Source organism: Halomonas sp. McD50-4 (assembly GCF_022348135.1).
GTDB lineage: Bacteria > Pseudomonadota > Gammaproteobacteria > Pseudomonadales > Halomonadaceae > Vreelandella > Vreelandella piezotolerans.
In genome coordinates this window covers 1-104,074 of record NZ_JAKRFG010000015.1, presented here as the reverse complement: position 1 = coordinate 104,074, position 104,074 = coordinate 1, and the positions used below count along the sequence as shown (strand labels likewise).

At 55.4% G+C, this 104,074-nt stretch carries 87 protein-coding genes; 71 read left to right on the top strand and 16 right to left on the bottom strand.

Annotated features, from left to right (window positions below):
* Positions 1-100: 100 nt before the first annotated feature.
* Together MHM85_RS16120 and MHM85_RS16115 are read left to right on the top strand one after the other, a co-directional pair.
* Entirely contained in the window at positions 101-3,802 is a 3,702-nt protein-coding gene (locus tag MHM85_RS16120; protein WP_239286411.1) for an immunoglobulin-like domain-containing protein, read from the top strand.
* A 103-nt stretch (positions 3,803-3,905) separates the two neighbouring features.
* Positions 3,906-4,229: a tryptophan synthase subunit beta like protein gene (locus MHM85_RS16115; protein WP_139526945.1), complete on the top strand. Its 324-nt coding sequence runs from the start codon at positions 3,906-3,908 to the stop codon at positions 4,227-4,229.
* 55 nt (positions 4,230-4,284) lie between these two features.
* Here MHM85_RS16115 and MHM85_RS16110 read toward each other — a convergent pair whose 3' ends face one another.
* The 4 genes from MHM85_RS16110 to MHM85_RS16095 all read right to left on the bottom strand — a co-directional run bounded on the left by MHM85_RS16110 (position 4,285) and on the right by MHM85_RS16095 (position 8,227).
* Positions 4,285-6,192 (bottom strand): EAL domain-containing protein, encoded by a 1,908-nt coding sequence (locus tag MHM85_RS16110; RefSeq protein WP_153842729.1) that lies wholly within the window; start codon positions 6,190-6,192, stop codon positions 4,285-4,287.
* A gap of 13 nt (positions 6,193-6,205) precedes the next feature.
* Positions 6,206-6,919 carry a transglutaminase-like cysteine peptidase gene (locus tag MHM85_RS16105; protein ID WP_219861304.1) on the bottom strand — a complete coding sequence of 238 codons (714 nt, stop codon included), beginning with the start codon at positions 6,917-6,919 and terminating at the stop codon, positions 6,206-6,208.
* Positions 6,920-6,998: 79 nt separating this feature from the next.
* Positions 6,999-7,598 (bottom strand): type II toxin-antitoxin system RelE/ParE family toxin, encoded by a 600-nt coding sequence (locus MHM85_RS16100; protein WP_239286412.1) that lies wholly within the window; start codon positions 7,596-7,598, stop codon positions 6,999-7,001.
* Positions 7,599-7,681: 83 nt separating this feature from the next.
* A complete protein-coding gene (locus tag MHM85_RS16095) occupies positions 7,682-8,227 on the bottom strand; it encodes an arylesterase (RefSeq protein ID WP_219863896.1) in 546 nt (181 codons plus the stop codon).
* Between the two features lie 205 nt (positions 8,228-8,432).
* Between MHM85_RS16095 and MHM85_RS16090 the strand changes: the two genes are divergently transcribed.
* The 4 genes from MHM85_RS16090 to glyA all read left to right on the top strand — a co-directional run bounded on the left by MHM85_RS16090 (position 8,433) and on the right by glyA (position 14,734).
* Positions 8,433-9,248 (top strand): ABC transporter ATP-binding protein, encoded by an 816-nt coding sequence (locus tag MHM85_RS16090; protein ID WP_139526950.1) that lies wholly within the window; start codon positions 8,433-8,435, stop codon positions 9,246-9,248.
* Positions 9,241-11,799, top strand: coding sequence for an FtsX-like permease family protein (locus tag MHM85_RS16085; protein WP_239286413.1), 2,559 nt, complete (start codon positions 9,241-9,243; stop codon positions 11,797-11,799). Before MHM85_RS16090 ends, MHM85_RS16085 begins: the two co-directional genes overlap by 8 nt.
* Positions 11,800-11,909: 110 nt before the next feature.
* Positions 11,910-13,313 carry a hypothetical protein gene (locus MHM85_RS16080; RefSeq protein WP_239286414.1) on the top strand — a complete coding sequence of 468 codons (1,404 nt, stop codon included), beginning with the start codon at positions 11,910-11,912 and terminating at the stop codon, positions 13,311-13,313.
* A gap of 155 nt (positions 13,314-13,468) precedes the next feature.
* Positions 13,469-14,734 carry a serine hydroxymethyltransferase gene (gene glyA / locus MHM85_RS16075; protein ID WP_139526956.1) on the top strand — a complete coding sequence of 422 codons (1,266 nt, stop codon included), beginning with the start codon at positions 13,469-13,471 and terminating at the stop codon, positions 14,732-14,734.
* Positions 14,735-14,808: 74 nt separating this feature from the next.
* On the opposite strand, the gene MHM85_RS16070 is transcribed toward glyA, so the two are convergent.
* From MHM85_RS16070 to MHM85_RS16060, 3 genes are all read right to left on the bottom strand, one after another.
* Entirely contained in the window at positions 14,809-15,621 is an 813-nt protein-coding gene (locus tag MHM85_RS16070) for a glycosyltransferase (protein ID WP_153842734.1), read from the bottom strand.
* 81 nt (positions 15,622-15,702) lie between these two features.
* Complete coding sequence (locus MHM85_RS16065) at positions 15,703-16,287, bottom strand: FlgO family outer membrane protein (RefSeq protein WP_239286415.1); 585 nt, start codon at positions 16,285-16,287, stop codon at positions 15,703-15,705.
* Between the two features lie 5 nt (positions 16,288-16,292).
* A complete protein-coding gene (locus MHM85_RS16060; RefSeq protein WP_331250791.1) occupies positions 16,293-17,033 on the bottom strand; it encodes a hypothetical protein in 741 nt (246 codons plus the stop codon).
* A 104-nt stretch (positions 17,034-17,137) separates the two neighbouring features.
* Here MHM85_RS16060 and MHM85_RS16055 point away from each other — a divergent pair, with 104 nt between their 5' ends.
* The 3 genes from MHM85_RS16055 (at position 17,138) to MHM85_RS16045 (ending at position 20,842) form a co-directional block, all read left to right on the top strand.
* Positions 17,138-18,211, top strand: coding sequence for an OmpA family protein (locus tag MHM85_RS16055; RefSeq protein WP_239286416.1), 1,074 nt, complete (start codon positions 17,138-17,140; stop codon positions 18,209-18,211).
* A gap of 476 nt (positions 18,212-18,687) precedes the next feature.
* Positions 18,688-19,602 (top strand): HAD-IIB family hydrolase, encoded by a 915-nt coding sequence (locus MHM85_RS16050; protein ID WP_239286453.1) that lies wholly within the window; start codon positions 18,688-18,690, stop codon positions 19,600-19,602.
* A gap of 19 nt (positions 19,603-19,621) precedes the next feature.
* A complete protein-coding gene (locus tag MHM85_RS16045; protein ID WP_239286417.1) occupies positions 19,622-20,842 on the top strand; it encodes a glycosyl transferase in 1,221 nt (406 codons plus the stop codon).
* Positions 20,843-20,903: 61 nt separating this feature from the next.
* Here the strand turns inward: MHM85_RS16045 and MHM85_RS16040 are convergent, their stop codons facing one another.
* Positions 20,904-22,520, bottom strand: a complete 1,617-nt coding sequence (locus tag MHM85_RS16040; RefSeq protein WP_239286418.1) for a methyl-accepting chemotaxis protein — start codon at positions 22,518-22,520, stop codon at positions 20,904-20,906.
* A 199-nt stretch (positions 22,521-22,719) separates the two neighbouring features.
* Between MHM85_RS16040 and MHM85_RS16035 the strand changes: the two genes are divergently transcribed.
* From MHM85_RS16035 to MHM85_RS16025, 3 genes are read left to right on the top strand one after another with little or no spacing between them, the layout of a single operon-like run.
* The gene (locus MHM85_RS16035; protein ID WP_139526967.1) at positions 22,720-23,586 is read left to right on the top strand and encodes an MBL fold metallo-hydrolase; all 867 of its coding nucleotides are present in this window, start codon (positions 22,720-22,722) and stop codon (positions 23,584-23,586) included.
* 31 nt (positions 23,587-23,617) lie between these two features.
* Positions 23,618-24,091: a YeeE/YedE family protein gene (locus MHM85_RS16030; protein WP_139526970.1), complete on the top strand. Its 474-nt coding sequence runs from the start codon at positions 23,618-23,620 to the stop codon at positions 24,089-24,091.
* The gene (locus MHM85_RS16025) at positions 24,088-24,510 is read left to right on the top strand and encodes a DUF6691 family protein (protein WP_139526971.1); all 423 of its coding nucleotides are present in this window, start codon (positions 24,088-24,090) and stop codon (positions 24,508-24,510) included. The genes MHM85_RS16030 and MHM85_RS16025 overlap by 4 nt, the downstream gene beginning before the upstream one ends.
* Before the next feature lie 35 nt (positions 24,511-24,545).
* Here MHM85_RS16025 and dsbG read toward each other — a convergent pair whose 3' ends face one another.
* Positions 24,546-25,328 (bottom strand): thiol:disulfide interchange protein DsbG, encoded by a 783-nt coding sequence (gene dsbG, locus MHM85_RS16020; protein ID WP_139526972.1) that lies wholly within the window; start codon positions 25,326-25,328, stop codon positions 24,546-24,548.
* Between the two features lie 142 nt (positions 25,329-25,470).
* A complete protein-coding gene (locus tag MHM85_RS16015) occupies positions 25,471-27,231 on the bottom strand; it encodes a sugar phosphorylase (protein ID WP_219861290.1) in 1,761 nt (586 codons plus the stop codon).
* Between the two features lie 257 nt (positions 27,232-27,488).
* Here MHM85_RS16015 and nrdR point away from each other — a divergent pair, with 257 nt between their 5' ends.
* The 13 genes from nrdR (at position 27,489) to MHM85_RS15950 (ending at position 44,566) form a co-directional block, all read left to right on the top strand.
* Positions 27,489-27,986, top strand: coding sequence for a transcriptional regulator NrdR (gene nrdR / locus MHM85_RS16010; RefSeq protein ID WP_139526974.1), 498 nt, complete (start codon positions 27,489-27,491; stop codon positions 27,984-27,986).
* Positions 27,986-29,134, top strand: a complete 1,149-nt coding sequence (gene ribD, locus MHM85_RS16005) for a bifunctional diaminohydroxyphosphoribosylaminopyrimidine deaminase/5-amino-6-(5-phosphoribosylamino)uracil reductase RibD (RefSeq protein ID WP_139527244.1) — start codon at positions 27,986-27,988, stop codon at positions 29,132-29,134. The genes nrdR and ribD overlap by 1 nt, the downstream gene beginning before the upstream one ends.
* A 72-nt stretch (positions 29,135-29,206) precedes the next feature.
* Positions 29,207-30,373 (top strand): bifunctional 3,4-dihydroxy-2-butanone-4-phosphate synthase/GTP cyclohydrolase II, encoded by a 1,167-nt coding sequence (gene ribBA / locus MHM85_RS16000; protein WP_139526975.1) that lies wholly within the window; start codon positions 29,207-29,209, stop codon positions 30,371-30,373.
* A gap of 4 nt (positions 30,374-30,377) precedes the next feature.
* On the top strand, positions 30,378-30,866 hold the full coding sequence (ribE, locus tag MHM85_RS15995; RefSeq protein WP_139526976.1) for a 6,7-dimethyl-8-ribityllumazine synthase: 489 nt from the start codon (positions 30,378-30,380) through the stop codon (positions 30,864-30,866).
* Positions 30,863-31,366 carry a transcription antitermination factor NusB gene (gene nusB, locus MHM85_RS15990; RefSeq protein WP_139526977.1) on the top strand — a complete coding sequence of 168 codons (504 nt, stop codon included), beginning with the start codon at positions 30,863-30,865 and terminating at the stop codon, positions 31,364-31,366. The genes ribE and nusB overlap by 4 nt, the downstream gene beginning before the upstream one ends.
* 35 nt (positions 31,367-31,401) lie before the next feature.
* Complete coding sequence (thiL, locus tag MHM85_RS15985) at positions 31,402-32,379, top strand: thiamine-phosphate kinase (RefSeq protein WP_153842739.1); 978 nt, start codon at positions 31,402-31,404, stop codon at positions 32,377-32,379.
* A complete protein-coding gene (locus MHM85_RS15980) occupies positions 32,376-32,849 on the top strand; it encodes a phosphatidylglycerophosphatase A (RefSeq protein ID WP_139526979.1) in 474 nt (157 codons plus the stop codon). Before thiL ends, MHM85_RS15980 begins: the two co-directional genes overlap by 4 nt.
* A gap of 53 nt (positions 32,850-32,902) precedes the next feature.
* Entirely contained in the window at positions 32,903-34,168 is a 1,266-nt protein-coding gene (locus MHM85_RS15975; RefSeq protein WP_139526980.1) for a DUF945 family protein, read from the top strand.
* A 97-nt stretch (positions 34,169-34,265) separates the two neighbouring features.
* Complete coding sequence (lon, locus tag MHM85_RS15970; RefSeq protein WP_153842740.1) at positions 34,266-36,731, top strand: endopeptidase La; 2,466 nt, start codon at positions 34,266-34,268, stop codon at positions 36,729-36,731.
* Between the two features lie 149 nt (positions 36,732-36,880).
* Positions 36,881-39,064, top strand: coding sequence for a PAS domain-containing methyl-accepting chemotaxis protein (locus MHM85_RS15965; protein ID WP_153842741.1), 2,184 nt, complete (start codon positions 36,881-36,883; stop codon positions 39,062-39,064).
* Between the two features lie 217 nt (positions 39,065-39,281).
* Positions 39,282-41,453, top strand: coding sequence for a PAS domain-containing methyl-accepting chemotaxis protein (locus tag MHM85_RS15960; RefSeq protein ID WP_239286419.1), 2,172 nt, complete (start codon positions 39,282-39,284; stop codon positions 41,451-41,453).
* A gap of 140 nt (positions 41,454-41,593) precedes the next feature.
* A complete protein-coding gene (gene ilvD, locus MHM85_RS15955) occupies positions 41,594-43,438 on the top strand; it encodes a dihydroxy-acid dehydratase (RefSeq protein WP_139526984.1) in 1,845 nt (614 codons plus the stop codon).
* A gap of 72 nt (positions 43,439-43,510) precedes the next feature.
* The gene (locus MHM85_RS15950; protein ID WP_239286420.1) at positions 43,511-44,566 is read left to right on the top strand and encodes an oxidoreductase; all 1,056 of its coding nucleotides are present in this window, start codon (positions 43,511-43,513) and stop codon (positions 44,564-44,566) included.
* A 49-nt stretch (positions 44,567-44,615) separates the two neighbouring features.
* Here the strand turns inward: MHM85_RS15950 and nudE are convergent, their stop codons facing one another.
* On the bottom strand, positions 44,616-45,230 hold the full coding sequence (nudE, locus tag MHM85_RS15945) for an ADP compounds hydrolase NudE (RefSeq protein ID WP_139526986.1): 615 nt from the start codon (positions 45,228-45,230) through the stop codon (positions 44,616-44,618).
* 70 nt (positions 45,231-45,300) lie between these two features.
* Here nudE and yrfG point away from each other — a divergent pair, with 70 nt between their 5' ends.
* The 10 genes from yrfG to rsd all read left to right on the top strand — a co-directional run bounded on the left by yrfG (position 45,301) and on the right by rsd (position 56,718).
* Positions 45,301-45,978: a GMP/IMP nucleotidase gene (yrfG, locus tag MHM85_RS15940; RefSeq protein WP_239286421.1), complete on the top strand. Its 678-nt coding sequence runs from the start codon at positions 45,301-45,303 to the stop codon at positions 45,976-45,978.
* A gap of 11 nt (positions 45,979-45,989) precedes the next feature.
* Positions 45,990-46,379, top strand: a complete 390-nt coding sequence (gene hslR, locus MHM85_RS15935; RefSeq protein WP_139526988.1) for a ribosome-associated heat shock protein Hsp15 — start codon at positions 45,990-45,992, stop codon at positions 46,377-46,379.
* A 53-nt stretch (positions 46,380-46,432) separates the two neighbouring features.
* The gene (hslO, locus tag MHM85_RS15930) at positions 46,433-47,308 is read left to right on the top strand and encodes an Hsp33 family molecular chaperone HslO (protein WP_239286422.1); all 876 of its coding nucleotides are present in this window, start codon (positions 46,433-46,435) and stop codon (positions 47,306-47,308) included.
* A gap of 309 nt (positions 47,309-47,617) precedes the next feature.
* Positions 47,618-49,174 (top strand): phosphoenolpyruvate carboxykinase, encoded by a 1,557-nt coding sequence (locus MHM85_RS15925; protein ID WP_239286423.1) that lies wholly within the window; start codon positions 47,618-47,620, stop codon positions 49,172-49,174.
* A gap of 263 nt (positions 49,175-49,437) precedes the next feature.
* Positions 49,438-50,790 carry an NADP-specific glutamate dehydrogenase gene (gene gdhA, locus MHM85_RS15920; protein WP_239286424.1) on the top strand — a complete coding sequence of 451 codons (1,353 nt, stop codon included), beginning with the start codon at positions 49,438-49,440 and terminating at the stop codon, positions 50,788-50,790.
* A gap of 134 nt (positions 50,791-50,924) precedes the next feature.
* Positions 50,925-51,338 (top strand): nucleoside diphosphate kinase regulator, encoded by a 414-nt coding sequence (gene rnk / locus MHM85_RS15915; protein WP_239286425.1) that lies wholly within the window; start codon positions 50,925-50,927, stop codon positions 51,336-51,338.
* 89 nt (positions 51,339-51,427) lie between these two features.
* Positions 51,428-53,782 carry a Tex family protein gene (locus tag MHM85_RS15910; protein ID WP_239286426.1) on the top strand — a complete coding sequence of 785 codons (2,355 nt, stop codon included), beginning with the start codon at positions 51,428-51,430 and terminating at the stop codon, positions 53,780-53,782.
* Positions 53,783-53,924: 142 nt separating this feature from the next.
* Positions 53,925-55,565, top strand: coding sequence for a glutamate--cysteine ligase (gene gshA, locus MHM85_RS15905; RefSeq protein ID WP_239286427.1), 1,641 nt, complete (start codon positions 53,925-53,927; stop codon positions 55,563-55,565).
* Positions 55,562-56,062, top strand: a complete 501-nt coding sequence (locus tag MHM85_RS15900) for a disulfide bond formation protein B (protein ID WP_139526996.1) — start codon at positions 55,562-55,564, stop codon at positions 56,060-56,062. Before gshA ends, MHM85_RS15900 begins: the two co-directional genes overlap by 4 nt.
* A gap of 167 nt (positions 56,063-56,229) precedes the next feature.
* Complete coding sequence (gene rsd, locus MHM85_RS15895; RefSeq protein WP_139526997.1) at positions 56,230-56,718, top strand: sigma D regulator; 489 nt, start codon at positions 56,230-56,232, stop codon at positions 56,716-56,718.
* A 59-nt stretch (positions 56,719-56,777) separates the two neighbouring features.
* Here the strand turns inward: rsd and MHM85_RS15890 are convergent, their stop codons facing one another.
* Positions 56,778-59,846 (bottom strand): efflux RND transporter permease subunit, encoded by a 3,069-nt coding sequence (locus MHM85_RS15890; protein ID WP_139526998.1) that lies wholly within the window; start codon positions 59,844-59,846, stop codon positions 56,778-56,780.
* Positions 59,830-60,921 (bottom strand): efflux RND transporter periplasmic adaptor subunit, encoded by a 1,092-nt coding sequence (locus MHM85_RS15885; protein WP_239286428.1) that lies wholly within the window; start codon positions 60,919-60,921, stop codon positions 59,830-59,832. The genes MHM85_RS15890 and MHM85_RS15885 overlap by 17 nt, the downstream gene beginning before the upstream one ends.
* A gap of 225 nt (positions 60,922-61,146) precedes the next feature.
* Between MHM85_RS15885 and MHM85_RS15880 the strand changes: the two genes are divergently transcribed.
* Complete coding sequence (locus MHM85_RS15880) at positions 61,147-62,121, top strand: malate dehydrogenase (protein ID WP_016913321.1); 975 nt, start codon at positions 61,147-61,149, stop codon at positions 62,119-62,121.
* Positions 62,122-62,517: 396 nt separating this feature from the next.
* Here the strand turns inward: MHM85_RS15880 and MHM85_RS15875 are convergent, their stop codons facing one another.
* A complete protein-coding gene (locus tag MHM85_RS15875) occupies positions 62,518-63,657 on the bottom strand; it encodes a GGDEF domain-containing protein (protein WP_239286429.1) in 1,140 nt (379 codons plus the stop codon).
* Positions 63,657-64,313, bottom strand: coding sequence for an HAD family hydrolase (locus tag MHM85_RS15870; RefSeq protein WP_139527001.1), 657 nt, complete (start codon positions 64,311-64,313; stop codon positions 63,657-63,659). Before MHM85_RS15870 ends, MHM85_RS15875 begins: the two co-directional genes overlap by 1 nt.
* Positions 64,314-64,476: 163 nt before the next feature.
* Here MHM85_RS15870 and MHM85_RS15865 point away from each other — a divergent pair, with 163 nt between their 5' ends.
* Complete coding sequence (locus tag MHM85_RS15865; RefSeq protein ID WP_139527002.1) at positions 64,477-64,971, top strand: RNA pyrophosphohydrolase; 495 nt, start codon at positions 64,477-64,479, stop codon at positions 64,969-64,971.
* Between the two features lie 86 nt (positions 64,972-65,057).
* Positions 65,058-67,319, top strand: a complete 2,262-nt coding sequence (gene ptsP, locus MHM85_RS15860; RefSeq protein WP_139527245.1) for a phosphoenolpyruvate--protein phosphotransferase — start codon at positions 65,058-65,060, stop codon at positions 67,317-67,319.
* A 6-nt stretch (positions 67,320-67,325) separates the two neighbouring features.
* On the opposite strand, the gene MHM85_RS15855 is transcribed toward ptsP, so the two are convergent.
* Positions 67,326-68,096, bottom strand: a complete 771-nt coding sequence (locus MHM85_RS15855; protein ID WP_239286430.1) for an NRDE family protein — start codon at positions 68,094-68,096, stop codon at positions 67,326-67,328.
* A 177-nt stretch (positions 68,097-68,273) separates the two neighbouring features.
* Between MHM85_RS15855 and MHM85_RS15850 the strand changes: the two genes are divergently transcribed.
* The 33 genes from MHM85_RS15850 to MHM85_RS15690 all read left to right on the top strand — a co-directional run bounded on the left by MHM85_RS15850 (position 68,274) and on the right by MHM85_RS15690 (position 103,926).
* Positions 68,274-69,437 (top strand): response regulator, encoded by a 1,164-nt coding sequence (locus MHM85_RS15850; protein WP_340162662.1) that lies wholly within the window; start codon positions 68,274-68,276, stop codon positions 69,435-69,437.
* A complete protein-coding gene (locus MHM85_RS15845; protein ID WP_139527004.1) occupies positions 69,434-70,231 on the top strand; it encodes a sulfite exporter TauE/SafE family protein in 798 nt (265 codons plus the stop codon). The genes MHM85_RS15850 and MHM85_RS15845 overlap by 4 nt, the downstream gene beginning before the upstream one ends.
* A gap of 50 nt (positions 70,232-70,281) precedes the next feature.
* Positions 70,282-71,070, top strand: coding sequence for a prolipoprotein diacylglyceryl transferase (gene lgt / locus MHM85_RS15840; protein ID WP_219861262.1), 789 nt, complete (start codon positions 70,282-70,284; stop codon positions 71,068-71,070).
* A 257-nt stretch (positions 71,071-71,327) separates the two neighbouring features.
* A complete protein-coding gene (locus tag MHM85_RS15835) occupies positions 71,328-72,146 on the top strand; it encodes a thymidylate synthase (RefSeq protein WP_239286431.1) in 819 nt (272 codons plus the stop codon).
* On the top strand, positions 72,143-72,682 hold the full coding sequence (locus MHM85_RS15830) for a dihydrofolate reductase (RefSeq protein WP_219861258.1): 540 nt from the start codon (positions 72,143-72,145) through the stop codon (positions 72,680-72,682). Before MHM85_RS15835 ends, MHM85_RS15830 begins: the two co-directional genes overlap by 4 nt.
* A gap of 21 nt (positions 72,683-72,703) precedes the next feature.
* Positions 72,704-73,459, top strand: coding sequence for a ProQ/FINO family protein (locus tag MHM85_RS15825; RefSeq protein ID WP_219861256.1), 756 nt, complete (start codon positions 72,704-72,706; stop codon positions 73,457-73,459).
* Between the two features lie 263 nt (positions 73,460-73,722).
* Positions 73,723-74,814, top strand: a complete 1,092-nt coding sequence (locus MHM85_RS15820; RefSeq protein WP_239286432.1) for a porin — start codon at positions 73,723-73,725, stop codon at positions 74,812-74,814.
* Positions 74,815-75,043: 229 nt separating this feature from the next.
* The gene (locus MHM85_RS15815) at positions 75,044-76,078 is read left to right on the top strand and encodes a porin (RefSeq protein ID WP_239286433.1); all 1,035 of its coding nucleotides are present in this window, start codon (positions 75,044-75,046) and stop codon (positions 76,076-76,078) included.
* Positions 76,079-76,362: 284 nt separating this feature from the next.
* The gene (locus MHM85_RS15810) at positions 76,363-77,682 is read left to right on the top strand and encodes a UDP-glucose/GDP-mannose dehydrogenase family protein (protein ID WP_239286434.1); all 1,320 of its coding nucleotides are present in this window, start codon (positions 76,363-76,365) and stop codon (positions 77,680-77,682) included.
* A gap of 108 nt (positions 77,683-77,790) precedes the next feature.
* On the top strand, positions 77,791-78,567 hold the full coding sequence (locus MHM85_RS15805; protein WP_239286435.1) for a lipopolysaccharide biosynthesis protein: 777 nt from the start codon (positions 77,791-77,793) through the stop codon (positions 78,565-78,567).
* Positions 78,568-78,608: 41 nt separating this feature from the next.
* Positions 78,609-79,844: a hypothetical protein gene (locus MHM85_RS15800; RefSeq protein WP_239286436.1), complete on the top strand. Its 1,236-nt coding sequence runs from the start codon at positions 78,609-78,611 to the stop codon at positions 79,842-79,844.
* Positions 79,841-80,302: an oligosaccharide biosynthesis protein Alg14 gene (locus MHM85_RS15795; protein WP_139527011.1), complete on the top strand. Its 462-nt coding sequence runs from the start codon at positions 79,841-79,843 to the stop codon at positions 80,300-80,302. Before MHM85_RS15800 ends, MHM85_RS15795 begins: the two co-directional genes overlap by 4 nt.
* Complete coding sequence (locus tag MHM85_RS15790) at positions 80,299-80,805, top strand: glycosyltransferase (protein ID WP_139527012.1); 507 nt, start codon at positions 80,299-80,301, stop codon at positions 80,803-80,805. Before MHM85_RS15795 ends, MHM85_RS15790 begins: the two co-directional genes overlap by 4 nt.
* Positions 80,802-81,890, top strand: coding sequence for a glycosyltransferase family 4 protein (locus tag MHM85_RS15785; protein ID WP_239286437.1), 1,089 nt, complete (start codon positions 80,802-80,804; stop codon positions 81,888-81,890). Before MHM85_RS15790 ends, MHM85_RS15785 begins: the two co-directional genes overlap by 4 nt.
* Positions 81,891-81,944: 54 nt before the next feature.
* Complete coding sequence (locus MHM85_RS15780; RefSeq protein ID WP_168444456.1) at positions 81,945-83,312, top strand: undecaprenyl-phosphate glucose phosphotransferase; 1,368 nt, start codon at positions 81,945-81,947, stop codon at positions 83,310-83,312.
* Positions 83,313-83,407: 95 nt separating this feature from the next.
* Positions 83,408-84,661, top strand: a complete 1,254-nt coding sequence (locus MHM85_RS15775) for an O-antigen ligase family protein (RefSeq protein WP_239286438.1) — start codon at positions 83,408-83,410, stop codon at positions 84,659-84,661.
* Positions 84,662-84,919: 258 nt separating this feature from the next.
* Entirely contained in the window at positions 84,920-85,375 is a 456-nt protein-coding gene (locus MHM85_RS15770; RefSeq protein ID WP_239286439.1) for a DVU3141 family protein, read from the top strand.
* On the top strand, positions 85,375-87,108 hold the full coding sequence (locus MHM85_RS15765; RefSeq protein WP_239286440.1) for a polysaccharide biosynthesis/export family protein: 1,734 nt from the start codon (positions 85,375-85,377) through the stop codon (positions 87,106-87,108). Before MHM85_RS15770 ends, MHM85_RS15765 begins: the two co-directional genes overlap by 1 nt.
* Positions 87,109-87,299: 191 nt before the next feature.
* The gene (locus tag MHM85_RS15760) at positions 87,300-88,109 is read left to right on the top strand and encodes an ABC transporter permease (RefSeq protein ID WP_239286441.1); all 810 of its coding nucleotides are present in this window, start codon (positions 87,300-87,302) and stop codon (positions 88,107-88,109) included.
* 3 nt (positions 88,110-88,112) lie between these two features.
* A complete protein-coding gene (locus MHM85_RS15755; RefSeq protein WP_239286442.1) occupies positions 88,113-89,210 on the top strand; it encodes a chain-length determining protein in 1,098 nt (365 codons plus the stop codon).
* Positions 89,211-89,625: 415 nt separating this feature from the next.
* Complete coding sequence (locus tag MHM85_RS15750; RefSeq protein WP_239286443.1) at positions 89,626-91,050, top strand: MBL fold metallo-hydrolase; 1,425 nt, start codon at positions 89,626-89,628, stop codon at positions 91,048-91,050.
* A 63-nt stretch (positions 91,051-91,113) separates the two neighbouring features.
* The gene (locus MHM85_RS15745; RefSeq protein ID WP_239286444.1) at positions 91,114-91,464 is read left to right on the top strand and encodes a four helix bundle protein; all 351 of its coding nucleotides are present in this window, start codon (positions 91,114-91,116) and stop codon (positions 91,462-91,464) included.
* A 61-nt stretch (positions 91,465-91,525) separates the two neighbouring features.
* Positions 91,526-92,194, top strand: a complete 669-nt coding sequence (locus MHM85_RS15740) for an ABC transporter ATP-binding protein (RefSeq protein ID WP_239286445.1) — start codon at positions 91,526-91,528, stop codon at positions 92,192-92,194.
* A 41-nt stretch (positions 92,195-92,235) separates the two neighbouring features.
* Positions 92,236-93,705 carry a hypothetical protein gene (locus MHM85_RS15735; RefSeq protein WP_239286446.1) on the top strand — a complete coding sequence of 490 codons (1,470 nt, stop codon included), beginning with the start codon at positions 92,236-92,238 and terminating at the stop codon, positions 93,703-93,705.
* A gap of 34 nt (positions 93,706-93,739) precedes the next feature.
* Positions 93,740-94,735, top strand: a complete 996-nt coding sequence (locus MHM85_RS15730) for a hypothetical protein (protein ID WP_239286447.1) — start codon at positions 93,740-93,742, stop codon at positions 94,733-94,735.
* A 64-nt stretch (positions 94,736-94,799) separates the two neighbouring features.
* Positions 94,800-97,439 carry a glycosyltransferase family A protein gene (locus tag MHM85_RS15725; protein ID WP_239286448.1) on the top strand — a complete coding sequence of 880 codons (2,640 nt, stop codon included), beginning with the start codon at positions 94,800-94,802 and terminating at the stop codon, positions 97,437-97,439.
* A gap of 26 nt (positions 97,440-97,465) precedes the next feature.
* Positions 97,466-98,743 carry a Vi polysaccharide biosynthesis UDP-N-acetylglucosamine C-6 dehydrogenase TviB gene (gene tviB, locus MHM85_RS15720; protein ID WP_239286449.1) on the top strand — a complete coding sequence of 426 codons (1,278 nt, stop codon included), beginning with the start codon at positions 97,466-97,468 and terminating at the stop codon, positions 98,741-98,743.
* Between the two features lie 14 nt (positions 98,744-98,757).
* Positions 98,758-99,711 carry a Gfo/Idh/MocA family oxidoreductase gene (locus MHM85_RS15715; protein WP_235253700.1) on the top strand — a complete coding sequence of 318 codons (954 nt, stop codon included), beginning with the start codon at positions 98,758-98,760 and terminating at the stop codon, positions 99,709-99,711.
* A gap of 1 nt (position 99,712) precedes the next feature.
* Complete coding sequence (gene wbpD / locus MHM85_RS15710; RefSeq protein WP_235253702.1) at positions 99,713-100,294, top strand: acyltransferase; 582 nt, start codon at positions 99,713-99,715, stop codon at positions 100,292-100,294.
* Between the two features lie 2 nt (positions 100,295-100,296).
* Positions 100,297-101,382 (top strand): DegT/DnrJ/EryC1/StrS family aminotransferase, encoded by a 1,086-nt coding sequence (locus MHM85_RS15705; RefSeq protein WP_268825209.1) that lies wholly within the window; start codon positions 100,297-100,299, stop codon positions 101,380-101,382.
* Positions 101,383-101,393: 11 nt separating this feature from the next.
* Positions 101,394-102,491 carry a class I SAM-dependent methyltransferase gene (locus tag MHM85_RS15700; RefSeq protein ID WP_239286450.1) on the top strand — a complete coding sequence of 366 codons (1,098 nt, stop codon included), beginning with the start codon at positions 101,394-101,396 and terminating at the stop codon, positions 102,489-102,491.
* 15 nt (positions 102,492-102,506) lie between these two features.
* Positions 102,507-103,682: a hypothetical protein gene (locus tag MHM85_RS15695; protein WP_239286451.1), complete on the top strand. Its 1,176-nt coding sequence runs from the start codon at positions 102,507-102,509 to the stop codon at positions 103,680-103,682.
* Position 103,683: 1 nt separating this feature from the next.
* Positions 103,684-103,926 carry a hypothetical protein gene (locus MHM85_RS15690; RefSeq protein WP_239286452.1) on the top strand — a complete coding sequence of 81 codons (243 nt, stop codon included), beginning with the start codon at positions 103,684-103,686 and terminating at the stop codon, positions 103,924-103,926.
* Positions 103,927-104,074: the final 148 nt, after the last annotated feature.

The following is a 104,074-nucleotide window of genomic DNA, read 5'->3' as shown; positions in this document are numbered from 1 at the left end:
CAACGACGGCGAGACCGTCACGGTTGAACTCGAAAGCGCCGCGGCCAGCGACGGCACCGCGTTCGAGAACGTCACCCTGGGTGACGCCGCTGAAACGCAAGTGGTCGACACCATCGACACCGTGACCATCAAGCTCAGCGCCCCGGATGCCGTTACCGAAGGCGAGCCGATCACCGTTAGTGCGAGCGTCGACCACGCTCCGCAAGACAGCCCGCTGGTCATCAGGCTAAGCAACGGCCAACAGATCACCATCGCCGTGGGTGAAACCACTGGCAGCGTGACCTTCGAGAGCCGTGCTGACGATGTCTACCAGCAAGGCACCGACACGCTGAACCTGAGCATCGAGAGCGCCGAAGGCGGCAACTACGAAGCTCTCGACAGTGACGCCACCGCCGCGGTCACTATCAGCGATGACGCCGACGCTACCACCATCACGCTGAGCGCCCCGAGCGCCGTCACCGAAGGCGAGCCGATCACCGTCAGCGCGAGTGTTAATAACGCCCCGCAAGGCAGCCCGCTGGTCATTACGCTCAGCAACGGCCAACAGATCACCATCGCCGTGGGCGAGACCACCGGCAGCGTGACCTTCGAGAGTCGTGCTGACGATGTTTACCAGCAAGGCTCCGACACGCTGAACCTGAGCATCGAGAGCGCCGAAGGCGGCAACTACGAAGCTCTGGACAGTGACGCCACTGCCGCTGTCACCATCAGCGATGACACTGACGCTGCCACCATTGCCCTCCACGACATTACTGTGAACGAAGGCAGCGGAACGGCTACGATCAGTGCCACATTGAGCCATCCAGCGGGTAAAGAATTCACGGTGACGTTGAGTAATGGAGCGACCATTACGTTTGCTCCTGGAGCAACGGAAAGCACCTCGACTGCGTTTGCTATTCAAGGTGATGATGTTTACCTCGATAGTGAAAGCTATGAAGTCTCAGTGAGTGATTCAGGCGATCATAATTTCGAAAGCTTGGATATCAGCGATAAAGCTACTGTGACAGTGAACGATACCGTTGATACGACGACCGTCAGTATCAGTGCGATTGTCACTAAAACGTCTGAAATCAACGTAGGTAACGTTGATACGACCAGCAGTTTTACCGTAACTGCTTATAAAGGTAACGGTGAGGTGGGGCAGATCTCTAAGGTCACGGGAACCGTCCATGATGGCTTTGGTGTGGTTGGCTCTTCATCGGGCGGTGCAGCCAGCAGCGAGCTTGGCTACGTTGGAAATGGCCAGAGTGAGAAGATTGCGGTTGAATTTAACAACCAGGTCAAGTCTTTTGACGTTCAGTTTGCATGGCGAAATAATGCTGAGAAGGCACGTGTAGACTTCTTTGACAGCGAAGGGAACTCTGTTGGTTGGGCTGTCGTGTCGGGCGGTGGCAGTGCCACAGATGCGTTAGTGACTTATTACGACGCTCAAGGCAATGTCACAAAAACAGAACATGCGCCGGGTGGCTCTGATAGGGTAGATAACGCTTATACGTTCGAGCCTGGAAGCGGCTTGCTCTTTAATCGAGCTGAATTTACAGCTGTTGGTCATGATGATGACTACTTGATACATGCTATCAAGTATAAAGAAGTGCTGTCTGAAGATGCGGCTACGATTGATGGTCCTTCTGACGTCGTCTTTGATATACAGACGTCCAATCCGCCGGATGTGAGCCAATATGATTTTGAATACACTTTCCCAACTGCACTCGTGGAAGTGGCCGGTACACAGTATTTAGTTAACCTTGACCGCAATGGTAAGGGGACGCTATCGGTAAGTGCGGACGGGAATAGCGACCTGACAGTAACAGTGCTTGAAGTCAATGGCAATTTCGAATCAGTAGCTGTGCCAGAAAGTGCCACTCTCTACAAAGGCCTGTTGGTTGTTGGCAGTAACCTAGATGATGATGGTAGCCAAGCGGCGCCGCCAGCACATAATACGCCTAACCCGCAAGAGCCCAATAGTGGTGTGATTCAAGGTGGCTCTGGTAACGACGTCATCATTGGTGATGTCGGAGGGGCGAAAGTGACTGTTGAGCCAGGCAGTAACTATAATATTGCCCTAATCGTCGACGTCTCGGGGAGTATGGGTAATGCTTCGGGCACCGCCGGTCTAACTCGGATGGAGCTAGCCAAGCAGGCGCTCTCACAACTTGTTACCGAGCTTGCGGGCCATTCCGGCGTCATCAATATTGCACTGATACCGTTTGCCGGTAGCGGACAAACGTCCATCAAAGCATCGGTAAAAGATTTACAAAGTGGCGAGCTTCTTAAGAACTTGACTGACGCCATTGATACGTTAAGTGCTAACGGCGGTACGAACTATTCTGCCGCGTTCAATGCCGCCGAGCAGTGGTTTAGCGGTAGTGATGCCAAGGCTGGGTATGAGAACCTAACCTTCTTTTTAACCGATGGTGATCCCACCTTCTACGGGGCTAATGATCAAGGCCCAGGGAACTCAACAAATGCTGACGTGTTGCGCGCCTCTATCGATGCTTATGGATCGTTGGTGCAGGCTAGTAGCACGAAGGTCTATGGCGTAGGCATTGGAAATGGGGTCAATCAAGATTATTTGAACTTCTTTGACAATACCAATAGCTTAGGTCAAGGAACTGTCAGTGTAATCGATACCGTTACGTTGGCTGATTTTAGTGGCAGTAATGACGTACTTGACAGAGCGTCTAATTGGGCAGGAGCTGGCAGTAATGGTCGCTTTGTCATCGATCAAGGCTATCTGCAAATTTCAGATTCAAGAAACCAGGGTGCCTTCTCTGTTACGAGCGATCAGTTTAACGTGGCCGCCGATGGTAGCCAGTTACGTTTCTCTTACTCCACTTTTAGTAACTCAAGTGACGTCTTTGGATATCAGCTTCAAAAATTGGTTGGAGGCTCTTGGAACTCGCTCATCAATAGCGGTTTGAGTAGAACGGGTGGCTCTACCATTGTCATCAATGATCTGGCTGCAGGTGACTACAGGCTTGTCTACTCTGTAGATGACCGGAGTAGCAATAACTCCAATGCAACAATGTCTTTGAATGAAATTAGCCTAGTGTCTCCTGTACCCGTGACAGCCGCTATTGGCCAACCACAAATCGTCAATACAGCAGATGAACTCTCTGTTGCGTTGAACCAAGGGTCTACCGAACTGGAGTTGGCAGACGTCGGGGACGACATACTCCGTGGTGGGGAGGGTGACGATATTATCTTTGGCGATGCTATCTTCACTGATAATTTGACATGGGAGGGACGCGACTCGGCTGAGCTTCCTGATGGTTCTGGATTGAAGGCTCTGAAAGCGTACCTTGAGGATGATCTGGGCCGTGTGCCAACAACGGATGATATTTACAACTACATCAAGGATAACTATGAGAGCTTGGTAGATCCGGACCCTGTTAAAGGTGGCAATGACACGCTGATTGGAGGTCAAGGAGACGATATCTTGATTGGCGGACTCGGTGCCGATACTTTCAAGTGGGAGCTCAATGATCAAGGCACTACCGATCAACCTGCCACTGATACGGTGATGGACTTCAATGCTAGTGAAGGGGATGTTTTGGATATCTCTGAGTTGCTTCAGAACGAAGAGAATGCCACCGATCTGAGTACCTATATCGTTGCAGAAGAGGAGGGGACGGACACGGTTCTATATATCAGCTCGGACGGCAACTTGGCCGGCAATAAAGAGAACGCAGACCAAGTAGTTCGCTTAGAAGGTAAGAGCTTCTCTGACTTCGGCGGCGGAAGTGCTCAGGATGTCATTCAGCATATGTTGAATAACGACCAGCTCAAAATCGATCAGTAACCCCTCACTCAACCCAAAGGCCGCCTCCGGGCGGCCTTGTTGTCTCTAACGAAGGTTTACGTTTCGCAACCAATCGGCGCGTTTACTTACAGAGGAAGCCGCTATGCTCTACATCAAACGAAATGCCCGTGGGGAGATTGTGATGCTCAGCAAAGAGCCCTCGCCTGAGTGTAATGACACCATCGCGGCGGACTCGCCGGAGGTGTTTGCCTTTCTGGCCCAGCAAACGGGGCAGTCGGCGCAAATGATCGCGTCGGATTTGGCGTTTGTACGGGTCGTCGAAGATATGCTGGAAGTGTTGCTGGAGAAGGGCGTGCTCAGTTTTACCGACTTGCCTGCTGCCGCTCAGAGCAAGGTGATGGAGCGTAAGTCGCTTCGTTCTAAGAACGATGTCAACTTGATCGGTGATGATGGCGGTATTATCTGACGCGGCAGGTGCCGCGTCATTCCTATCGTGTTATTTCTTCGAGTCGTCTTCCGTGTTAGCTCAAGCGAACACCGGGCCCCGTTGCACCGTCCACGCCTGTGCGGAATAGGCTTTGTAACTCCTCCGAGTCAATGACCCCCTCAGCGATGACCTGGATACCCAGGGAGTGGCACAGCGTGGCCATGCCGCGCACGATGGTCTGCTGCTCGTTCGAGACGTGAATCCCACGAATCAAGCTGCTATCGACCTTCAGGTAGGCAAGCCCCACATCGTGCAAGTCAGCGAGTTTGGTGAATTCGGCACCCACGTGCTCGATGCCGAACTGACAGCCGAGTGGGCGAAGAGCACTACACAATCCGCGTAGGCTACCAATGGAGTGGGCCGTTAACGTTGCGGGTACTTCGAAGCACAGCTTGCTGGCGAGAGCGGGCTGCTTTTCTAACAGTAAACGCAGCTCGTTGACGAACTGGGCATTGTTGATCGATGCAATCGAGAGGTTAACACCGATACGCTGATCAGGATTTGCCTCGAGTTGTCCCAATGCTTTTTTGACGACGGCCATATCCAGCGCGGGCTCGAGAGCGAAGCGCGTTACCCAAGGAATGAAGATACCGGCGGTCTGCCAAGCATTGGCAAGTTCCAATCGTGCGGGACATTCATAGTGAAGCACCTGGTTCTGGGCATCGATCACGGGGAAATACGCCAACTGTGGGCCTTGTTCGATGGCCACGGTCAGTGCGGTTCGCCACTCGTTATGGTTGCCAAATAGCGACCCTTGTTCCCGTTGGCGTAGGGCAATATTCGTTGAGCTGCTACCGCTTTCGGCTTCGGCCAGGGCGTCGTCTAAGGTAGCCAGTAGCGGCCCGCGTTCGTCGTCTGAGTGATACGCTACGATCGCGGTGGCCAAGCGTACATCGGCCTGAGGGGCGCTGGCAGTAACGGTGGCCAGCGCTTGCTGCAAACGGGGCAGCAGGGCATCCGGCTGCTCTTCAAGTGGTAGCATGAGCAGAAAGTCGCTGCCGTTCAAACGGCCGATGAGCGCCTCGTCGGCGCTGGTTTCCAGGGCGGCAAGTGCCTTAACCAACGTACTGAGCAGTTGGTCGGTGGCTTGGTGGCCAAGCTGATCGTTCAAGTGCTCTAGCGCCTGTACACGCACCATGACCATCAGGCCGGTGGCACGGGCATCGTCGCTACCCAAAAGTGAGGCCAATCTGCCCATCAGCACATCACGGTTCAGTGCGCCCGTCACCCGATCATGCTGCAAATCGCGACGCAGCTCATCGAGCTTTTGACTCTCTTGGCTCAGCATTTGGCGTACATTAGCGGACAGCACGTTCATCGCCTGGGCGACTTCGCGTAGCTCTAAGGTGCGGGGCTCTTGGATAGTCGTGAAGCGTCGCGCGCTGATATCTTTAGCTTGAGCCACAACGCGTACCAGCGGGTGCTTGATGCCCCGCACCAAGACGGTGGCAATCGCCAAGCTAATGGCACCTGCCAGCAAAAACCAGCCGGCAAGCTCTAGCATACTGCGCCATAGAGAAGCGTAGGCGTAGCTGTGCTGACTCTCTAGTTCCAGTGTACCGAACTGTCGCCAGCCATCTTGAATCGTTGCAGTACCGGTGGGGACATCAAACTGCACTAAGCTTCTAAACCATGCAGGCACGTCGCCGCTATATCCATCGGCGCGGCGCTCGACAAGAACTTCGCCCTCGGCGTCACGCAGAATGATCGAACGATAGTAGCCGGTATCGAACTGTGCAGAGATCAGCAGCTCCAGAATCACTAGATCTTTGTCGAGCTGGCTCATGGACAGGGCCAAGGTGGTGGCATTGTCTGCGTTCTTGATGCGCACTTCCTGCTCGATGTAGTCACGGCTGCTAGTAATACTGATCGCTAAGCTACCGACGAACGACAGTAGTAAGAGCGCAATAATGGCCAGCCAAAGCTGTTTAATCAGCGACATAGCGCCAGTCCTCTTAAATGAATCCTTGTGATTGCATCCGCCCGATCACGCTGCGCCAGCGCGACAGTCGTGCCAGTGGGTCGGCACGGGATTCTGAACCGCCACCTGCCCAAAGCCCGTCGCTGTTGAAGCTAAAAACGGGATCTAGATCGTTACGTTGGGAAGCGGGAGAAATAGAAGGCGCAATGTTATCCAGTACCAGTGGCTCGGCGTTCGGCGTCGAGTAGTAACCTAGCACCATGTGGGCTTGGGTGATTTGACTACGGCCAATTCGGGCGCGAACGTAGATCATACGCAAGCGCTCACCCGGTACTCCCAACTGCTTTAAGGTAATGTATTTAGCAATGGAGTAGTCCTCACAGTCGCCTTGACCTTTACCTAGCGCTTCCAGGGGGGTGGCCCAAAAGTCCTCCTCTCCCCAAACGCGAATATCCTCCACCCAGCGGATGCGGCGGTTGAAAAAATCATTCACGTCACGCAGTTGGGCTTGTACATCCTGGCCGTGCAAGCGCTCCAGCAGGGCGAACCACTCTTCTAAAACGTTGAGCCCCCCCTGTCCATATAGCTGCTGCATACTTTGCCGAAGCCGTTGCGGGTTGAACGCCACAGCAGAGCTGGGATTGATCCCCAGCCCAACGCCCAATAACAACGCGCCAGCAGAAGCCAGAAATTGCCGGCGCGATAGGGAGCAGCATGGAGGGGATGATGAAGTCGACATGGACGCCATTAGCGTTGGTCAAATATCGCTTAAGACTACAAGCTAAGGCATAAAAGCGCTATATCTCCTCAGTAGAAAGTACCAATGTTTACATGACGGGTTCTTCTTGGTGTGGTTTTGCCGTTAAGTCCATACCCAGTGCACGCATGACAGCTAACATCGTCTTCAGCGTTGGGTTGCCTTGCTCGCTGAACGAACGATAGAGCTGTTCACGGGAGAGGCCAGTTTCGCGAGCAAGTTCTGTCATTCCCTTAGCACGCGCTACGATACCCATCGCTTTAGCAACATAAGTGGCATCTCCGGTTTCCAGCGCATCAGCGAGAAAGAGAGCGATGGCTTCATCGTTCTCTAATGCTGCTGCCGGGTCATAGTCGTAAATCTTATCGCTCATGATTCCTCCCATTGTGCTGCCAGACAGCTGCGCTGTATCGATATCGTTTTGCTGCGTGCTTTTATCGCCACCACATAACAGGATGACAAGCTCGTTACCGCGTTGTTTAAAATAGACACGATATCCTGGACCATGATGAATACGCAGTTCACTGATGCCTTGGCCAACGGGTTTTACATCGCCAGCTAATCCGTTGGCTAGCCTGAAAATACGAGCAGCAATCAGTGCTTTTGCGCGCGAATCACGGAGCTTACGTTCCCACCGTCGGTAAGTGTCGGTCTGTTTAATAGCGATCATAAAAATATTGTAGTTCTTAGACTACATGCGTGCAAGCTATGAAAAACCGGTGCTTAGCCAGTCGGTGCTGTGCACCAAGTATACTACTGAGAAGAGGCCTGATACGTCTCTTCCAGCATGGGTTCAAGGGCGGGCCAAACGTTATCTAAGATAATGGGCTGTGCGTCAGCGGTAGGATGGATGCCATCGCTTTGCATTAATTGTTGATTGAGGGCGATATCTTCCAGCAAGAAGGGCACCAGCGAGAGCTCGTACTCCTGTGCCAGAGAGTGATAGACCCCGGTGAAGGCATCGCGGTAGGCTTGACCGTAGTTCGGCGGAATATCGATCCCTAGGAGTAATACTTCCGCACCCGCTTGCTGGCTCTGCTCGATTATAGTGGCTAAATTGGCGCGCATTTGAGCGGGAGGTAAACCGCGTAAACCATCGTTACCGCCAAGTTCTAAAAGAACGATATCCGGCTGACGCTGTCCGATAATATCGGCAAAACGTTGGGCACCGCCTGAGGTGGTCTCTCCGCTGATGCTGGCGTTCACCACCTGTGCGTCACCCTCGAGGCGCTCTGCCAGCAGCGACACCCAGCCCTGCTCCTGCTCGATACCATAAGCCGCACTCAGGCTGTCTCCCATGACGAGGAGCGTTGGCAAGCCCTCTTCGGCAGTGCTGGCTTGCAGCGGGACAGCCCCCAAGAATACGACCAGTAGAAGGGTGCTTGATAGACCACCACGAACGGCCGTTTGCCACGACTGAAAGGTCAGTATCTGCGTCAACCATGCTGGAACCACGCGTTTTTGTATCGCTAATATCCAAAGAGCTACAGGGAATTTACGCTTCATGTCTTACTCCTCTGACCCTACATCCCATACCGTGACCGAAGGTGCGCCGTTGCGCTCGCCCCACACCGACCCATCTGCTGCCCAGAAGGTTCCCCAAGCAGCCGCTAGCCAGCCCGTCCTGCAGGCCGAAAAGCTCGCCAAACGGGTGACCAGCGGTGAACGCACGCTAACTATTTTACATGACTTGTCGTTGAGCGTAGCGGCCGGGGAGAGTGTGGCTATATTGGGCAAAAGCGGCGCGGGTAAATCCACGTTGCTGGGCTTGCTGGCCGGGTTGGATACGCCCAGCGACGGCGAATTGACTCTTTTTGGCCATGCCTTGAGTCGCTTGGATGAAGATGGTCGTGCGGCATTACGAGCGGGGCGAGTGGGCTTCGTGTTCCAGAACTTTCAACTGCTGCCGACGCTCAGCGCACTGGAAAACGTACTGCTGCCCCTAGAGCTCTCTCCTCGAGCCGGAGAATCGCACGCTGCCCAGCAGTGGTTGGAGCGTGTAGGGTTGGGGGAGCGCACGTCTCATCAACCTAAGCAGCTTTCCGGCGGAGAGCAGCAGCGAGTAGCCATTGCACGCGCTTTCGTGACGGACCCCGAGCTGGTGTTCGCCGATGAACCTACCGGCAACCTAGACCCGGATACCGGTGCGCAGATCATCGACCTGCTGTTTACGCTCAATAAAGAAGCGGGCACGACGCTGATTCTCGTGACACACGACCACGCCTTGGCGCGCCGATGCGACCGCTGCCTGCGGCTGGCCAACGGCCAGCTCGTGCCGTTCGAACCGGCCCCAGTCAACAGCGAGGAAGGCGATGAGTGATATCAACTGGCGATTAGCCGCGCGGAGCCTCAAGCGCGATCTTCGCGCGGCGGACGTGCGAGCGCTGTTCGTGGCCCTGGTCTTGGCGGTGGCCGCGTCCACCATGATTGCGTTCTTCCTTGACCGCTTAGAGCGTGGTTTGGAGCGTCAAGCGGGTCAGATGCTAGGGGGCGACTTAGTCCTCGAACAGCGCGACCCGTTTTCAGACGAGCTGCGCGCCACTCTGGAGCAGGCTGGCTTCACGCTGAGCGATCAAGTGGATCTAGTCTCCATGATCAGCCAAGGGGAGCGCTTTCAGCCCGCCAGCCTCAAGGCAGTCGATGATGTGTATCCGCACTATGGTGTGTCACATGTGGACCGAGGAAACGGCGTTGAGCAAATCGCGTCAGGCCCACCACCGGGCGAAGCCTGGGCCGATCCTCGGCTGGCCGAGTTGGTCGAGATCGCGATAGGCGACCGCGTACAGGTGGGGCAAGCGGAGCTGACCATTAGCGGGATTATCGAACGCGAAGCGGACCAGTCCGCCGGTTTTGGTAACTTCAACCCGCGCTTGATGCTCAATACCGCTGATCTCGAATCAACCGGGCTGGTACAGCCAGGGTCCCGTATCGAGTTCGAACTGTTGGCCGCTGGTCCACCCGAGGCATTGGATCAGGTTCAAGGGTTGTTGACGCAGCTTCGCCGTGACGGTGTCGAGGTGCGTGATGTTCGAGTCGACCGTCCGCAGTTGGGTAATGCGCTGCAACGGGCAGAAAGCTACTTGGGCTTGGCCGGTTTGGCGGCAGTGCTGCTGGCGGGTGTCGCGGTGGCGATGTCGACCCGCCGTTACGTAGAGCGCCACCTGGATACCGCTGCGCTGCTGCGCTGTTTCGGTGCCAGCCAGTATCAGCTGGTGACGATCTTTAGCCTACAGCTGTTGGGACTGGCGTTGATGGCCTCGCTCATCGGCGCGCTGTTGGGCTTGGTGGGGCAAGCCGTGCTGCTGTGGCTACTGACCAGTTTCCTGCCCATGACGCTGCCGCCGCCGGGCATCATGCCGCTATGGCTGGGTATTTTCACGGCGCTGGCGGTATTGGTCGGCTTTGCCGGGCCAACGCTGCTGCGTATCAAGCAGGTGAGCGCGCTCAAAGTACTGCGACGTGAGTTAGACCCGCTCCCGCCCGCGGCGTGGCTGGTGGTCGGCGTGGCTAGCATCGTCTTTGGAGGGCTGCTGTGGCTCTATTCGGGCAGCTTCTCGCTGGCCTTGGCGCTGCTGGTGGGCGGGGCAGTCCTCCTGTCGTTGCTATGGGGCGTGAGTTCCCTGTTATTGAAAGGCATGCTACGTGCCCTCCAGCGCTTGACGGGCGGCAGTGAATGGGCGCAGGCGTTGCGTTTGGGGGGAAGACAGTTAGCCCGTCGTAAACAGGCGGGGCTAGGCCAGCTGCTTGCCTTTTCGGTCACGTTCTTTGCCATGGCGATGATCGTGTTGGTGCGAGGCGATCTGCTCACGACATGGCAAGATCAACTGCCCGCTGACACGCCTAATTACTTTGCCATCAACATACAGCCCAGCGAACGCGATGCTTTCGAGCAGGCGGTCGCGCCTCGAGTAGAGACCCAAAGCACACTCTACCCGATGGTACGTGGGCGAATTACACAGATTAACGGCCAAGCACCCAGGGAGGCCGTACCTCCTGATGCTCGAGGCGATAACTCGCTACGCCGCGAGTTGAACCTCACCTGGCAATCAGAGCTGCCCGAAGGGAACCAGGTGGTGGCGGGGCAGTGGTTTGTCGCGGAGCCCCAAGGCTGGATGAGCGAAGTGGATGCCACCGCCTCCAGCGAGTCGCAAACCGTCCCTATTTCGGTAGAGGATGGTTTGGCTGAACGCCTTGGTTTGGGGATAGGAGACGAAATCACGTTTGCCGTGGGGAGCGATAGCATCACCACGCATATTCAAAGCCTGCGCAGCTTGAACTGGGATAGCTTCAATCCCAACTTCTTCGTGATCTTCCCGCCCGGCGTGTTGGAGTCGTTCGGCCATAGCTTTATCACCGCCTTCCACCTGCCGGATCAAGAGCAGGGGCTGGTGCGCGAGCTGGTCAGCGACTTCCCTGGGGTGTCTCTACTCAACGTGGATGCCATTCTAGGGCAGGTCCGCGACGTGCTGACCCAGGTCACTCGGGCGGTAGAACTCGTGCTGGTTCTAGTCCTGTTAGCGGGTGTCAGCGTGCTTTACGCCGCGCTTACCGCCAGCCGCCCGGTGCGTGCCCATGAAAGTGGTCTGCTAAGGGTGTTTGGTGCAGGTAACCGTATGATTTCTCGAGTGCAGGGGGCCGAATACGCGCTGCTCGGGTTTGCCAGCGGCGTGTTGGGAGCCCTATTGGCAGAGCTCGCTACCGCGGCGCTCTACCTCTATTGGCTGGATCTTACACCCCGCCTGCACCTGGGTCTGTGGCTAGCACTTCCCATTGGCGGCGCGCTGCTGATTGGTTTGATTGGCCACGCACTCTCCTACAGCCTGCGCAAACAAGCCCCCGCGGCGAGTCTGGGATTATTAGGCGAGGCGTAAGCGTCTCTCTTACAAAAGGCGGCCACGAGCCGCCTTTTTACTACCTGGACGGCAGTGGCGGTATCGTGACTTGGTGATATGCTGAAGCCTTTCAACAGGGAGGTCAGGGTATGCGTAGTAAGGTAATGACATGGGGCGCTGCAGGGGTGTCCTTTTGGCTGGTCATAGGGACTGCGCATGCGTCGCTAGAGCAGTTCGAGGCGGATTTGCAGGCGGAGTTGGCGGGCGACGATGCTCGAATGGCGATTGGGCAACTGGTGGAAGAAGCCAATGGCTATGTCGCAGAGGATGTAGCCGTTACCTACCCCAACGGCGATTTGCTCTCGATCGACCGCTATCGCGTGGACGGTCGATACGCGCAGCCCGAGTCGATTACACTAGACGGCATCCGCCTCACGGAGCTGGGATTCGACACGCCCGTGTTGACGGTGGGCGAGCTGGTCATGCGGGACCCTAGCGCGGCCGTTCCCTCACTGGCCTCTTTCGAGACCGAAGACAGTACCCTCAATGCACTCAGCTTGACCGATATGACCTTTCGGTTGGAGGGTAGCCTGGGCGATGAGCTAGCCGCCGAGTTCGATAGCCAAACGCTTGCTGGCTATCTCTCCATTGACGCTCTCGAGCTGGAGGAAGTGAGCCGTAGCGCCGTGGGTTTGATTGCGCTGCAAGGGGTGAGCGGGGAGTTCGATGATCTCGCCACCGGCATCTCCGCAACGCTGGCGTTAGGCGACATGCGGGTCGAGGCGCTGGAAGGGCTCGACCAGCCCGGCGAAGAGCGCCTCGAACATGCCGAGTTGAACGGTTTCAGCTTGACCAGCGAGCAGTGGAGCGTGCTGCTGGATAACGCTTGGGTCAAAGGTAACAGCTACCTAGGCGAAGCAGGCTTTCGCGGTGCCGAATTCGATCTGGGTGGGCTGATTGACCTAGCGCCACCTTCCGAACGCGATGAGCTGCAGGCGTTGAATCGTGTGCTGACGGGCGGAACCGGGCGTTTGAGTGCCGAAGGGCAGAGTGCTTCCCAGTGGCATGAGCCCGAACCCGGCGAAGCGAACGGCCGTGCGCGCCTCACCTCCGAAGGCTATCTACAGCTGGACGGCGCAGGCGGGCTCGAATTCTCCATGGATGTGCCCATTAGCCTACCGAAGGGCGCCACACTCGAGCAGGCCAGCAAAAACCCCTCGCTGTTCGAAGCAGCGACGCTTTACGGTGGCAACGCGACCGTGGCTTACCGCGATGAGGGGTTGCTGCCGCGTATAGCCACCGAAATGGCGGCACAAGGGAGGATCAGCGAAGAACAGGCGATTTCGCAAGCCTGGTCGCAGGCCCAGCAGCTCGGGCCGCTCGTAGGCCCACAGCTCACCAAACTGATGGTGGGGATGGTGGATATCATGGCCGGAAAGGCCCAGTCGCTGACCGTTCACGTGGCGGTACCCAATCCCTTTATGCTCAATCAATTCATACTCGACCCCATGGGCAGCAGCGAGCGGCTCACCTTTACCTTCGAACTCAAGTAGCGTGGTTGTCCAGTCGGTCAGTTTTTAGCGCGGCTGGCAACATGAAACATGCTCATGCAAGACCTGACGCGGATGCGATGAAAGTCGCGTCCGGCTGCGGTATCATAGCCGCCTCGCTTCTCCATGATGATCCTTTCGTAACGAGGTTCCCGCCGATGTTCAGCCGCGACATGACAATTGCCGGATTCGATGATGCGCTGTTTGATGCCATGCAAAAAGAAGTGGCACGCCAAGAAGCCCACATCGAACTGATTGCTTCCGAAAACTACGCCAGCCCCCGCGTACTCGAAGCACAAGGCAGCCAGCTGACTAACAAATACGCCGAAGGCTATCCCGGCAAGCGCTACTACGGCGGCTGTGAATTCGTCGATATCGCCGAGAACCTGGCCATCGATTACGCCAAGCAGCTGTTCGGCGCGACCTACGTCAACGTGCAGCCGCACTCGGGCTCGCAAGCCAACAGCGCCGTGTTCCAAGCGCTGGTCACGCCAGGCGACACCATCCTCGGTATGAGCCTGGACGCGGGCGGCCACCTGACCCACGGCGCCAAGCCGAATTTCTCCGGCAAGCACTACAATGCCATTCAGTACGGCCTGAACGAGCAAGGCCTGATCGACTACGATCAAGTCGCCGAGCTGGCCCGTGAACACAAGCCGAAAATGATCATCGCCGGTTTTTCTGCCTACTCGCAAATCGTCGACTGGGCGAAATTCCGTGAAATCGCCGATGAAGTGGGTGCTTACCTACTGGTCGATATGGCCCACGTCTCTGGCTTGGTCGCTGCAGGCGTCTACCCCAGCCCGCTGCCCCATGCTCACGTGGTGACCTCCACGACGCATAAAACCCTGCGTGGCCCACGCAGCGGCGTGATTCTGTCGGCGGAGAACGACCCAGACATCGAGAAGAAGCTGCAGTCAGCGGTGTTTCCGGGCGGCCAGGGCGGCCCGCTGATGCACGTGATTGCGGCCAAAGCGATCTGCTTCAAAGAAGCCATGGCGCCCGAATTCAAAACTTACCAGCAGCAGGTGGTCAAGAACGCCCAAGCCATGGCGTCGGTCTTCATCGAGCGTGGTTACGATATCGTCTCAGGCGGTACTGAAGACCACCTTTTCCTACTGTCATTGATCAAGCAAGGCGTGACCGGCAAAGATGCGGACGCCGCGCTTGGCCGCGCCCATATCACCGTCAATAAGAACGCCGTGCCGAACGACCCGCAAAGTCCGTTCGTCACCTCTGGTCTGCGTATCGGCACCCCCGCCGTGACCACTCGCGGTTTTGGTGAGCAAGAGTGCGCACAGCTTGCCGGGTGGATTTGTGACATTCTCGACGTGCTCGCCAAAGGCGAAGACACCAGCGCGATCGAAGCCGACGTGCTGAATAAAGTCGCGGACGTATGTGGTCGTTTCCCGGTGTATAAATAAGCACTGCATAGCCACGTGGTATGCAGAAGCGCTAGCCCTAGCGGGCTAGCGCTTTTTTTGTTGAAGTGCACCTATCAGGCCGAGGGGGGATTTTGGCGAATGATGCTTACCTTTTGCTGCTCTTTGGTCCATTTGCCTGCTTTCTTGTCGATGTACTGGAAATGCTCGTTGGTGAAGCTTCCCTGGTTGCAAGCGTGACGGTAGGAAACCGTGGGCACGTCTGCTTGATCCAATAGCTTGATGAAAACGCCTGGCCCGGTCAGCTCGAAGACGTTGGTAAGCTGATTCTCGACAATGTTTTGATGTACCTGCTCGATCAATTTCAGCAGATTGGGATTGCCCGGGCGGCTGGCGATGAAGTAATTGCTCAACTCTCCTTTACGTGTCGTCACATACAATTCGTCGATATCTGCTGGTACGACCCGACCCAACGGCCAGATAGCGTGGGCATCGATATCCAGGTAAACGCCGCCATGTTTATACAGCGCCAATAGCCTCCAAAAATCGGCTTGGGCAGCACCAATTTGCAGCCTGTCGTAGCTCTCGAGCCACTCTGGGCTGAAGTTCTTTTCGATGAAGTCGTGGCGCGCTTGGGTGATCATGAATCGATACTCAAAGCGCGGTGCCATCAGGCGGTTGAACAGATAGTTGAGATACACCGGCAGGGTGACTCGGTTCGTAAAGTTGGTTTGCCAAATGATTCGAGGGATACTGCTCTCTTGCTTCGACGAAAGCCAAGGGGCTGCTCTTTCTGGCAGGGTAAAGCGCTTGGCAGGAAAGAGCGCGTGAAACCCATAGCTCAGCATCTTGGTAATGTTGGCAAACAGTTTGATCACCCGGCTGATGGCCACAATATGAGGCTGGCGGGTACGGCGACGTAGAGACATAGTCGTCCTTTCGATGAGCAAATGAAAAGCCTAGCGTATCGGCTAGGCTTTCAGAAGGTACTGTGCGTCAAATCGGGTGTTTTACCATCCGCCCTGAGCCTCTAATAGGCTGCGCATATTATTATCCAAAGGTAGCTGGAAGTCTGCACTGCCTAACACCATGGCATCACCAGCGCGTACGACGCGGGCACTTACGTATAGATAGTCCTGGCCCTGAGCGTAGGTGCCCATTAGGATGGAGCGCGCATTGTGCTGAGAGCTTAGCCGTTGAACTTGGCGCGATAGAATCAATTCCCCCACGCTCTCTTCGATAAACATGCTATCGCGCATTTTGACTTCGCGAACCTGCATGCCTTGTTGGGCGAGTGCCGAGGCCATGATCTCGGAACTGATCCGACCAAAGGTCGACGATTGACTCAGATTATCGATACTGACGAACGTGGCTGCAATCATCGGGCTATAGCGAGTCAAGTCAGGATTGTTAGCGACCATCCGCTGCGCCGCTTCATGGGCGAGCTCTGACAAGTCTGGTTCTGGTTCTTGAGGTTGGGCGCTATTGCCTAGGTTAGCGCAGCCTGCCAGCAGTAGCGTCATGCAAAGCGTAGCCAACATGTCAGTGCGAAGCAGGCGCATCGACGGTAACGCAAAGATTGAGCGTAGAGACATAAACATTACCAAGTATCAGTGATAGAAACAGTCGGCGTCGTAGGCGTTCTAGGTACCCGATGCGGGGCGTATTGGCGGCGATCACCCGAGTTAATGTAATAGATATTGGAGGAGGAGTAGAGGATTTGATCCTGTTCCACTATCTGGGTGGTGATGATGATTTCTTCATTGCCTTTGGGTGTCCAGCTACCGCTGGTGGTATCGGCCACCATCGCCGCTGGGATGAGCGCAAGTGCTGGTTCACTCCAGTTACCTAAAGGAATACTGGCCACCGCGATGCCGCTCGCTAAGGCCGTGTAAGCGCCAAAGGGTGGTCGTGTATAGCCACGATCTCGGTGCTCGACGACTTCCACATCGATTTGAATCGTGGCGCCGTTGGCACGTGGCTGTGTCGTGACGCTACCGCCGCCGGATACGAGCTCGCTGGTTAGCAGTGTTCTAAAGCCACGCTCGAATTCCCCGCCACTGTAATAGGAGCCGTACTGCTCATGCTCCGGCGCCGCAATGTGCAAGTCGCGAAAACGTACTCGTTCGCTGGATAAAATGCCCGCGGCTTCATGCTGTGCAAGGACCTCCCAATGCTGGGCTGCCTGCATCTTTTGCTGTTCCGAATAGGGGTATGTCGTAGCAATGGGCGCTTGGGAAGTGCTGGCGTAAAAACAGCCGCTGAGCATCAGGCTCGCAAGTCCCAGGCCAACGGGGCGTAAATAACGGGCAATGGGGTGTGTCATAGGACGAGTGCGCACCTGGTAGTTCCTTATCGCTACTAATCGGCTTTTTGATAGACTAGTTTGCCATGCTTAGCATAGATCGGCCACGAGGTTAAAAACTTGAATGAGTAATCACCCCCATGCTTGAGGACCACCGTAGCGGCCCGCGTCATGATTCGCTGCTATCGACATACCCTGAGGACGATAGCAACAGCGGATGGATGATTAGCTATATCGATATCATGACGCTCCTCGTCGCGCTGTTCGTCATCATTATCGCCGCCGCCGGCGTCACGGGTCCCAATTGGGCCCCTGACGAGCCAGTAGCGGACCCAAGCACGGCCCTTACGACACCATTGGAAGTGCCTTTGCCGACCCTGCTGGAGGAGCGGCGCCAGTCACGTCCGCTGATGCCGACAGTGGTGCCGGGTGAGCTCAACCCCATGGCGATCAGCGCCGCATTGGGTGTTGCAGGACTGCCGCCACGCGTCGCACGTTCGCCCAGCGCGCCGCCCTTATTGGCGCTTCCCGCTAATGCCGATGCAGAGCCCAGTTCAGAGTGGAACCTGGTCGCATCGCTGACGGACAGTCGCCAGGCCAGGCGGCCGTCTCCCTCTTTGTCACAGCCGCTTCCCCGGTTGCCCACGCCACTGGTCCAGGTAGAAGCACCGTCGGAGGCACTGCCTTTGGCCGATTATATGGTGCTGCTCACGGACCGGCCGCCGGTGAACGTCCGCGAGGTGAGCGATGAGGCAATCAGTGGCGCGCTTGCGCTGATGGACAACCTCGCTGAACGGGTCGATACCTCGCCTTACTTACCCAACCTGGAGGGTGTCGAAGTCTCGCGTGTGGCAGAGGGAATTAGTCTGAGGGTGCAAGATAGGCTGCTGTTCCCTTCGGCAACCGCCGAACTGACCCAGGGAGGTGCCTCGCTGGTGGGTAGTCTGTTGGAAACGATCCAGCGTTACGAGGGGGAGGTGTGGGTCGAAGGCCACTCCGATAGCCAAACTATCAACACCCCGGAATTTTCGTCCAATTGGGCACTCTCCAGCGCCCGTGCCATCGCCATCGTCGAAGCCTTGGAAGCGGCTGGCGTTGCTGCAGAGCGCTTGCGAGCCGTGGGGTTAGCCGCGACGCAGCCGCTCGAAGACAACAGCACCGCAGAGGGTAGGGCGCGTAATCGCCGTGTCGAAGTCGTCATTCACGTAGAGTGATGTTTTCGTCGAAGGGGGATGTACTAAATGAGCGTGTGGGAGGAGTGAGCTGAAAAAAAAAGCCCGCCGGGGGAGGCGGGCATGAAAGGGCTTGGCTCACTGCAGCCCACTGACATCAGGTGAGGGGGTGTACAAGGTTGTCAGTGGGTACAATTCGAGTATAGCTATTTGCGAGCGTTTGCCAAGGCCTTGTGCAACTTTTTTTACAGGTATTTCACGACTAGATATTTCACGACTGGGGTTGTTTATGACGCCCTAAACCGCACTATGTTAGTGCATTTTAGGTGCTCTATTTTGGTGCCCTCATAATCGGTCATGCCGATTCTTTTTTAAGTTTTTGATTTATTTTATATAAATAGTGTTGGCACACATTCTGCTTTATTGCTTATCTGAGAACGACGCCTGAGTAACGGCTTTTCAGATTGCGATAAGGTGGCGCCATGAACGAACACTCCCGCACGACACAGACTCCCCGCATGTTGGCGAGTCTTCCTCTCCAGCCTCTTGGAAGCCCTGATCCGGCGCTGACACCGCGTTTGGTGGTGACCGATCTCGACGGGTCGCTGCTCGATCATCATAGCTACGATTTTTCGCCTGCAGCACCTTGGCTCGCACGCCTGAAACAGCTGGGCGTGCCGGTGATTCCGGTGACCAGCAAAACCCGTGCCGAACTAGTGACGTTGCGTGAGTCGCTGGGCCTGACCGCAACGCCATTCGTAGCGGAAAACGGCGCAGTGATCGGCTTGCCCCCAGGCTGGTGCCATGCGCGGCTGGATCGCCCTGGCAGCGGTCGAGATGGGGTGGTCGTCAAGCACACCGGCGTCGACGTTGGGTTCATCCGCGCGCGACTGAACGTGTGGCGCACGCGGCTGGGCGTGCGTTTCACTCGAATGAGCGAGCTCGATATCACTGAGGTCATGTCGCTGACGGGATTGGATGAGACGCGCGCGAGAGCTGCCCGACAGCGCGAAGGCAGCGAGCCGCTCATCTGGCAAGACGACGACACTGCCCTAAAAAATTTCCGCTTAGCGCTAGAGGGCGACGGTCTGATGCTGACTCAAGGTGGGCGTTTTTGGCATGTAATGGGAAACGCTTCGGATAAAGGCAGCGCCGTCGATTGGCTCATCAAGCGCTTTACTGCGCTGCGCGGCCGTCCGCCACTATCTCTAGGCCTGGGCGATGGCCCCAACGATGTATCCATGCTCGAGGCGGTCGATCAGGCCGTGGTCATCAAAGGGTGCCACGAACTGGCCGTCACCCCGTCGAATGAAGCGCTGTATCGCACTCGAGCGGCCGGACCCGCCGGCTGGGCCGAGGGGGTGGCCCACTGGTGGGGGCGAGACGACCGCCGACTAGCGGCGGCCCCAGTACTGCTAGCCGTCACGGCCTAACCCATCAAGAGGTTCGCGTATGAGTGACTTCCATCAAAACGGCGTCATCACCGATTTTCATAATCTTACCCGTCGCCCGGTCGAGGCGCTCGAGCAAGAGCTAAGCCAGTTCGCCAACCGTCGACCGATGGGGCTCATCCTACCGTCGCTGTTTTCCGAGTTGGAGGGCCCCGCGCTATCGGCGATCGTCGATGAGTTGGTAAAGGTGCCGTATCTCAATGAAATCGTGATCGGGCTGGATCGTGCCGACCGCAAACAGTTTTTGTATGCCCGCGAGTTTTTCTCCCGTTTGCCTCAGCACACGCGCATTTTATGGAACGACGGCCCACGTTTGCGCGAACTCGATGCCGAGCTGGAGAGCCACGGCCTGGGCGCACTAGAGCCCGGCAAAGGACGCAACGTGTGGTACTGCGCGGGATACGTATTGGCCTCCGGCCGTTCATCGGTGGTAGGCCTACACGACTGCGATATTCTCACCTATGACCGTAGCTTGCTGGCGCGGCTCATGTATCCCGTGGCGCATCCGCGCTTCAACTACAGCTTCTGTAAAGGGTATTACCCTCGTATTGCCGAAGGAAAGTTGAATGGCCGCGTGTCGCGGTTGATGGTGACGCCGCTGCTGCGGGCGCTCAAGACCGTATGTGGGCCGCTGCCTTATCTGGATTATTTGGATAGCTTTCGTTATCCGCTCTCGGGCGAGTTTGCAATGCGCAGCGACGTGCTGGAAGGCATTCGTATTCCCGCCGACTGGGGGCTTGAAATCGGCGTGCTGTCCGAACTCCAGCGTAACTACTCTCATCGTCAACTATGTCAGGTGGACATTGCCGATGCCTATGACCACAAGCATCAGCCCGTCAGCGAGGGGGATGCTACCGGTGGCCTGAACCGAATGAGCTTGGACATCGCCAAGGCCCTGTATCGCAAGTTAGCGACGCAAGGAGTGAGCTTTAGCAGTGAAGACTTCCGCACGCTCAAAGCCACGTACTATCGTTTGGCGCTCGATTTGATCGAAGCTTACGATCACGACGCCACCATGAATGGCCTCAGTTTGGATCGTCACTGTGAAGAGCAGGCGGTAGAGCTGTTTGCCAGCAACCTGTTGGAAGCGGGAAACCTGTTTTTGGACAATCCCCGGGAGCGGCCCTTCATTCCTAGCTGGAACCGCGTACAAGCCGCCGTGCCCGACCTGTTGGCCAGAATGCACGAGGCGGTAGAGCTGGATAATCAAGGCAAGGTCTAGTCGAGGCGTATTAGGCATGGCATGGCCTCCGCCGTGCTAGGCGGAGGCCATGTCTGGGCGATTAAAAATCGCTAAAGGAGGAGGAGCGGGCCATAGGTGGGGTAATGGCGGCTGGGGCAATGGCGGCCTGTGGTGCTTGGTGGTCGAGCTTGAAGTTCGTCACTAAATGGCGGAGCTGGGTGCTCAGCTGCGCGAGTTGCTGGGTCGCGTGGTTACTCTGCTGTACCAACCCTGCGTTTTGCTGCGTCATTTGGTCCATCTGTGTCACGGCCTGATTGACCTGCTCGATACCGCTGCTTTGTTCGATGGTGGCTGCCGAGATGTCCTGCACCAGCGTGCTGAGCTGCTGAATGTCAGCCACTACACCGTTGATCATTTCACCCGTGTTTTTAACTTGGCGGCTGCCTTCGACCACCTGAGCATCCGCGTTTTCGATCAAACCTTTGATCTCCTGGGCAGCAGACGCCGAGCGGCTAGCCAACTGGCGAACCTCGTTGGCCACCACCGCAAAACCACGCCCCTGCTCCCCCGCGCGGGCTGCTTCTACAGAAGCGTTGAGTGCCAGAATGTTGGTCTGGAACGCGATGGCATCAATGGTATTGACGATACTGCTCATCTGCGTGGCGCTGTTGTTGATGTTCTCCATGGTATGAATCACCGACGCCATGGCGTCGCTGCCACGTTGAGCACTTTCCGCCGTTTTGGTGGCGAGGTTACGAGCATGGTCAGCATGGTCGGCGTTCTGCTTTACCGTTGCCGTTAGCTGCTCCATGCTGGAGGCGGTCTCCGCCAGGGATGCAGCTTGCTCTTCGGTACGGGTGGAAAGCTCTTCGTTGACGCCAACGATTTGCTCCACGCCGTGATTCACCTGATCCGCGCCGTGGTGAATGTCACTGATGGTGCCCGCCAGCGTTTCGCGCATGCGGTTGATGTCATACAGCAAGCTATGCTGATCGTTAGCGGAGAGGGTGGCCGCTTGAGTAAGATCCCCATCGGCGATGTGACGTACCACCGTGGCGGCATAGCGTGGATCACCGCCCAGTCGGCGGGCAACGTCACGAATGACCCAGCCCATCAGGAGCGTGACCGGTACACCGATCACCAAGAGGATGAAGGCGGAACGAATCAACCGGGCAATGAAGGCGGCATTGATATCGTCGACATACACGCCAGCCGCCAGCGACCAGCCCCACTCTGGCAGGTAGGCAACATAGCTCACTTTAGGCACTTGGTCGTCACCGCTAATACGCCGTGAGTAGTAGTCCACGTGGCCACCACCGGCTTGGGCAACGTCCAAAAAGGCTGAATAGAGTCGCATACCGCTGGCGTCTTGATAGGCACTCATATCCTCGCCTCTGGGGCGGTTAGGGTGCGAAACGATCGCTAAATCGTCATCGAAAGCAAAGACGTACTCCCCCTCACCAAAACGAACGCTGGCGATGCTGTCGATGGCTCGCTGCTGCGCTTCTTCTTCGGTCAGTTCGCCGCTCTCGGCGCGTGCCTGTAGCGCTTCTAACTGTCCATGGATGCTGCTCACGATATGCTGAATACTGTCGCGTCGTTCACTTTCGATGGTTTGGCGGTTTTCCCACGCTAACCACCCCACCAGCAGTAGCATCGCCACCCAAATGATGCCCAGCGTGCCCCAAAGTTTCTGTGTCGTTGTCAAACGGTTCATGGTGTCCCTATAAAAAATTCCAAGCAGTAAGTAAGCCCTCACTGTTATCGGCCATTATCGTTCATACCTTAGTCGAGTGAATCGAAAAGTAGGGATGGAAAGCACTATTAATTCTTTAATGATATAAATATATAACTTTATTTGCGCTACACTCAGGGCACGTACTCAACGATAGTTATCCATCAATGGGAGGCTCTCGATGCAACGCCCCATCGTGACCCACTTTTTCGACGAACCTACCAATACATTCAGCTACGTGGTGCAAGATCCCGACAGTGCTGCGTGCGCCATCATCGACTCCGTACTGGACTTCGATTACGCCGCTGGCCGCACCGACGTTCGCTCGGCGGAGCAGATCATCGCCTTTGTGCGCCGCCAGGGGTTGACGGTGGAATGGATCTTAGAAACGCACGTACACGCCGATCATCTGTCGGCGGCCCCCTATCTACACTTGGCGCTAGGCGGCAAGACCGGTATTGGTGCCCATATCGTCGATGTGCAGGAAATATTCGGTAAGGCTTTCAATGCAGGCTCGGAGTTTGCCCGAGACGGCAGCCAGTTCGATGCGCTCTTCAAAGAGGGCGATGTCTTCGCCATTGGTGGGCTCGAAGGGCGGGTGCTGCACACGCCGGGCCACACGCCCGCCTGTCTGACCTACGTGATAGGCGACGCCGCGTTTGTGGGGGATACCTTGTTCATGCCGGACTACGGTACCGCGCGCTGCGATTTCCCCGGCGGCGACGCACGCACGCTCTATCAATCCATTCAGAAAGTGCTGGCGCTACCCGAAAAAACGCGGCTGTTTTTATGCCACGACTATCAAGCACCTGGACGTGAGCACTATCAACATGAGACGAGCGTGGCCGAGCAGCGCCGAGCGAACGTCCATGTGCATGACGGCATTAGCGAAGAGGAGTTCGTCAAGATGCGTACCGAGAGGGATGCCACGTTAGGTATGCCGCGCCTGATCATTCCTTCGGTGCAGATCAATATGCGGGCGGGGGAAATGCCCCCAGCAGAAGATGACGGGCAAGTGTATTTAAAAGTGCCGATCAACCGGTTTTGATGTTGGAAAGTAGAAGGCGAGATCATCAGTCATGAATGAAACAGCCAATGGGTTGGCAAGTTTGCAAGGGTTGATGGGAGGCGTGTTGATAGGCCTCTCAGCGGTATGGCTAATGGGGGCGCTGGGCCGTATTGCCGGTATTAGCGGCATCATTGGAGGGCTGATGACCCAGCGCCCGAGAGGAGACAGCGCGTGGCGCATGGCGTTCTTGGCTGGGCTAGTCAGCGGCCCGTTGCTGGTGATGGCGGCCGGGGGCGGGCTGGGTAACGTGGCAGGCGTCCCCGGTGCGGTGATCGGTGAACCCGCAGGCGGCGTGCCGCTCATGCTGTTGGCAGGCCTGCTGGTAGGGGTAGGCACGGGACTTGGCAGTGGCTGTACCAGCGGTCACGGCGTATGTGGCTTGGCGCGTTTGGCACCTCGGTCGATGGCGGCCACCGTCACCTTCCTGGTCGCGGCCATCGCGACGGTCTATGTGGTTCGCCATGTCATGGGAGGTGGAGCATGAGGGTTCCAGCGGTCAAAACAGCGGCGGGATATCTCGCTGGCCTGCTGTTCGGTGTAGGACTCGCGATCTCCGGGATGACCGACCCCGCGCGCGTGCTCGGCTTTTTGGATGTGGCTGGTGCCTGGGATCCGACGTTGATGTTCGTACTGGGTGGCGCCGTCGGCACCACGTTCGTGGGCTATCGCGTGGTCTTCGCTCGCGGCACGCCGCTGTTTGGCACCCACTTCCAACTGCCGAGCAAGCAAGAGCTAGACGCCAAATTGTTAGGCGGCGCGGCGCTGTTTGGCGTGGGCTGGGGGCTATCGGGTTACTGCCCTGGTCCTGCGATCGCCTCCATCGGCGGAGCAACGTTGCCGCTGCTCGCGCTGTTGGCGGCCATGGTGTTGGGCTGGTTCATTGCTCAGCGGCTGTCCCGCTAGCCAAATGGGCAGCAATACCAGCCGCATCGACGCTCTCATGGCGCTTCGCTACCCATCATTTCGATGAAGCGCTCGTCGCTGGGTAGGCCTTGAATACGGTCTATGCGGACCGTGCCGCTGTCGGTTTCGCGTTGAAACGCACTGGTGGGAGTGGCGTAGAGGCCGAGCTGTTCGAAGAGTTGATTGTTGTCGTAGACCTGCTCTTCGATGTCTCGTGGCTGTGCGCTGGGGGAGAGTTCATCCCCCTCACTATGGCGATGTAGCGCGGCGGATGGGTCCTCGGCGCCCAGTATCGTGGCGGCGAGTGCCGGGCTATTGGGGGCTAGAATACCCACCATGATATGGCGCAGCTGGACCTTGCCAGCCTCTACCCATGGGCGGGTTTGTTGCCATAGTTGGCGGCAATAAGGGCAGTTGGCGTCAGTAAAGGTGTAGATGACGCGTGGCGCATCCGGGTTGCCATCCTGGATCCAGTGGCTCTCTTCGAGCAGCGCCCACGTGTCGGCTTCTAGCGGCGCTCGTACGTGCTCATCGAGCTGGGCCTCAGTCAGGTCGGTGCCTTCACCGTCGACCAGCGTGCCAATGATCGCATGCTCTCCATCGGGGGTGAGATAAATCGCCATGTCCTGCCCTTGCACGCTGGCCCCAAAGCCGCGCATTCCGCCCGGTGCATCGAACTGACCATGAATCGTCAAACCCTGGTTGGCGAGCGCCTGAATGGGCGCGGGCAGCTCGTCAGCGAAGCTGACAACGGCAGTGCTAGCTGTCGCGGCCAGCAGGCTGACACGACCGAGACTTTTTAATGAAACCCATGACATCGCATAATCCTTTTAGTAAAACGGCGTGGGGCACTCGCGCCTCCTTGCCTCGTGACATGATCGTCACACAGTATCGCAGCGGATGATTATGTAAGAGTGACGATCATGGATGCCTGAGTCGTTATGTCGCAAGCGTCAAGCGTCAAGCGTCAGCCACCAGCCAGCACACGGCATAGGGTGGCAGCGTCGCGTCATGGTGAGTACTCGCACTGCCGATCGGCTGCCAGTCATGCTGAGTAAGCGTTTGATGGAGGGCATCCCCTGCGTGAGTGAGATCGACCTTGCCATCGGTCACGTTATAGAGCGCGAGTAGGCGTCGACCGTTAGGCAGGGGGCCACGCTCGAGGGCGAGCAGCTCAGGGGGAGTGTCGATCACGCGCTGCGGGGCGTTGGGGTGGAAACAAGGCTCTTGGCGACGCTGTGTCAGCAGCCGATGCAGGGCATGAAAAACGTCATGAGTCGGGGTGGCGGGGCTTTCTAATAACAAGGCAAGCTCATCGAGCTGCCAGCGTCGGCGGTTGATCGAGCGCAGGCGGCCGCTACGTTCCACACCTTCCACATCGTTCAGCGTGCCGGTGAGCGTGTGGATATAGAGCGCAGGGATCCCTTGCAAGCTGAGCATGATCGCTTGGCTGCAGAGAAAGCGTGCAATTTGCCACGGGTCCGGGCCACGGCGGGTGCCGCGCATCGCCTCGAACCATGTGATATTGATCTCGTAGGGCGTGTCGCTGCCGTCAGGATTGCTGCGCATGCTGACAAACCCACCAAAGCGGTGCATCAATTCCAGCAGCGCGTCACGCTCGTGGTCGGGTAGCAGGCCTTCAAGAGGCCGTACACCTATACCGTCGTGGCTGGCGGTAAAGTTCAAGTAGGTACACTGCGGCGGCAGTACCGGGAGGCTGTTCAACCACGTTTGTAGCGTCGTCGCTTCCCCGCGGGTCAGGGTATGCAGTAAAAGCGGGGGCAGGGCGAACTGATACACCATGTGGGCTTCGTCGGGAGTGCCCTGCGTCAACCGCTCCAAGCCGAAGTAGCTAATGTTTTCGGCGTGTGGCACGTTGGTTTCGGTAATCAATAGCGTGCCAGGCGCCACCTCATCCACGATAGCGCGCAGTAAGCGCACGACGGTATGGGTCTCTGGCAGATGGATGCACGGGGTGCCGAGCCGTTTCCATAGAAAGGCCACTGCATCCAGGCGAATGATGCGTACGCCTTGCTGCAGGTAGAACAGCAAAATGCCCACGAACTCGAGCAGCACGTCCGGGTTTTCGAAGTTGAGATCGATTTGATCTTCCGAAAAGGTAGCCCATACGTGGCGGGTGCCGCGACGCGTCGAGATCGGCACCAATAACGGGCTGCTGCGCGGGCGGGTGACCTGGGAAACGTCCGTGTCAGGATCCACCTCAATGAAATAGTCGCGCCCGGGTAGGCTACCGGTGAGATAGTCGACGAACCAGAGCGACTCTCGGGAGACATGGTTGAGTACCAAGTCAGCCATCAAGTCGTAGTGGCTGGCTAGGGTTTGGACGTCCGACCACGCGCCCAGCTCACTATTGACCTCACGATAATGAATCACCGAAAAGCCGTCGTCGCTGCTCCAAGGGAAAAAGGGCAGCACGTGAACCCCACTGACGGTGTCTCCCAGATAACGTTGCAAAAACGTATCCAGCACGGCTAGCGGTGGCGTTCCTTCATCGACGATCGAGTCGCCGTAACAGATGACCCACTGATCCTTTTCGCTCCACATTGGTGCATCGACAGATTGACCGTTAACGGTCGGTGCAGCGTTTGCTCCCCCGCGAAAATGCGCGACGTGTTGACCTATTCGCCGCTGCACTTCCCCTGCGCGCGGGCCGTATAGCTGGGTGAGGTAGTGGTGAACGGTCTTTTCGAAAGCGGTCATAACGGGCGTCCTTTCAATCATCCTTCGACAAACGCTGCAGCTTGTGTGCCAAATCGTTACAATACGTCGAGATAGGGGCTGTATAACACCGCCATACGATAGCTCGGCGGGTCGGCTACCGCCGACAGCTGGCGATAAAACAGTTTACAAAATAGCGAAGGGCTCGTAGAGCACGCACCGTGACGCTGCGTCCCTTCGTTCAGGCTGACACGCTGCACGTACTGGTTTTAGTGCGTACTGATAATAGGTTGACTGCCATGCATTGCCCTTTTTGTGGTGCAAACGATACGAGAGTGACGGATTCCAGGCTGGTGGCAGAGGGTGACCAGGTGCGCCGACGCCGCCAGTGCGCCAGCTGCCATGAGCGTTTTACGACGTACGAGACCGCTGAGTTGATCATGCCGCGGGTGGTGAAGTCCGACGGCTCTCGCGAGAGTTTCGATGAAGCAAAGCTACGTGCGGGGATGCTTCGCGCACTGGAAAAACGCCCGGTCAGTGCCGAGGCGATCGAAGCCTCGGTAGAGCGCATTCGTCAAACGTTGCGCGCACGTGGTGACCGTGAGGTGAACGCCCGGGAGGTGGGCGAGGCGGTCATGAAAGCGTTACGTAGCCTCGACCAAGTGGCCTACATTCGTTTTGCCTCTGTATACCGCAAGTTTCAGGACCTGGATGAGTTTCGTGCTGAAATCGATCGGCTCTCCCAAGAGCCCTCCGATGAGCCGGCCGGGCAGGGATCACCGAACGGAGCGTCATGATGGGTGAGTTCTCCACTGCCGATCATCGCTACATGGCCCGCGCGATTCAGTTGGCCAAGCGGGGGCTTTACACCACCGACCCTAACCCAAGAGTGGGGTGCGTGATCGTGCGCTTCGATAGCGATGGAGACGCTCGCATCGTGGGGGAGGGGTATCACGTGCGGGCTGGGGAACCTCATGCCGAAATTCATGCGCTTCAAGCGGCAGGCAACGCTGCACAGGGCGCGACGGCGTACGTCACGTTAGAGCCGTGTTCTCACACGGGGCGCACGGGCCCTTGTGCCGTGGCCCTGACCAAGGCGGGTGTCCGTCGCGTGGTGATCGCGATGCAAGACCCCAACCCCCAGGTCAGCGGTGGCGGTATCGCACACTTGGCCTCCGCCGGTATCGACGTGCAGGTAGGTTTGCTGGAAGCCGACGCCCGGGCGCTCAATCCCGGCTTCATCTCGCGCATGGTGCGCCGCCGTCCCTTTGTGCGGCTGAAGATGGCCATGAGCTTGGATGGTCGGACCGCGATGGGCTCAGGTGAGTCGCAATGGATTACCGGGCCCCAGGCGCGCACGCAGGTGCAGCGCCTGCGGGCGCGGTCGAGCGCCATCCTGAGCGGCGTAGAGTCGCTCATCATGGATGACTCCCGGTTGACGCTGCGGGCCGACCAATTAGCCTTGGGCAACGCCGACGACATCACCCAGCGCCAACCCCTGCGAGTGATTCTTGATTCTCGCCTGCGTCTTCCTCTGGCGGCAGCGTGTCTGCGCGAGCCCGGGCGCACGCTGATCATCACCACTGACCAGCACAGCGAAGAGAAACGGCACCGGTTGGCGCAGGCCGGGGCCGAGATTCACGTGCTGCCTGCCGAAGGCGGGCGCATTGCACTGGCTGACATGCTGCGCTGGCTGGCAGATAATGAGCAGGTGAACGAACTCTTAGTAGAAACGGGAGCGACGCTTGCGGGCGCGCTGCTGGAAGCCGGCCTGGTCGATGAAATGCAGCTTTTCGTCGCGCCGACATTGCTGGGCGGCGAGGCAAGACCGCTGTTTTCCCTGCCGGGAATGACCCAGATGGCCGATCAAAAGCGCTTGACGATCCTCGAGTCGCGAACCGTGGGAAACGACTGGTGGATCATAGCCGCCCCGCACGCTGACTAGCGCAAGCCGTCATTGCAAGGTACCCTGACGCCCGAATTCGCATACGATGCGAGCCTAATTTTTGGAGATTCCATGGCGCACTCCTCTTCAGAGGGTTTATCCCCCATCGCTGAGCTGGTAGACGACATTCGCCAGGGCAAAATGGTGATTCTCATGGACGATGAGGATCGCGAGAACGAAGGCGATATCATCATGGCCGCCGAAATGGTGAAGCCAGAGCATATCAATTTCATGGCGCGCTATGCCTGCGGCCTGATCTGCATGCCGATGACCCGTGAGCGCTGCGAGCAGCTCAATCTGCCGCTCATGGTGCGCGATAACGGCTCCGGCTTTGGCACCAAATTCACGCTCTCGATCGAGGCGACCGAAGGGGTCACCACCGGCATTTCAGCCGCCGACCGCGCCCGTACGGTGCAAGCCGCCGTTGCGCCGAATGCCAAACCGACGGATATCGTTCAGCCAGGGCATATTTTTCCGCTGATGGCCGAACCCGGTGGCGTGCTGCGTCGCGCAGGCCATACCGAAGCCGCTTGCGATTTAGCCGCGCTGGCCGGATTAGATCCCAGCGGCGTCATTTGTGAGATCATGAACGATGACGGCAGTATGGCCCGCCGCCCTGAGTTAGAGGCCTTTGCCAAAGCACACGATATCAAGATGGGCACCATCGCCGACTTGATTCACTACCGGATCGTCAACGAACAAACGGTAGATCACGTAGAAACGACGCAAGTGACCACCGTCCATGGTGAGCTGGCGCTGCATGTGTTCCGTGATCGTATTCAGGGCGCTCACCACCTCGCGCTCGTGAACGGGCAGCCCACACCCGAGCAGGCCACTACCGTGCGCGTGCATTTGGCCGATACCCTGCGCGATGTGATGGGGCTGATGAAGGGCGATCAATGCCGTTGGGATGCTCACCGCGCCATCGAACAGATTGCCCAGGCGCCTGCCGGGGTGTTCGTACTGATCGATGACGGGCGGCCACATCAAGATTTGAAGGATCAGCTAGATATCTATCTGGATCGCGTGCGTCAGCCGCGCACCAGCGACTCTGATGGCTCTGGCAATTATTTAACGATTGGTACGGGTTCGCAAATTCTACGCCATCTCGGCGTGGGTAAAATGCGCCTACTCAGCTCGCCGTGGAAGTTCTCAGCGCTCTCTGGGTTCGACCTAGAAGTGGTCGAGCGGCTGGGGCCCAATGACACGGCCGACGAGCCAACTTTTCAGCAGGAATAAATCGATGCAATCCCTTTCGCAAATTGAAGGTACCTTCGTAGACGTCGATGGGCGCTACGTGATCGTGGTGGGTCGTTTTAATCACCACGTCGTGGATAGCTTGGTAGAAGGTGCCGTCGACAGTCTGACGCGCCACGGTGTGGACATGGAAAACATCCACATCGTTCACGTCCCCGGTGCATGGGAGCTGCCCCTAGCCGTCAAGCGCGTGCTCAACGTGATGAAGCCCGATGCGGTGATTGCGCTTGGCGCCGTCATTCGCGGCGGCACACCGCACTTCGAGTACGTGGCGGGGGGCTGCAACACGGCCATCAATCATCTTCAGTTGGAGTTCGATACGCCAGTAGCCAACGGTGTGCTGACCGTCGAGTCCATCGAGCAGGCCATCGAGCGTGCCGGCACCAAGGCGGGTAACAAAGGCACTGAGGCGGCCATGGCGGCGATGGAAATGGTCTCTCTACTGCGTGCCCTGCCGGTGGGAGATTCGCAATGAGTGAGCGTCGTGAGCGCAAGCCCTCAGCCGCACAGCAGGGGCGTCACGCCGCCAGGGAGTTAGCGGTACAAGGGCTTTATCAATGGCAGATGACCGGTAAATCGATTACCAGCATCGAAGCGGAATTTCGCAGTCAGGTGGCCGACGACGATCTCGAAGATCACGAGAACTGGGTCAAGGTCATGGAAATCGCCGACAAAGCGCTGTTCCATGAGCTTTTACACAACACGGTGCGCTTCAAAACCGAGCTGGACCGCGAAATCGCCCCGTTGTTGGATCGCCGCCTGGAAGATTTGGACGCGGTAGAGCTGGCCATTCTTCGCTTGGGAGCGTACGAGCTCTCCCGGCGAATGGAAGTGCCTTACCGCGTAGTGATTAACGAAGGCGTTGAGCTGGCAAAATCATTTGGCGCCACCGACGGCCATAAATACGTGAATGGCATTCTCGATAAGCTAGCCAACCGCTTACGAAGTGCCGAAGTCAGCGCCCGCCGCTTGTAAGCGGAGGGGGCTGATCAAGCGTTTAAGGGGCCTTTGTGCTTGCCGAATTCGATCTGATTCGACGTTTCTTTATGTCGCCGCAGGAGGCGCAAGCGACGAATGGCGTTGCCCTAGGATGCGGCGATGACGCCACCCTATTGATGCCTCAGGCCGGCCAAGAGCTGGCAGTGAGCGTTGACACGTCAGTGGTGAACGTACACTTCCCTCACGATGCGCCGGCTCAGGCAGTCGGTCACCGGGCGTTGGCGGTGGCCCTCAGCGATTTGGCGGCCATGGGAGCCGTCTCGCGCTGGTGCTTGATGGCACTGACGCTCGACCAGCGCGCCTTCGAGGATGACGCTCATGCGGAACAGTGGCTGTCCCGCTACGCGAGGGGGTTCCATGCGCTTTGCCAGCAGCATGCCACGGTGCTGGCGGGCGGCGATGTCACGTCCGGTGAGTTGAGTATCGGCGTTACGGTCATGGGCGAAGTGCCTGCAGGATCAGCAATGACCCGGTCAGGCGCCCGTCCAGGCGATGTCGTGGCGGTAACCGGGGCGCTAGGCGGCGGCGCGGGCGGGCTAGCGCTGTGGCAACGCGGTGAGCGAGACCTCGCACATCCGTTGCTTCAGCGCTACCTCATGCCACAGCCAAGGCTCGACGCCGGCATCGCTCTGCGCGGAGTGGCGACGGCGGCGATGGACATCTCCGACGGCTTGTTGGCGGATTTGACCCACCTGCGAGAGGCGTCTCACGTGGGGGTCGACCTGGCCCCCGAGTCGCTACCGCTGGCCGAGGGACTGGTCGAGTGCCTCGGCCACGAGCAAGCCCTGACGGCAGCGCTCTCCGGAGGAGACGATTACGAACTCTTGGTCACGCTACCGCCCGATCAAGTCACTAAGGCGGTTGCTAAACTGGCCGAGAGCGGCCTGTCTCTGAGGGTGATTGGTCGCTGCACGGAGACGTTGGGCGTGACGGGCGTGCCTGACGGCAGAGCGACGGGCTGGCAGCACTTCCGAGGGGGTGCATCATGAACCGTGCACCAGCGAGCGTTTGGCGACGCCCCACTCACTTTTTTGCCTTCGGTTTGGGCAGCGGGACGGTGCCTTGGGCGCCGGGCACGTTTGGCACGTTGGCGGCCATTCCCTTCTACTGGATGATGGCCGACCTTTCCCTCGGTTGGTACTTGGGGATCGTCCTGGCCGCATTTATCGTTGGGGTTTGGCTATGTGACAAAACCTCCCACGATCTGGGTGTGCACGATCATTCGGGGATCGTCTGGGATGAGTTCGTTGGCTATTGGATTACCATGGCCGCCGTGCCATTCTCCTGGGAAGCGGCGCTGTGGGGGTTCGTGGTGTTCCGCATTTTCGATGTCTTTAAACCGTGGCCCATTCGCTGGGCTGACCGCCGAGTGGCCGGTGGGTTTGGCATCATGATCGACGATGTCATGGCAGGGATTTACGCCTGGAGTACCATGCACCTGTGGTTTTGGCTGCATTGATCGACGGGTGGCGTGGAATCAGGTCTCGTTGAGGGGCCGTTCAAGGAGATAGCATGCGCAAGGAACGTTTGATCGTGCCTGTTCTCGCGACGATTGCCGTCGTGTGGATGGTCGCGCAACTGCTATCCAGCGTGCTTTTCGAGCGCAGTCTCCGTCAGGCGCTCGAAGATCTAGAGGCACGCGGCGAGTGGCGTGTTAGCCAGGTAGAGAATCGACAAGGATGGCTCACTTCTCGGGGGCGGCTGATTCTTTCGCCGCTGCTGGGACGCCCCTGGCGTCTAGAGCTCACCTACCGAGCACGACACGGGGTGTTGAGTACCGATGTCGAAGGCACGCTGCTGCCGCGCTTGGATAGCGTGCTACAAAAGGCGGTGGGTGAAGTCTCGGCACCGTCGGTCCCCCGTTGGCAGGGCCGCTATCAAACTTTGAGTGGTCATACCGAGCTGCGCTTGGCACTTGCTCCCTTCGTCATTCAGCAAAACGGGCGCGAGCTGGAGGTTCGCGGTGCCCGAGTACGCTTGGAAGGCGTGTTTGGGGATTGGCGCCTGCGTGGACTGCTCGATCAGCTCACCCTGACCGACGGCCTATCACAACTCACGCTGGGTCCCGCCACCTTGGAAAGTCGCTATACCTACATCGACGATGCCTACCACTTTGCCCAGCGTGACCATCTGCACATCGAGCAGCTAGCGTTGCATTACCCTGCCTACGACATCAACGTAGCGCCTCTGGATCTCCATAGTCACATGGAGCTGGATGAGAGCGAGCTTCGTCTAAAAGGCGAGCTGGTCGTCGGCGACGTGCATGTGCCGAGTGAAGCGCCTGACACCCCGCTCCTGAATGGTCGTATCGAGGCAGAACTCTCGCGTTTGAATGGGGATGCCGTTCGGCAAACGATTCGTCGACTGCGCCAAGAGGCCGCCTGGGGAGACACTAGCTTGCCCATGGCAGAAGGGTTATTGGCTCGCTTGGAGCCCGACCTGCGCCAAGTATTGAGTGACTCTCCGCGCCTCGATATCACCACCATCGCCTTGGACAGCCCGTTATTGGGGCTGCAAGTCAATGCCGAGGGGGCCCTGTTCTTCGATGCACGTCGCTTGGAAGAGCTGAGCGTAACGTCACTGGATAAGCCAGTCGAACGCGCTCGCTGGATCGAGCGCATCGATGGTGACTTCGTGTGGCACGATGCGCCTACCGTGGCAGCGCTCTGGCTGGGCTTACCACTGGGCACCCGTGAACTGCAGTTCGACGTGATTCGAGGCGTATGGCGCGTCAACGGTCGACCCATGCCATCGTTGTGGCCGCCTAACGAGAGTTAGGTAAAACGCTTTTAGGGTTGAAGTTTTCCCACCCTGCCCACATTCCTTTCAACATACAAAGCGGCAACGGCCGCAGGCTACTGTTGATGGAGGGCGCATGAGCGACCAGGATTACGACCGCGATCAAGAACCCCTAGATTGGCTCACCGATGCTGAGTCACAGGAACAGGACGCTCAAGAGCAGAGCGCCCACGGCGAGGCCTACCGTTCGGACGGTGAGCGGGTAAGTTCGCTCGTGCCCGCCAGCGATATGTTGCCCGAGCGCATCTACTTGCTTCCGATTCATAACCGCCCCTTTTTCCCCGCCCAGGTGCAGCCCCTGGTCATCAACCGCGAACGCTGGGAAGAGACCATGCGTCGCGTTGGCAACACCCCGCACCACACCATTGGTGTCGCGTTCGTGGGTGAGCAGGGCGTCGACTCCCTGGATCACGACGGTTTTCCTGAGATTGGTACCGCCGTCAAGGTGCACAAGCTCAAAAGCGAAGATCAGCAAATCCAGTTCATTGCCCAAGGACTCCAGCGCTTTAAAATTCAGCGATGGCTCTCCAAAGAACCGCCGTACTTGGTGGAAGTCACCTACCCCAAAGAGCCGGTCAATGCCGAAGACGAAGAGACCCGTGCCTACGCCATGGCGATCATCAACGGCATCAAGGAACTGCTGCCGATCAATCCGCTCTACGGTGAGGAACTCAAACACTACCTGAACCGTTTCAGCCCCCACCAGCCAGGACCGCTGACCGACTTCGCTGCAGCCATTACGTCGGCCAAAGGCCCCGAGCTTCAGGATGTGTTGGCCACGCTGCCAGTGGCGGAGCGAATGCACAAAGTGCTGCCGCTGCTGCGCAAAGAGATCGATGTGGCTCAACTGCAAAGCGAGATCAGCGAGCAGGTCAACGCGCAGATGCAGGAGCGTCAGCGGGAGTTTTTCCTCCGCGAGCAGCTCAAGGTCATTCAGCGTGAGCTGGGCATCTCTAAAGACGATCGAGAGAACGATGTCGATACGTTCAGAAACCGCTTGGAAGCCCTGGTGGTGCCCGAGCGGGTGCAGGCGCGCATCGATGAGGAGTTGAACAAGCTCAGCGTGTTGGAAACCGGTTCCCCAGAATACGGCACCACGCGTAATTACCTCGACTGGCTGACCTCGTTGCCTTGGGGTGTCACCAGCCAGGACAAGCTGGATCTTGCCCATGCTCGTCAAATCCTCGACCGCGATCACGACGGCTTGAAAGATGTCAAAGAGCGCATCATCGAATTTCTGGCCGAAGGCACCTTCAAAGGTGATGTGGGCGGTTCCATCGTGCTGCTGGTTGGCCCGCCAGGGGTGGGGAAAACCTCCATTGGCCGCTCCATTGCCGAGGCGCTGGGTCGCGAGTTCTACCGCTTCTCCGTGGGCGGCATGCGCGATGAGGCCGAGATCAAAGGCCATCGTCGCACCTACGTAGGGGCGATGCCCGGCAAGTTGGTCCAGGCTTTCAAGGAGGTCGAGGTCGAGAACCCGGTCATCATGCTCGACGAAATCGACAAGCTGGGTCAGTCCTTCCAAGGCGACCCCGCGTCGGCCCTGCTCGAAGTCCTCGACCCTGAGCAGAACGTCGACTTTTTGGATCACTACCTCGACGTACGCATGGATCTGTCCAAGGTGCTCTTCGTATGCACGGCCAACACCCTGGATAGCATTCCTGGCCCGCTCCTGGACCGTATGGAGCAAATTCGTCTGTCGGGCTACATCGCCGAAGAGAAGCTGCAAATCGCCAAGCACCACCTTTGGCCGAAGCTGCTAAAACGCGACAACCTGCCGAAGAAACGTATCAACCTCAGCGATGCCGCTCTCAAGCAGGTCATCGAGGGGTATGCACGTGAAGCTGGCGTTCGCCAACTGGAAAAGCAGCTCCACCGTATCGTGCGCAAAGCGGCGGTGAAACTGCTGGAAGAGGATATCGAGACCGTCAAAATTTCGGTGAAGAACCTCGAAGAGTTTCTTGGTGCTCCGCTTTTCCGCAAAGAGAAAGTGCTCAAAGGCGAAGGCGTGGTGACGGGGCTTGCCTGGACCTCCATGGGCGGCGCGACGCTCCCTATCGAAGCGGGCAAAGTGCACTCGCTGGATCGCGGCTTCAAGCTGACAGGCAAATTGGGCGATGTCATGAAAGAGTCTGCCAACATTGCTTACAGCTACACACTGGGTCACTTGGCCGAGTATGGTGCGGATGCCGACTTCTTCGACTCGGCGTTCGTGCACCTGCACGTGCCTGAAGGCGCCACGCCAAAGGATGGCCCCTCTGCTGGCGTGACCATGACGACGGCGCTGTTATCATTGGCCAAACACCAGGCCATCGACCGGCCGCTGGCCATGACCGGGGAGCTGACGCTCACGGGGCAAGTGCTACCGGTAGGGGGCATTCGTGAAAAGGTCATCGCCGCGCGCCGAAGCGATATCTTCGAGGTGATTCTTCCTGAGGCCAACCGTCGTGATTACGAGGAGTTGCCCGACTATCTCAAAGAGGGCATGACCGTTCATTTTGCCAATCGCTATAGAGATGTCGCCAACGTGGTCTTCAAATAGCGATTGAGCCTGACTCTCTTTCTGTTCACGCCTGCGCCGCTCTGAAGAGAGCGGCGCTTTTTTATAGCTATTCACTGGTTAGGTGCCCGGTAAATTCGTGATAATAGTTCAAAATCAATTATTAAAAATAAAACCTCTGGGGAGCTTCTATGCGCAATAACCAGCCCGTTACGCAACGTGAATACGTGCTCGACGAAGAGACGGTACTCATTTCACGCTCGGATTTGAAAGGGAACGTCACCTATGCCAACGCTGCTTTCGTAGAAGTCAGCGGCTATTCGAGAGATGAACTGCTGGGAGCACCGCACAACCTGATCCGTCACCCCGATATGCCCGAAGCGGCCTACGCCGATTTCTGGAAAACCATTCAAGCGGGCGGAACGTGGCAGGGAACGGTGAAAAACCGCCGCAAAAATGGCGATCACTATTGGGTCAACGCTACCGTCGCCCCCTTGCGAGACGGCGATCGCATCGTGGGCTATACCTCACTGCGCCGTAAAGCGTCGCCAAAGCGCATTGCCTTGGCCGAGCAGGTGTACGCCGACATACGTGAAAAGGGCAAGTCGCGCCGCTACACGCTACAACAAGGCGCATTGCAGCGCCGGGGGCTAGGTGGCATTGTCGCCCGCTTTCAATTCACCAGTCTCAAAGCCAAATTGATCGGGATGGTCGTGGCAGCCGTCGTGTTGCTAGGGCTATCGGGTGGGCTGGGTCTTTATGGTTTGAGCGTGTCTGGTGAGCGACTGGAAACCCTCAACCGTTCTGGATTGGAGTCCGTCGCCGATTTGCAGCTCATCGAGCGCCATATTGGGCTGGCCGTCGAGGAGCTAGAGCCCGCCGTCAGAAACCCGCGTCGTGTCGATATGGAAACGGTATCGGCACAATTGGCGGCCAACACTCAAAGTGCCCAAACACTATGGGAGGCGTATCGCCAAACCAGCAGCGCGTCGTCAACGGTGCTTCAGGGGTTCGATGAAGCGTTCGCCGCTTGGCGCGGCGGCGTGACGGGCGCCATCGAAGCGATCGATCAAGCCAACGGTTTTGCAGCGTTCGAGGCGCTCAATAGCGTGGTGCTGCCCGCAACGGCCAATATCCGAGAGCTCAACAGCCAGCTAGTGGACGACGAGCGTGCCGGTGCCGCCGATCTGGTGGAGGACGCACGACAAGGCCGTCAGCAGATGTTCATTGCTCAGCTAGTACTGCTGTTGATCGGCCTTTGCATACTGGTGGCGCTCAGCGTGTTCATTTTGAAGTCGGTCTTTCGCAGTTTGGCGGGGGCGCGCTATATGACGTTTCAAATCGCGGCCGGTAACCTGGCGGCCCGTGAGCGTCGCCAGAGTAACGATGAGCTGGGGGAACTGCTCTACTCGTTGGATACGATGCGCTTCAGTCTCTCTAGTATCGTGGGCGACGTAGAAAACCGCGTGTCGGTCGTCACGCCTGCGATCCAACAAATTGCTGCCGAAAACGAGGAGCTTGCTTCACGCACGGAGCAGCAAGCGTCGTCGCTGCAGCAAACCGCCTCGAGTATGGAGGAGATGACCTCCACCGTTCAGCAGAATAACGACAATGCGCGTCAAGCCACGGAGCTAGCCCAGCAAAATGCCGCCAGCACGCGGGATACTCGCCAACAAATGGAGCAGCTCGTCGAGCGCATGCAGCGCATTGCCAAAAGCGCCGAAAAAATGACCGAAATGATCGGCGTCATCGACAGCATTGCTTTCCAAACCAATATCCTGGCGCTCAACGCCTCGGTAGAGGCCGCCCGTGCGGGCGAACATGGCCGGGGCTTTGCCGTGGTCGCCAGTGAGGTACGCACCCTAGCCAGTCGTAGTGCCGATGCCGCCCAGGAAATTCGCAAAATGATCGATAGCACGACGCAAGAGGTGAGCGGCGGGCGTAGCGCTGTCGAGCAAGCCGAGAGCGCCATCGAGAACGTCGTGGCGCAGGTCAGCCGCGTCAGCGAGCTCATGGCCTCGATCAGTACGGCATCGAACGAACAGAGCAGCGGGATTGGCCAAATCAACGCCGCCATTGCCGAGATGGATAGCGTCACCCAGCAAAATGCCACTAAAGTGCAGTCGATTGCGGCCTCGGCAGACAACTTGGCACTGGAGGCCTTCGAGCTGGCCAACGTCGTCGATGCCTTCCGCCTGGAGGGCGCACAAGCCGAGAGTATCGGCGCTGCACGCGAAAAATTGGCACGTGCCCAAAGAGCCATCAAGCAGAACGTTCCAGGACTGCCTAGTGACGCACCGTCGAAACACGCCCGTCGTCAAACACATTCGTACACACCGTCCCAAGACGAACAGGAGGAGTGGGATACGTTTTAAGGCGTTTCATGGGAAGCGCTGCGTTTAATCACCATTGATGATTCGCATGGTCGATCATTTGAATATGCCACCCGCCGGGTGGCATATTTTTTGCTGGGTTTTTGTGGATGGGCGTAGGTCGGAAAGTGGATCGACGCTCGATAACGGCTTGGTAAAAAGGACGTCGCTGGGTCACAGGCAAAACAGGCCTTTCATAAAAAAACAGTAGGGGTTCTTGATGAGCATATCCAGCCAAGCAGCATTCGAACTCTCTGATGATCAAGTGTTGATTTCACGCTCTGACCGCCAGGGAAAGATCACCTACGTGAACCAGACATTCGTCGATGTCAGTGGCTACGCGCAGACAGAGCTAATGGGGGAACCCCACAGTGTCTTTCGTGATCCGGACATGCCTGCGATGGTTTTCAGCAATATGTGGACGACCATCGAAAAGGGAAAAACGTGGCAAGGGGTCGTCAAAAATCGCTGTAAAAATGGCGACACGTATTGGGTACATACCACGGTAGCACCGTTACTCGATGGTCAACGAGTGGCAGGCTATACGGCGATTCGCCGTAAAGCCGGACAAAAAGCCATTGCCCGCGCCGCCAGGGCGTATAGCATTATGCAACAGGGCCGAAGCCGAGGGTTCAAGCTCCATCATGGTGCATTACGGCGCACCGGGGTGCGCGGATGGGTGCAGCGTTTTAGCTTCAGCAGTATGCAGGCCAAACTGATGGGGATGGTCATTGCCGCTATTGCGCTGCTGGCCGTGGCGGGGGCCGCCGGCGTGTATGGCATCACCAGCTCTGCTGACCGGCTGCGCACACTGAACCAAACCGGGCTCGAAGGGGTGGCCAATCTGCAGCAAATCGAGCAGGGTACCGCCCAGCTCTTGCAGGCGCTGGAGCCTGCCGTGCGTAACCCGCGACGTGCCGATCTGGATCTGCTCGAAGAGCAGTTGACCACACTCCAAGGTGATATCAACCAAACATGGCAGGGGTTCACCGCCCAGCGCACGGAAACCAGTGGCGTTCAGCAGGGGCTGACGGCGCATTTGACGACGTTCTTGAGCGGCGCTGAGACGGCATTCACCGCGATACGCGATGGCAATGGCTTTGCGGCGTTCGAGGCGTTCAACGATGTCGTGAAGCCGACCTCCGATAGCATTAGTGCCACCATCAATTTGCTGGTCGATAACGAGCGTGCCGCGGCTCAAACACTCATGGCCAATGCAGAGCGTCAGCAGCAATGGCTCTTGTGGGGGCAGTTGGGCGTCTTACTCTTCGGTATTTTGCTGATGGTAGGGCTCAGCGTGGCCGTGCTACGGTCGTTGATCAAGTCGCTCAATGAAGCACGTCGCGTCACGTTTCAAATTGCAGCAGGTAATTTGGCCAATCGGGTCACCCTCAAGCGAAACGATGAGCTTGGCGAGCTATTGGCTTCTCTGGAAACCATGCGTGCCAGCCTCTCAGGATTGATTACCGAAGTCGGCAACAAAGTGGAGATCGTCACGCCCGCCTCGGAGCACATCCATCAGCAAAACGAGGAGTTGGCTTCACGCACCGAACAGCAGGCCTCGTCGCTGCAGCAAACGGCCTCCAGCATGGACCAAATGACCGCAACGGTGCAGCAAAATACCGAAAACGCGCGTCAAGCCAATCAACTGGCCATGCAAAATGCGACGACCAGCCGCGAAACGGGTGAGCGCATGCAGGCGTTGGTGGAGCGGATGGAGCGCATCGCGGCAAGCGCCGCTAAAATGAACGATATCATCACGGTCATCGATGGTATTGCTTTCCAGACCAACATCCTGGCCTTGAACGCCTCGGTCGAAGCCGCTAGGGCAGGTGAGCAGGGCCGAGGATTTGCCGTAGTCGCCAACGAGGTACGCAATTTGGCCGGGCGCAGTGCCGATGCGGCGGGCGAGATTCGCCGATTGATCGATACCTCCTCTCAAGAGATTGCCGGTGGCGCGGATGCCGTCAAAGAGGCCGAGCGATCTATCGAGCAGGTGGTCAACCAAGTGATGCGGGTAAGCGACATCATGGAAGAGATCAGTACCGCCTCGGACGAGCAGAGCAGCGGCATTGCTCAGATCAATACGGCGGTCTCTGAAATGGATCATGTCACCCAGCAGAACGCGACCAAAGTGCAGTCGATTTCCAGCGCCGCCCAGCGCTTGACCCACGAAGCGCTAGACCTAGCGAACGTCATTGCCGCCTTCCGGTTAGAGGGCGCGGAGGAGGAGAGCAGCGAGACAGCGCGGATGCGACTGTCTCAGCGTAACGATCCAGCTCCCGGCCTACCGTCGCAACATGCGTTACAAGCGCGCGCAGAGGCGCTATCCACACCTGCGCCCAAGCGTCGAGAAACGGCCCCTGCCGAGGAGAAGTGGGAGACCTTTTAAGGAGGCATCAGCATCCCACGCGTTTGGTTGCCCTCTACATCTAGTCTAGGCGGTGCGCTCATGCCACAATCTAAGGCCGCTGGATTCAATTGCCTGCCGCCACGTATGCGGCAGGCCACGATAAAGATGTAGAGGACACCATGCCTGAGTACCGCTCCCGTACCACCACCGCTGGCCGCAATATGGCTGGCGCTCGTGCCCTTTGGCGTGCCACCGGTATGAAAGACGACGACTTTCATAAACCGATCATTGCCGTTGCTAACTCGTTTACCCAGTTCGTCCCAGGGCATGTGCACCTAAAAGACATGGGGCAGCTGGTGGCGCGCGAGATCGAAAAAGCGGGAGGCGTGGCCAAAGAGTTCAACACGATCGCCGTGGATGACGGGATCGCCATGGGCCACGATGGCATGCTCTACTCGCTGCCGAGCCGCGACATCATCGCCGATAGCGTCGAGTACATGTGTAACGCCCACTGTGCCGATGCGCTGGTGTGTATTTCCAACTGCGACAAGATCACCCCAGGCATGTTGATGGCCGCGATGCGTCTCAATATTCCGGTCATCTTTGTCTCCGGCGGCCCAATGGAAGCCGGTAAGACCAAGCTGCTGGATCACGGCCTCGACCTCGTCGATGCCATGGTCATGGCGGCCGACGACAGTGTCGACGACGAAACCCTCGCCGAAGTCGAGCGCAGTGCGTGCCCTACCTGCGGCAGCTGCTCGGGCATGTTCACCGCCAACTCCATGAACTGTCTGACCGAAGCGCTAGGGCTAGCGCTGCCGGGTAACGGTACCGTGCTGGCGACCCACGCTGACCGTCGTCGTTTGTTCGAGACTGCGGGGCATCGCATCGTCGAGTTGGCCAAACGCTATTACGAAGGTGAAGAGGCGCACCTGCTACCCCGCGCGATTGGTAGCAAAGCCGCTTTCAAGAACGCCATGACGCTGGACATTGCCATGGGCGGCTCGACCAACACCATCCTCCACCTGCTGGCCGCCGCCCAAGAAGCGGAAATCGACTTCACCATGGCGGATATCGACCGTCTTTCCCGGGAAGTGCCGCAGCTATGCAAGGTGGCCCCCAATACCCAGAAGTACCACATCGAAGACGTCCACCGTGCCGGGGGGATCATGGCCATCCTGGGTGAACTGGACCGCGCGGGCGTATTGGATACCTCGGTGCCGACCGTCTATGGCGACAGCCTGAAAGCGGCGCTGGATGAGTGGGACATCATGCGCTCGCCAAGCCCAGAGGTGGTGGAGTTCTTTAAAGCAGGCCCCGGCGGCGTTCCCACGCAAACCGCGTTTTCGCAAAGCGCCCGCTGGCCGAGTCTGGACGGCGACCGTGCCACCGGCTGTATTCGCGACCTGGCGCATGCGTTCTCTCGCGAGGGCGGCTTGGCCGTTCTCTACGGCAACATCGCGCTGGATGGCTGCGTCGTGAAGACCGCCGGCGTCGACGACTCCATTCTGGTCTTCGAGGGCAAAGCCCACGTGGTGGAGTCGCAAGACCAAGCGGTGGCCAACGTCTTGGATGGCAAGGTGAAAGAGGGCGACGTGGTGGTTATCCGCTACGAAGGTCCCAAAGGGGGGCCGGGCATGCAGGAGATGCTCTATCCAACCTCTTACTTGAAATCGAAAGGCCTAGGCAAAGCCTGCGCGCTGCTCACCGATGGCCGCTTCTCTGGCGGCACCTCGGGGCTGTCGATTGGCCACGTTTCCCCAGAAGCAGCGGCGGGCGGCGCCATAGGCTTGGTCGAGCAGGGCGACACCATCTTGATCGACATTCCCAACCGCGCGATCAACGTGCAACTGAGCGATGCCGAGCTGGCCAAGCGCCGCGAGGCAATGGACGCCAAAGGTAAAGATGCCTGGAAGCCCGTCGAGCAGCGCCCGCGTAAGGTCACACCTGCGCTCAAAGCGTATGCGCTGCTCGCTACCTCTGCGGACAAAGGCGCGGTGCGCGATCTGTCCAAGCTAGATTAAGTGACACCACAGCCCGTCTCGTGCGGGCTGTTTTTTTGCCAGCCTGAACCGTCACATCGACTAAGGATTGTAATGAAGGCGATCATCAACGTTGGCCTCGTTGGCTATGGTTTTGCGAGCAAGACGTTCCACGCCCCGCTCATCCAAGCAACCGAAGGGATGGACCTAGTGGCCGTCTCATCGAGCGATGTTGCCAAAGTGCAGGCAGACCTGCCCAATGTAGAGGTAGAAAGCCAAGCGCTGGCGCTATGTAAGCGACCGGATATCGACCTGATCGTCATCCCCACGCCAAATGACACTCACTTCCCGCTGGCCAAAGCGGCGCTCACCGCTGGAAAGCACGTGGTGGTCGATAAACCCTTCACCGTCACGCTCTCCGAGGCCAAGCAGTTAAAAGCCCTGGGAATGGACAAAGAGCGGTTGATATCGGTGTTTCATAACCGCCGTTGGGATAGCGATTTCCTGACGCTCAAAGCGCTTTTGGAAAAAGGGACGCTGGGGCGGGTAACGGGGTTCGAGTCGCGCTTCGATCGCTTTCGCCCCGAAGTGCGTGATCGCTGGCGGGAAAAAGCCACCCCTGGCGGCGGTATTTGGTACGACCTAGGACCGCACCTCCTCGATCAAGCCTGCGAACTGTTTGGCATGCCCAGTGCCATTTTGCTCGAGCTAGGCGCACGCCGCGACGGTGCCAGGGCCGACGACGACTTTCTCGCTTTGCTGGAGTATGACGATCGACGTGTCAGCTTGAGTGCCGGTACGCTGGTGGCCGAGCCGACGCCGCGCTACCGCGTGCATGGCACGAAGGGGAGCTACATCAAATACGGCCTAGACCCGCAGGAAGATCGTCTGAAAGCCGGGGAGACGCCGTCAGCCGCTTGGGGCGCAGATGGCCCTGGCATACTCACGCTGCGCGAGGGAGAAGGCGAGGAGGCGCCACTGGTGCGCCACGATCATCCTTCTCTGCCAGGTGATTATCTCGCCTATTACCAAGGGGTGAGCGCGGCGATTCGTGATAAAGCGCCGCTTCCAGTGGATATCGATGACGCCCTTCGCAGCATGGCGCTTCTGGAAGCGGGCCTAGACAGCCACCGCCAGCGTCGCTGGATTCCGCTCAAGCATCATCTGTAATGCTCAACGGCCAGAACGCCCGGCGCGTTCTGGCCGTTGAACCAGGCGGTTAGAGCAAATCCATCTCACTACGGCGCTTCTCTTCGCGCAACTTATCCCGCGCAATATAGAGCGCTGCAATGGCGCGCGCTTCATGGAAGTCTTCGCGCATCAGTAGCGCGGGTAACTCTTCGATGGCATGGGTCTCGACGATCAGCGGCTCGGGCTCGTCGCCCGGTAAGCGCTTGGGGTAGAGGTCCGTCGCCATGAGAACCTGCATACGGTGGCGCATGTAGTTAGGTGCCAACGACAGCTCGACCAGCGGTTCGATGCGATGTGCACCGAAACCGCACTCTTCCATTAGCTCGCGATTCGCGGCGGTCACGATGTCTTCACCGGGGTCGACCAAGCCTTTGGGCAGCGTCAGCACGTAGTCCTCGAACCCTGCGGCATACTCCCGAATGAGTAACACATGCTCTGGGTCGGGCATGGCAATGATCATGACCGCGCCTCGATCAGCGCCGGTCAACCGCTCGAACTGTCGCTCCTCTCCGTTGGAGAAGCGTAAGTCCAGCGCTTCGATTTGGAACAAGCGGCTTTGCGCAACACGCTGGCGCCCCAGGATTTGCGGCTTGCGTGGGTAGCCGTTTGGCGTATCGCCGTGTGCTGTATCGTCGCGTGACATCCTGCCTCCGTGGCTGCAAAAAACGGGTTACGCTACAATAGCACGCTTACTCTTTCAGACTGGAGCGGCAATGATTGATTGGCGAGAGATCGATACCGTCCTGCTCGATATGGATGGCACGCTGCTGGACCTCCACTTCGACAGCCACTTTTGGCTCGAGCATCTGCCACGTCGCTACGTCGAGCTGCACCAGTTAGACCAAGCCAGTCAAGACGCGTTGAAAACCCGCATCATGGGGGAGCAGGGGACGCTGAACTGGTATAGCCTGGCGTACTGGAGCCGCGAGCTCGATGTCGACATCATCGCGCTCAAGCGCGAAGTGCAACACTTGATTGGTCTGCGCAGCGATGCACACGATTTTTTGACGTGGCTAAAGCAGTCGCACCCCCGGGTCGTATTGGCGACCAACGCTGACCGCGCAAGCTTAGCGTTGAAACTCCCCCTCACGGGGTTGGAAAACTACCTGGACGCCATCATCTCATCGGAAGACGTGGGGGCAGCCAAAGAGGAGCAGGCGTTTTGGTTGGCTCTGCAAGAACGGGAGCCGTTCGATCCTGCTCGTACGCTCTTCATCGATGATAACCCCCGCGTTTTAGAGAGCGCTCGCGAGTTCGGTATCAAGCATCTGTTGGGTATCAAGCAGCCCGATAGTCAGCGCCCCGAAAAAGAGCTGCAGGAATTCATCGCTCTGGATCGATTTGCCCAACTGCTGCCAGCCGATCTGCCAGGGCAGCATCCACCCACCTGAGGAGAGCGTGAATGAGTGATAGCGTTCGCTTGGATAAGTGGCTATGGGCAGCGCGGTTTTTCAAAACCCGCGCCTTAGCCAAAAAAGCCATTGAAGGCGGAAAAGTTCACTACGATGGCGCCCGCGTCAAAACCAGCAAGAACGTCGAACTGGGCGCGCTGATCCGCGTTCCGCAGGGCTGGGATATTTTCGAAGTGGAGGTAACGGCGCTCTCGGATCAGCGTCGGGGTGCCCCCGAGGCGCGCAAACTCTATGCAGAAACCCAAGAGAGCGCGACGCGACGTGCCAAAGAAGCCGAGGCGCGGCGGCTGACCAATGAAGTCATGCAGCACCCCCTCAAGCGTCCTGACAAAAAGCAGCGGCGCGATATCCAGCGTTTTCAGCGTCAACAAGGGGAGTAAGCCGCGGCTGACTCCCAGCGCTCTCTTTTGACTCTCTCTTTCATGGTCTCGTTATGTCCGATCAAATCCAACGTTTTCTGTTCGACCAAACCAACGTGCGTGGCGAAATCGTCACGCTCGGTACCGCCTATCAGGAGGTACTCGACCGACACGCCTACCCACCGGCAGTGAACCAACTGCTGGGTGAGCTCCTGGCGGCGGTGGCGCTACTGACCGATACCGTCAAGCTCGATGGCACGCTCAGTATCGAAGTGCGTGGCCAAGGGGCGCTCGCTCTGCTCATGGCGGAATCCAACCCAGGTGGCGAGCTGCGAGCGATCGCGCGCATTGCCGAAGACGCCGCGCTGCCCAGCGAGCACGCCAGCTTCCGCGAGCTGGTCGGGGAGGGGCAAATCGTGATTACCCTAGACCCGCGAGAGGGCCACCGCTATCAAGGGATCGTCGCGCTGGACCACGACACGTTGGGTGGCTGCCTGGAAGCCTACTTTGGCCAATCCGAGCAGTTGCCGACCCGGCTTTGGCTCGCAGCCGATGGTGAGCGGGCAGGCGGCCTGCTGCTTCAGCGCCTGCCGGATGCGTCGCAAAATCAAGACGTCGACGCCTGGGAGCGCAGCGTGTACCTGGCCGACACCATCAAGTCAGAAGAGCTGCTGGAGCTGGAGCAGCGTGACGTGCTCTACCGTCTTTACCATGAAGAGACCGTACGGGTCTTCGATCCCAAAACGCTCCGCTTTGGCTGCACCTGCTCGCGGGAGCGCATGAGCCACGCGCTCTATACATTAGGAAAGGACGAACTGCGCGATATATTGCACGAGCAAGGCGCCATCGACACCCAATGCCATTTTTGTCACACGAAATATCACTACACCGCCGCCGATATTGAAATTTTATTGGAAGACCCAGGTGCGCCGCCGCCGGTGATTCACTGATTGTGTAGTCGGCGCTGGCTGGGCATGCTGTTTGGCCTATCGTCTAGACCTCCCAGGTGGTCCCGTCTAGCGTCAGGCGGGCAAACGGTTGTTTGAAAAATTACTGCGCTGCAACACAAAATGTAGTGGCATTGTAGTAGTTTAACTACAAGATATTTGCTCGAAGCCCCCCGTTTCCCGGGGGTTTTCTTTTTGCCATAATGCGCCGGACTTCAGCGCACCTAGTCAGCTGTGACCACCCTGCCAGCGGCTAGGATGATTTCTCAAGGCGTCGGCGACGCCCGGTAAATTAGAGACCCAGGAATCGACATGACCACGACTCAAGCCGCCCCCCAAGCCCACGTTAATCTCAGCAGCGCCGAACTGATCGAGCGCGCCGTGGCCCGTGGTGAAGGCCGCCTGTCCGCCAATGGTGCCCTGGTAGTCAATACAGGACTACGCACTGGGCGTTCACCGAAAGATCGTTATATTGTCGATGAGCCGACCACCCGCGATAGTATCGACTGGGGCAGCGTCAACCGCCCCTTCGACGCCGACAAGTTTTCTGCCTTGTGGGCACGGGTCGAAGAGCACCTGGAGAGTCGTGATCACTTCGTCGCCGAGCTTCACGTTGGCAGCGATGCCACGCACTACCTGCCAGTACGCGTCACGACGGAAACCGCTTGGCAGAACCTGTTTGGCCGTACCATGTTCGTGCGCCCTCAGGCCTACAACCAAGCTGCGAAAGACGAATGGACGATCCTTAACGCTGCCGGTTTCGAGTGCGACCCGAACCGTGACGGCACGAATTCCGATGGTTGTGTCATCATCAATTTCGCCGAGCGCAAAGTATTGATTGCGGGTATGCGCTATGCAGGCGAAATGAAGAAAGCCATGTTCTCCGTCCAAAACTTCCTGCTGCCAGCGTCCGACGTGCTGCCGATGCACTGCTCGGCCAACGTCGGTGAAGATGGCGAGACCTGCCTGTTCTTCGGCCTCTCGGGTACCGGTAAAACCACCCTGTCTGCCGACCAGGCACGGTTCTTGATTGGTGATGACGAGCACGCCTGGGGCGACGGTATCGTCTTCAACATGGAAGGCGGCTGCTACGCCAAGTGCATCGACCTGTCCGAGAAGAACGAGCCGGTCATCTGGAACGCGATCAAGTTCGGCACCGTGCTGGAAAACGTCGTGCTGGATGACCGCCGCGAGCCGGACTACGCCGACGACAGCCTGACCCAGAACTCCCGTGCTGCCTACCCGCTGGAGCACGTCGAGAAGCGCGTAGCCGAAAACCTGGCGGGTGAGCCCAACGCCATCGTATTCCTGACCTGTGACATGTCGGGCGTACTGCCGCCGGTGTCCATCCTGTCCAAGGAAGCCGCGGCCTACCACTTCCTGTCGGGCTACACCGCCAAGGTCGGCTCCACGGAAATGGGCTCTTCCGAAGGCCTGGCGGCAACGTTCTCTACCTGCTTCGGCGCACCGTTCTTCCCGCGTCCGGCCCGTGAATACGCCGACCTGCTGATCAAGCGTGTCGAAAAGAAAGACGCCCAGGTGTACCTGGTGAATACTGGCTGGACCGGTGGTGCCTACGGTGAAGGCGGCTCACGCTTCTCGATCCCCACCACGCGCGCCATCATCAGCGCGATTCAGTCAGGCATCCTGCGTGATGTCGAGACCAAGCACATCGACGGCCTGAACCTGCAAGTGCCGCTGGCCGTACCGGGCGTGGACTCCAGCCTGCTGGACCCCCGCGACACCTGGGCCGACCGCGACGCCTACGACCGTCACCTGCAGGAGCTGGCCACAAAGTTCGTTGACAACTTCAAGAAGTTCGAAGGCGTCAACGAAGCGATCATCAAAGCTGGCCCGCAACTGACCTGATACTCGCTGTTTCATCGCTTCAAGGGAGGATGCCTGGCATCCTCCCTTTTTTATTTTTCTCTGTTTTTCGTTAAATAATCGTTTATCAAGTTTGTTTAATGCACCAATAGTGGGCAAAAAAAGTGCGACTTTAGTCGAGTTGCAGCCGGTTTTTTTCCCATACCAAACCGGCATAGGGTATGCAGAAAAACGCCGTCACCGTTAAATACCGTCATGCGCTGGCCAGCATAACGACAGTTTCACTAAAGTAACGGTACGATGCCATGCCCTATGTTCATGACACCCTTGCGCGGCTAGCCAAGAGTAGCCCTGCCCAAACCGAGTTCTATCAAGCCACCGAGGAAGTGCTCGAGTGCTTGCGCCCCCTGTTCGAGCGCTCGCCGCACTATCACCAGCACAGTATCATCGAGCGTATGATCGAGCCTGAACGGCAGATCATGTTCCGTGTCAGTTGGCTGGATGACAAGGGTCGGGTGCAGGTCAACAAAGGGTATCGAGTGCAGTTCAACTCGGCCCTGGGGCCGTATAAAGGCGGGCTGCGGTTTCATCCCAGCGTGACCGCAGGCACCATCAAGTTTCTGGGGTTCGAGCAAATCTTCAAGAACGCGCTGACCGGCCTGGCGATTGGCGGCGGGAAGGGCGGCGCGGACTTCGACCCTAAGGGCAAGTCGGACAACGAGATCATGCGCTTCTGCCAGTCGTTCATGACCGAGCTGTACCGCCACGTGGGGCCCCATAGCGATGTGCCCGCCGGCGATATCGGCGTGGGTGCCCGCGAGATTGGCTATCTGTTTGGCCAGTACAAGCGGCTGACAGGACGTTACGAAGGGGTGCTGACCGGCAAAGGGCTGAATTGGGGCGGCTCGCTCGGGCGCAAGGAGGCCACCGGCTACGGCGCGGTCTACTTTGCCCAGAACATGCTGGCCGCCCGGGGGGAGAGTCTGGCAGGCAAGACTTGCCTGGTGTCCGGCGCGGGCAATGTTGCCATCTATACCATCGAAAAGCTGCTGGAACTCGGTGCACTACCGGTGACCTGCAGTGATTCCAAGGGCATGATTCATGATCCTCGAGGCATCGACCTGGGGCTGCTCAAGCGTCTGAAGGAAGTGGAGCGGGTTTCCCTGGAGGCTTACCTTCACGAGCATCCTGAGGCACACTATGTGGCGGCACGGGATTACCCCGCCGATGGCCATGCCGTATGGCGGCTACCGGCGCAGGTGGCGTTTCCCTGCGCCACTCAGAACGAACTGACCGAACAGGATGCCCAGGCGCTGATCGCCAACGGGGTGAGCTGTATCAGTGAGGGGGCCAATATGCCCTCCACCAAGGCCGCCGTCGAACGCTTTATTGCCGCCAGTATCGCTTACGGCCCTGGTAAGGCCGCCAACGCCGGTGGCGTGGCCACGAGCCAGCTGGAAATGGCCCAGAACAGCAGCATGGAGCAGTGGTCGCTAGAGAAAGTCGATGACAAACTCAAGCGCATCATGGCCGATATCTATCAGCAGTGTGCTGACACGGCAGAAGAGTTTGGCGAGCCTGGTAACCTGGTGCTCGGTGCCAACATCGCAGGCTTCCGCAAGGTGGCCGATGCCATGATCGAGCAGGGCGTTACCTGATCATGTCAGTGGCCTGGTTCAATGAGTTACCGGGTCACTTTAAATAAGTTATCCTGCATATGGCAGATATCCACAGTCCTTTCCCTTTGGGGAAGGGCTGTTTTTTATGGTCGGTATCATCAAGGAGAGAGACCATGGGGCAGCGTCCTCCAATCATCATCAACCGTCTCGATGCAGAGCGTCTGCAGCGACTGATCGATCAAGCGCCGGAAAAGGATCAGATGGTGGCGGAATTGCTCGAAGAAGAGCTGCTGCGCGGTGAGGTGCTCGACCCGCAGGACATTCCCGATAACGTCGTGAGCATGAATAGCCAGATCCGCTTCACCGACCTGACTCGTGGGCGGCAAATGATCCGCACGCTGGTCTATCCCCATGCGCTGGCCAGCGTGGAAGACGGTATTTCCGTCATGGCGCCGATCGGGGCCGCGCTGATTGGCCTAGAGGTGGGCGATGTCATTGAATGGCCGCTGCCCAATGCCACCGACGTGAAGCTGCGGGTGGATGCCATCTTCTGGCAGCCCGAGCGGGAGAAGCAGTTCCACCGCTAGCTCGCGCTCAGGTGCTCAAGCCATGCCAGCACAGGTGCTTTGTGGTACCTTGTCGACACCTCGAATGCTGCATGAGTTAGTTGCACGTTATGGATGTCAAACAACGCATTACTGCGCGCTTGGCCGAAGAGCTAAGCGTCCGGCCGGAACAGGTCGCCGCCACGGTAGAGCTTCTGGATGGTGGCGCTACCGTGCCTTTCATTGCCCGTTACCGTAAAGAAGTCACTGGCGCGCTGGACGATACGCAGCTTCGCCAGTTGGACGAACGCCTGCGTTACCTGCGCGAGCTGGAAGAGCGTCGTGAGGCGGTATTAGCCGCCATCGATGAGCAGGGCAAGCTGGATGCGAGCCTTAAAGCGACCATTCAAGCCGCCGATACCAAGCAGCGTTTGGAAGATTTATACCTTCCCTTCAAGAAAAAGCGCCGCACCAAAGCGCAAATTGCCCGTGAGGCGGGGTTGGAGCCCCTGGCCGACGCGCTGCTGGCGAATCCAGCGCTCGAGCCCGAAAGCGAAGCCGCCCACTACCTGCGTGAAGCCGAGGGGGATATCCCCGCCATCGATGATGCCAAAGCGGCGCTGGATGGCGCCAAGCAGATTCTGATGGAGCGCTTTGCCGAAGACCCGGAGCTCATTGGTCAACTGCGCGAGCGGCTATGGCAAGAGGGCGAACTCAGTGCGCGCGTGCTGGAGGGCAAACAGCAGGAGGGCGCGAAGTTCTCCGACTACTTCGAGCACGACGAAAAGCTGGCGAAAGTGCCCTCGCACCGGGCGCTGGCCATGTTCCGCGGCCGCAATGAAGGCATCTTGAGCCTGGCGATCCGCTTGCCGGGCGAAGACGACGCTCCCATCCATCCCGCCCAGGTAGCGATTGCCAAGCAGGTGGGCATTAGCGATGAGGGGCGTGCAGCGGATAAGTGGTTGAATGAAGTGGTGCGCTGGACCTGGCGTGTGAAGCTATACACCGCGCTGGAAACCGAGCTGCTGGGCCGCCTGCGCGAGCAGGCCGAACAGACCGCCATCGACGTGTTTGCCGCCAATTTGAAGGATCTGCTGCTCGCCGCACCGGCCGGACAGAAAGTGACCCTGGCGCTCGACCCCGGCCTACGTACCGGCTGTAAAGTAGCGGTGGTCGATGCCACCGGCCAGTTCGTCGACCAAGCCACCATTTATCCCCATGCGCCGCAAAACCGCTGGGACGAGGCGCTCAATGTGCTCGCCAAGTTGGTCAAGCAGCATGGCGTGGAATTGATTGCCGTGGGTAACGGCACCGCCAGCCGGGAAACCGACAAGCTCGCGGGCGAGCTGGTAAAAGCGCTGGCCCCAGCCCATCGGCTGAGCAAGGTAATGGTATCCGAGGCGGGCGCATCGGTGTATTCGGCATCCGAGTACGCCGCGCGCGAACTCCCGGATCTCGACGTGACCATTCGCGGCGCTGTCTCGATTGCCCGCCGCTTGCAAGACCCCTTGGCCGAGCTGGTGAAGATCGAACCGAAATCCATCGGCGTTGGCCAATATCAGCACGATGTTTCTCAAGTGCAGCTCTCGCGCAGCCTGGAAGCGGTCATCGAAGACTGCGTGAACGCCGTGGGCGTGGATCTCAATACCGCCTCCAGCGCGCTGTTATCGCGTGTGGCAGGCCTCAGCGCGGCGATCGCCGACAATATCGTGGCGCAGCGTAACGTTCAGGGGGCGTTCAAGAGCCGTAAAGAGCTACTTGAAGTGAGCCGCCTGGGCCCGAAAACCTTCGAGCAGTGCGCAGGCTTCTTGCGTATCAGCAACGCCGAGAACCCGCTGGACGCCAGTGCGGTTCACCCCGAGGCCTACACGCTGGTGGAGCGCATTGCCAAGCAGAACAGCCGCGACGTGAAAGGGCTGATTGGCGACAGCGCTACCCTGAAAGCGCTCAAGCCCGCCGACTTCGCCGATGAGCGCTTTGGTGTGCCTACCGTAAGCGATATTCTCAAAGAGCTGGATAAGCCCGGTCGCGACCCGCGCCCGGAGTTCAAGGCCGCTGAATTCCGAGAGGGCGTCGAAACCCTCAAGGATTTGAAGCTGGGCATGGTATTGGAAGGCACCGTCACCAACGTGACCCACTTCGGGGCCTTCGTGGATATTGGCGTTCACCAAGACGGCTTGGTGCATATTTCGGCGCTGTCCGACCGCTTCATCGATGACCCGCGCAGCATCGTCAAGGCGGGGGATATCGTCACGGTGAAGGTAATGAGCGTGGACATTCCGCGTAAACGGGTTGGGCTATCCATGCGCTTGGATGACGAACCGGAACAGCCCGAGGCGTCGGGCAGTCCGGCCTCGCCAGCGCCGCGCAAGCCTGCCCGAAGCCAGCGCCAAGGTGGCAAGCGTCCAGCGGGACAGCAAAATGAAGCCCCTGCCGCCATGGGGGCGCTCGGTGCTGCGCTGCTCAAAGCCAAGCGGGGCAAATAGTCGCGTGTCTTGAATATTTCACCATTGCCGCCATATCCTGCTGTCTATTCTCGATTAGAAAGCAGGGTAATGGTTATGGCGATGCCAGCTGATCTCAACGAGGCCTGCGCGATGCAGGCCTTACTAACAAGGAGTGTTCACCTTGTCTGAACCACTCACTGTGCCACCCTCGCTCACCGCCCAGGTAGAGCGGCTGCTGCCGAGCGCGCGGTTAGGGCGTTTGGGTCGCCTGCGTCGCGGATTGGAAAAAGAGGGTTTGCGGGTCGATGCCCATGGCCATATCGCCCAAACGCCTCACCCGCACGCGCTCGGATCGAAACTGACGCACCCGCATATCACCACCGATTACGCCGAAGCGCTGCTGGAGTACATCACCCCGGTCTACTCCGAGCCGAAGGAGGCACTGGCCTTCTTATCGGATCTGCACACCTTTACCTATCATCATCTAGATAGCGAGTGGATCTGGCCGGGCAGCATGCCAGCACGTCTTTCTGGCAACGACAGCGTACTCATTGCCGATTACGGTCGCTCCAATGTGGGCACCATGAAGCACGTTTACCGCAAAGGGTTGGACGTGCGTTACGGGCGTATCATGCAGGCCATTGCAGGCGTGCATTACAACGTGTCGTTGCCAGAGGATATGTGGCACGCCCTACGGGAAATGGAAAAAGCCACCAATATTCCCTTCAATGATTACCGCTCGACCCGATATTTCGGGATGATTCGCCACTTCCGTCGTTATAGCTGGCTGCTGCTCTATCTGTTTGGCGCCTCGCCGGCCATCGACAAGAGCTTTCTGCCGAATGGCCACGTGCCGGATAAACTTCAGTTGCTGAGCGACGACACGTATTACGCGCCTTATGCGACCACACTGCGCATGTCGGATCTTGGTTACCAGAACAAGGTGCAGGCGCAGCTCAAAATCTGTTTCAACTCGCTGTCGAACTACGTCAATACGCTGCGTCATGCCATTTCCACTCCCTGGCCCGACTACGAAGCACTCGGCGTGAGAAACGGCGACGAGTGGCGGCAGCTCAATGCCAATATCCTGCAGATCGAAAACGAGTACTACAGTGATATTCGGCCCAAGCGTGTTGCCAAACACAACGAGACCCCCAGCCAAGCCCTGGAGGCGCGTGGCGTCGAGTACATCGAAGTGCGCTGCCTGGACCTCAACCCGTTCGACCCGCTGGGCGTCACCGAAACGCAGATGCGCTTCGTCGATACCTTCTTGATGTGGTGTCTACTTAGCGATAGCCCATGGATTTCCGACGAGGAGTGCGACCGTTTGGACGATAACCGTCGCTTAGTGGTAGAGCGTGGGCGCGATCCGGAGCTTCGTCTCACGCGGGATGGCGAGTCGGTCACACTGCCTGAGTGGGGCGAGCAAATCTTTGCGGAGATGGCCGATGTGGCGCGGCTGCTCGATGCGGTCGAAGAGGGCGAGCCCCACGCTGCTGCGCTCGACGAGTTGGCGCCTCGCCTTCAGGATCCATCGCTAACACCGTCAGGGCAGATGCTGGCGCGTCTGCAGGAAAGCAATGGCTCACTGAGCGATACGCTGCTTGAAATGGCGCAGGCGCAAGCCGATAAGCTAAAAGCCACGCCCATGTTACGCTCGCGCGAAGCACTGCTGGCGCAGTTGATCGATACCTCGCATCAGCAGCAACGGGATATCGAAGAGGCCGACCAAGAGAGCTTCAGCGCGTTTCTTGAGAGCTATTTTGCCAAGGCGCGTGAGTCACGGGCGCTGTCCGCTTTACCCTCCGAGGATGCCCAATGACCCCTTCCGCTATTCGTCCGGCGGCACTTGCCGGTGTTGCCTTTTGCGTATTGATGATGGCCGTTGCCTTGAGCCTAGAGCACATTGCTGGCTTGGAGCCATGTCCGCTATGTATTTTTCAGCGCGTAGCGGTCATCGCGGCTGGCTTGGTGCTAGCCATGGCGGCCATCCATAATCCTAAAGGCGGTGTTGGCAAAGGCCTCTACGGCGTATTGGGGCTGGCGGCCGTAGGCACTGGTGCCTTCATTGCTGGGCGGCATGTGTGGCTGCAGGGGCTGCCTGCCGATGAAGTGCCGAGCTGCGGCCCAGGGCTCGATTACATGATGGATATCCTGCCCATGCAGGACGTCGTCGCCATGGTGCTGACAGGGTCAGGCGAGTGCGCTGAGATCGACTTCATGCTGTTAGGGCTGTCACTGCCTGCCTGGACGCTGATCGGTTTTCTGGTGCTGGCCCTGGCGCCGCTGCGTATGCTGTGGCTAGCCATCAAGCGCTAGCATAGTCGTTAGGCAGCCGATCTATCGACGGCTGTCTAACGCAAGCGTTGACTATCGAAGACGTACTCTCCAGTATCAAGGAAATCATTCCCGCCAGGATTGACAGAGGTAGAAGGAAAAGCGAGTCTAGCCCTGTTCAAGGCGGCTATCTGCAAGGAGAAAGCCCCATGCTCGAAGATTGCAAAAATGCCCTGGAGCGCTGGGGGGGCGTGCACAGCCTGATCGACCGCTGGCTGGATCAACGCCGAGCGCTGCTGGTGAGCTTCATTGAGCTAAAAGATGCCTGTGACGCGGAGCTGGAAGCCGTGAGCAAGGCGCGTATCGACACCTTCAGCGAGCTGCTGATGGACTACATCAGCGCGGGTCACTTCGAAGTGTATCCGCAGCTAGCGGAAGAAGCCAAAGCCTTCGACGACGATAGCGCGTTGCAAATCGCCGGTAAATTGCTCGAACGGCTAGAGATGTCCACGGCCATGGTGCTGGAGTTCGACGAGGACTTCGCCTCTTCAGTACGCTGCCAGCAAAACCTAGCGCGCCTCCCCGCCTGGATCGACCGCCTCGCCAAAGGCCTGACCGAGCGCTTTGCCCTGGAAGACCAGCTCATCGCCCGCTTGCACGCTGCCCACAGCCCCCAGCAGGCCAAATCCCCCGCCTAACATCTCATCATCAGGCAGCGCGCCCGCTGCCTGATGCACAATGCTTCACCACTCACCATTTATTTATCACGCCTTAACTTACCTCCTATCACTAGCATGCACGGGGTAAGCAGGAGGGTGAGGGCAGTGGCGAAGGTGAGGCCGCCGGCAATGGCGCTGGACATTTGTGTCCACCACTGGGCAGACGGCGCGTTGAAACCTAATGCCGGGGCAAACAAATTGACGTTGACGCCCAACACCATCGGCATCAACCCCAGTACGGTCGTAATCGCGGTGAGTAGCACCGGGCGCAGGCGTAAACAGCCTGCTTCCAAGGCCGCTTGAGCGGGGGGCATGCCCTCGGCGCGCAGCTCGTTATAGGTATCGATCAAGACGATATTGTTGTTCACCACGATACCCGCTAGCGCGATGACCCCCATACCCACCATCACGATGCCAAAGGCTTGGCCGGTGATCAGCAAGCCCATCAACACCCCGGCGGTCGAGAAAACGATCGCCGACAGCACCAGCGCGGCTTGGTAGTAGCTATTGAACTGCGTCACCAGAATCAGTGCCATCAAGCCAATCGCAACCAAGAAAGCGCTGACCAGAAACTGCATCGACTCCTGCTGATCCTCTTGCTCACCGGCGACGTTGACCATCAAACCGTCGGGCAGTTGGCCTTGGCCAGCGTCCAATAGCGCGCGCAGCCGCTCATCGGCCAAAAATCCTGGCGCTAAGTCGGCTTCGACCGTAATGGCGCGACGGCCATCGATGCGGTTGAGCGTGCCCACCTTGGGCGCAGGAGTGATCTCGACGAAGTGGGAAATCGGTACCTGGCCCCGTGGGGTGTTGATGGTCAAACGTTCGAGCTGGTTCAGCGTGCGCCAGTTCTCCGGTAGGCGCACGCGAATATCCACCTCGTCGTTGACCGTGGGCGGGCGGTAAGATGCCACTTGCAGGCCGGTCGTGAGTAGCTGCACGGCACTGCCAATCGTGGTGATGTCGGTTCCCATACGGGCGGCCGCTTCGCGGTCCACATTCACCTGCCACTCCACGCCCGGCAGGCTGCGGTTATCCTGAATATCGGTGAAACCGCCCAGTTGGCGCATCATGGCCGTCAATTGATCGACTCCCGCATCGGCCACCTCTGGGTCCGTCGCGCTGACTTCCAGGACGATGGGCTTACCGCCGCCGGGACCCATTTCCTGCTCTTGGAATTCCAGAGTAATGCCTGGGATGTCTTGGGTGCGCTCGGCCATGTCCGCCAAAATGGTGCGCGCCGGGCGACGCTGATACCAGTCGATGAACTGAAACTGCAGCATGCCAATCACATCGCTACCCATCTGCTGGTCAGGCACGGCGTAAGAGCGCGCATAGAGGGCTTCCACTTCGCCCATGCCTTCCAAACGCTGCTCTACGCGCTGCAGGATGGCATCCGTCTCTTCTGCCGAGAAATCACCGCGAGCGCGGACCAGCACTTGGGCGCTGTCGGGTTCGACGTTAGGAAAGAAATCCACGCCATGATTGAAACGTGCATAGCCGGTGTAGAGCAGGGCGATGAGCAGTACCGCAAACAGCAGTACCCAGGCCGGATGCTGCAGCAGGCGGCCCAATAGGCGACGATAACCACGCCCGAGCGCCGTGCTTTCGTCTATCGGCCCGGAGCCGCTAGCGTGCGAAGTGCGGGTGAACAACCGGCCGAGCGTAGGCAGAAACACCAGCGCCATGGCCAGCGAGGCCAGCAAGCATAGAATCACCGTAGCCGGCAGGTACTTCATGAATTGGCCCACCACGCCCGGCCAAAACAGCAGCGGGATGAACACGGCAAGTGTCGTTGCCGTAGAGGCGATGACCGGCCAGCTCATGCGTGAGGCGGCATTGAGCCACGCTTGATGCGGTGCTTGGCCGTCGTGCAGATGCCGGTCGGCCAACTCGCTGACGACGATAGCCCCATCCACGAGCATGCCCGCGACCAAAATCAGTGCAAACAGCACCACGATGTTGAGCGTGAAGCCAAACGCCCACACCAGCAGAATGCCGGTCAAAAACGCCCCTGGAATCGTCAGCCCTACCAGCAGCGCCATCCGCCAGCCCATCACGGCCACCACCACGATCAGCACCAGCACCACGGCGGTCAATACGTTATTGAGCAGCTCCGAGAGCATGTTCTGCACGGTCACCGATTCATCGAGAATGGTGGTGACACGCAGCTGCTCCGGCAGCAGCTCCTCTGCTTGGGCAAAAGTGGCCCGCACCGCCTCGATGGTGGCAATGATATTGGCCCCGGCGCGTTTGGAAATTTCCAATACCACGGCAGGCTGGCCATCGATCCGGGCGAACCCTTCCGCCTCTTTGTAGGTCGGGTGAATCCACGCCACATCGCCAAAGGTGACGACTTGGTCATCCTCGACCTTCACCGGCATGTTCATCACGTCGTTCAGCGACTCGATGATCCCAGGCACTTTTAGCGCTAGTCGCCCTGCACCGGTATCCAGGCTGCCCGCGGCCACCAAGCGGTTATTGCGCGACACTTGATTGAACAGCGTATCGAAATCGACGCCGTAGCTCTCCAGCACCAATGGGTCGACGACGATTTCCAACAGGTCTTCCCGCTCCCCCGCGATGTCCACTTCGAGCACATCGGCAATGCCTTCGATCTCCTCTTTCAAGCGCCGGGCAATGGTCATGCGCTCGCGGGTATCCAACTCACCGGAGAGGCCAATGCTCAGCACAGGAAACTCGGAGACATTCACCTCCATCACCCGAGGCTCTTCGGCTTCGTCGGGTAGGCTGCTGCGGGCAATATCGACACGCTCACGGACGTCGGCCAGCGCGGTATCGGGATCAAATCCGGGGTCGAACTCCAGCGTCACCGAACCGTGCCCTTCGCTGGACTGTGCGGTGAACTTACGCAGCCCCTCGATGCCACGAAGCTCTTGCTCCATGGGGCGCACCAAGAGACGCTCGCCATCTTCAGGGCTCACGCCCTCCAGGGCGAGCGACACATAGATGATCGGGATCGTCACGTCCGGGTTCGCCTCTTTGGGAATCATCTGCCAAGCGGTCGTCCCCGCTAGCAATAGCCCGACGAGCAGTAGAAGCGTGGTGCGTGTATGGGTGAGTGCGGCATTAATCAGTCGACGCATGACCACCTTCCTGGGCAGACACGGGCGTCACTGCGTCGCCGGGGCTCACCAACCCCGCGCCCAGTGTGATCAGCGTGACGGGGTTGGGGAGGCCGGTCACGTAGGCGCGTTCGGTGTCGGCGCTCACCAACTCGACCGCCGTTTGCACCACGCGGTTTTCGTCATCGACATGTTTGATGGCTAACTGACCACGATCATCCAGACTAAACAGCGCGGGAGAGAGCGTGTGCACCTGTCGAGGGGGCAGGGTGATGGTGAACTCCGCGCTTCCCCCGGCCAAGCGTAAGCGTTCGGGGTTGTCCAGGGCGACTTCGATATAGAAAGTGCGCGTCGCCTCCTCGGCGCGGCTGCTGATGTAGCTGACCTCGCCGGTGAGCGAGCCACCGTTGAGCAGGCGCGCCGTCACCGGCAGACCAACGGCCAATTCGCCTACCTGCTGTTGCGATACCCACGCGGTGCCGGTCAAACGGCGATCATCGATCAAGCGCGCCCACTCTTCGCCAGGCTGGAGCAGGTCGCCAAGCTCCACCTGAACACGATCCAGCACGCCTTCGAACGGGGCCGTGGGGCGGGTGTCTTCGAGCTGCTTCTCCAACTGAGCCACTTGAGCCGCGCTGGCGCTGAGTGCGCTTTGCAGGCGCAGCAGTTCCGGTTGCGAGATCAGCTCACGGCGGCGCAGGTTTTGGGCACCGGCGTACTCGGCCTCGGCCAGTGCTAGCTCGTCTCGGGCTTGCTGTAAGCGCTCGGGCAGGGCGTCGTTATCCAGCACGAGTAGCGTTTCCCCCTGGTCCACGCTCTCCCCTTGCTCGATAGGTTTTTCGGCCACGTAACCCGCGACGTTGGCACGCAGTACCGTCTCACGCTCGGCGGTAAGTTGGCCCTGCAGCACCTGCTGGGGAATATAGGGTGTGCTCTGTTGCCTGTTGACCTCCACACGGGGCAGGGCGTTGGCCTCTTCCGCGTTGTTCTCTGGCGGAGACGATTGAAACTGCTGAAAATCGCCGACGGCCAACCAAACCACTAACGCCAGCACCAGCAGGCTTGCCAGCGCATAAGAAGGGGGAATTCGTCGCATGGGAAGTCACTGTTCCAAGGAAATGACAAAATAGATAGCGCGGTAAGGATGGTACCGCAGCCCGTCACACCATAGCGTAACTGGCCGTTTTCAGCGAGTATCAAGCCCGCGTGCAAATGGGTAGTCGTCTCATGTCTGATTGAGTTTTTGAGCATCTGGGCATAACATCGTGGCGCTATTCTTTACCAGGCGAACCTCCATTAGGCGAACCATCAAGGAGCAATGATGAAAGATCCAGTCCGTATTGCGATTACCGGCGGTGCCGGTCAAATCAGCTACTCTCTCATTTTCCGTATTGCCGCTGGCGACATGCTGGGGCCGGATCAGCCCGTCATTCTCCAGCTTCTCGAAATTCCTCAAGCGATGGACGCGCTGAACGGCGTCGTGATGGAAGTCAACGACTGTGCGTTCCCGCTGGTACAAGACATCGTCGCCACCGACGATCCGAACGTAGCGTTCAAAGATGCCGATTTCGCCCTGCTGGTAGGTGCACGTCCGCGTGGCCCGGGTATGGAGCGTAAAGATCTGCTGGAAGCCAACGCTGCGATCTTCTCCGTGCAGGGTAAAGCACTGAACGACCACGCCAGCCGTGACGTCAAAGTGCTGGTCGTCGGTAACCCGGCCAACACCAACGCGCTGATCGCTTCTTGCAACGCGCCGGATCTGGATGCAGGTCAGTTCACGGCCATGACGCGTCTGGACCACAACCGCGCGCTGACGCAGCTGGCTCAGAAAACCGGCAAGCACGTCACCGACGTCGAAAACATGATCATCTGGGGCAACCACAGCGCCACGCAGTATCCGGATCTGGCCCAGTGCAAAGTCGACGGCAAAGCCGCTTTCGATCTGGTCGAGCGCGACTGGTACGAAAACGACTTCATCCCGACCGTTCAGCAGCGCGGTGCTGCCATCATCAAAGCGCGCGGTGCGTCCTCTGCCGCGTCTGCCGCCTCTTCCGCCATCGACCACATGCGTGACTGGGCGCTGGGTTGCGACGGCATCGTCAGCATGGCGATTCCCTCCGACGGCAGCTACGGCATTGCCGAAGGCATCATCTACTCCTACCCGGTGCGCTGCCAGGGTGGCAAATATGAAATCGTCCAAGGCTTCGAACTGGACGCGTTCAGCAAAGAGAAGATGCAAGCCACCGAAAAAGAACTGCGTGAAGAGCGCGCCGCCGTCGAGCACCTGCTCGGCTAAACGCGCCGTTTGGCACCCGCCAACCGCATCCACCCCGCAAGCCATGCTTGCGGGGTTTTTTATGCCCAGTGCAATGGATTGGGATGGAACGTTATGTCGCTTGCGGGATAGCTTCAGTGGATACACCCGTAGCGCGGCGTAAGCGGAGCGCACCCGCGAAGCAACGCGAGGAGCGTTGCCGATGGGGCGGGGTGGGTGGTGGTGGCACGTTTGGTTCGGTAACGCCATCGGGGCGGCTGGCGCCGCCCTCCGCGGGTGCCTCTTTCGCTCGTTGCTCTCGATCTTTCGTTACGCCGCGCTACGGGGGGGCCTCGATTCACCGTGATGTGGTAGCCGGGTGCTCGATTCGTCGAGATGTATAGTAGCTGGGCACCTCGATGTCTCGTGGTGATGGCGTCAGCAAATTTCCATACGGTTTCGGCCGCTACGTTTAGCTTCGTATAGGGCTTGGTCGCTTCGTGCAAGGAGGCTAGACAGGTCTTGGGTGGGCTGGGTGAGGCGTGTGACGCCCAGGCTCAACGAGACAGGGTTGGGCGTGGGGTACGTGTGCGAAGCCACGGTTTGGAATCGTTGGCGTAATTGTTGGCCCATGCGCAGTACAGCATCGTCATCGACGTCTTTCAGCAGGAATACGAACTCATCGCCGCCCAAGCGGGCCATCAGAGCGTCCGCTGGCAATGTTTGTTGAGCGATATCGCCCAGGGCGATCAGTAGGTGATCGCCCGCGGCGTGGCCATAGAGGTCATTGACTTGCTTGAAGTTGTCCAAATCGACCAGGAGTAGCGCCCCAGGTTGGCCTGGGGTGATGCGCTTTAGCACGCGAAGTGCCTGGGTTTCGAAGCCACGCCGATTGAGCAGTGACGTCAAGGCATCGCGTTCGGCGAGATGCGTGATGTGACGCTCTCGCTGGTAGCGCACGGTGCCGGTCATCGAGAGCGCAATCAGCAAGATGGCCATGGCACCCTCCACCAATGAAACGCGAATGATGGCTCCACGAAAGGCCATGAGGTCGACCAGCGTGTTGGGGGCCAAGGGCAGCAGCCCCTTGGCGATGTAAAAAAGACCGTGAATCAACAAGACGTAGTGCAATTGGCGAGTGCCGAGAGTGGCGCTGCCGGACTCCAGTTTGAGCGCCCAACTAGCCCTCAAGGCGAGCAGCCCTACCAATAACGAATTGAGTGCCAGATAGAGTTTGGAGCTGGTCAAGGGGGCGGGGAGTAGCAGCAGTGCGCACCAGATGACGACCAGCAGCCACCAGGCCTGGCTGGGACGTTGGCCGACGAAGCGCAAGACGCCCAGCAAGAAGAGCCAGTGGGCCAGGATCAGCAGGCCATTGGCAAACCACACGCCGACCAAGAAGAAACCATTGGCGCGTAGCAGTGAAAGACTCGAGCCCACCGTGATCGTGGCAAACCCTGCCGCCCATAGCAGCAGCGCCCGTTCTCGAGCGCCACGCCACTCCATCAGCAAATAAAGCGCCGCTGCAGCGGCAATGGCGATGGTTAGCGTTAATAGGGTAGGTGGGTCGAATGCCATTAATCCCGCAAGCTCATGATTCGCCAGTGTCGCTCTTCGGCCACTTGGCGAAGCGTATCGTCAGGATCTACGGCGACGGGGTTATCGACCACTTCCAGCAGCGGCAGGTCGTTATGGGAGTCGCTATAGAACCACGCATCATCGAGGGTGCACTCTTGCCCTTCCAGCCACGCTTCCAAGCGGGTGACTTTGCCTTCCCGGTAGCTGGGCACACCGGCCACGCGTCCTGTGTAACGGCCATCGACCATCTCGGGGTCGACAGCAATCAGGTCGTCCACGCCCAGCCGCTCGGCAATCGGACCAGTGATGAAACGGTTGGTGGCCGTAATGATCAGCAAGGTATCGCCCTTGGTGCGGTGTCGCGCCAGCAGCTCTTCCGCCTTGGGTAGAATGTTCGGCTCGATCTTGCTAATCATAAACTGTTGGTGCCAAGCAGCAAGTTGCTCTGGGCTATTGTCAGCCAGCGGTTTCAGCGCCAGCGCCAGAAACGCCATCATATCCAGCGTGCCGGCATTGTAATCGGCGAGAAAGCGCTCGTTGGCCTCGCGGTAGGCCACCGGGTCCACCGCGCCTTGCTCCACCAGAAACTCCCCCCAGGCATGATCGCTATCGATGGATAGCAGCGTATTATCCAGGTCGAAAATGGCCAGACTCACGGCGCTCCCCTTGACGGTCAATGTTCGTTAGTTATAAGCGACACAAAGCGCGGGATTATCGCAGAGTCACCTGGGTTTAACCACTTAGCGTTATATTGTATTGATACGGTTGTCTCCCTTATGGAAAAATGGGGACAACTGAAAATTTATGAAGGTGATGTCCGTGATCGACGCTGACGGCTTTCGCCCCAATGTTGGCATTATCATTGCCAATAGCCAGGGGCAGCTGCTTTGGGCGCGTCGTGTAGGGCAAAATGCGTGGCAGTTTCCCCAGGGAGGCATCAAAGCAAGCGAGACTCCACAACAAGCGCTTTTTCGTGAACTCCACGAAGAGATCGGCCTAACCGCCGACGATGTTGATATTGTCGCCTGCACCCGGGGCTGGCTGCGCTACCGTCTGCCACGACGCATGATTCGTACCCACTCACGGCCGGTGTGTATCGGCCAGAAGCAGAAGTGGTTTTTACTCAAAATTCGTTGCCAAGAAAACCGCATCTGTATGACGGCCACGCCCAAGCCGGAATTCGACGGTTGGCGATGGGTTAGCTACTGGTACCCACTTGGGCAGGTAGTACCGTTCAAACGAGAGGTCTATCGGCGCGCACTCCGGGAGCTTTCCCCGCGTGTGCAGCGCTTGGCACAAGATGATGAAGGATAACGCGCACACCGTTGCGGGGTAAACGCAGCGGTCACCGGCGGGAGAATCCCTCAGCGAGGCAAATAATAGTGAATAGTAAAACGTCCATGCTTGAGGTGCTGCGACGCGTTATTCAAGAAGTGAATGGCGCAAGAAACCTCGACGCCGCGCTGTCGACCATGGTGCGCCGGATACGCAAAGCCATGCAGACCGACGTGTGTTCCTTTTATCTCTACGATAAAGAGCTGGAGTCGTTGGTGCTGATGGAAACCATCGGCCTACGTACCCAAGCCGTGGGTCGTGTCGTGTTGCCGCTGGGGGAAGGCCTGGTGGGGCTGGTGGCCAAACGCAGCGAGCCGCTCAACCTGGAAGATGCTCGGTCGCACTCCCATTTTCGCTACTTCGAAGCCACGGGCGAAGAGCGTTACTCCAGCTTTTTAGGGGTGCCCATCATCCACCAGCGGCACATGCTCGGGGTGTTGGTGGTGCAGCAAGCGGAAAAACGCCGCTACGACGACGAAGACGAAGCCTTTTTGGTCACCATGGCCGCCCAGCTAGCGGGTGTGCTGGCGCATGCATTGGCCACAGGCAACCTCTCGCGACCGGCACTGCCGGGCGGCCAAGCCATGTTCAAAGGCGTGGCGGCGTCGCCCGGCATGGCCATGGGCGAAGCCGTGGTGATTACTCCGCCCGCCGATCTCAACAGCGTTCCTGATCTGATTCCCAGCGACCAAGAGTACGAAATCGCTCGCTTGAAAGAGGCTATTGGCAAAACCCGCGATGAGATTCGTGCGGCGGCAGAGCGCTTGGTCAATCGTATCTCCTCTCAAGAGCTGGCGCTGTTCGACGTCTACCAACAGATGTTGGGCGAAGCGGCACTCTCCGAAGAAGTCGAAAAACGAATTCGGGAAGGGCAGTGGGCGCCGGGGGCGCTGGCCGATGTCGTTCGCCGCCACGTTCAGTACCTGGAGCGGGTGGATGACGACTACCTTCGCGAACGAGCGGCGGATATCCGCGATCTTGGCCGCCGTGTGCTGGCGCATCTTCAAGAAGATACGCCTTCCACCCCAGAAACCTATCCGGATAACGCCATTCTGGTGGGCGATGAAATCAGCGTGGCCATGCTGGGTGAGGTGCCCCGCGACAAGCTCAAAGGGTTGGTATCGGTGCGGGGCTCCAGCACGTCTCACGTCGCCATCGTCGCACGCGCCATGGGGATTCCCACCGTTTTGGGTATGGTCGATCTCCCGTTGCCGCGTCTCAATGGCGCGCCCGTGGTGCTGGATGGTCACCGGGGGCGCTTGTTCGTTCGCCCGGCGGCCGAGCTGCAAACTCGCTATGCCAGCCTGATTGCCGAAGAGAAAGTGCTGAGCGAAGTACTCGAGCACGAGCAGGACCTGCCCAGTGAAACCCCCGACGGCTATGAGATGCCGCTGATGGTGAATACCGGGTTGGCGGTGGATGCCTCTGCGCTACTGAAAAGCCGCATTGGCGGGGTGGGGCTCTACCGCACCGAAGTGCCGTTCATGATCACCGAGCGCTTCCCTGGTGAAAAAGAGCAGATGCGCATGTACCGCGAACAGTTGGAAGGGTTTGCGCCCCTGCCGGTCGTCATGCGCACGCTGGATATCGGCGGCGACAAAGACTTGCCTTACTTCCCCATCGAGGAGGCCAACCCGTTTCTAGGCTGGCGGGGCATGCGGGTGACCCTGGATCATCCCGAGGTGTTGATGGTTCAGCTACGCGCCATGCTCAAAGCGTCCCACGACCTGGGCAACCTCTACGTTCTGTTCCCCATGATCACCAACGTCGAAGAGGTGGATGAAGCCATTCGTCTGCTCGATCGCGCCATCTTGGAACTGGGCGAAGAGGGCATGAGCGTCGAGCGGCCCAAGGTGGGGGTAATGATCGAAGTGCCCGCCACGATCTATCAGATGGACGCGCTGGCCAAGCGGGTCGATTTCTTCTCGGTGGGCAGTAACGACCTCACTCAATACCTGTTGGCGGTAGATCGCAACAACCCCCGCGTCTCGAGCTTATACGATGCGCTGCACCCTGCCTTGCTCGGTGCGTTGCAAGAGCTTGCCCAAGACGCCAAGCGGCTCGACAAACCCATCTCGCTATGTGGTGAGTTGGCAGGGGATCCGGCGGGCGCGCTGCTGTTGATGGCGATGGGCTTTACCAGTCTCTCCATGAACGCCCCCAGCTTGCCAAAAGTGCGCGCAGCGATACGCCGCGTCACGCTGGCCGACGCCCAATCTCTGCTCGATGAGATCATGCAACTCGATACGCCCGCGCGGGTTCATGAGCATCTCAATAAGCGATTGGACGAGTGGCAGCTATCGCACTTACTACCCCCTCGCGATTAACAGCGGCTACCGCGTCTCGCAGAGAACGTTTAGCGTCGTGTCACCCAGATAGCGACCGAAGGGGCCAAAACGCTGTTCGGTCAGGGTGGCGTTGCCTCGGGCGTCGAGCGTCAACCATGTGGTCGCACGGGTGCCGTACTGCTCGCCAACGATGAAAGCCGCCGAAAGCTGGCGTTCGAGCTCGAGCCCAATGCCGGTATCCGGTAAAAGAGATACCTCCGCCAACGCGGGATCATGCAGCGCACCGCCGGTGTCACGCCGCCAGCGGTGCTCATGGCTGTCTGCCAGCGCCTGTCGCGCGGCCTGCAGTTTGGGCCATGGCGTATTCAAGTTGGCATTCGAAAGCCCATGACACCCAGGGGTGACCTCTCTCAGCGCTACGCCGTCGTATCCTCGGTGCAAGTGCCAACAGTGTTGGGGCGTCGCCACCAGTAAATTGAAGCCCGCGTAGCGCTCGGCATGTCGGCTTGCCAGGGCGTCGAGCCACTCGGCAGGGTCGCTGGCGGTCAGCGCACCCGCGACCAATTCGCCTCGGCTGGGGGCATTTGCAGGAGTGATCAAGCGCGTGTCGCGCACGTTGGTGAGTGCGGCGACCACGCCATGCCGATTGGCCGCCAGCCACGTGCCCCCGGCTTCTAGATCGCGGCCTCCATATAAAGGAACATCTTGCCAAGTACCTAGTGGCGCAGTAGGGCGCGCATGGAACTCATCGCGATTGCCTGCCAGGCGAAACGGCGTAGCGCTATCGGGCGCCCAATGAAACGTGATTAAACACATACGAAGCCCTTGAACGGCAGCAGGCGTGCCGCTTTGTGTGAGTGGTGTATCGGCGTGGCATGACAGGTGTGCGGTGTCGACGTACACTTAGCACAGAAACGTGCGGCATAAAACGTAAGGATTCACGCCATCGCTCTTTACAAGGCATGCTGCCCTTTGCCAACCAGGAAGTCGAGAATGATGCAACGCTATCAGCGAGAGCACTTCTGGAATGCCGTTATCTGGCCGGTGTTATGGCCACTGCTCCTCGTACAGGCCGCCTTAGTGCTGCTCTGTGTGTTGGTAGGTGCCGTGATTTGGTTAATGTCACCTGGCCAGGCTTCGTGGTCCACCACGCTCTGGCTCACGCTGACCCTGCTGCTGGGAAGTTGCCTGAACGTCGGCGCGTTTTTGATGTTGATCAAAGCACGGGCCAAGTTCAAAGATGCCTTGTTCATCCAAGGCCTCAATGAGCTGGAACGGCGCATCGATACGCTGCAGCAAGGCATTATGCCCCATGCGGCGTTGCTGCTGGACGAAGAGAGTCAAGAGCGCCCGCTCAAGCGGCTCACCCGCGCCAACGATCAGCTGGCAAGCTTGGTGAGCGCGTTACAGAAAAGTGGCCATGTCGCTACCGCAGAGACCGAGCAGTCCAAGTCCGACCAAGCGCTGCTGGATGACCTGCACCACCAGCAAAAGCAGCTCAAGCACCTCATGGCAGGAAGAGAGCGTGCCAGAGAAGAGTCGCGTTTGAAATCGGGTTATCTAACACTCATGCAGCGGGAAGCCGACAGCCTGTTCGATCATCTTGGCACCATGCTGACCGAAGAATCCTCAGAAGCCTGTCGGCAAAACGTCACCCACGTGCGTGAACGCTTGGCCGATATTCGTTCGCTGTTGGCCAACTTCGTTCAGCAGAGTGTGAACGAAGCCGATACCTACGATCTTCCTCTATCCAGCGAGCAAAGCCCGCGTGTGCTGGTCGTCGATGATGGCCCTGTGAACCTCATGCTCGCGCGGCAAATGCTCGAGTTGCAAGGGCTACACGTTGAAGGCGTGAGTAGCGGCGAACAGGCGCTCGAGCGTCAGCAGTCTGCGTTCTACGACCTGGTATTCATGGATATTTTCATGCCGACACTCGACGGGCTGGAAACCACCCGCCGCTGGCGCCGGTATGAGCATCAGCACGCGACCAAACGAAGTGTCATGATCGCCCTGACCGCCAATGCCGATAACGCCGGGCAAGACGCCTGCAGCGCCGCCGGTCTGGACGATATCCTCGCGAAACCCTACCAGCCCGATACCCTACACGGCATGATCAAAAAATGGTTGCCTAACGCCTTGGAGAAGCCCAACGAATGACCTTCGCAGCCATTTTGGCCAGTTATCTATTGCTCGGTGCCGCCGCAGGCACCATGGCCGGTTTGTTTGGTGTGGGCGGTGGCATCATCATCGTCCCCGTTCTGGTCTTTGCCTTCGGGCTGCAGGGCATTTCCCCCGAGATCACCATGCACCTTGCGGTGGGCACCTCGCTCGCCACGATCGTCGTGACGGGCGCCTCTTCAGCGTTGGGCCACTTTCGCAAGGGGAGTGTGCACCGTGCCTGGTTCATGGCGTTATTACCGGGCTTGATGCTGGGCGCCATTGGTGGGGTCTTCATTGCCGGTAATTTATCTGGCACCGTACTAGGCACCTTGTTTGGCGTCTTCGTGCTCTTGTTGGCCACTAAAATGATCATGGGGCTTACCCCCAAACCAGGCACGCTGGCCCCCAGCAAATTTGCCATGACCCTAGCTGGAGGCGTGGTCGGGGCCATTTCCGCGCTATTTGGTATCGGGGGCGGGGCGATGACCGTGCCTTGGTTATCGCGCTGCGGTGCCACCATGACGCAGGCGGTGGGAACCTCTGCCGCCTGCGGCTTACCAATAGCGGCAGTAGGAGCGATCACGTTCATCGTGGTCGGCTGGGGCAATTCGCTGCTACCCCCTTGGGCGACAGGCTTCGTCATGTGGCCTGCGTTCATAGGCATCGTTGCGACCAGCGTGCCGTTTGCCCGTCTTGGTGTGCGCTTGGCTCACGTGTTACCCGCCCATGTCCTACGTTACTGTTTCGCTGCGCTGCTCGCTGTGGTGGGGATACGCTTCATACTGGCGTAACCCCGCCATGGCAGATGATGGCATGTCTTTTATTCAATTAGAGAAAGTGAATGATCAACTACCCAACGATAGATCCTGTCGCGATTTCCCTCGGCCCTTTGCAAGTGCATTGGTACGGCCTCATGTACGTGGTCGGCTTCGTGGCGGCGTGGTGGCTAGGCTGCAAACGTGCCCCGCGTCTAGGAATGAACAAAGACGACATCGGCGATTTGCTCTTCTACTGCGCCATTGGGGTGGTCGCCGGTGGCCGCTTAGGGTACGCGCTGTTCTACGGCTTAGAGCAGTGGCTGGCTGACCCGCTATGGATCTTCCGCGTTTGGGATGGCGGCATGAGCTTCCACGGCGGTTTGATAGGCGTACTGCTGGCCGCTTGGCTATTTGCCCGCCGCAAGCATCTGGCTTTCTTTACATTGACCGACTTCATTGCACCGCTCGTGCCCATTGGCCTTGGCGCAGGGCGCATTGGTAACTTTATCAACCATGAGTTGCCCGGCCGCGTGACCTCGCTCCCCTGGGGCATGCCCTTTCCCGGAATGGGGCCTGAACCCCGCCACCCATCGGCGCTCTACGAGGCGCTATTAGAAGGCGTCGTGCTATTTGCGATCCTCTGGTGGGTGTCTGCCCAACCCCGCGCACGTGGGTTTGTTTCAGGTCTTTTCCTGTTGGGTTATGGCGTCTTCCGTTTCATGGTCGAGTTCGTACGCATGCCCGATGCCCACATCGGCTTCATCGCTTTCGGCTGGGTCACCATGGGCATGCTGTTAACCTTACCCATGATTGCTCTCGGCCTCATATTGATCGCTTGGTCACGCCGCCAGCCCATCGATGCCAAAGCTTGAAATACCCCATGCACGCTACGAATGCCAATGCTCTCGTAGCGCGTGGTAAGCGGAGCGCACCCGCGAAGCACCCCGTTAGGGGTGCCGAAGGTGGCGCCGCTGGTGGATCAAAGCGAGGTAGACAAGGCGGTTGAGCGCTTTGGTGGGGGGTGAAGCAGCGATACCATAGACGCTGCATAACTCGACGGCCTAGAATACAACCCCACATCCGCTGTTAATTTGGAACTTCTGTGACTGTCACAACGCCCACGCCTACCATGACATCAACGTTGCCCGCGTTGGAACAGCCTTATCTAAACCTGATGCGCACCGTGCTGGAGCAGGGCGTTGATCGCGGCGACCGCACCGGTACGGGGACGCGCTCGGTGTTTGGGCATCAAATGCGCTTTGATTTGTCCCGCGGCTTTCCACTGCTGACGACCAAAAAGCTACATTTGCGCTCCATCATCCACGAGCTTTTATGGTTTCTGAAAGGGGATACCAACATTGGGTATCTCAAAGAGAAAGGCGTGCGTATTTGGGACGAATGGGCCGATGAGCACGGCAACCTGGGGCCTGTGTATGGCTACCAGTGGCGTAGCTGGCCAAACCCCAAGGGCGGCAGTGTAGATCAAATCGCCAATGTCCTCGAACAGATCCGCACGAACCCCCAGTCGCGTCGTTTGATCGTATCGGCATGGAACCCTGGTCAAGTCGATGAGATGAAGCTGCCGCCTTGTCACTGTCTGTTTCAGTTCTACGTCGCCAACGGGCGACTCTCCTGCCAGCTTTACCAGCGCAGTGCCGATATTTTTCTGGGCGTGCCGTTCAATATCGCCAGTTACGCGTTGCTGCTTAGCATGGTGGCCCAGGTCACGGGCTTACAGCCGGGGGAATTCGTTCACACGTTAGGAGACGCGCACCTGTACAGCAATCATTTGGAGCAGGCGAACGAGCAGCTTGAGCGCACACCCATGCCACCGCCCAGGCTCGTGCTCAATCCAGAGGTCACGAACCTATTCGACTTCACCTTCGATGATATTCAGATCGAAGATTACGCGTCCCATCCGCATATCAAAGCAAAGGTAGCCGTATGAGTCAGCAAGCCACCGCCTATGAACCGCTGGTGCCCGTTGCGATGATCGTCGCCATGGCCAAGAATCGCGTCATTGGCGTCGATGGCAAGCTACCCTGGTACTTGCCTGAAGATTTGAAATTCTTCAAACGTATGACCCAGGCCAAGCCGCTGGTCATGGGGCGTAAAACCTTCGCCTCCATTGGCAAGCCGCTGCCCAATCGTCTCAATATCGTCGTGACTCGGGATGCCCAGTTTACTGCAGAAGGCGCGCGCGTGTGCCATGAGCTACCGGCTGCGTTAGCGCTGGCCGATCAGCAGGCGACGATCGAAGCGGCAGAAGAAATCATGGTCATGGGCGGTGGCGAGATTTACCGTCAAGCCTTACCGTTTGCCCAACGTCTCTACATCACGGAAGTCGATATAGAGGTGGACGGCGATGCGCACTTCCCCGCGTTCTCGACGGAAGAGTGGCAAGAAGTTCAGCGAGTCGCCGGGCAGCCCGCAGAAGGGCAGCCAAATTATGACTTCGTCGTGTACGAGCGTGTCAGCGACTGATTTGGGTCAAAGGAGGGGGTTATGGCCGCCAGCGTACTGCATCTACTAGAAACGTTAGAAACACGGCTCGAACAAAACAAGGCCGAACTCATTGCGCTGCGCGAAGAGAATCAGCAGTTGAAACAGCAGCTAGCCGCGCTATCGACTCGCGCCTCAGGGGAGCCTACGACATCGCCCGCTGAACACGAGACCGATGTCGCGGCGGCAGAAGAAGTGCCGAACGAAGTACCCGAGCACGTGCCAGCGGCGGTCAGCGAGCCAGCAACGCCAGATGTGCCAGAAGCCGTCACGCAACCCTCGCCGCAAGCGTTATTGAAGCAGTGGTATCAGCGTTACCCACATGCCTTCTTCAAAGGGCACACCAAACCCTTGAAAGTGGGGATTCACCAGGATTTGGCCGAGCGCGAGCCTTGGCCGAGTAAATTGATCCGTCGGGCGCTGGCCAACTACGTCAATTTGCCGCGTTATATCAAATCCATGCGTGAAGGAGCAGAGCGTGTCGATTTAGATGGCCAGCCTGCAGGCAAAGTAGATAAAGAAGCCGCGAAACATGCCAATGAGCGGCGACAAGAGGCGCCCACGAAAAACCGAGCGGAACGTCCGGCTCCCCCCGCGAAAAGTCGCACGAATAAAGCGCAGCCAGCCGCGAGTAACTCATCGCCAAACGATGAGAAGCTCCCTGCGAGAACGCCCGTTCCAGAAAAAAGTGAGCAGAAAAAACCGCTTACCATGGAAGAGAAGCTCAAAGGCCTGCAGCAAAAATTCGAAGGGCGCTGAGACCTGAATCCTTGGACGGGGTTCCATAAAAAAACACAAATCGTAAAAAAACACTGTTTTTTTCTATTGCGTTCCCTGGAATCCCGGTATAGAGTTTGACCTGCGAGCATTGGACTATAACAAGGCTTTGTTGAGGACATGTCGCATACCTCCGGGAAAAACCGGCGGATGAGAAAAAGAGCATGGCCCGCAAGCCACTTACTGGCTTCTTCGAAGGCCAGTAATAACGATCGAAACAGTAAGCTAGTTAAGGAACCTACATCATGAAAAAGACACTTTTAGCGACTGCTATTGTTGGTGCCCTGGGCGCCTCCGCTGCAGCACAAGCAGCTACCGTTTATGACCAAGACGGCACCAAACTGGACGTCTATGGCCGTATCGCCATGGGTATCGCCGGTGGCGGCGCAGAGTACAACTCTGCTGGCCAGAAAATCGACAACAGCGAAGAGTTCGTAGACGTTTACTCTCGTCTGGGTCTGCGCATGAGCCAGGAAGTGACTTCCGACCTGACCGCTTTCGGTCGTGTCGAGTGGCGTTTCTCTGGTGACGAGCGCACCGGTCCGAGCGGCAACGGCAACTCTGGCTTCAACGAAGTTCGTCAGAGCTACATCGGTCTGCAAAGCAACCAGTACGGTACTTTCCAAGCCGGTAACTTCGACAGCTTCTACAACCAGTTCGTATCTCTGCCGTTCTACGTCTACATCGACCGTGGCCTAGAGTTCGCTGGTCACCCGATTCAATCACGCGGCGACTCTATCGGTTACTACACGCCTGACCTGCAAGGCTTCACTGCGTTCCTGCAGCTGAAACACTACAGCGAGCGTGGCGAGCTTGAGCCGGTTCGTGAAGAAGGCAACGTAGTTGCACCGCAAGGTGGTGTTCGTTACCAGCAAGGTCCGTTCACCGTAGGTCTGGGCTTCGTTGAAGACGTAATCCGCGGCGGTGGCAACGGCGAAATGCTGGGCGGCCTGATCGGTTCTTACGCTGTAAACGACCAGTTCTCTGTTCGTCTGGGCTACGAAGGTCGTGAGCACAACGAAGCACTTGATCTGGGTCCGAACCTGAACGGCTTTGACAAAGTAGGTCTGGGTGCTACTTACACTACTGGCCCGTGGGCGTTCACTGGTGATGTCTATGACATCAGCGCTGACGGCTCCTCTGCTGAAGACCGCACTGCGTGGGCACTGGGTTCTTACTACAAAGTTTCCAGCAACTTCGACGTGTTCCTGGAGCTGAACCAGCGTGACCAGCAGTCCATCGACGTCACCATCGGTGGCAGCGAAGGTCCTGTTAGTGTTGAGCGCGCTGACGGCGACGACATTTACTACCTGACAGGCGCTCGTTACCACTTCTAAGCCTGGGTCAAACCAAGCTTGATGTTGTAACCCCTGTAGTAATTAATGAACCGGCCCCTTTGAGGGCCGGTTTTTTTGTAGCGATAGAAAGGTCAGGTATCTCCTTCACTCGGGATTCATATTGAGATAACTTCTCATTACTGGGCTTAATTGTTACAATATAACGTTGCTTTGGTTTGTGTGAGCAATACAAAGCACCAGACGTCACAATTAACCGCAAGGGAAATCGATGAAACGGTCTGTTAAAGCAGTAGTGGTAACGGCAGTCGCAATGGCGCTAGGGGGAGTGGGCACAAGCGTCAATGCAGCGTCGCTCTATGATGAGGAAGGTACGCAGTTCGATATCTACGGGCGTCTCGCCATGGGCGTGGCTGGCGGAGGACCAGGCGTCGATTCGGCAGGCCAAAAAGTCAGTGACAGCGCAGAGTTCGTCGACGTGTACTCCAGGCTCGGTTTTCGAATGAGCCAACGAGTAAGCAGCGATGTCAGCGCCTTTGGGCGTTTGGAGTGGCGCTTCACGGGTGACGAGCGCAATACCGAGCAAGGCTTTAATGAGATTCGTCAAAGCTATCTTGGGCTAAAAAGCGAGCGCTATGGAACAGTGCAGGCCGGTAACTTTGATAGCCTTTACTACCAGTTTGTCTCTGCGCCGTTCGATGTTTACCTGGACCGAGGGTTGGAGTTTAGTTCTACAGGCTTACAGTCGCGTGGCGACGCCATCGGTTATTACACGCCAACAGCCAATGGCTTCACCACCTTTTTGCAGGTCAAGCATTACAGTGAGCGGGGTTTGACCGATGCCGAGCAGCGCCGTGAAGGGAGTGTGCTAGCCGCCCAAGGCGGGGTTCACTATCAGCATGGCCCGCTGAGGGTAGGGGTGGGTGCCGTTGAAGATGTGGTTCGTGGAGGGGGTAACGGTGAGATGCTTTACGGTGTGATGGGGAGCTACCAAGCCACGGATAGCATAAGCGCAAGGTTAGGTGCCGAATGGCAGGGGCAGAACACCCAATATGGCGGCGGCTATGAAACGGTGGGGCTAGGCACGACATATGTGACGGGGCCTTGGGCATTCACGGCCGATTACTACCGTATCAACCGAGACAACCAGGGCAACAGCAACGCCTGGGCAGCGGGTAGCTATTACAAGCTCTCCAATGCCTTCGACGTCTTTGTCGAGCTGGCAGATAGCGACGCACCAGGGCTTGCTCAGCGTGGTGGCTTGAAAGACGCGTATTGGCTTACCGGGGCCCGTTACCATTTTTAATGCAAACATGCGTTCTCGATGTCGGTAATGATGTCGATAAGAACGAACCAAGCGCCTCCATGCATAACATGGAGGCGTTTTTTATAGATCGATATGAGGTTTTTCATCTGGCTAGCCTTGCGCTGTTGAACCAGAATCAAACGGCACCGCTGCTGAGTTCGGCATAGCATTACAGCGTTGCCGATAAACGGTATGATAGCCAGCGTTTATCGCTGCCAGCCGATGTTGAAAAGAGCGTGTCCGGCTGTGTTCATTAACGAACTAGGTGAGCTGATAGGGAAAGTATGAACGTAACCGTGTTTGGAACAGGCTATGTAGGGCTGGTGCAAGGAGCCGTTCTTGCGGACGTGGGTCACAACGTCGTTTGCGTGGATGTCGATGCCGAGAAAGTAGCGCGTCTTGAACAGGGCATCATTCCTATCTATGAGCCAGGGCTCGAAGCGCTCGTCAAAGAGAACTATGCAGCGGGCAGGCTGACCTTCACGACCCAGGCGGAGAAAGGCGTCAAGCACGGAGAGGTGCAGTTCATCGCCGTTGGCACCCCCCCAGACGAGGATGGCAGTGCCGATTTGCAATACGTGTTGAAGGTGGCCGAAACCATCGCGACGCATATCGAAACACCAGTGGTCATCGTCAATAAATCCACGGTACCCGTTGGCACAGCCGATAAAGTCACTGCCGTGGTGGAGCAGGTATTGGCCAACCGATCAGCGAACCTATCGTTCGATGTGGTCTCCAACCCCGAATTCCTGAAAGAGGGTAGCGCGGTAGCCGATTGCAAAAAGCCTGACCGCATCATTATCGGCACCACGAACGCTGCCACCATCGATATCATGCGTGAGCTCTACGCGCCGTTTAACCGTAATCATGACAAAATCATCACCATGGACGTGCGCAGTGCCGAGCTGACGAAGTACGCAGCGAACTGCATGTTGGCGACGAAAATCAGCTTCATGAACGAAATGGCGAATCTCGCCGAGCGTTTGAATGCCGACATTGAAATGGTTCGTCAAGGTATCGGGAGCGATCCTCGCATTGGTTACCACTTTATTTATCCGGGCGCAGGCTATGGCGGCTCCTGCTTTCCAAAAGACGTTCAAGCACTAATACGGACAGCCGAGGGCATTGATTTCGATGCCAAAGTGCTCAAAGCGGTCGAAGAGCGTAACCAGCTTCAAAAAAACACCCTATTCGAAAAAATATATCGTCACTTCGGCAGCGCGCTAGAGGGAAAAGTCATTGCGCTATGGGGGCTTGCCTTCAAGCCAAATACCGATGACATGCGTGAAGCGCCCAGCCGTGTGGTGATGGAGTCTCTATGGCAAGCGGGTGCCAAAGTCCAAGCGTACGACCCGGAGGCGATGGAAGAAGCCCAGCGGATTTATGGCCACCGTGATGACCTGACCTTATGTGGCACGAAAGAAGGTGCACTGAAAGGCGCCGACGCCTTAGTGATCGTCACAGACTGGCAATCTTTTAAAGCGCCAGATTTTAATTTAATCAAAGCAACGCTGTCTCAACCGGTGATTGTTGACGGTCGTAACTTGTTCGACCCGAAGCGCATGGTGAAAAAAGGAATTACGTACTACGGCGTTGGGCGATAAATAATAATAGCAAAATAAATACATTTAATTAGGGAGAGGGGTTGAATGCAGCCAGGGACATAACCGCATGGCGGTAAATGGAGGGCTATAATGAAAGAAAACTATGGAATGGAAACTAGAAAAAGCCAGAAGCAAATACCAGAGGATATGACGCTGGTTAGCTTTGTTACGCTTCTACTAAAACAGTGGAAGGTCATGCTGGCCTGCGTCACGTGTGTCATGCTGCTGACGCTGGCGGCGCTTTGGCTGAAACCCGTCAAATATGGCTTTGCCACCATGTACGCGGTGGCCTCCTATGAAACCCTGGAGGGCGAAAGGGAAGGTCTCGAAACGCCAGAAGAAGTCATCGCAAAACTAGAAAACGTCTTCATCGAACAGCAGCGCAGGCAGCTATTAGAAGACGAAAGTGTGGAAGGAATACCGTTCGACATCGACGTGACGAATCCGAGAAATACGCTGCTGCTGTGTATCATGAGCGAATCCCAGGCGGTGCATCAGCCAATGATCGAGCGGTTCCACGAGGGGATAGTCACGTCTATCCAGCAAGACCAAGAGCAGCTAGTGGAGCGATTGACGGCAGGGCTGAATGCACAGCAGGAGGCTTACTCCCAGGCGCTTGAGGCAGCGCAAGCGTCCAACAGCGACAACGCCCGCGAATTGGAAGCCTCGTTTTTCGAGAAAATGCTGCAGCTCGAACGTCGTATCGAGAGTATCAACCCTGGCGACGCCACCCAGCTTGCCGTACAAAGCCTCGAACCGGTGGGTATAGGTAGCTCCTTTATTTTAGCGTTCGGCGTATTGGTGGCACTGCTATTGGCGCCTTTAGCCGCCGTATTTAGCGTATTCGTCAAACAAGTGGCGGCTGCTTATCGGCGTGCCCAGTAATGAGAGGGCGTTAACGCACTCATTGCCCGCCGGAGCCAGTGATGGATATGAAACTAAAACGGTGTGTCGACTTGCTGCTGCTGAGTTTTCTCATGGCATGGCCCGTCGTCGATACGCTAAACGGCTATCTCTACTACCAGGACATGGCATGGCCGAGTATTTCTGCCCCCTATAAAACGCTAGGGTTCGTGGCGCTATTGGGCGTGCTAATGATCTACCACGTAAAGCAGTTTTTATACGCGCTGCTTTGTGCCGCGCTGGTGGCCCTGTGTGTGTTCTATCAGTTGGTAAGCTACGGGCAGGCCGTCGAAAGCATTACCTGGGCCGTCAGGGGGCTACTGACGTTAGTGCTTCTGTTTTATTTGATGGGCGAGGCAAAACAAGCCACCAGTTTTTGGAGCCTGAAAAAACTGGCAGGCTTGATGTTCCTGTACTTCTTCGTCATGTCGGTGAACGTCACGCTGGGCGTACTGGGGGTCGGAGAGTCTCAATACGCTGGGGGTATTGGCGGTAAAGACTTCATCATCGCAGGCAATGAAATGAGCTATTTGATGCTCGCATCGGCCAGTATCGTGCTCTTTCGCTTGGCCGAAACGCGGGGTGCTGCGTGTCTTGCGTTCGTGTTTAGCGTATTCCTGCTGTTTTTTCTAATGAAAGCCACCAAGGTCGCCATGCTGGGCATCTGTCTGGTGTTCGTATTTGCATTGATTCACAACGGTTACTTTAAAGTAAGTCGTCTCCCCATGGTGTACCTAATCGCGTTAGTGGGCGGAGCAGCCGTCGTGGTGTTCGGGTACCCCTTCATACAGTCGACAGGGCTTTGGGATCGAATGCTTTTCCTGTACACGCTTCACGGCGGCTTTTGGGGGGCATTATTGAGCGGGCGGCTCTCGTTCTTGGGTGAGGCCATCGAATTGATCGTCGTGCCATTTGGATTTTGGGATGTGCTATTCGGCGTGGGCGTCGACCATCTCTTGGCCGTTCGTGGCTCGCTCGTAGAGATAGATATGATCGATGTATTCATTACCTTTGGCGTGATGGGCGGGGTGCTGTTCTACTTGCCATGGCTGCTAGGAGCGGTATGGTCCGTACAGCTACTCAACCAGCAGCCAAGATATGGCATTAGCTTTGGGCTGCTCATCATCACCATCGTCGGCGTAAGCCTCACAGCGGGCCACGTGGTGAACTCAGGTATTGCCTCTAGCGCGACAGCGCTATTGATCGGCTACCTCTATCGACTCAAAACAAGGTTGCCGACCTTCAAGGAGGAAGTGTGAACATTTTATTGGTAGGCTCATTTGGTGGCCATTTCATACAACTCAAGCGCCTTTACGGACAGCTTGTCCAAGAGATCGAACCCAATAGCGTCGAGTTCAGCTTTGCCAGTACGGAACCAGGCCTCACGGTCGATGGCAGACGCGCCCATTGTTGCCCGAACATTCACAGAGGGAGCGGTATCAAAGCGCTACTCTCGGCGCTGCGCCAGTCCTATGGCGTGTTGAAAGCGGCCAAGCCCGATGTCGTGGTATCCACCGGCGCACTGCCAGGCTTACTGCTCTGTTTTCTCGCCAAAATGAGTGGCAAGAAAGCCATCTGGGTGGATAGCATGGCCAATTACCAGCAGCTCTCATTTTCCGGCAAGCTGGCGCGCTACTTCTGTGACGTATGCTTGACCCAGTGGGAACATCTGGCAGCCAGCGACAAGCGGGTGAGCTACTGGGGGAAAGTTTTATGATCTTCATCACCGTTGGCACTCAGCTGCCTTTCGATCGCTTGCTGAACAACGTGGCCGATTGGCGTGAACGAAGCGGCTACTCAGGCGACATCGTTGCGCAAGTTGGCGAAGAGAGCCACTTTGCTCACCCCGATATGCAGATCGTCAAAACGCTATCGAGTGACGAGTATTACCACTGGTTTTGCCAAGCGCAGGGTATCGTCTCTCACGCCGGGATGGGCAGCATTTTGTCCTGTCTGGAACACGGCAAGCGCGGTGTGTTCATGCCCCGTCAATACGCGCTGGGCGAACACCGCAACGACCACCAGCGGGATACCGCGCGAGCGTTTACGGGCCAATACCCATCGCTGGCCTTCTGCGACGACGCCCCAGCGCTCTTCAACGCCCTCGATGCGTTGCTCAGCGCACCAACGGATGCCGAGCCGATCGAACAAACTCCACAAAACAACACGCTAGGACGGCGTATCGCCGAACACCTTGGTGTGAAAGGGCGCGCCTCATGAACCGCCTGTTGCTATGGACGAATCTCTACCCCACCAAAGCGGCCCCGCACTATGGCACCTTCGTCAAAGCGACCGAGCAGGCTTGGCGACAAACATTGGGCAGCGATAACGTAGCGTTGGTGGCCATTCGAGAAAAGCCTACCAGCAAGCTCAGTAAAATCACACTATACGCCGATTTGCTAACGCGCTGCGCGCTGTCGCTACGCAACAAGCCAATCGGTACGCTGCTCGAGGTGCATTATCCCGTCTACTTTCTACCGCTGCTTTACTTGGTGGCGTTGATAAAACCCAAGCACTTTTATCTCGTATTGCGTTTTCACGGAACGGATCTTACGCAAATTGCCAGCTCTAGGCTGTTTCGCCGCCTGTTCGATCGTTTGAAAGATAGCGTAGACCTCTGCGTCGCACCCTCTGAGCACTTTCGCCACGAAATCAACACCCGTTTGAACGTGCCACTGTCGCGTATCATCAAAGTCTACCCCGATAGCGTGGGAGAACACTTTGCAGCGCCAGCGCGAGCCCACGGTACAGGGCCTAATAATGCCTTCACTGTGGGTTGTGTATCTCGCCTGGAGCCGGGTAAGAACTGTCGAACGTTACTAGAAGCGTTTGCCAAGCTATCGATGCCTAACAAGCGGTTGGTACTGGTGGGCGATGGCACCCAGCGAGCCGCCCTGGAAAAAATGGCGCAGCAGCTCGGCGTGGCGGACATCACCACTTTCAAAGGTGCCATGCCCAGGGAGCAGTTGCCACAGGTGTTGGCCGACTTTTCCGTTTTCGTATTTCCCTCGACGAGAGAGAGCTTTGGTTTGGTGGCTGTCGAGGCGCTCGCCTGTGGTGTTCCCGTCATTGCCAACGCCCAGCTACACGCCGCCAAGGAGTACCTGCAAGAGGGCAAGAACGGCTATTTTTATGAAGGAGGCGTGGACGAGCTGGTCGCGGCCATCGAGACCTTTCATGCCCAGCCCGAAGCGGTGCGGGCAGCATTGAGTGAGCATGCCCAAAGCGTGCGTCATCGGTTTAGCGATCAGCGGGTCTTCACCCAGGGCGTGAACGATATTTTGAATCAGCAGAAAAGCGAATGAACATGTCGATGAATGGACTCGAAACGGGTGGCTGCAATGGGTAAGCCAAAAACCATGACTTTTTCAGAGCGTTTTCCGCCCCAGGTGGTTTTTCCCTTTTTTGACGTGCTCGCCATTTTTGCAGGCGGATGGTTAGCGCACTGGCTGAGATTTGGGTCGCTCCACCTGCACGAACGGTACGTGCTGGCCTTGATCTGTATTGGCCTTCTGGTGTTGGTCATCAACAGTATGTCCGGCAGCTACCGTCGCTGGCGGATAACGCCCGTCGGGCAGATGCTAGGCAAATTGCTGCTGGTGTGGATAGCGGTAGGCATTACCGCCGCGTCGCTCATTTACTTTTCTCACTCCGCCAGCCGCTACTCCCGGCTCTGGATTGGCTTCACGCTGGTCATCTCGTTTTCGGTGGCGGGTGGGGCGCGTTTGCTAGTGCAGCTTGCCTTGCAGCACGTTCGGCTAAGAGGTGGCGCGCGGCGTCCGGTGTTTTTGATCGGGCCGGCCAGTAACGTATTGAGTGTGGCGGAAGGCATTCGTAGTGCCGCTTGGGAAGGGCACACCATTGCCGGGGTAGAGCGAATCAAAGGGCAGGTCAACGACGAGTGTATCAAGCGCATCGTGCGGCGTATTAGCCGCTCGAATGCCCGCGAGGTATGGATTTGCGTGCCGTTCGAGATGGGCCAAATCGTGCGGTCGCTGTTTTTTGCCCTGCGCAACCACACGGCAGAAGTGCGCTTCATTCCGGCGTTCGAAGATATGCACCTGCTCAATCATCGCATGAGTGAAGTGGCAGGGCATTACGCGATCGATTTGAGCGTATCGCCCATGAGCGGCATGTCGCGCTTCGTGAAACGCAGTGAAGACATCATTATCGGTTCGCTCATCTCGATCATGATCCTGCCGGTATGCTTGGGCATAGCGCTGGCCATCAAGCTCACCTCACCAGGGCCGGTTCTGTTCAAGCAGCACCGGGAGGGCTCAAACGGGCGTCGCTTCAAAGTCTATAAGTTTCGCTCGATGCACGTTCACCAAGAAGAGGCCGGTAAAGTGACCCAAGCCAAAAAGAACGATAGCCGCATCACGCCCATTGGTGCCTTTTTAAGGCGCACGTCGCTGGATGAACTGCCGCAATTTTACAACGTGCTACAAGGAAGAATGTCCATCGTGGGGCCACGCCCGCACGCACTGGCCCATAACGAGCAGTACAAAGAGCTGGTGGAGTCTTACATGCGCCGCCACAAAGTGAAGCCGGGCATTACCGGCTGGGCGCAGGTCAATGGTTTGCGAGGCGAGACCGATACCGTGCAAAAAATGCAGCGGCGGGTCGAGTTCGACCTGTGGTATATCGACAACTGGTCGCTTTGGCTGGATTTGAAGATCATCGTGCTCACCGTTTTCAAAGGGTTCATCAACAAAAACGCCTATTAGTCGCCCAACAGAGCATTAGTGGGGTGTGGTAACATGGCACTTTTCAGGCACTTGCCTGACTAACGTGCTTCTTCGTTGCCAGGACCGGTATTTCAATGACGTTCCCTCCCCACGCTACTACCCGTAGCACCAGCGAGCTTCCTCATCAGTTGACGGGTGTGGCGGTTTTCTTGCTCACGGCGGTGAGCCTGGCCATCCCCAGTGGTTACTCCATCGGTGCCGTCATACTACTCTTCGCTGGTATGGGGCTGATCCTCACTCGTCGCGTTCCCGTATTGAGCAAGCAAGACGGCTGGGTCATTGCGGCGCTGGTGGCGTACGCGTTGGTGTGCATGCTGGAAGCCTGGTGGGATGGCCAAGGCAGCCGAGGGTTCGATAAGCCAAGCCGCTTCATTTTGGCCATTCCTGCCTTGTTGTGGGTACTGCGCTATCCGCCCAAGCTCGTCTATGTATGGGGCGGCATAGCGCTGGGCGCCATCAGCGCAGGCACTTGGGGCGGCTGGCAAAAATTAGTCGAAGGTGTGGGGCGTGCCCAGGGCCACACGCACGTGATTCAGTTTGGCAATCTCAGCATGTTGCTAGGCGTTTTATGCATGGCCGGGTTTGGGTGGGCCGTGGTGCAGCGCCATCGTGGCGTGTGGGTAGCCCTGCTGCTAGCAGGCGCGGCAGGCGGTGTACTGGGTTCACTGTTCTCGGGCAGCCGTGGCGGGTGGGTAGGGTTTCCTATCGTACTGTTAGTGCTCTACCGGGCCTACGGAACACAGCTCTCTACGTCATGGAAGGTAGCGGCCATGTCTGCCGTCTTGGTAGGCGGGTTAACGGTGTATGCCGTACCGCAGATGGGGGTGCAAGCGCGTGTACACCAAGCCTTTAACGATGTGGCGCTGTACGTTTCCGGTGAAAACCGCTCCACCTCGGTAGGCTCGCGGTTCGAGATGTGGCGCGGTGCTGCCCAGCTCATTCAAGACAAACCGCTCATAGGTTGGGGCAGCAACGGCTATGCCGATGCGATGGCCGACTTGGGTGAGGCAGGCGTGATCAGCGCCGAAGCCGCTCGATACGGGCACGCCCATAACGAGTTTATCGACGCGTTTGCCAAGCGAGGATTACTGGGCCTAGCCGCGCTGCTGGCGCTCTATCTTGTGCCCATGCGCCTGTTTGCTAGGCACTTGCAAGCCAGCCACCTCGCCACGCGGGCCGTGGCTACCGCCGGTGTGCTGCTCCCCGTGACGTTCATGGATTTTGGACTAACGCAGGTCTTCATGGAGCACAACAGTGGCGTCATGATGTACGCCTTTATGCTTGCGGTGCTATGGGGTATCTACTCTCAGCGTATTAAAGAAGGCTAACGAATTGTTTTAACGATATAAAAAATCGGCCTTCGAGCCGATTTTTTTATTGTACGCCGCCTAATGCACATCATGCTAAATAGAGTTAATTTTCTGTACAAGCCTTGTCAACGTAGAGCCCCAGCGGTTAATCCCTTACAATGCTGGGTGCTTTTTTGATAGCGCCGGTTCACCACATTTCATCCGCACAGCGTAGGGCAAGGGAATGCGCCCGTTATAATCCCTGGGCGGTAGCGTGCCTTTTTATTGGAAATCATCATGTCAAACTCCCTCATTTTCATAGCGCGGCCAGCTCGCATGCTGTTGGCCGCCTTGAGCGTTGCCGTCGTTAGCGGCTGCGCTACCTACCCGAGCGGCAACCAGCAGCAGGTGCAGTACGTGCTGGGTAACGACACCGCCAAGCCGTTGCAAGATGAAAACCTCAACGGCTTTCTCGCACAAGCGCCTGCCGGTGCCGTGCTCAACCTAGTACAAAGCCCCTGGGGCGATAACATCGAGATCGTGGCCGATGCGCCCTATTTGGCCGCCAGTGGTCGCGAATGCCGCAAACTGCGGGTCATCGAGCAGGGTAGCGGTGCTGCCCGTACCGCGCTGACCTGCGCGACCCCCAACGGTTGGGTAAATCAGCGCATGCTGCTGCCAGAAAGCCAGCAGGGCGCGATGTCGCTCTCGCCAACGACGCATTCCCCAGGAACTACACAAGGGCGCTATTAATGAGCTTGCAACGCGTAATGAAACGGCTTTCCCTCACGCGCCCCGTAGCGGTGTTATCACTGGCCCTATTGGGCACTGCCGCCAGCAGCGTTAGCTGGGCGCAGAGCATAAGCCTACCCAATACCATCCTGCCGGAAGACCAGGCCAGCCAGCAGCAAGTAGAGCCTCCGGTGAACGACACTCCCCGCGCCGACTGGCGTAGCGGTACCTATGGCCCGGTGGCGAACCAGCCCCAGCAAAACCCCGATGCGCTTCCCCCCTTTGGGGCCAACCTCTTTACCGGTGGCTTTCGTGGAGCGATGGGAGACGGCCTAAATGCCGATTACCAAGTCAAACCCGGCGACCAAATTACCGTGCGTGCCTGGGGGGCGTTCGAGTTCGACCGCGTGCTGCCGGTGGATGCCCAGGGCAACATCTTCATCCCAGGCTCCGGCCCGCTGAATGTAGAAGGCCAAAACAGCCAGCAGGTGGATAGCCGCGTGCGCGGTGCGATTACGTCGGTCTACCCCGATAACGTGCAGGTGTATACCAACGTGCAGGGCGTGCAGCCGGTAGCGGTGTTCGTCACCGGCTACGTGGAAAACCCAGGCCGCTACGCGGGCACGCCCAACGACTCCGTACTCTACTTCCTCGATCAAGCGGGCGGTATCGACCAAGACCTCGGCAGCTACCGCCAAATCCGCGTGATGCGTAATAACCAAACCGTAGCCACGGTGGATCTCTACGACTTCCTGATCAACGGCAGCATCGCGCGCCCGCAGTTTCAGGATGGCGACACCATCGTAGTGGAAGAGCGCGGCCCGGCCATTGCCGTAGTGGGCGATGTGCACCGGGAACACCGCTACGAGCTGGTGGGTAACCAGCTAAGCGGTGCCGAGCTGGTAGAGCTTGCCCGTTTAAGAAGCGGTGTGTCTCACGTACTGCTGCGCGGCGACCGTGCCGATGGCCCCATGGCGCAATACTTCCCGCTGAACGAGTTTTATAGCCAAACCATTCGCAGCGGCGATGAAGTGGCGTTCAGCGCCGACCAGCGCAGCGAAACCATCGTGGTTGAAATCGAAGGCAGCTACTACGGCCCATCCCGCTTTGCGCTCCCTCGCGATGCCCGCTTGAGCGAACTACTGGATGCCATTCCCGTGCCGGAAAACATGACCGCCGTGGAAAGCATTTCACTGCAGCGTGAAAGCGTGAAACAGCAGCAACAGCAATCCATGGAAGACAGCCTGCGCCGCCTGGAAACCACCTACCTCAGCGCCCAATCCAGCACCAACGAAGAAGCGCAGATTCGTGCCCAAGAAGCCGAGCTGATTCAAAACTTCGTGCAGCGCGCCCGCGAGCTAGAGCCCAGCGGCCGCTTGGTAGTGGCCTACAACGACCGCATTGCGGATATTCGCTTGCAAGATGGCGATGTGATCACCATCCCGGAAATCAGCGACTCCATCCTGATCAGCGGTGAAGTACTGGTGCCCCAAGCGGCGGTCTACCGCCCGGGTATGAGCGTGATCGACTACATTGAAAGCGCTGGCGGCTTCACCCAGCGCGCCGACGACGACCACATTCTGCTGGTTCGCCAAAACGGCGCGGTGGAAAACGCCCGCAACACGCCGCTGCGCCCGGGGGATGAAATCCTCGTGATGCCTGAAGCCCCCACCCACAACCTGCAGCTAGCCGCCACGCTCACGCAAATTCTCTACCAAGTGGCCGTCGCCACCCGCGTTGCTGTGGATTTGTGAGGGGTGAATATCCTCGTAGCGCGGCGTAACGACTGAGCGAGAGCAACGAGCGAAAGAGGCACCGCAGCGGCGGCCCGGCCCGAAGGGCGGCGCCAGCCGCCCTAACGCCGCCGCTAAACGCGATATCACTGACCAGTGCGATAACGCCATCCAACTGATTTCATCACGCTCTTTTCAAAAGAAACGGCATCATGAATAACACACACAGCGCCCCGAAAGGGGCGCGCTCCTCTTGGCAAGTCACCCGCAGCGTGTGGTACGCCATGTTCATGCGGGAAGCGCTTTCCCGCACGATGGGTGACCGCATGGGTTGGTTCTGGATGATTTTCGAACCCTTTGCGCTTGTGGCCATCATGGTGGGGATTCGCAGTTTCGTAAGTGGCGATAATCTAATTGCAAACGCGCCGTTCATCCCATGGATGATTGTAGGAATGATGGGCTTCTTTTTGGCTCGTGAAGGCATGATTCGCGGTATGGGGGCTATCGATGCTAACAGTGCATTGTTTGCTTATCGCCAAGTACAGCCTATAGACCCAGTATTAGTGCGCAACTTTCTTGAAGGTGCACTACGGAGTTTTATATTCCTTATCTTTATTGGTGGGGGGTTAATGCTGGGGCTTGATATGTACCCCGATAACGCCATTAGAGCGATGGCTGCTTGGCTGTCCCTTTGGTGTCTCGGTGTAGGTTTGGGTCTAGTGACATCAGTTTCAGCAACCCTGGTGCCTGAAGTCGGTAAAGTTGTTCGAATGCTATCTCTACCGTTAATGATTATCTCGGGGGCAATTTTTCCGCTTAATCAATTACCGCACTGGTTGCTAGAGTATTTAATGTTTAACCCCGTTCCGCATGCGCTTGAAAACTTGCGGCTTGGTTTTTTCGAAAATTACCAAGTGATCCATGGCACTAGCATGCTTTATTTTTGGTTGGTGACATTGACTCTGAATGCGCTAGGGCTACTGATGCACCTTCGTTTTGTTGATCGGTTAAAGGCTAAATAACCCATGCACGTATCATTTACTCGTTTTATCAAGCAGTCGCCACAGTGGGCATTTGCCTTTATCGCTATCGTGCTCGTTAGTTTTTATTGGTTTGTGTGGGCAGAGGAGCGCTATGTCTCGCGCGCTACCGTGGTGTTAGAAAGCCCCCAGGTCGCCACACCAGAATTTAGCCTGTCGTCCTTAATGGGGGGCGGGTCAGGTAACACTGCTGACCTATTGCTATTGCGTGAGCACTTACTCTCGGTGGATATGCTGCGCCTACTAGACGAGCAGCTCGGTATTCGCCAGCACTTCAGCGAACACGGTGATTTCTTTGCGAAGCTGCGCGACCCCAACGTACCCATCGAAGACTTGCACGAGTACTACCTGCGCCGGGTAGAGGTCGAGCTAGACGAGTACGCAGGGGTGCTGAACATTCGTGTGCAGGGCTACACCCCCGAGTTCGCTCACGACATGGCATCGCTGCTGCTAGAAGCCGGCGAAAATCACATGAACGAAATGGGCCATCGCCTAGCCGATGAACAAGTGCATTTCTTGGAACGGCAAATGGTGCGGCTAGAAGAGCGCTTTGAAGAAACCCGCGCCCAACTGCTCGAATTCCAGAACGAATACGGCCTGGTATCGCCCACCGCCACGGTAGAGAGCATCAACCAAGTCGTGGCCACGCTAGAAGGCGATTTAGCCCGTTTGCAGGCCCAGCGCAACGCCCTGGCCAGCTTCCAAAGCTCCCAGTCTGCCGAATTGCGCCAAGTAGAGCGTAGCATTGCAGCACTACGCGACCAAATCACCGAGCAGCGCGACCGCCTAGCGCAGGCCACCGGTAACTCGCTCAACCGGGTGTCGGCAGAATATGAAACCCTAGAGCTGCAAGCGCAGTTCGCCCAAGAGACCTACTCCAGCGCCCTGGCCGCTCTGGAAAACACCCGCTTAGAGGCTGCCCGCCAGCTCAAACAGGTCAGCGTGCTACAAAGCCCGCTGATGCCGGAATACCCCACAGAGCCCAACCGCCTCTACAACAGCAGCGTCTTCGCCATTATCACCATCTTCCTAGCGTTCATCCTCAGCATGCTCATCATGATCGTTAAAGACCACCGCGATTAGGATGTTGGTGAGTGGTGAGTTGTTAATGGTGAGTAGTGAGTAGTGAGTGGTAAGTGGTGAAGGGAGCCTCCACCCCGTAGCGCGGCGTAACTAAAGAGCGAGAGCAACGAGCGAAAGAGGCACCCGCAGCGGCGGCCCGGCGCGAAGGCGGCACCAGCCGCCCCGATTGAGCCACCGTGATTAATCAAACCTCGTTGGCATAATCGGCACCCCTAACGCGGTACGCATCGCTTACACCACGCTACGAATACATAGCACACATAGAAGCGCGGCAGGAACCCCGTAGCGCGGCGTAACGAAAGAGCGAGAGCAACGAGCGATAGAGGCACCCGCGAAGGGCGGCGCTAGCCGCTCCGATCACGCCACCAAACGCCAAAATGCCATACCGCTAAGAGAAAGCACGAAAAGGAATTCAATGCTCAATATCACTTACCACGGCGGGGCCACAGGCGTCACGGGAAGCTGCCACCAGCTCACCCTCGATAGCGAACACTCACTGCTCATCGACTGCGGGCTATTCCAAGGCGAAGACGCAACAGAAGACGCATTCGATCAGCTACAAATCGATTTCGATATCAGCACCGTCAAAGCGCTGATCATCACCCATGTACACATTGATCACGTAGGCCGCTTGCCTTACCTACTGGCGGCCGGGTTCAAAGGGCCGATCATCTGCTCCATTCCCTCGGCCAAACTGCTGCCCCTGGTGATTGAAGACGCCCTAAAAATCGGCTTCACCCGCAACGCCCAACTCATAGAGCGTTTCCAGCAACAGCTAGAAAGTCAAATCGTCAGCGTGCCCTACGGCAAATGGCACACCGTGGTCGGAAAATCCGAAGAAGGCAGCATCACCACACGGGTAAAGCTCAAGCGGGCAGGGCACATTCTGGGTTCCAGCTACGTAGAAGTCGCCTACCAACACTCCAATTCTGAAAAGGAACGGGTCATCTTCAGCGGAGATTTGGGCGCGCCCTGCACACCGCTACTCCCCGCACCTAAATCCCCCTACGGCTGCGAACAGCTAGTGCTAGAAAGCACCTACGGCGACCGAAACCACCCCGACCGCCGCCAGCGCCGCGCCACTTTAAAACATGCCATCGAGCAAGCACTCACTAACGGTGGCACGGTCATGGTGCCCGCCTTCAGCATAGGCCGCACCCAAGAGCTACTCTACGAGCTGGAAGGCATCATTTATGAAGCCGAGCGCAACGCCAAACGCGGCTTACCCAAAAGCCAGTGGCAAGCGCTAGAAATCATTGTCGATTCACCGCTCGCCGCCCGATTTACCCAGGTATACCGCCAGCTAAAACCCTACTGGGACAAAGAAGCACAGCGCCGCCTACGCAGCGGCCGCCACCCGCTCAACTTCGATAACCTCTACACCGTAGAAAGTCACGACGCCCACGAGCAAACGGTAACGTATTTAGCCAACACAGGCCGCCCCGCCGTAGTGATCGCCGCCAGCGGCATGTGCGCAGGTGGGCGCATCATGAACTACCTAAAAGCCATGTTAGGCGATGAACGCCACCAAGTACTGTTCGTAGGCTACCAAGGCGCAGGCACCCCAGGTCGCGCCATACAGCAGTACGGCCCCCAAGGCGGTTGGGTAGACATAGACGGCCAGCGAATTGATATCAAAGCAGGCGTCACCTCCATCAGCGGCTACTCCGCCCACGCCGACCAAAAAGGCCTGCTCAACTTCGTCAAACGCATGCGCCGCTGGCCCCATATCATCCATTTAGTACACGGCGAACAAACCGCGCGCAGCGCGCTCAAACGTGAGCTGGAAGCGATGTACGCCCGAAAAGGAAGGGGAGTGAGAGTGGTGAATGGTGGATAGTGAGTAGTGAGTGGTGAGTGGTGAGTGGTGAATAGTGAGTGATGAATGGTTTGGGGAGGTGGGATGAGGAAGCATCAGGAGTTGAGGGTTTGGCAGCAGACGATGGACCTTGTCGAACATATATACACACTCACCAAAACCTTCCCAGATGATGAAAAATACGGCCTCACCAGCCAAATGCGTAGATGTGCTGTCTCAGTGCCGAGCAATATTGCAGAAGGGGCGGCAAGAGGAAGCACCCAAGAATTCATCCGCTTTTTGTATATATCTCAAGGTTCTTTAAGCGAACTGGAGACCCAAGTGCTTATTGCCCAACGTCTCAAATATTTACAAGATATATCAGCCACCATAGCATCCATTACCCAAGCATCTGCCCAGCTAGGTGGACTCATCAAACATTTAAAGAATCGGTGAAATCGATGTCGCCCACGAACGTCCCATTCACCATTCACTTCTCACATTTCTCCAACCCAAAATGATCGAAATCAAGAACCTCTACAAGCGCTACCACAACCACCACGGTAGCGACTGGGTGCTCAAAGACATCAACCTCACCATACCCACCGGGGTGAGTGTAGGCCTGATTGGCCGTAACGGTGCCGGTAAATCAACACTGCTGCGCCTTATTGCAGGAATGGATACACCAGAGCGTGGCGAGGTAATACGCCACAGCCGAGTCTCATGGCCAGTAGGTTTGGTCGGTGGTATGCAGAACAACATGACAGGCCGCCAAAACGTCAAATTTGTAGCGCGAACACAAGGCTGTGGCCCCGAAGAAGTAAAACGGGTAATAGCGTTTGTGCAAGATTTTGCAGAGATCGGTGAAGCGTTCAATGAACCAGTACGTACGTATTCATCAGGTATGCGTTCAAGGCTCTCGTTTGGACTCTCACTAGCGTTTGATTTCGATGTTTATATCTCAGATGAAGCTACGGCAGTAGGGGATAGAGCGTTTAAAGCAAAAGCGCAAAACCTATTTAAATCAAAGGTTGGGCAATCGTCGCTCATTATTGTTTCTCACGCTGAAGGAATTCTTAAAGAATTGTGTCAAGTGGGCGTTTATATCAAGGAAGGTCAAGCGCTGTGGTTTGATGATATAAACGATGCAATTGAATTATATCATAACGACGTTGATGCAAAATAAAGAAATTGTTAATTAATATATTTAATAGAATGGAGTTAAAATTGAAAAGAATAGCTATTGTTGCACATCCCTCCTTAGATAGCCTGGAAGTAGAAAAGTGGCTTAATGAAAATGGAATGTCTACGCCGCTTCCATCAAGGCGTGAGGGGCTGACTATCGATCAGGTGCAAAACTCGCTCTTAAAGAACTTAAATGCAGTAAGTATTGATAAAGCACAGGTAGAAGGAGAGCTTAGTCAAATCAAGCCAAGTAATGTATGGCAAGGCTTAGCGCTCGATTTTCTTTTAGGAAATATTGAGCAATCTTCAACATGGGGTTGGAGTGCGAGTAATACATTGCAGCTTCTCGAAATGTGGGCTGAAATAGATGACCAAACATATTTTCTTTTTTTGTATCAATCGCCACAGTCTGTATTAGATTTTAACTCACGAAATGAAAATCACCTAAGCCATGAAGAAAAATTAAATAATTGGTCTGTTTACTATGATGAGGTTTTAAAATTCTATAACAAACACACTGAGCGCAGTTGTCTTATTGATCGTGACGCATTTATGTTGCTCAAAGAAAACAGCGAAGTGAAGAATAAGATCCTCGGTTTTTGTAGTTTATCTTACATAGCTAAAAATGAAAAAAACGCGGTATACGAAAGCGTTAGCTCTGTTTCAGATTTAGAAGGCTATGCGAAGCAAAGTGAAAGCTTAAAATCTTCTGGTGTTGTATCATATTTAGGCGACAAGATTTTATCTAATCATCCTGCCCAGTCAATTTACGAAGAATTAATAGTGAATTCACTAGTGTTTAAGTCTGACATGGGGGAGATTAGTGCTGAGCAGGCATGGGATTCACTTGGTGAAGAGTTGAATAGGCTGTTTGATAAAATCAAAATGCTGGAAAAAGAAAGCCAAGACGCATTAATAGGAAAAGAAAAATATGCTGATAAGTTTTCGCAAGTTGCCAGAGAGAACGAACAGCTTAAACAGCGCCTAGAAAATAGCAGCAGCTCTGTTAGTAACCAAAGTGGGTTTGACAAGAATTCTTGCAATACACAAGGCTATAAAGATGTATTAGAAGAAAATACATTGTTGAAGATTCAGCTTGAGTTGATTCAAAATGCAATTGCAGATCCCAATGTTGGAGCTCCTTCAGAAACAAATGAAAATAACACTCAGCAGTTAATGTACGGTGCCGGAGATAGAGTCAAACGGCAGCTTACGTACAGGCTCGGCTCAGTAGTAGTGAAGTCTAATAGTTTATCCGATTTTATCTTTTTGCCATTTAGACTCAAAAAAGAGCATAAAAATTACAAGAAAGATATAGCTAACCGTGGTAAACAGAAGCTGCCGCCCATTGGCACCTATGCAGATGCTCACAAAGCTGAACAAGTTAAGCAGCATTTGTCATATAAACTAGGCACTATTATTATGAATAACGGAAGCACACCTTTTGGAATATTAAAAATTCCATTTTTAATGTATGGGGAAGCAAAAAAATTTAAAGCTAGAAAACCCTGATTTTGTTACTTAATCAAATTGCAAAGAGATTAGCATGCTGCAAAAAAACATAAATATAGATAGTAGTGCTGTGTGTTTGAGCCTTTTGCATGAAATATTTCCCCCTGGGACTGTCTACATAGTAGGTGCAGGTTCTGGCAATAGTAAGTTTATACATTGGGCACATGCAAAATCATTAACTGATGTGGTTCTTATTGAAGGGGTGGAAAAAAAATATCAGCAACTTAAAGGCCAGTGGTGTTCAAGAGTTCAGGGGTGGCAATTTGAGAATATAGTGGTTAGTAATGGGTTTGCTGATAATATTTTTTATAATCTAAGCCTAACATCTGAGTCTGGACTTATTCCAGCTAGTTTGCTCTGTCATATTTGGCCTAAAATTACGACGTTAAGTAGTAAAGAATGTAACTTCCTTCCACTTCAAGATGTTTACGCTCTTGGTGATCAAGAAAAAAAATCTTGGTTAATACTTGACTATTTTATATCAGTCAAGCTGTTGAATGCAGATGCATTAAGAAATGTAAATGTATTAGTAATCAGGGTGCCGTGTTGTGAAGGTCTACCAGAAGAAATGAATGTAAATGTGGTTGTTTCTGCAATTACAGATTTCGGATTTAAAATAGCAGCAAAAGAACCAAATAGAGATAATAAAAATGAATATTGGGTATGTGTCAGAGACGTGAATAATGCCTTTGTTACTCTTGCAGAGGAATGTAGGCAAGCAGAAACAGATCTGATTAAAGTTAAAGATGAGTGCCAAATTTTAAAAAACAAAACTAAAGCTTTAGAAGCAAAAGTGTTAGAGCTTGAAAAAGTTGAGACTCATCTGAAAAGCTTGATTGATACTGAAAGAAAAAATAAGCAGAAAGAAAGAATCGAAAGAGAAGAACTGTTTATCTTTAAGGTAAATGATTTAGAAGAGAGAGTTTGTAGTCTTCTTCAAGAGCAAAAAAACTTCATAAAGCAAACAACAAATGCTCTTGGTCAACATATAACTAAATCTTTACCTAGAGATAATGGGTCTAGAGAATAGTTTTAGTATATAGTGAATAATCAGATTTAAAAGTTTAAATTTATCGAAAAGGATGTTAAGAGCTATGCAAGTTTCTAAAATTAGTTCAATTGAACAGAAATTAAAAGAAGGATCTTATGCAGCAGCTTATAAGGAATGCGTTAAAATACTTGAGAAACAGCATGGTAATGCTATTGCATTGACTATGGCAATTCGTGCAATAAAGAAATTACAAGATGCCAGCCAGCTCGATAGCCTACAGGATATAACCCAAAGCTTCATAGCAGATCGAGCGTTAAAAAAACTAGATACTATGTCAGTTTGGCCTGTAATTAGTTTGGCTAATAAGTATTCAATGCGTCAAAAGTATAGTTCGCAAAATAAATTTTTGGACTATTTGAATAAAAACAAGTTTCAAAAAAATAAAAAAGTGAAGTTGCTCATGCTGACTTGTGTATGGCAACGATATGATCTAACTGAATTGTTCTACAGCTATTATAGTGATCTAAAAAAAGAAATATCAAATGATATTGATCTAGATGTTATTGTAGTTGGTTCTGAAGGCGAGCTATCCAAAAACCTGTGTGAATCATATGGTTTTAATTATGTTGAGCACCCTAATCAGCCATTAAGTGGCAAGTGGCAAGCTGGTATTGAAGAAACAAAGCAATATGATTTTGATGCTTTAGTCATAATGGGATCTGATGACTTTGTTAGTAAAGATGTCTTTTATACGTATAAAACAGCAGTTGAGAGAAATACTCTGTTCTTTGGATTTCAAGATTTATATTTATATGATGTAAAGTCAGAAACTGCAGGGTATTGGAAAGGTTATGGTTCAGCATCTGGAGGTTTAGCCCAGCCAGAAAGGGTAGGCGAAACAATAGGCCTGGGCAGACTTTTGCTCAGGCCGCTAATACAGTTTTTAGATTACAATATATGGAAAGGCTTGCAAGCGAACAAGAGCTTAGACGGGCTAATGAAAAGGAGAATTGTAAAGGAAACTGGTATGTCGCCAGTGACATGGGATGACAAACTTCAACTTATTGTGAATAATGATGAATTCAATTTTGGATTAGTGGCAGCTAAATTTAAAGACCACGGGTCATTAGGGCTTGATGTAAAACATAGTCAAAATGTAACAGCATTCGAGAAATATAATGTTTCAAATGAAAGTTACGATGTTTTAAAACCTGAATTTTTTAAATCCTTTAAAATGTACGATAAATTGCAACTGCTAAATCAAAAGGGCCTCACGAATAAGAGCAAAATAAAGGTAGCTATAGGTATACCATCATTTAATAGAAAAGAGATGTTAAATGATCTCTTACGAGATATTTTCTCAAATGCAGAAAATGATAATATTGAAGCTTTTGTATTTGTCTATGATGACGCTAGTACTATACCAGTTGAATTGGAATCTGATCTGCTTAAATATGAAAAATTTGTCGAGATTTATCGAGCTGAAAATAATGGAGGTAAAAAATTATATTGGAGAACCGTTAACTTCATACTAGATAAAATTTCTAAAAAGAATGCTGATTATTATTACTATTTGCCAGATGATGTCAAACTAGAGAAAGGCTTCTTTAAGAAATCCTTGCATTACTGGAATGCTATTGATGATGATAAAAAGATTTCTTTAAATCTTTTAGAGGATGGCCGCGAGCAGTGTTGGACTGGTTATCAAAGGGAAATAGTTAAGTTTAAAGGTACTCGTGTGTTTAAAAGTCAATGGCTAGATATGGCCATTGTATTTGATTCAACCTTGTTGAGGTATCGACTAAAAGAAATCCCACTAAGCACTTGGGATAACAAACCTCTACAATCCTCAGGAGTAGGGGCGCAATTATCTAAGCGCTTCAAATCCTCTGGCTTTAATATGTACCAAGTTATAAGGTCTTTGGTTTTGCATGGCGAGCATCAAAGCCAAATGAATTACGAGGAAAGACTTGCAAACCCTCTCCTATCTACTAAGAAATGGGAAAGCCACTATTCTTACAAATATGCATTTAAAAAATATAATAGTAAAAAAATAGTAGCAGGTGTTGCAGTTATAAAAAGTAGAATGGAGAGTTTGGAGCAAACGGTCGAAAGCATAATAAATCAAGTAGATAAATTGTACGTATATCAAAATGGATTTTATGAGCCCGCTGAATTTTTAGATGATCCGAAAATTGAACTAATTAGTTCTGTTGAAACGGGTATTGATCGAGGTGATGCTGGCAAATTTTATATGCTTGGGCATGACAAAAACTGCTTATATTTCTCAATTGATGATGACCTCTATTACCCTCCTGATTACGTTGCCAGAACTTTGAGTTATTTGTCTACTCTAGAGCAACCTGCCATAGTCTCGTATCACGGACGTGTTTTAGATAGTGATGCAAGTTGTTATTACACTAACATTGCTCAAAACTATAAATGCCTGGAAGAGGTCAAGCATCTAGAAAGAGTAGAGTTTGCTGGCACAGGAGTTATGGCTTTTGATACAGAATTTGTCAAAGTTGGTTATGATGCATTTGAAAGCGAAAATATGGCGGACATATGGATGGGAGTTTATGCATTAAATAATAAAATTCCCCTGTTTGTACTTCCTCATCCAAGGAACTGGATTGATCATAATGAGATAGATTTTAGTGAGACAATATTTGTGAGATATAAAAGCAATACCGAGCGTACAAATGCGGTCTTGCGTGAACGTTTTTGGAATTTGGAAAATTAAATCTTAGCTTATCATTTAGGTGTACTATGAGAGATACTAGCGCTACTAATATTGCTGTAATTGGGCTCGGCTACGTTGGCCTCCCTTTAGCTGTTGAATTTGGTAAAAAACAAAAAGTCATAGGCTTTGACATCAATAGAAAGCGTGTTGACGAATTAAAGAAAGGTCATGACTTCACACTTGAGGTCTCAGAGACTGATCTCGCAACCGCAACAAACCTAGTATACAGCTATGATGTAAAAGACATAGAAGACTGTAATGTATACATCGTCACTGTCCCAACACCCATTGACGAAAATAATGCGCCGGATTTAAACCCTCTGCGCAAGGCCTCGGCTATGTTAGCTACTGTTATAAAAACAGGTGACATAGTGATTTATGAGTCTACAGTTTATCCTGGTGCCACAGAAGAAGTATGCATACCCGTTATCGAAAAGGGTTCGGGGTTAAAATTTAATCAGGATTTTTATGCGGGTTACAGTCCTGAACGAATTAACCCAGGCGATAAAATTAATACGCTGACAAAAATTAGAAAAATCACTTCTGGCTCGACACCCGAGATAGCTAAGTTTGTAGATGATCTTTATGCATCAATCATTACTGCTGGTACCCATTGCGCTAGCTCTATTAAGGTCGCTGAAGCTGCTAAGGTAATTGAAAATACGCAGCGAGATTTGAATATCGCCATAATCAACGAATTTGCTAAAATCTTTAACATTCTTGGAATTGATAGTCAGGAAGTGTTAGAGGCAGCAGGTACTAAATGGAACTTCCTACCTTTCAAACCTGGTTTGGTCGGTGGGCACTGTATAAGTGTTGATCCTTATTATCTCACTTACAAAGCTAAAGAAGTTGGTTATCAGCCAGAGGTGATCCTTGCTGGCAGACGTATCAATGATGGAATGGGGCAATACACGGCTACACAGTTAGTCAAAGCAGTTAGCCGTAAGAAAATTCATATTGATGAAGCTCGCGTTTTAGTACTAGGTTTTACGTTTAAAGGTGATTGCCCAGACGTCCGTAATACTAAGATCATTGATATGATCAAAGAGCTTGAGAGCTTCAATATGCACGTTGATGTCTATGATCCGTGGGCTGAGCCAGAAGAAGTAGAAGCTGAATATGGTATTAAGCTAGAAAGCGATTTGCTTGAAGGTGCCTACGATGCTGTGGTTTTGGCTGTAGATCACTCTGATTTTAAAGAATGGGGAGCTGAAAAAATTCGCTCCTTTGGTAAAGAAAAACATGTTCTATATGATGTGAAGCATGTTTTATCTAAAAATGAATCAGATCTACGTTTGTAAGAAGGAGATAATTGATGAAGAATTTTGGATTAATTGGAGCTTCCGGTTATATTGCTCCTCGTCATATGAAAGCTATCAAAGAGCTTGGCCATAACTTGAGTGTTGGCTACGATATCAATGATTCTGTTGGTATCATTGATAGTATTTCACCTGATAGTGAGTTCTTTACTGAGTTTGAGCGCTTCCAAGAACATGCTTATACTTTGAAACGTGATCCGAAAACTGCACTTGATTATGTTTCTATTTGCTCCCCTAATTATTTACACCATGCCCACATTGCTGCCGCTTTAAGAATGGGGTGTGATGTTATTTGTGAGAAGCCATTGGTGCCTTCTCCTGATCTATTAGACGAGTTAGCACTTGTTGAGAAAGAGACAGGTAAACGTGTCTTCAATATTCTTCAATTGCGCCACCATGAGTCTATTATTAAATTAAAAGAAAAAGTAGCAAGTGAAAACCGCGAAGATAAGTATCTCGTAGATCTCACTTATATTACATCCCGTGGTAAATGGTACATGGAAAGCTGGAAGGGCGATCCACGAAAATCCTTCGGTGTTGCAACTAATATTGGTGTGCATTTCTTTGATATGTTGCATTTCGTTTTTGGCAAGCTTGAGAAAAACGTACTGCATTATGCCAATGAATATAAGGCTTCGGGCTATTTAGAGTATGAGAAGGCAAGGGTGCCTTGGTTTCTCTCTATTGATTCCAATGACTTGCCCTCTGAGGTGCAAGGAAAGCAAACTACATTTAGAAATATTAGTTGTGAAGGTGAGCAAATAGAGTTTTCTGCTGGTTTTACTGATTTACATACCATCAGTTATCAGGAAATTCTTGCGGGTCGTGGTTATGGAATTGAAGATGCTCGCCATTGCGTAGAAACCGTAAATCAAATACGAACTGCAAAGTTTGAAGAGCCTGCAGAAGGTGAAGGGCATCCATTCCTTAGTAAACTGATCAAGGAATAATATGAGCTATCAAGTTCATGAATCTGCCATTGTTGATGACGGTGCCCAAATTGGTGACGGATCAAGAGTATGGCACTTTGTGCATGTATGTTCTGGTGCAAAAATTGGTCAACAAGTATCACTAGGGCAAAATGTGTTTGTTGGTAACAAAGTTACCATTGGTGATAAGTGTAAGATACAGAATAATGTATCGGTATACGATAACGTTCACCTTGAGGAGGGAGTGTTCTGCGGTCCCAGCATGGTGTTTACTAACGTTTATAATCCGCGCTCATTGATTGAGCGTAAGGATGAGTATAGAGATACATTGGTTAAGAAGGGGGCTACTCTTGGAGCGAATTGTACAATTGTTTGTGGAGTAACAATTGGGCAATATGCTTTTATTGGAGCCGGCGCGGTTATAAATAAGGATGTGCCCGATTATGCACTCATGGTGGGGGTTCCCGCACGCCAGATTGGTTGGATGAGTGAATACGGAGAGCAGTTAGATTTGCCTTTAAATGGTCATGCTGAAGTTAAGTGCCAATATACAGGACATGTCTATCAGCTTAGTGACAGTAAATTATCGAAGGTGGATGTTTAATCATGCAATTTATTGATTTAGCTGCTCAGCAGGCCATCATTAAAGATAAAATTGATTCCAATATCCAAAAAGTTCTGTCACACGGTAATTATATACTTGGTCCGGAAGTAATTGAGCTAGAAGAAAAATTAGCGAAGTTTACTGGAGCAAAATATTGTATTACCTGTGCTAACGGTACGGATGCTCTCCAAATTGCCCAAATGGCCCTTGGGATAGGCCCAGGTGATGAGGTGATCACTCCAGGGTTTACCTATATTGCTACTGCCGAAACAGTAGCTCTACTAGGGGCCAAACCTGTTTATGTTGATATTGATCGTGATACCTATAATTTAGATGTAAAAAAGCTGGAAGAAGCTATTACACCTAAAACAAAAGCAATCATACCTGTTTCATTGTTCGGTCAATGTGCAGATTTTGATGAGATAAATCTTATTGCATCAAAATATAATATCCCTGTTATTGAAGATGCTGCACAAAGCTTTGGCGCTACCTATAAAGGTACTAGGTCGTGTAACTTAAGCACCATAGCATGTACCAGCTTTTTTCCAAGCAAGCCATTAGGTTGCTATGGAGATGGCGGAGCAATTTTTACAAATGATGAAGAGCTGGCAACAGTTATGCGTCAGATTGCTCGCCATGGGCAGGATAAGCGCTATCATCATATAAGAGTGGGTGTTAATAGCAGGCTGGATACTTTGCAAGCGGCTATTTTGTTGCCTAAATTAGAAATTTTCGATGAAGAGTTAAAGCAGCGCGACCAAGCCGCTAAATTATACTCTTCATTACTTTCTGAGAATGGTATCAATACTATTCCATGCGTGCGTGATGAGAATTCATCAGCATGGGCTCAGTACACTATTCGTGTAGATAATAGAGATTCTGTCCAGAAACTATTGCAAGAAAAAAATATCCCAACTGCTGTTCATTATCCGATCCCCTTAAATTTACAGCCTGCTGTGCAGAATTTGGAGGCTCACCTCCCTGTAGGTAATGAGGTGGCCAAAAAAGTAATGAGCTTGCCTATGCATCCTTATTTAAGTAAAGATGAGGTGGAATCAGTTGTGGGTGCATTGTTAGTTTCACTATAAGGTGTTTGGTCATGGATAATAAGAATATATGTGATGGTGCTAATGACCGAATTTCTTGTTTAGAGAAACTTGCTAAAGAATATGCCTCTGATGAGGCATACTTTAAAGAAGAACTAGTGTATGGAGAGCTTCTTAGATTACAGGCTAAGCCGATTTCTTACCTAATTGCGAAGGCGCAGTCATTAAGAAATCAAAACAAAATCCAGAGAGCAATTGAGCTGTTGGAGAATTCTGTATCTTTAGGAGTGTTTAATAGTAAACTCTTTCATGTCCTAGCTGCTTTCTATAGGGATGTGAAAAGTTTTGAAATAGCAGAAAATTATATTTGGCATATCATTAGTATTGATACTGTTTATTCCCAAGAACTAGGGTTTTCGGTTTTTGCTTCTGATATTCTTAGAAAACAAGGTTATATCAATACTGCTTATAGTATGTTGCGCCATGCAATAGTCATAAGTGAATCTTTAAATAAAAAAGTTCCGCTTACCGCTTCTGCCATGTTAGTAGAACTTGAGCATCAAGCGAACAACGGATACAGCTATGAGGTATCTCATAGGTTTTATGATGCTGTTTATGAGCATTCCGAAAAATATGCTTCAGCATCTGCTGATTCTATTTATGTTCCTGTATGGGATAAAATTTGTGAGCTCTTTAAAACTTATGAATTTCAATCCATCGTAGATGTGGGTTGTGGGCCAGGGCAGTTTGCAGAATATATAATTAAACATATACCCGCAGTGGATTATTTTGGTTTTGACTATAGCAAAATCTCTATACAGAAAGCTTCTGAAAGAGTACCCAATGCTAAGTTTTTAGTTGGAAATGCTTTCGACTCTGAGATTGTTCAGGAAAATAAAAATGACGTTTTTCTGCTTTTAGAAGTACTTGAGCATATTGAGCAGGATATTGAGCTGCTAAGCAGTTTTCCTACTGGTTCTAGTATCATTTTCTCTGTTCCAAATTTCGATTCATTTGGTCATGTTCGTTTTTACCTTGATGTTGAGGATGTAAAGAATCGATTTGGCGATCTCTTTACAGATCTAGCCGTAGAGAAGGTTGTTTTAAAAGGTTATTCTTCTATTTTTCTTGCTCATGGTGTTAAAGCCTAGTTTGAAGGTTTTTAAATGATTGATAATTTTCGCTTGGCTCATCAGTGTGATAAAGCTTTACGTGATGATCAGTTCTCTCTTTGCTATGATCTAATTGCTCGTGGCCTGAGGAGTAATCCAGGTGATGCGCTTTTGATTGTTGTTCTCGCAAAACTTATTTTGAAGAACCCTAAGTTTTCATTCGATTTTGATTTTCTTGTTTTGTGTGTCGCAAACTTTATGCGTATACACAGTGCTATGAATAAGAAAACTGCGCATGTATGGCATGCCATCAGTATCATCAATTCTCATGTGATGCGATTTTCAGATCACCAGTCATTGAAAGATGACAAGTTGTTTTTTTCAAATTTTCGATTACCAAAAAGAAAAAACAAAAAAATTGTAATTTTAACATGTGTATGGAAAAGACACGATTTAACACGCCTTTTTTTGAATTACTACCAAGAATTGTTTTCTACGCTAGATGATCAGGTGTCTGTTCAGATAGTAGCCGTTGGCTCTGAAAAGTCGGTTTCACGAAGCATTTGTGAAGCTGGTGGGGCTATTTATATTGAGCACCCTAATGACCCCTTATCTCAAAAATGGCAAGCGGGTTTAGATTACTGTAAAGCTCTGGATTTCGATGCTTTAATTGTCCTTGGTTCAGATGACTTTATTTGCTCTGCTACGTTTCAGCATTACTGCTCTCTCATTGATAAAGGCGTACTCTTTGCAGGGTTTCAAGACTGTTATTTGCACGATTATTATCATAAGAAAACCATCTATTGGAAAGGGTACGGTTACTCTGGTGAATCTCAATCTCAACCACATCGTTTAGGCGAAACGATAGGTTTAGGTAGATTTTTACATCGTGCACTTTTGGAGTATATGGAGTTTGATCTTTGGGGTGGGGTTTCTGCAAATAAGTCTTTAGATAGTATTATGATGAATAAGGTGAAGTCTAAGACTGGCTTTCTTCCACTAAAATATTGTCATTTGACGTCAAGTGAAGCTGGTCATAATGGTTTTACTTTTGGTTTAATTTCTTCATCCCTAAAAGATCTTGGGTTATTTGGCGTTGATGTCAAAGTAAGTGATAATATCACTTCTTTTGAAAAATATTGTTCATCCAATAATGTCTACGAGGATGTTTCTAACCAAATGCTGAATAGTTCCTCTATGCGATTCTTAGAAAAATATGGGGTTTGCTAATATGTCTGATACTCCGTTGGATGATGAGTCTTATCGTAAGCAGCTATTAGAGCTCTCGGAGCAGCACGCGAAAGAAAGGTCTGAGTTGGCAGAAAAAATTTCTCGCCTGCAACAAGAAAATTTTCGCCTCAAAAATTTGCTCGGGCTTCCTGCTTCCGATGATGTTGGGGGTGATGAACACCATGCGGATAAGACTGTAAGCCTTGAAAAAAAGCTTGGTCTGGATTTTTCGCTGCGTGAATAACTTCTTACGCTTTGTAATTAACCCGCCTTATTCACGAGGGCGCTGATTGAGCGGTCTGAAGGTACTGGCTGTTGGCATTGCTTATCAGGATTCGCATCTTCAGCGCGAGTGGCTGTTGAGTAATGCCAGAACGCAGCCCTTTTCCTAC

What these genes read in the sequence shown, in the direction of transcription:
- MHM85_RS15850 (WP_340162662.1), top strand. Translation starts at nt 68,274, where the DNA reads ATGATGCAACGCTATCAGCGAGAGCACTTCTGGAATGCCGTTATCTGG.
- hslO (WP_239286422.1), top strand. Translation starts at nt 46,433, where the DNA reads ATGTCCGATCAAATCCAACGTTTTCTGTTCGACCAAACCAACGTGCGT.
- MHM85_RS16040 (WP_239286418.1), bottom strand. Translation starts at nt 22,520, where the DNA reads ATGAACCGTTTGACAACGACACAGAAACTTTGGGGCACGCTGGGCATC.
- MHM85_RS15910 (WP_239286426.1), top strand. Translation starts at nt 51,428, where the DNA reads ATGGATGTCAAACAACGCATTACTGCGCGCTTGGCCGAAGAGCTAAGC.
- MHM85_RS16085 (WP_239286413.1), top strand. Translation starts at nt 9,241, where the DNA reads ATGAGTGATATCAACTGGCGATTAGCCGCGCGGAGCCTCAAGCGCGAT.
- MHM85_RS15695 (WP_239286451.1), top strand. Translation starts at nt 102,507, where the DNA reads ATGATTGATAATTTTCGCTTGGCTCATCAGTGTGATAAAGCTTTACGT.
- MHM85_RS15705 (WP_268825209.1), top strand. Translation starts at nt 100,297, where the DNA reads ATGCAATTTATTGATTTAGCTGCTCAGCAGGCCATCATTAAAGATAAA.
- MHM85_RS15785 (WP_239286437.1), top strand. Translation starts at nt 80,802, where the DNA reads ATGAACCGCCTGTTGCTATGGACGAATCTCTACCCCACCAAAGCGGCC.
- MHM85_RS15950 (WP_239286420.1), top strand. Translation starts at nt 43,511, where the DNA reads ATGAAGGCGATCATCAACGTTGGCCTCGTTGGCTATGGTTTTGCGAGC.
- lgt (WP_219861262.1), top strand. Translation starts at nt 70,282, where the DNA reads ATGATCAACTACCCAACGATAGATCCTGTCGCGATTTCCCTCGGCCCT.
- nudE (WP_139526986.1), bottom strand. Translation starts at nt 45,230, where the DNA reads ATGTCACGCGACGATACAGCACACGGCGATACGCCAAACGGCTACCCA.
- MHM85_RS15845 (WP_139527004.1), top strand. Translation starts at nt 69,434, where the DNA reads ATGACCTTCGCAGCCATTTTGGCCAGTTATCTATTGCTCGGTGCCGCC.
- MHM85_RS16035 (WP_139526967.1), top strand. Translation starts at nt 22,720, where the DNA reads ATGCAACGCCCCATCGTGACCCACTTTTTCGACGAACCTACCAATACA.
- MHM85_RS16090 (WP_139526950.1), top strand. Translation starts at nt 8,433, where the DNA reads ATGTCTTACTCCTCTGACCCTACATCCCATACCGTGACCGAAGGTGCG.
- MHM85_RS16030 (WP_139526970.1), top strand. Translation starts at nt 23,618, where the DNA reads ATGAATGAAACAGCCAATGGGTTGGCAAGTTTGCAAGGGTTGATGGGA.
- MHM85_RS16025 (WP_139526971.1), top strand. Translation starts at nt 24,088, where the DNA reads ATGAGGGTTCCAGCGGTCAAAACAGCGGCGGGATATCTCGCTGGCCTG.
- MHM85_RS15900 (WP_139526996.1), top strand. Translation starts at nt 55,562, where the DNA reads ATGACCCCTTCCGCTATTCGTCCGGCGGCACTTGCCGGTGTTGCCTTT.
- MHM85_RS16105 (WP_219861304.1), bottom strand. Translation starts at nt 6,919, where the DNA reads ATGGCGTCCATGTCGACTTCATCATCCCCTCCATGCTGCTCCCTATCG.
- MHM85_RS15725 (WP_239286448.1), top strand. Translation starts at nt 94,800, where the DNA reads ATGCAAGTTTCTAAAATTAGTTCAATTGAACAGAAATTAAAAGAAGGA.
- MHM85_RS15790 (WP_139527012.1), top strand. Translation starts at nt 80,299, where the DNA reads ATGATCTTCATCACCGTTGGCACTCAGCTGCCTTTCGATCGCTTGCTG.
- ribD (WP_139527244.1), top strand. Translation starts at nt 27,986, where the DNA reads ATGGGTGAGTTCTCCACTGCCGATCATCGCTACATGGCCCGCGCGATT.
- MHM85_RS15715 (WP_235253700.1), top strand. Translation starts at nt 98,758, where the DNA reads ATGAAGAATTTTGGATTAATTGGAGCTTCCGGTTATATTGCTCCTCGT.
- MHM85_RS16080 (WP_239286414.1), top strand. Translation starts at nt 11,910, where the DNA reads ATGCGTAGTAAGGTAATGACATGGGGCGCTGCAGGGGTGTCCTTTTGG.
- MHM85_RS15880 (WP_016913321.1), top strand. Translation starts at nt 61,147, where the DNA reads ATGAAAGATCCAGTCCGTATTGCGATTACCGGCGGTGCCGGTCAAATC.
- rnk (WP_239286425.1), top strand. Translation starts at nt 50,925, where the DNA reads ATGGGGCAGCGTCCTCCAATCATCATCAACCGTCTCGATGCAGAGCGT.
- glyA (WP_139526956.1), top strand. Translation starts at nt 13,469, where the DNA reads ATGTTCAGCCGCGACATGACAATTGCCGGATTCGATGATGCGCTGTTT.
- MHM85_RS15980 (WP_139526979.1), top strand. Translation starts at nt 32,376, where the DNA reads ATGAACCGTGCACCAGCGAGCGTTTGGCGACGCCCCACTCACTTTTTT.
- MHM85_RS15810 (WP_239286434.1), top strand. Translation starts at nt 76,363, where the DNA reads ATGAACGTAACCGTGTTTGGAACAGGCTATGTAGGGCTGGTGCAAGGA.
- MHM85_RS16115 (WP_139526945.1), top strand. Translation starts at nt 3,906, where the DNA reads ATGCTCTACATCAAACGAAATGCCCGTGGGGAGATTGTGATGCTCAGC.
- ribE (WP_139526976.1), top strand. Translation starts at nt 30,378, where the DNA reads ATGCAATCCCTTTCGCAAATTGAAGGTACCTTCGTAGACGTCGATGGG.
- MHM85_RS15750 (WP_239286443.1), top strand. Translation starts at nt 89,626, where the DNA reads ATGCTCAATATCACTTACCACGGCGGGGCCACAGGCGTCACGGGAAGC.
- MHM85_RS15820 (WP_239286432.1), top strand. Translation starts at nt 73,723, where the DNA reads ATGAAAAAGACACTTTTAGCGACTGCTATTGTTGGTGCCCTGGGCGCC.
- MHM85_RS15690 (WP_239286452.1), top strand. Translation starts at nt 103,684, where the DNA reads ATGTCTGATACTCCGTTGGATGATGAGTCTTATCGTAAGCAGCTATTA.
- gdhA (WP_239286424.1), top strand. Translation starts at nt 49,438, where the DNA reads ATGCCCTATGTTCATGACACCCTTGCGCGGCTAGCCAAGAGTAGCCCT.
- MHM85_RS15835 (WP_239286431.1), top strand. Translation starts at nt 71,328, where the DNA reads ATGACATCAACGTTGCCCGCGTTGGAACAGCCTTATCTAAACCTGATG.
- MHM85_RS15875 (WP_239286429.1), bottom strand. Translation starts at nt 63,657, where the DNA reads ATGGCATTCGACCCACCTACCCTATTAACGCTAACCATCGCCATTGCC.
- wbpD (WP_235253702.1), top strand. Translation starts at nt 99,713, where the DNA reads ATGAGCTATCAAGTTCATGAATCTGCCATTGTTGATGACGGTGCCCAA.
- MHM85_RS15770 (WP_239286439.1), top strand. Translation starts at nt 84,920, where the DNA reads ATGTCAAACTCCCTCATTTTCATAGCGCGGCCAGCTCGCATGCTGTTG.
- MHM85_RS15960 (WP_239286419.1), top strand. Translation starts at nt 39,282, where the DNA reads ATGAGCATATCCAGCCAAGCAGCATTCGAACTCTCTGATGATCAAGTG.
- MHM85_RS16065 (WP_239286415.1), bottom strand. Translation starts at nt 16,287, where the DNA reads ATGTCTCTACGCTCAATCTTTGCGTTACCGTCGATGCGCCTGCTTCGC.
- yrfG (WP_239286421.1), top strand. Translation starts at nt 45,301, where the DNA reads ATGATTGATTGGCGAGAGATCGATACCGTCCTGCTCGATATGGATGGC.
- MHM85_RS15885 (WP_239286428.1), bottom strand. Translation starts at nt 60,921, where the DNA reads ATGCGACGAATTCCCCCTTCTTATGCGCTGGCAAGCCTGCTGGTGCTG.
- MHM85_RS15800 (WP_239286436.1), top strand. Translation starts at nt 78,609, where the DNA reads ATGGATATGAAACTAAAACGGTGTGTCGACTTGCTGCTGCTGAGTTTT.
- MHM85_RS15775 (WP_239286438.1), top strand. Translation starts at nt 83,408, where the DNA reads ATGACGTTCCCTCCCCACGCTACTACCCGTAGCACCAGCGAGCTTCCT.
- MHM85_RS15755 (WP_239286442.1), top strand. Translation starts at nt 88,113, where the DNA reads ATGCACGTATCATTTACTCGTTTTATCAAGCAGTCGCCACAGTGGGCA.
- MHM85_RS16055 (WP_239286416.1), top strand. Translation starts at nt 17,138, where the DNA reads ATGCTTGAGGACCACCGTAGCGGCCCGCGTCATGATTCGCTGCTATCG.
- ilvD (WP_139526984.1), top strand. Translation starts at nt 41,594, where the DNA reads ATGCCTGAGTACCGCTCCCGTACCACCACCGCTGGCCGCAATATGGCT.
- MHM85_RS15805 (WP_239286435.1), top strand. Translation starts at nt 77,791, where the DNA reads ATGGAAACTAGAAAAAGCCAGAAGCAAATACCAGAGGATATGACGCTG.
- dsbG (WP_139526972.1), bottom strand. Translation starts at nt 25,328, where the DNA reads ATGTCATGGGTTTCATTAAAAAGTCTCGGTCGTGTCAGCCTGCTGGCC.
- MHM85_RS15815 (WP_239286433.1), top strand. Translation starts at nt 75,044, where the DNA reads ATGAAACGGTCTGTTAAAGCAGTAGTGGTAACGGCAGTCGCAATGGCG.
- MHM85_RS15975 (WP_139526980.1), top strand. Translation starts at nt 32,903, where the DNA reads ATGCGCAAGGAACGTTTGATCGTGCCTGTTCTCGCGACGATTGCCGTC.
- MHM85_RS15830 (WP_219861258.1), top strand. Translation starts at nt 72,143, where the DNA reads ATGAGTCAGCAAGCCACCGCCTATGAACCGCTGGTGCCCGTTGCGATG.
- MHM85_RS16070 (WP_153842734.1), bottom strand. Translation starts at nt 15,621, where the DNA reads ATGTCTCTACGTCGCCGTACCCGCCAGCCTCATATTGTGGCCATCAGC.
- MHM85_RS16015 (WP_219861290.1), bottom strand. Translation starts at nt 27,231, where the DNA reads ATGACCGCTTTCGAAAAGACCGTTCACCACTACCTCACCCAGCTATAC.
- ribBA (WP_139526975.1), top strand. Translation starts at nt 29,207, where the DNA reads ATGGCGCACTCCTCTTCAGAGGGTTTATCCCCCATCGCTGAGCTGGTA.
- MHM85_RS15700 (WP_239286450.1), top strand. Translation starts at nt 101,394, where the DNA reads ATGGATAATAAGAATATATGTGATGGTGCTAATGACCGAATTTCTTGT.
- MHM85_RS15855 (WP_239286430.1), bottom strand. Translation starts at nt 68,096, where the DNA reads ATGTGTTTAATCACGTTTCATTGGGCGCCCGATAGCGCTACGCCGTTT.
- nusB (WP_139526977.1), top strand. Translation starts at nt 30,863, where the DNA reads ATGAGTGAGCGTCGTGAGCGCAAGCCCTCAGCCGCACAGCAGGGGCGT.
- tviB (WP_239286449.1), top strand. Translation starts at nt 97,466, where the DNA reads ATGAGAGATACTAGCGCTACTAATATTGCTGTAATTGGGCTCGGCTAC.
- MHM85_RS15825 (WP_219861256.1), top strand. Translation starts at nt 72,704, where the DNA reads ATGGCCGCCAGCGTACTGCATCTACTAGAAACGTTAGAAACACGGCTC.
- lon (WP_153842740.1), top strand. Translation starts at nt 34,266, where the DNA reads ATGAGCGACCAGGATTACGACCGCGATCAAGAACCCCTAGATTGGCTC.
- MHM85_RS15730 (WP_239286447.1), top strand. Translation starts at nt 93,740, where the DNA reads ATGCTGCAAAAAAACATAAATATAGATAGTAGTGCTGTGTGTTTGAGC.
- rsd (WP_139526997.1), top strand. Translation starts at nt 56,230, where the DNA reads ATGCTCGAAGATTGCAAAAATGCCCTGGAGCGCTGGGGGGGCGTGCAC.
- MHM85_RS15890 (WP_139526998.1), bottom strand. Translation starts at nt 59,846, where the DNA reads ATGCGTCGACTGATTAATGCCGCACTCACCCATACACGCACCACGCTT.
- MHM85_RS16095 (WP_219863896.1), bottom strand. Translation starts at nt 8,227, where the DNA reads ATGGGAGACAGCCTGAGTGCGGCTTATGGTATCGAGCAGGAGCAGGGC.
- MHM85_RS16110 (WP_153842729.1), bottom strand. Translation starts at nt 6,192, where the DNA reads ATGTCGCTGATTAAACAGCTTTGGCTGGCCATTATTGCGCTCTTACTA.
- MHM85_RS15765 (WP_239286440.1), top strand. Translation starts at nt 85,375, where the DNA reads ATGAGCTTGCAACGCGTAATGAAACGGCTTTCCCTCACGCGCCCCGTA.
- nrdR (WP_139526974.1), top strand. Translation starts at nt 27,489, where the DNA reads ATGCATTGCCCTTTTTGTGGTGCAAACGATACGAGAGTGACGGATTCC.
- ptsP (WP_139527245.1), top strand. Translation starts at nt 65,058, where the DNA reads ATGCTTGAGGTGCTGCGACGCGTTATTCAAGAAGTGAATGGCGCAAGA.
- MHM85_RS15745 (WP_239286444.1), top strand. Translation starts at nt 91,114, where the DNA reads ATGAGGAAGCATCAGGAGTTGAGGGTTTGGCAGCAGACGATGGACCTT.
- MHM85_RS16100 (WP_239286412.1), bottom strand. Translation starts at nt 7,598, where the DNA reads ATGATCGCTATTAAACAGACCGACACTTACCGACGGTGGGAACGTAAG.
- hslR (WP_139526988.1), top strand. Translation starts at nt 45,990, where the DNA reads ATGAGTGATAGCGTTCGCTTGGATAAGTGGCTATGGGCAGCGCGGTTT.
- MHM85_RS15740 (WP_239286445.1), top strand. Translation starts at nt 91,526, where the DNA reads ATGATCGAAATCAAGAACCTCTACAAGCGCTACCACAACCACCACGGT.
- MHM85_RS15965 (WP_153842741.1), top strand. Translation starts at nt 36,881, where the DNA reads ATGCGCAATAACCAGCCCGTTACGCAACGTGAATACGTGCTCGACGAA.
- MHM85_RS15925 (WP_239286423.1), top strand. Translation starts at nt 47,618, where the DNA reads ATGACCACGACTCAAGCCGCCCCCCAAGCCCACGTTAATCTCAGCAGC.
- MHM85_RS16050 (WP_239286453.1), top strand. Translation starts at nt 18,688, where the DNA reads ATGTTGGCGAGTCTTCCTCTCCAGCCTCTTGGAAGCCCTGATCCGGCG.
- MHM85_RS16045 (WP_239286417.1), top strand. Translation starts at nt 19,622, where the DNA reads ATGAGTGACTTCCATCAAAACGGCGTCATCACCGATTTTCATAATCTT.
- MHM85_RS15780 (WP_168444456.1), top strand. Translation starts at nt 81,945, where the DNA reads ATGACTTTTTCAGAGCGTTTTCCGCCCCAGGTGGTTTTTCCCTTTTTT.
- MHM85_RS15760 (WP_239286441.1), top strand. Translation starts at nt 87,300, where the DNA reads ATGAATAACACACACAGCGCCCCGAAAGGGGCGCGCTCCTCTTGGCAA.